Raw genomic sequence first — 110,662 nt, 5'->3', positions numbered from 1 at the left:
TGGATGCGTTCCTAGACAGCTCGCACTTCACTCGGAGGTCTTCGTCATGTCCAGCTCGCCACGCCGTCACCAACGTCCATGGTCAGTACACCTAGGTCAGTACCCGAGCCAGCGCAGGTCGCCGTCGCTGGCGGTACCGCAGGTCAGATTGCGGCCGTCGGCGGACTTGGCCTTCTTGCCGGATTCGGTGCAGGGCGCGCCCAGCGCCGGTGCCCCGCCCGCGGCGGGTGTGGTGGTGCTGCTGGACTGGGTGGTGCTGGGTTTGGTGGTGGTGGGATCACTCGCCGAGGCGCACGAGTATTCGATGCCGTACTGCTCGGAGGCGGTCTCGCCGAGGCAGCCGAACGGTTCGGCGCCCTTGGAGCCGAGCCGGACCGCCGCCCCGGCGTTCTTGTCGAGGCAGAACAGCCCGGCTTCGTCCATCCGGCAATCGAATTCGTTGAAGGTGAGGCGGCTGCCGTAGGCCAGGGTGGCCCCGTCGCCCAGCGTGAAATCGCCGGGGTCACCGGCCAGCTGACCGATGCCGAGGACACCGTCCTGGAAGTCGGTCAGGCTGCCGACCCAGTTGCCGTGGCTGGGCGCGTCGGCCGGGCGTGCGGGCGGGTCGTCGTACTGCACGATGCAGCGCATGCCCGGCCGGGCCGTGGTGGCCTTGCGCGGCGTCATGCAGCGGATCTTCTCGGACGGGCTGGCGAACGCGACCGCGGAGCCGAGGTTGGTGGCCTTGCCGTCCTCGGTGGTCGCGCTGTGGAATCCGCTCGCGTCGACCGGGGTGCCCGCCTCGATCCACTTGGCCACCGTGGCGATCGGCGCGCCGGCCGAGGGCACCGGCAGGGCCCGCGTGGTGCCGGCGGCGGCCGTGGTCGTCGTCTGCGCGGCCGCCGTCGGGTTCGGCTCCGAGGGGCCGGTCTGCGCGAAGAACCCGGTGACGAACAGCCCGCCGACGATCAGGACCGCCGCCACGACGGCCGCCGACACCCCGATCAGGATCCGCTGCCGGGTCCGCGCCTGCTTGGACGGACCCGGGTCGCCGCGGCGGGGTAGCGGCGCGTGCTCACCCCGGACCGGCGCGAACACCTCCGTCGGCTGATCCCACGGATCGTCCTGTCTGCGATTCCCCGGCGCCATCTGTCCTCCATCACGTTCGATCGCGGGCGCGTCGAACGCACCCGACGGGCAGCATACGGGCCGCGCGCCGCCGGGCTGCCGCTGGATTTCGGCAAATGCGTTCCGAGACAAGCGATGCTGGAGTGCCAGGGTTCGAACCTGAACCGACGGAACCAAAACCCGCCGTGCTGCCGCTTACACCACACTCCATCGGTGCGCCCGGGAAGATTCGAACTTCCAGCCGCCGGCTTCGTAGACCGGTGCTCTTCCTTTGAGCTACGAGCGCATGCCCCCTGTGGGGTAGTTCCCTCGACGAGATTCGAACTCGCAACAACCGGCTCCTAATGCCGGCGCCTCTGCCAATTGGGCTACGAGGGAGCACGGATGGAGGGATTCGAACCCCCAGCCAACAGTTTTGGAGACTGTCGCTCTTCCGTTGAGCTACATCCGTAGGGAAACGAACTAGAGACATACGAAAAAGGGGCCACTCCTGGGCGGGTAGCGCCGGAGTGACCCCAACAGGTCTGCGAGAAACGAGACCTCAGGGGCGGCTCCGGGTACGCGCGAGGCGGACCTGTTGGGTGGCCGATAGCCGGACGAACCCGCGCCAGACGCCACCGAGCGAGCTGCGTCGCTGCTGCATGGTCTGCCGGATCATGGTGTCGCCCTTCCGGGTTGGTGGTCCTCGAAGTTGTCGTCTATGACGCTAACACCCCAAATCGGTACGCGAAACCTATTTTCCGGCGTGCCGTCTCAGATGTCCGGTCGGGTTTGCTGGATCGATTTGCTGACGCGCCGGTCCGGGTTAGCCGGGGCCGCCGCGGCGCGGGCGGGCGGCGGCGCGGCGCGGGCGGGCGGCGGCGCGGCGTCTACCTGCGAACTTATGGAACTATGGGTAGCTAATACCCCGCTAGCGGACAGAAACGGACATATCGGGCACTATGGACACCATGAGAATCCAAGCCGATCGGGCTGACGCATGCATGTGACCACCTTGACCTGGGCGATCACCGTGCTGGTGATCCTCGGGCTCTTCGTCTTCGACTTCTTTGCCCACGTGCGCACCCCGCACGAGCCTACGTTCCGCGAATCCGGCTTCTGGTCCGCGGTCTACATCGGCATCGCACTGCTGTTCGGCGGTTTCGTGGCCTGGCAGTGGGGCGGCACCTACGCCGGGGAGTACTACGCGGGCTTCGTCACCGAGAAAGCGCTCTCGGTCGACAACCTGTTCATCTTCCTGATCATCATGAGCACCTTCGCGGTGCCCCGGATCTACCAGCAGAAGGTGCTGCTCATCGGCATCGTGCTGGCCCTGGTCATGCGCGGCGTCTTCATCGCCGTCGGCGCGGCCGCGATCAGCGCGTTCAGCTGGGTGTTCTACCTGTTCGGCGCGTTCCTCATCTACACCGCCGCCAAGCTGCTCAAGGAGAGCGGGCACGAGGAGGAGGTCGAGGAGAAACGCGACAGCCGCATCGTCGCGCTGGTCAAGCGGATCTTCCCGACCACCGACGAATACCACGGCGACAAGCTGGTCACCCGGATCGACGGGCGGCGCACGCTGACCCCGCTGCTGCTGGCCCTGCTGGCCATCGGCTTCGCCGACCTGCTGTTCGCGCTGGACTCGATCCCCGCGATCTACGGCCTGACCGAACAGCCCTACCTGGTGTTCACCGCCAACGCGTTTGCCCTGATGGGCCTGCGTCAGCTGTTCTTCCTCATCGGCGGACTGCTGGACCGCCTGGTCTACCTGTCCTACGGCCTGGCCGCGATCCTGGCGTTCATCGGCGTGAAGCTGGTGCTGCACGCGCTGCACGAGAACACGCTGCCGTTCCTCAACGGCGGCGAGCACATCGCCGTTCCGGAGATCTCCACCCCGGTCTCGCTGGGGGTGATCCTCGGCATCCTGGCCGTGGCGACCGTCGCCAGCCTGGCCAAGACCCGGGGCACCGTCAAGCAGAGCTGATCCGTGGGAAAGCCCGCGCGCCCCGCCGGAAATCGGCGGGGCGCGCGGGCTTCGTCGTCTCAGGCGCCGAAGCGCTCACCGATGGTGGGGGTCCACTCGACCACGCGAACCTCCTCGACCAGGTTCTCGCGCGCGAACGGATCCTGGCCCAGCAGTTCCTTCAGCGCGGCCTCGCTCTCGGCGCGGAACAGCAGCAGCGCGCCGGAGCCGTCACCGTAGGGACCGCTGCTCAGCAGCACCTGCGAGTCGGCCAGATCCGCGAGCCAGGTCCGATGCTCTGGCCGGTGCTCGTCGCGACCGGCCACGGTGGCGTCGGAGTAGGTGTAGTGGACGGCGAAAGTCGGCACTGCGATCTCTTTCTCTCAAAGGGTCAGCAACATGCGAGTGTTGCCGAGCGTGTTCGGTTTCACATAGCTGAGGTCGAGGAACTCGGCCACACCGGTGTCGTAGGACCGGCACATCTCGGCGAACACCTCGGCGGTCACCGGTGTTCCCTCGATCTCCGCGAAACCGTGCCGGCCGAAGAAATCGACCTCGAAGGTGAGCACGAACAGCCGCCGCAGCTCCAGCTGCCGGGCCACCGCGACCAGTCGCTCGACGATCAGCTTGCCGACGCCGTGGCCCTTCACGTCCGGGTGCACCGCCACCGTGCGGACCTCGCCGAGATCGGCCCACAGCACGTGCAGCGCCCCGCAGCCCACAACCCGGCCGCCGACCTCGGCGACCCAGAATTCCTGCACCGCCTCGTACAGCGTGACCAGGTTCTTTTCCAGCAGGATCCGGCCCGCGTAGACATCGACCAAACGCTTGATCTCGGGGACGTCGGAGGTTCGCGCGCGTCGCACCACCGGCGTGGCGAGCTGCGCATCCGTCGATGCGCCCGGCTGGGCATCGCTGGTCGAACCACCCTGTGGTCCCCGAGAGGTCATGGGGTGCACAGTAGTCGGCCCCGTTACCGATAGGCTGAACGCGTGCCGCACATCCCCTCGCCTCCGTCGCCCCGCGCTGCCCGCGTGTGGATGCGGGTGCTCCGCGATAGAGCAGGGGCGGGGGAATGAGTGTGCAGCCGGAAGAGATCGATTCGCCGTGGGCGGCGGAGCCGGTGCGGTCGGGGTTCGTCCCCGTGCCCGCCGAGCCGAACGTGCCGCTGATGAACATCGCGAACGTGCTGACCATGTTCCGGATCGCGCTCGTGCCGCTGTTCGTGCTCGCCCTCTTCGCCGGCGGCGGCCACGAGACGGGCTGGCGGATCGCCGCGGCCGCACTGTTCGGCATCGCCGCCATCACCGATCGCTTCGACGGGCAATTGGCCCGCAAATACGGTTTGGTCACCGACTTCGGCAAGCTCGCCGACCCGATCGCGGACAAGGCGCTGATCGGCTCGGCCCTGATCGGGCTCTCCGCGCTGGGTGATCTGGCGTGGTGGATCACGCTGGTCATCTGCGGCCGCGAAATCGGGGTGACGCTGCTGCGGCTGGTGGTCGTGCGGCGCGGGGTGATCCCGGCCGGTCGCGGCGGCAAGCTGAAGACGCTGGTCCAGTCGCTGGCCATCGCGGTGCTGCTGTTGCCGCTGGCGGGCGGTTTCATCACCGCGGGGATGGGCCTGATGTACCTGGCGGTCGCGCTCACGGTGATCACCGGCCTGGATTACGTGGGGCAGGCGGCCCGGGTCTGGTTCGCGGGCGCGCACAGCGGCCGATGACCACCGATCCGCTGACGGCGGGCGTGCCCGCCGCCGAACTCGTCCGCGAACTGGCTACCCACGGGCACACCGTGGCCACCGCCGAATCCCTCACCGCCGGATTGCTCGGCGCGACCATCGCGGGCGTCCCGGGCGCGAGCGCGGTGCTGCGCGGCGGGCTGATCGTCTACGCGACCGACCTCAAGCACTCGCTCGCGGAGGTCGACGCGGACCTGCTGCGCACCGACGGCCCGGTCGCCGCGCGCACGGCCGAGCAGCTCGCGGTCGGAGCCCGGGTCCGGTGCGCGGCCACCTGGGGTTGCGGCCTGACCGGCGTGGCCGGGCCGGATTCGCAGGACGGTCACCCGGTCGGGACGGTGTTCCTGGGGCTGTCCAGTCCCTGGCACACCGAGGTGATCCGGTTGCAACTCTCCGGTGACCGGTGGACGATCAGACTCGCCGCGGCCCACACCGCGGTGCGGGAACTACTCCGGTGCGTTCGCGGGCTGACTGTGTAGTGGTGAGTTCACGAGGGCGGGAACTCACCGGAGGGCGTCCGACGTTGTGCCAGATGAAACGGGTGTACGTCCGGCGTCGATAGTTGCCGTGCGGGTCCGTTGGAGCGGTGATCGGGCTATATTCCGGTCCACCGCATACTGGGAGCGAAGGAGAACGTGATGACGCTGCTTCGAGAGGCGATCGGGGACAGTCTGCGGCGTGCGCGCCTCGCCCAGAACCGGACTTTGCGTGAGGTGTCCACCTCCGCGCGCGTGAGCTTGGGGTACCTGTCCGAGGTGGAGCGAGGCCGCAAGGAGGCCTCCAGCGAGCTGCTCGCCGCGATCTGCGCGGCGCTGGACGTGCCGCTGTCCAGAGTGCTCTGGGACGTGAGCACGATCATGGCGGGCGCCGACGGGCTGCCGGTGCCGGCCGAGGCCGCGGCCGCGAGCGAAGAGCGCACCGCCGAACCGGCCGCGGCGCCGGCCGGCGAGGGCGCCGCCGAGCCCGCCACCGCCACCATGTCGGTGGCCGGTCCGCGGGCCTCGCGGATCGCCGAGGACACCCGGATCGTCATTCCGGCCCCGAAGTCGGACATGCTGATCCTGGTGAAGAGCAACTGAGAAGTTCTGGTGGACAACGGCGCCGCGCTGCTGCGCGGCGCCCGAAACGGATAGATTTCTCATTGGATGGATGCTCGCTCGGGCCGGGTTCGCCCGGTCCGCGCGCCGCATAGTGGAGGATAGGCACATATCGGGTGCGTGACGGTCGCGCACCGACTGCCGCGGGCAGCGGTAGCAGAGCATGGAGGCGGGATCAATCGATGGCTAATCCGTTCGTCAAGGCCTGGAAATACCTGATGGCCCTCTTCGACTCGAAGATCGAGGAGCACGCGGATCCGAAGGTGCAGATCCAGCAGGCTATCGAGGAAGCTCAGCGCCAGCATCAGGCCCTCTCGCAGCAGGCCGCGTCCGTCATCGGCAACCAGCGTCAGCTGGAGATGAAGCTGAACCGTCAGCTGGACGAGGTCGAGAAGCTCAACGCCAACGCCCGGCAGGCGGTCATGCTCGCCGATCAGGCCAGCGGCGCGGGCGACACCGAGAAGGCGATCCAATACACCAATGCCGCAGAGGCTTTCGCCGCGCAGCTGGTCACCGCCGAGCAGTCGGTGGAAGATCTGAAGGTGCTGCACGATCAGTCGTTGCAGGCCGCCGCGCAGGCCAAGAAGGCCGTCGAGCAGAACGCGATGATGCTGCAGCAGAAGGTCGCCGAGCGCACCAAGCTGCTCAGCCAGCTCGAGCAGGCCAAGATGCAGGAGCAGGTCAGCGCCTCGCTGCAGCAGATGGATTCGACGCTGTCCGCGCCGGGCAACACCCCCAGCCTGGACGCCGTCCGCGACAAGATCGAGCGCCGCTACGCCAACGCGCTGGGTTCGGCCGAGCTGGCCCAGAACTCGGTGCAGGGCCGCATGCTCGAGGTGCAGCAGGCCAGCATCCAGATGGCCGGGCACAGCAAGCTGGAGCAGATCCGCGCCTCCATGCGCGGCGAATCGCTGCCCTCGGGTGGTCAGCAGCAGGCGATCGATCCGGCTCAGCCGCAGCCGGCGCAGACCGAGGTGCGGTACGAGAAGGGTCAGGCGTAAGCATCGTTTCGACGCGCTAGGGAATTCATTTCGATGAAGGTTTTGCCGGGGCTGGTCCTCCCGCAGCACGGTGGGTGGCGCACGGTTTGGGGAACAGCATGAGCCGCAAGCGAACTCACCCGCAGCCCGGTCAGCGGCTGCCTGCCGTGCCGCCGCCGGGTTTCGGTGCGCCGCCGTCGAATCTGCCCGAATCCCTGCGCGAGGCGGGCGAGAGCGCGCTGACCGCGGTCCGCAAATGGGCCGATCCCCGCGAGCGGGAACTGCGCAAGCGCCGTCGCGCGCGGCGGGCCAGTTTCCAGCTCGGCACCGCCTCGGGGCTCACCACCGCCGGTGCCGTCGGCCTGGTCGTCATCTCCGCGCCGATCGGCGCGGTCGTGGTGCTCGGCGGGTTCGCGGTGGCGCTGGTCACCGGCGCCGCCTACAGCGCCCGCCGCTATCTGCGACTGCGCAGTGTGCCGCTGCCGCAGGCCGCCTACGTGCCCCGCAAGCAGCCGCCCCTGGGTTCGGCGTCCCGCCCGGCCATCGCGCGGCTGGCGCAGGCCGAGCGGGCGATGCACGGCCTCACGGCCGCGATCGGCCGGTCCAATCGCCTGCCGCCCGACGAATTCGCCGAGATGGTCGAGACGGCCGCCTCCGGCGCGGAGGCCCTGCACGCGCTCTCGGTCGACATCGTGCACATGGAGCGCGCCCTGATCGCGGTCGGTTCGGAGGCGGCGAACGCGCTGCGCGCCAACGTGCAGTTCGCGGTGTCGCGGCTGGAGGCCGGGGTCGCCGAGTACGAGCAGGTCGTCGCGGCCGCGGGCGGCGTGCTGGCGGTGCCCGAATCGCTGGTCGTGGCGCACCAATTCGACACCATCGTCTCCGACCTGCGGCACGCCGCCGATCGGCTGGACGGCTGGGCACAGGCGCTCACCGAGGTCGCCGACCGTCCGCTGGGTGCGACCACGTTGCAGTTCGGCACGCCGACGCTGAACGTGCGCCCGCCGGGCCAGTAGTCGTTTGTGACCCGGCATATCGATCTGGACGCTTGATCGTCGAAGCTCCAAGGTTTTTCCAACGGGGTGGGGCCGGGTTCGCCGGGCCCTTATCGTTCGGTGGTGGCTGGATCGAATCAGCGGTGGCCGGGGCAGTTGCCGGTCGAGATACCCGCGGATCGGCGGCGCGGATCCGCGCGCGCCGGAATCGTCGCGGTGGGACTGGTGACGGTCACCGCCGCCTTGGTGGCGCTCGCGGTGGCGGTGGTCGCCGAGAGTTCGCCCGCCCCGGTGGCGCTCGTCGAACAGGAGCCGCTGCCGGCCGCCGGAACGGTCACCTACGAGGTCAGCGCCACCACCGGCACCGCGCACAGTGTCGCCTACGTCGGTGGCGACAATCTGCTGCGGACCGAGGTGTCCACGCCGCTGCCGTGGCACAAGCGCGTCACCAGTCCCACGCTCGCCCTGGCGCTGAACGCCCAGCGCAACGGCGTCGGCGACATCACCTGCCGGATCACCGTGAACGGCCGGACCGTGGCCGAGCAGACGGCCAGCGGCCTGTACGCGGTGGTCAACTGCGCCGCCGCGATCCCCTAGGCCGCTCGGGGCAGCGCTGTCAGGGTCTACCCGGATCTTTCACCGATATCGCTGCTGACCTGGTGATTTCCAGGCTCGGAGCTGTCAGAGTCGAAGGAGCGGATCGTCGGACGGCGGTTCCGGAGACTTGGGAGGCAGCAATGCTGTGGAAGATCATCGGTGTGGTCGCGCTCGTCTGGATCGCGTTCATGATCATCGGTGCGCTGATCAAGGGTCTGTTCCCGATCCTGATGATCAGTGCCATCGTGTTCGGCCTGTACCTGCTCTACAAGGCGGTCACCGGGTCGGAGGAGAAGACCACCATCAACAAGGTCTGAGTGCGGACTCCGGCCGCGGACAGTCGATGCCGACCGTCCGCGGCCGCGCGCGTATCGGTGCTTGAATGGACTCGTGGAGCAGATTCCGGAGGACTGGCAGCGCGGCATCGTCATCGTCGCCCATCCCGACGACATCGAATACGGCGCGGCCGCCGCGGTGGCCCGCTGGACCGGCCAGGGCAAGGACATTCGCTACGTGCTGGCCAGCAGCGGCGAGGCCGGTATGGCCGGCGTGCCGCCCGCCGAGGCGGGTCCGCTGCGCGAGGCCGAGGAGATCGCCGCCGCCAAAGCGGTCGGGGTGCACCAGGTCGAGTTCCTCGGGCATCCGGACGGCCGGATCCAGGAGAGCCTGGAGCTGCGCCGCGATCTGGCCGCCGCCATCCGTCGCCACCAGCCGGAAATGGTGGTGCTGTTCAACTTCGGTGACACGTGGATGCCCGGCTACGCCAATAGCGCCGACCACCGCGCCGTCGGCCGCGCCGCCCTGGACGCCATCTCCGACGCGGGCAACGAGTGGATCTTCCCCGACCTCGCCCACCTGGCGCCCTGGGCGGCCCGCTGGGCCGCTGTTGCCGGGCCCGGCCCGACCCACGCGGTCGACGTCGGGGCCCAGCGCGATCAGGCCCTGGCCTCGCTCCTCGAGCATCGCCGCTACCTGGAGATCCTCAGCGCGGAACCGGTTGAAGAGCAGGCTCGCTTCATCGTCGACCGCGCCACCGAGGCGATCGAGGGTTTCCCCGCGGCGCACGCTGTCGGGTTCGAGCTGTACTACTTCGCGAGCTGATCGGCTGTCCGCAGCGCGCAGGGGCCCGCAGGATCGACGAGCGGGCTGGAATCGGCTGCCTGCCCGCGGGGTGCGTGCCCGCGGGATGGACGAGCGGGTTGGAATCGGCTGCCTGCGGGCGGGGTGCGTGCCCGCGGGATGGACGAGCGGGTTGGAATCGGCTGCCTGCGGGCGGGGTGCATGCCTGCGGGATGGGCGAGCGGGCTGTGTAGGGCGCACGGGGCTCGGCTCGTCGCCCGCGGCGGGACCATCGCCGTGGCGGCCGATCCGGACATGACGTACGGCGGCGTTCGCCGGTGCGGGGCGTGTGGCAGTCTGAGCGCATGCGTGTAGCCGTAGTCGCCGGGCCCGATCCCGGACATGCGTTTCCGGCGTTGGCGCTGTGCGAGCGGTTCCTGGCGGCGGGGGACGAGCCGGTGCTGTTCACGGGTCCGCGCTGGTTCGACGCCGCGAAGAGCGCCGGGATCCCGGTGCGCAAGCTCAAGGGGCTCGCGCCGCGCGCCGGAGAGAACGACGGCGACGCCGGGCGGCGGATTCACGAACGGGCAGCCCACATTTCGACCGAAATCATGCCCGATCTCAGCGCGATGCTGCCCGAACTGGTGGTCTCCGACGTGCTCACCGCGGGCGGCGGCATGGCGGCCGAGCGGCTCGGCGTCCCCTGGGTGGAGCTGTCCCCGCACCCGCTCTACCTGCCCTCGAAAGGCTTGCCGCCCATCGGCAGTGGCCTCGCGGTCGGTACCGGCGTCCGCGGCCGCCTGCGCGACAACGTGCTGCGCACGATGACGGCCCGCGCGGTGCGCAACGGCCTGCGGCAGCGCGAAACGGCCAGGGCGAGTGTCGGTTTGCCCGCCACCGACCCCGGCCCCGCCCTGCGCCTGCTGGCCACCCTGCCCGCGCTGGAGGTGCCGCGCCCCGACTGGCCGGACAACGCCCACCTCATCGGCCCCCTCCTCTGGGAACCCACCCCGGAGATCCTGACCCCGCCACCGGGCGACGGCCCGCTGGTCATGGTCGCCCCCTCCACCGCGCACACCGGCGTCGCGGGCATGGTCGAGACCGTCCTGGCGGCCTTGGCCGGAACCGGTGTCCGCGTGGCCATCTCGATGCTCGACACACCCCCCGCCGACCTGCCGGCCTGGGCCACCGCGGGCCTGGGCCGCCAAGACGAGCTCCTCGGCCACGCCGCGGTCTGCGTCGGCGGCGGCGGCCACGGACTGCTCGCCAAATCCTTGCTCGCCGGCGTTCCCATCGTCACCATCCCCGGCGGCGGCGACCAGTGGGAACTCGCCAACCGCGCGGTCCGCCAAGGCAGCTCGATCCTCGTCCGCCCGCTCACCCCCGACGCCATCCGCACGGCCGTCCAGTCGATGCTCGACCACCCTCGCTACACCGCCGCCGCCGAAGCCGCCGCGATGACCCTCGCCGAGGTTTCCGACCCGGTCGAGCTCTGTCACAAGGTGATCGGCAACGTGTCGGCGCAGTAGCCGAGCGTCCTGTGGCCGGTGAGGTGGTCGACATCGTGTCGGCCCAGTAGGCCGAGCGTCCTGTGGCGTGCCGGTGAGGTGGTCGGCAACGTGTCGGGGCAGTAGGCCGTGCGTCCTGTGGCCGGTGAGGTGGTCGACATCGTGTCGGCTCAGTCGGCCAAGCGTCCTGTGGCCGGTGAGGTGGTCGACATCGTGTCGGCCCAGTAGGCCGAGCGTCCTGTGGCGTGCCGGTGAGGTGATCGGCAACGTGTCGGCCCAGTAGGCCGGGCGTCTTGCCCGGGTGTGGCGCGCTGGTGAAGTGATCGACATCGTGTCGGCCCGATAACCTCGGCGTTGCTCGAGTGGCGTGTCCGCGGCTATGGCGTTGGGATGACGAAGCGCGCCGCCCGCTGGCCTGGGGGCTCGCCACTCGATGTGGTGCGACCGCCGCGTCCAGCGTCATCGCCGCGTGCCGACCCAGCAGCGGGAAACCGCACCGGTGTGGGCCGCCCGCGCCGGTTGGTCACCGATGTGCGGACGCTCGGCGGATCGGGGCGATGGGAGGCGCCGTGCCGTGGTCGACCAGCGAAGTCGCGGGCGGCACCGCGCGCTCCGCCCTCCGACCAGGCGGGCTGGGGCGTCCCCGTCCGCGCGAGTATCTTGAACACGGTGCGGTTGACTGAGTTCCAGGAGCTGTTGCATACCGAGTTCGGGACGGCGCGCGGCGACGTGCTGCTGCGCGATCACGTGATCCCGGGGCTGGGCCGGACGGGCGCGGCCGCCATCGAGGCGGGTGTCGACCCGCGGGAGGTGTGGCGCGCGCTGTGCGCCGAATTCGATGTGCCGAAGGTGCGCTGGTGACGACGGGCTACCGGTTCGACGAGCGGCAGCGGATGATCCCGGTCGATCCCGAGGGCTTGGCGGCGCGCGTCGCCGCGGCCGAGCCGGCCGATTTCGCCGGTTTCCGACAGACGGGCATCGAGTTGATGCTGCTGGGCCGGTTCGAGGCGGCGCTGGACCACCTGGACCGGGCCTTGGAACTGGCCGCCGTCGACGCGGCCGACGGCCTGCGCTCGACCACGCAGCGCCGCGTCTCGGTCTGGATCAATCTGGCCGATGTCTACCGCTATCAGGGCGAGGTGGCGACGGCCGAGGTGCTCTACCGCCGCGCGATGGACGCGGCCCGCGAGTGCGCGCCCGAGAGCGAACTGCTGTCCTTCGCGGTGCAGCACCTGGGCAAGGCGCTGGCCGAGCAGGGCCGGCTCGCGGAGGCGCGGGCGCTGCTCACCGAGGCGCAGCATCGGCGGATCGCCGAGGGGGATCCGGAGCTGATCGAGTCGACCCGGGTCGCGCTGGAAACGCTGGAGCAGTTGCCGATCGCCCTACCGGCCGCCGTGCGGGCGCTGGTGGGGGAGACGCCGGTGTTCTCCGACGAGCACGAAGGGCAGAGCGGCGGCGTCGCGTTCGTCAACGGGCGGTACTGGATGAAGCGCGGCCCACGCGCGGTCGCCGAACACGCCCGTCTGGAATGGTTGCGGGGCAAGGGGATTCGACTGCCGGACGTCGCCGCCTTCGACGCGGACGTCCTGCTGCTGGCCGACGCGGGCGCGCCGAGCCTGGCCGCCCTCGGCGACACGCGCACACCCTCGGTCGGCGCGCTCATGGGCTCGGTGCTGCGGCGGCTGCACAGTGTCCCGATCGACGAGTGCCCGTTCGACGGCAGACTCGACAGCACGCTCGCGCACGCCCGCCGGATGGTGGTCGAGGGCTTGGTGGACGCCGAGGACTTCGACGACGACAACCGGGGCCGCACGCCGGAGTCGGTGCTCGCCCAGTTGCGCGAGCAGCGCCCGGCGGAGACCGATCTCGTTGTCGCACACGGCGATTTCACCTCGGCCAATGTGCTGGAGGGCGGCATCCTGCTCGATGTCGGCGCCCTCGGCGTCGCGGATCGCTACCGTGATCTGGCGCTGGCCGTCCGCGATCTCGGCGAGCATCACAGCGCCGGCGAGGTCGCCGCGTTCTTCGCCGCCTACGGTCTCACCGACCCGGATCAGCGGCGGCTGGACTATTACCGGCTGCTCGACGAGCTCTTCTGAGTGGTGTAGTGCCGCGCCGCTTTGGTGCGGTTGCCGCAGGTGGCCATGGAGTGCCAGCGGCGGGTGCCGTTCTTGGAGGTGTCGTAGAAGAACAGCACGCAGTCCGGGTGCGCGCATTGGCGCAGCCGGCCGGGGGCGCGGTCGAGCAGGTGCAGCAGGTTGTCGGCGGCGAGCCAGCCGGGCAGCCAGGCGGTGTCGGCCACATCGGGGATGTCGGCCGGCCCGTTCGCGGTGAGCCGGCGACGGATGCGGCCGTGCTCGAGGATGTCGTTGAGTGCCGCGTGGTCGGCGTGCTGCACGGTGTCGTAGATGGCGGAGCGCGCCGCCAGGACGGCCTCCAGGGTGCGCGCGTCGGCGGGCGCGGTGATCCCGGCCGTGGTCAGCCAGATTTTCAGACCGGCCACCTCGGTGAGCAGATCCTGGGGTCCGTTGTCCATCCACCGGGTGTTGAGCAGGTCCAGCGCGAGCGGTTCACCGAGGTGGGGGCGTGGATCGAGCATGCCTGAGATTAGCGGTCTCCTTCGGGCCGAAGCGGAAGCGTCCATCATCTAACTGTTGAAGCTGATTTTACCGGTTGACGGCTGGGCCTCCCGCGTTTATCTTCTAACCAGTCAACTAAATGTCGATGGTTAACATTCCTGCGGGAACGCGCCGGGTTCCGCCGTACCTCGTTTGCCGCGCACGGTGGCGGGCAGATCCGCCTTATGAGCGCAGACGAACAACGGACCGAACCCGACGCGCCCGCGGCGACACCGGAACCGGAAATCGAGGACAAGCACAAGCAACAGGCCGAACAGATGGCCGAGACCTACGAGGACCATCGGCCGCACACCATCCTGCCGGGCACCGACGGGATGATCGCGGGCACCGCGGTGGCCGACTGGGTGGACGAGAGCGAGCGCGGACAGCGCGACAATCCGCCGCCCGACGATTACGAGCCCGTCCGGGAGCAGCACGGAAAGTAGCGAATCGCCGATTCCCTGCCCCCGGATCTCGTGCAGGACAGGAGAATTGGGATGGCCACCTTCCACGCCGGCGAACTCGCCGTGCAGGCGCGCATGGGGCAGGCGCACATCGCGGCCCGGGTCGGCCGGATGATCCAGGCCGAGATCCCCGAGGTGGCGGCCGATTTCCTGGCCGCGCAACCGATGGTGGTGCTCGCCGCCGCGGACCGGGCCGGACGGATGTGGGCGAGCCAGCTCGCCGGGCCGCCTGGATTCGCGCACGCGGTGGACGACGAAACCCTGGCGCTGACAGCGGAACTCGCGCCCCGTGACCCGCTCCGGGAAGCGCTGGACGGCTCCGCCCGCGTCGGCATGATCGCCCTGCAACCGCAGCGCCGCAGGCGGATACGATTCAACGGCCGGTCCGACGCCGCGCCCGGCGGGCTGCGGATCACCACCGATCAGGTCTACGCGAACTGCCCGAAATACATCTCCCGCAGGCAGCTCACCGCCTATCGCCCGGCGGAGGCCGCACCGATCCGGCGCGGTCCCGAACTCGACGCGGCGCAGCAGGCTCTGATCACCGCGGCCGACGCCTTCTTCGTCGCCTCCGCCGACGCCGCCGGCCATGCCGACGCCTCGCATCGCGGCGGCAACCCCGGCTTCCTGCGCGTACTCTCGCCCACCCGGCTGCGCTGGCCGGACTACGCGGGCAACTCGATGTTCATGACGCTGGGCAATCTCGCGGTCGATCCGCGCTGCGGTCTGCTCGTCCCGGACTGGGCGAGCGGGGTGCTGCTGCAACTCACCGGCACCGCCGAACTGAACTGGGAATCCGGCACCTTCGCGCCCGGAGCGCAGTGCTCGATCGACTTCACCGTCACCGAGGTCGTCGAGTCGCGCGGGCCGCTGCGCTGGGGGCCGCCCGAGTTCTCGCCGGTGAACCCGCCTGCGGAATAAGCGCCCGGCCCCATTACTCGATCTCGAAACCTCCGACTTAAGGACCGCTCATGCGCCCACCACTGCCGCCCTTCGACCTGGCATCCGCCGAGGCCAAGGTCCGCGCCGCCGAAAACGCCTGGAACACCCGGGATCCGGAGAAAGTCGCCGCCGCGTACACCGAGGATTCGGTGTGGCGCAACCGCGACGAGTTCTTCACCGGCCGCGCCGCCATCGTCGAGTTCCTCACTCGGAAGTGGGCCGCCGAGAACGGCTACGCCCTGCGCAAAGATCTGTGGGCCTTCGAGGGCAACCGCATCGCCGTGCGTTTCCAGTACGAATGGCACGACGAGACGGGGCAGTGGTGGCGCAGCTACGGCAACGAGCAGTGGGAGTTCACGCCCGAGGGCCTGATGTCGCGGCGCGAGGCCAGCATCAACGACGTCCGCATCGCGGCGGCGGAGCGCCGCATCTTCGGCCCCCGGCCGGTGGCGGACGAGACCCCGCTGCCGCAGCGGTAATCTGGCGGCGGCTTTGCGTGCAGGTTGCCGCGTGTCGCAAGTCGGGGCGCGTGTCGCGGGGCGCGTCGCTTGACTCGAACACGTGTTCGTCTAATCTGGTCGCCAGAACTTGTCGGTGCCGCCCTCTACTGTGGGCGCCAACCAAGCAACAGGACTTACCCGTCGAAAAGGGGATCAGGACATGGCACCACAGGCGTACGACCGCGACAAGGCGCTCGAGCTGGCGCTGGCTCAGGTGGAGAAGAGCTTCGGCAAGGGCGCGGTCATGCGTCTGGGCGAGGAAGCCCGCCAGCCGATCTCGGTGATCCCCACCGGGTCCATCGCCCTGGATGTCGCCCTGGGCATCGGCGGTCTGCCGCGCGGCCGCGTGGTGGAGATCTACGGTCCGGAATCCTCGGGTAAGACGACTGTCGCGCTGCACGCGGTGGCCAATGCCCAGGCCGCCGGCGGCGTCGCCGCGTTCATCGACGCCGAGCACGCGCTCGACCCCGACTACGCCCGCAAGCTCGGCGTCGACACCGACGCCCTGCTGGTCTCCCAGCCGGACACCGGTGAGCAGGCCCTCGAAATCGCCGACATGCTGGTGCGTTCCGGCGCGCTCGACATCATCGTCATCGACTCGGTGGCCGCGCTCGTGCCGCGCGCCGAGATCGAGGGCGAGATGGGCGACAGCCACGTCGGCCTGCAGGCCCGCCTGATGAGCCAGGCCCTGCGCAAGATGACGGGCGCCATGAACAACTCGGGCACCACCGCCATCTTCATCAACCAGCTGCGCGAGAAGATCGGCGTCATGTTCGGCTCCCCGGAGACGACCACCGGTGGTAAGGCGCTGAAGTTCTACGCTTCCGTCCGCCTGGACGTGCGCCGCATCGAGACCCTCAAGGACGGCACCGACGCGGTCGGTAACCGCACCCGCGTCAAGGTCGTGAAGAACAAGGTCTCGCCGCCGTTCAAGCAGGCCGAGTTCGACATCCTCTACGGTTTCGGCATCTCCAAGGAGGGCTCGCTCATCGATATGGGCGTCGAGCACGGCTTCATCCGCAAGTCCGGCTCCTGGTACACCTACGAGGGCGACCAGCTCGGCCAGGGCAAGGAGAACGCCCGCAAGTTCCTGCTGGAGAACACCGACATTCGCGACGAGATCGAGAAGAAGATCAAGGAGAAGCTCGGTATCGGCGCCGATCTGACGGCCGAAGCCGAAGCCCCCGCCGAGTTCTGAGCCTCGCGAGCCGAGCATGAGCAGCGACGAAGCCGCCCCGGCTGCCCCTGGCGGCAGCCGGCGCGCCGAGAGCAGCGCCGCCCCCACCGATCCGGTGGGGGAGATGCGCCACAGGCTGCTTCAGCTCGGCGTCACCGACACGACTATTTCCTCCGCTGGGCGCGGGGTCGATTCCGCGCCCGCACCCCGCCGATCAGCACCGGTGCACACCGGGCCCTGGTCCGGCACCGGGGAACCCAGACCAGTCCGGCCGGCCGCAGGTGGTGGCGGCGAGCCGGACTCCGCGGGGACCCGGTCGAGCGATCCCGATCCGCAGCGGGCGCGCTCGACCGGGTTCACGCCCCCGGCCCGCGACGAGCGCGGGCGAAGGCGACGTTCGTCGGATTCCCCCTTCGGCGAACGCGAACCCGCCGAACGCCGGCGCGGTCGCCGCACCCGGGGAACTCACAGCGCGGATCCGGTGGCGGCCGGATCCGGGGGAGGCGGCTCCGCCGCGGGCGCCGATTCCGATCGGTCCCGCAAGGACCGCACTCCGCAGGGCGGGACGGTCGAGCAGGCAAAAGAGGCGTGTCTTCGCCTGCTCGCCGTCCGCGCTCGCAGCCGCGCCGAACTCGCCCAGCGCCTCGCGGCCAAGGGCTACACCCCCGATATCACCGAGCAGGCCCTGGCCCGTCTCACCGACGTCGGCCTCATCGATGACGCGGCCTTCGCCGAGCAGTGGGTGCACTCCCGGCACACCTTCTCCGGCAAGGGCAAACAGGCACTCGCCCAGGAGCTCCGCCGCAAGGGCGTAGCCCAGGCCGACGCGGCCCCCGCCCTCGAATCCATCAGCACCGACGACGAATCCGCGCGCGCCACCGAACTGGTCCGCCGCAAGCTTCGCACCATCCCGTCCGGCCTGGATCGCGAAAAGGTGCTCCGCCGCCTGGTCGGCATGCTGGCGCGCCGCGGCTACCCGCAGTCCGTCGCCTTCGCGGTCGTGAAGGCCGAGCTGGCCGGGGTCGAGCTGCCCAGCGAGTAGTTCGCGCCGAACGCCGCGTGGTCGCTCAGGTGTCGAGGCTGTCGCGGATCGCGCGTTCGACAGGTGTGTACGCGCCGTCTGAGCGCTCCAGTACGCAGGGGTTTCGGGACAGCAGCGGAGGCTGCGCGAGGAAACGGACGCCGGTCCCTCGGTGCCGCTGGGCGGCGTGCACCAGGAATGGGTGGCACAGATACACATCCCCGGCCCGGCCGGTGGCCGCGGTCTCCGGCAGATCGGCAGTCGCCCCGGCACAATCCAGCTGGGTCAGGTCCGCGCCGGCCTCGCCGTACGGTGCCAGCAGCGCGGGCAGCCGGCGATGCGAGCCGACCCGGATTCGCGTCGGCGCGTCCTCGTCGCCGACATCGGAGAACAGGAACAGCATCAGCAGCGCCCGGCCTCGCGACCACAGGTTCACCCGCCAGCTGAAATAGTCCGTCGGATCGGGCCCGGGAAAGCTGACATCGATGTGCCAGCCGTCGTCTCCGGGGTCTCCGCCCACGGGGAACCGGATCGGGAACGTACCGAGGCTGTTGCGCGGCAACCAGTTCCCCGCCCCGGCCAGCTGATCGAAGGCCGTCACCAGCGCCGGCGCGGTGACCGCCCGCGCAAACGGCTCCTCACCCCGCTCGCCGACCCGGACCACCGGTTGCCGCCAGGTCGCGGCGTCGTCGGGATCGCATCCGCTGGCTTGCCAGAGGATCGCCCGGCCCGCGGCCGCCACCTCCGCCGGAAACGCCCCGGCCACCTTCACGAACCCCTCGGCGACAAACGATTCGATCTGATCCTCGTCGAGCATGCTGTCCTTCCGTCGCCTGACACCATGACCCACCTCGCCTTCCACCGCCACCGATTTTCGGCCCGGACCTCAGCGGCAGATGCCGAAGTTCCGCCGAATCCGCCGGTGCTTCGAAACGACTGCGGCGCAGCGAAATTGCATGTGATGTCACCGATTGATCTGCGAAAACGGCGGTATGGCAACGGTTTCGGTAGCGTGGCCGATGTCAGCGCCTGAGGGTTCGGAGCAGGCGGGGAACGGGCGGTGGATAGCGAGGTCAGCATGGTCGAGATCGGGATCGACGAACCGGTGAAAATGGTGGACGGTGATTTCTACGCCGATCCGCATCGGTATTACGAACAGTGGCGCGAGCACGGTCCGGTGCACCGGGTGCAGTTCGCGCACGGGGTCCCCTGCTGGGTGATCATCGGTTACGCCGAAGGCCGTGCGGCGCTCGCGGATCCGCGGCTGCGCAAGAACGCCGCCGACATGTACGAGCTGTTCCGGCAGAAGAGCGCGGAGATCCTCTCCAGCGAGAGTGCCGAAGCGCTCGGGTCGCACATGCTCAACAGCGACCCGCCCGATCACACCCGCCTGCGCAAGCTGGTCACCAAGGCGTTCACGCCGCGCCGGGTGGCGGCGTTGCGGCCGCGCATCGAGGCGATCACCGCCGAGCTGCTCGAAGCGATGGCCGGCCGCGACGAGGTCGATCTACTCCAGGCGTTCGCGAATCCCCTGCCGGTCACCGTGATCTGTGAACTGCTCGGCGTGCCCTATGCCGACCGGGCCGATTTCCAGGCGTGGACCAGGGTGCTCGTCGGTTCGGGCAATACCGTGGCGGAGCGTAATGCGGCCACGCTGGCCATGTCGGAGTACCTGCGCACGCTGATCGCGGCCAAGCAGAGCCACCCCGAAGCCGACCTGCTCTCGGGGCTGGTGCAGCCCGCCGAGGACGGCGAGCGTCTCGACGAGCAGGAACTCGTGGCGATGTCGTTCCTGCTGCTGGTCGCCGGGCACGAGACCACGGTGAATCTGCTGGCCAACGGCACCTACGCCCTGCTGCGCGACAGAGCCCAGTGGGACGCGCTGCGCGCCGACCTCTCGGGGATACCCGCCGCCGTCGAGGAGTTCCTGCGCTACGAGGGCCCGGTGGGCTGGGCGACAGTACGATTCACCGCCGAGCCGGTCGAGATCGGCGGCCACACCATCCCCACCGGCGAACTGGTCTACGTCGCCCTCTCCGCCGCCAACCGCGACCCGGCCCGCTACGACGACCCGAGCCACCTCGACATCACCGCCAACTCCGCCGGCCACCTGGCCTTCGGCCACGGCATCCACTTCTGCATCGGCGCCCCCCTGGCCCGCATGGAAGCCGAAATCGCCTTCACAGCCCTCCTGCAACGATTCCCCGACCTGGATCTATCCGACCGCGCCTTCGAACCGGACTGGCAACACAGCATCCTCTTCCGCGGCCTCGGCGAACTCCCGGTCCGCCCCAAACCCTGACCCGCCGCTCCACCACCCGAACAGCACCACTCGACTGCCCGAGCCCCGGGGAACCTGAGTCACCCTCCTAGACAGCCAGATCAGCGAACCTGGCGGCGGCACGCATCTATGCGTGCCGCTCGCCTCGCGCCCCGCCTCGCGCCCCGCCTCGCGCCCCGCCTCGCGCCCCGCCTCGCGCCCCGCCTCGCGCCCCGCCTCGCGCCCCGCCTCGCGCCCCGCCTCGTGCCCCGCCTCGCGCCTGGCTGAGCGGGTTGCCCCGCGCACCCGACTGCGCGAGTTCGCCGCGCGCCTGACTGTGCGGGATCGTGGTGTGCCCGGTTGGCGGGTCCGTCGAGCGCTTGTGTGTTCGTCGTGTGGCCTTAACGGTCCGACCCTTGCCCCGCGCCCGGCTGTGCAGGCTTGCCCTCCGTATGGCTGCGCGATCGACACGCGCCCGACTAGTGGGTTCGTCGGGCGCTTGAATGTATGGCTCACGTGTGCCTTTGTCCGGACTCGCCCAGCGTTCGGCTGTTCGGGTTTCGCGCCTGACCGTGCGGCTTCGTCGCACGCCTGAGTGTGCAGGGCGTCCCGCGCCCAGCTGTGCGGCCCGCCACGGGCAGAGCGAGGAAACTGTTTCGGCGAATCCTTTTCCGGTCGGGCATGCTCTTATGGTCGTGAAAGTGCCAATGAATCGAAGAGAGTCCGGGTGGGCTGGGGCGCGGCTGGTCGAGGCGGCGCAGGAGGGTGATCGGGAGGCTATCGCCGCGGTGGTGCACGGTGCGCATCCGCATGTGCGGCGCTTCGCGTTTCATCTGTGCGCCACCTCCGAGGACGCCGAGGACGCCGCGCAGGAGGCGTTGATCATCCTGTACCGCAAGATCGGGACGTTGCGGGCGACCGGCGCCATCGCCTCGTGGATGTTCCGGATCGTGCGCAACGAGTGCCTGCGGCGTGCGCGCCGCATGCTCGACTCGGTGCCGGACGCCGGCGCGTTCGCCGCCGAGGATCCCGCCGCCTCAGCGGAGGAGGAGGCGCTGCGCCGCCTGGACACCGACCAGCTCACGAACGCGATCGTCGGGCTGCCCGCCGTGCAGCGGCAGGTGCTGATCATGCGCGATGTGCTCGGGTACTCCGGCGGCGCCACCGCCGACGCGCTGGGTTTGAGCGTCGCGGCGATGAAGTCGCAGCTGCACCGCGCCCGCACCGCCATCCGGGACACCCTCGTCCCCACCGTGTAAATCTTCCGAGCCGAAAGAAGGCTTCCCCATGCTCGATTCAGGAACTCGCGCGCCCGCACTGGCCCTCGAGGACAGCGGCGGCCACCCCTGGCAACTGGCCGACCAGCGGCCCGCGCGCGGCGTGCTGCTGTACTTCGTCCGCGCCACGACCTGCCCGCTCTGCACCCGCCATGCCCGCGATCTGGTCGCCCGGCGGCAGCACTTCGACGACAACGGCGTCCGGGTGGCCATCGTGGTGCCCGAGGATCGCGCCACGGCGGCCGCCTGGAAAGTCCGCCACGGCATCCCGTATCCGGTGCTCGTGGGCACCGACCCGCACGCGTCGATCGGCTTGACCCGCAAGCTCTTCGGCACGATGCAGCAGTCCGGCACCGTCCTGTTCGACCGCGACGGCGTCGTCCGGCACGCGCACGGGGCGACCCTGCCCAGCAACGGCTACGACAAGAAGGGGATTGATCGGGCCATCGAGGCCCTGCGTTCCTGAAAAGCGTTCGGCCCCTGCCCGCACGAGCGGGCAGGGGCCGAATCGGCGTGTGCGGAACTACTTCTGGGTGAGGTCCACGCCCGGCGCCGCGTCGGTGAGCACCGAATCCGCGGCGACCACCGCGCGCCCCTTCTTCGAGCGGGTGCGCAGCCGCTGCTCCAGCTTGGTGGCGAGCAGGGTGAGCATGCTGTTGAAGAAGATCATGATGACGCCCACGACCAGCAGCGCCGGAATGGTGTTCTGCAGGGCGGCGCCCATCTGGAACCCGGACCGCACCAGCTCGGTGTAGAGAATCAGGTAGCCCAGCGCCGTATCCTTCAGCGCCACCACCATCTGCGAGACCAGCGCCGGCAGCATCGCGGTGATCGCCTGCGGCAGCAGCACCAGCCGCATCAACTGGCCCTTGCGCATGCCGAGCGCGACCGCGGCCTCGCTCTGGCCCTTGGGCAGCGACCGGATGCCCGCGCGCACGATCTCGGCGATGACCGATCCGTTGTAGATGGTCAGCGCCGCCACCACCGCGGCCAGCGTGCGCTGGTCGGTGTCGAAGACCTTGTACTCGGAGAAGATCGCGTACAGGAAGATCATCAGGATCAGCACCGGGATGGCGCGGGCGACCTCGACGAGGGTGCCCGCGAAACCGCGCACCGCACGATGATCCGAGAGCCGCAGCATGCCGAAGACCATGCCGACGATGAGCGCGAGCACGATCGACAGCGCCGCCGCGACCAGCGTGCCGCGCACACCGGGCAGCAGATAGGTCTCCCAGATCTCGGCGTCGGTGAACGGCTTCCACTTGTCGGAGGTGAACTGGCCCTTGTCCTGGAACTGCAGGAACACCCAGACCAGGCCGGCCAGCACGGCCGCGACCACGACGATCGAATAGATGACGTACCGCACCCGCGCCTTGGGGCCCGGCGCGTCGAACAGGACGGAAGCGCGCTTGGTCATCGGGCTACCTCGAATCGCTTGGCGAGCCAGCCGAACAGCAGGCCCATCGGCAGGGTCAGCACCACGAAGCCGAGCGCGAAGATCGCACCGATGGCGATCAGCGCGGCCTCCGTCTCCAGCATCTCCGACATCAGCAGCGCGGCCTCGGAGACGCCGATGACCGCCGCGACGGTGGAGTTCTTGGTCAACGCGATGAGCACGCTGCCCAGCGGAGCGATGACGGACCGGAACGCCTGCGGCAGCACGATGAAGCGCAGGTTCTGGCTGAACGTCAGGCCCAGCGACCGGCCCGCCTCGGACTGGCCGAGCGCGACGGTGTTGATGCCCGAACGCAGCGACTCGCAGACGAAAGCGCCGGTGTAGATGGCCAGGCCGATGATGGCCCACCGGTAGTTGATGTCGGTGATGACATCGCTGCCCAGCGTCCAGCCCAGCGTGGAGTACAGGCCGAGCGAGCAGAAGACGATGATCAGCGTCAGCGGGGTGTTGCGGAAAATGGTGACGTACGCGGTGCCGACCGCGCGCGCGATCGGAACGGGGGACACGCGCATGGCGGCGACAATGGTGCCCAGGATGAGTGCGCCGACCCCGGCGAAGAAGGTCAGCTTGATGGTCACCCAGAAGGCTTCCAGGATCTTGGTGTCATACCGCGAGATCAGGTCGAACACGTGGGCGCGGCCCTCCGATCGGATGTGGATTTGCTAATCGGTTGGAACTGAGAGCGGGTGGCTCGAGGATCGCCCGAACCACCCGCGAGGCGAAAACCTCAGTAGCGGTTCACCTTCGGCTGCGAGGCGGCCTTGAAGCCGGACGCGCCGACCGTGGCGGCGATCGCCTTGTCCCAGGAACCGTCCGCGATCATGGCCTCGATCGCGTCGTTGATCTTGTTACGCAGCTCGGTGTCGCCCTTCTTGACGCCGATGCCGTAGTTCTCGGTGGTGAAGCTCTTGCCGACGACCTTGAGCTTGCCCGGCGACTGCGCGGCGAAGCCGGCCAGAATGATGTCGTCGGTGGTCAGCGCGTCGACCGAGCCGTTGAGCAGCGCCTCGACACACAGCGAGTAGGTGTCGAACTCCTGCAGCTGCACGTCCTTGGCGTACTTCTCCTTGACGTTCTGCGCCGGGGTGGAGCCCTTGACCGAGCACAGCTTCTTGTTGCCGGTCAGCGATTCCGGACCGGTGATGTCGGTGTTCTCCGACTTCACCAGCAGCGACTGGCCGGCCACGTAGTACGGGCCCGCGAAGTCGACCTTCTCCTTGCGCTTGTCGGTGATGGAGTAGGTGGCGACGATGTAGTCGACCTGACCGTTCTCCAGCAGCGACTCACGCTGCGGGGTCGGCGATTCCTTGAACGTGACGTTCTCGGGCTTCACACCGAGCTTGTTCGCCACGTACTTGGCGACCTCGACGTCGAAGCCGGAGAACGAGCCGTCCTTGTTGCGCAGGCCGAGGCCGGGCTGGTCGTACTTGATGCCGACGGTCAGTTTGCCGTCCTTGGCGTTGTCGAGAGCGGACTTCTCGTCGCCGCCGCCACAGGCGGTGACGGCCAGCGCCAGGGCGAGCGCCCCGACACCGAAGCGAAGTGCACGGTTGATCCTCATCGGGTTCCTAACTATCTCGGTGTTCGCGAAGTGTCAGTGGCTCAAGATCTTGCCGAGGAAGTCCTTGGCGCGGTCGGATTTCGGGGCGGTGAAGAAGACATCGGGGGTGGCGTCCTCGACGACCTCGCCGTCGGCCATGAAGAGCACCCGGTTGCCGGCCCGGCGGGCGAAGCCCATCTCGTGGGTGACGACCAGCATCGTCATCCCCTCCTTGGCCAGCGACACCATCACGTCGAGCACCTCGTTGACCATTTCCGGGTCCAGCGCCGAGGTGGGCTCGTCGAAGAGCATCACCTTGGGGTTCATCGCCAGCGCGCGGGCGATGGCCACGCGCTGCTGCTGGCCGCCGGAGAGCTGGGCCGGGTACTTGTCGGCCTGGTTGGCGATGCCGACGCGCTCCAGCAGCTCCATGGCGCGGGTGCGGGCGTCTTCCTTCTTGATCTTGCGGACCTTGATCGGCGCGAGCATCACGTTCTCGAGGATCGTCTTGTGCGCGAACAGGTTGAACGACTGGAACACCATGCCGACGTCGGCGCGCAACGCGGCCAGCGCCTTGCCCTCGGCGGGCAGCGGCACGCCGTCGATGGCGATGGCGCCGGAATCGATCGGCTCGAGCCGGTTGATGGTGCGGCACAGCGTGGACTTGCCCGAGCCGGAGGGGCCGAGCACGATCACGACCTCGCCCTTGGGCACCTCGAGGTTGATGTCGCGCAGCACATGCAGATCACCGAAGTGCTTGTCCACTTTTTTCATGGAGATCATCGGCGGTCCGGCCGCGGCGGGACCCGGCTCGGTAGGCGCGGTGTCCTTGGTCAGCGTTGGCGGCGCGGTGGTGGTGGCGCCTTCGTCCCCGGTTGAAGCGTCCCCGGTCGTGTCGGGTGCGGCAGCGGCGTCGGTCATGGTCCAAGACCTTAAGGGGAAAAGTGGCGTTTGCCCCGCTTTCGACGACATGCCGCGCCGACACGCCGAGACGTCACATAGATGTAACACAGTAAACCGGCAGCTTTCGGCCTCAGCCGCCGCGCAGCCACCGCTCTTTGAGCAGCCAGTGGTTCGCCCACCAGGCGCGGATCAGTTCGGGGTCGGCGTTTGCCGGTGGCGGCGGGGACTCGCCCGGGAAGAGCCAATTGCCGTCCGGGGCGCCGACGGTGGTGCGCGGTGGTGACGGCGGTGGCTCGGCGGGCGGCGCCTCGGTCGGCTCCGCGGGTTCAGGTTCCGCTGGACTCCGCGGTGGGGGCGGTGTTGTCGACCAAAGGGCCCCGGGCGGCTGAGCGGTGGTGCTGGGCGGTGGCGGGTTGATCGATTCGGCAGGCAGCGGCGGATCGAGGTTCGGCGTGCTCGGCTCCGTGGACGCTGGTTCGGGCGGAGTCGGCGCCGAGGCGCCGTCGCCGGGTGTGGCCGTCGCCGAGGCTGTGGGACCCGGACCGGGCGTCGATGCCCCGGCGCTGGTGGCGACCACCGTATTCGCCTGTGGTGCGGCGGCTTCGTCCCCTGATCGGCTGTCGAGCAGCGCGGCCACGCCCACCGCCGACGTGCCGAGCACCGTCACCGCCACGGCGGCGGCGAGCAGTCGCCGCGTCCGGCCCGTGTCGGCCGGCGGCGCGGGCGCCAGGCTCCGCAGCTGGTCGGCGGCGATCAGCGCCGCGCCCCGGGCCGCCGCGTCGGCGTGATAGGGCACCAGTGCCACCGTGGTGGGCAGTCCGCGGCGCAGCGCCGGGGTGATGGCAGGATCGTCCGCGCCGCACAGGATGACCGCGTCCGGCGCGGGGGTGACCGTGTTCAGGATCGGCAGGATCTGCGCCGCGGCATCGGTGTCGTTCATGCCGAAAGCCCAGGAATCCGCCGCGGCGACCGTGTTCCGGTCCGGCCCGAGGCAGACGAAGGAGGTGTGACCGTCCAGCACCTCCAGCATGAGCACCGTGCCGAACTCGCCGAACCCGGGCTCGGCCCGGATCAGTTCGGCCAGCGCCGTGCGATCCGAGACCAGCGACGCCGCCGCCCACTTCCCGGCCGCCAGATCCGTGAGGATCGCCCGCCGCTCCAGCACCGACCGGTAGACGATGGCGACATCGTCGAGGCGGTCGCTCGCGCCGAGCTCGGCCGCGAAACCGTCCAGCATCGCGGTGACCACCGCCGCGGTCGTGTCACCCGGTAGCCGGCGCTGCGTCGCGCGCAGCAGGATCTCCCGGGAATCTCTGGTCAGCACCACCCCGCGCACCACGGTCCGTTCGATGGATATCCCGACTGTGGCCATGCCCAACACCTCTGCTCGAAAACAACTCTCATCGATGCTTCGACACCGACGGCCTCGCCGACTGCACTTCCCCCGGATTCATCGGAAAAAGTGAGCTGTCCGACCCGCCCGCGGGCGAGGGTATGGGGCGATGTCCGGTTTGCATACCCCCGTACCCTGGACGGGTGGATTCGAACGGACAGGCAGCGGTGATCACGCGTAGTTACGAGGTCCGCACCTTCGGTTGCCAGATGAACGTGCACGATTCCGAGCGCTTGTCCGGCCTGCTCGAGGATGCGGGATACGTCAAGGCCACGCCGGGGGCGACGGCCGATCTCGTCGTCTTCAATACCTGCGCGGTCCGGGAGAACGCCGACAACAAGCTCTACGGCACCCTCGGCCATCTCGCGCCGATCAAGGCCGAGCGGCCCGGCATGCAGATCGCCGTCGGCGGCTGCCTGGCCCAGAAGGACCGCGACGTCGTCGTCCGTAAGGCGCCGTGGGTGGACGTGGTGTTCGGCACACACAACCTCGGCTCGCTGCCGGTGCTGCTGGAACGCGCCCGCCACAATGCCGAGGCCCAGGTCGAGATCCTCGAATCCCTCGAGGCCTTCCCCTCCACGCTGCCCGCCAAGCGCGAGTCCGCCTACGCGGGCTGGGTGTCGATCTCGGTGGGCTGCAACAACACCTGCACGTTCTGCATCGTGCCCGCGCTGCGCGGCAAGGAGGTCGACCGCCGCCCCGGCGACGTGCTGGCCGAGGTGCAGGCCCTGGTCGATCAGGGTGTGCTCGAGGTGACTTTGCTCGGCCAGAACGTGAATTCCTACGGCGTGAATTTCGTCGACGACTCCGAGCCGCGCGACCGCTCGGCCTTCGCGAAGCTGCTGCGCGCCTGCGGCGGCATCGAGGGCCTGGAGCGCGTCCGTTTCACCTCACCGCATCCGGCCGAGTTCACCGACGACGTCATCGAGGCGATGGCCGAGACCCCGAATATCTGCCCGCAGCTGCACATGCCGCTGCAGTCCGGCTCGGACCGGGTGCTCAAGGCGATGCGGCGGTCCTACCGCAAATCGCGTTACCTCGGCATCATCGAGAAGGTCCGCGCCGCGATGCCGCACGCGGCCATCACCACCGACATCATCGTGGGCTTCCCCGGCGAAACCGAGGAGGATTTCCAGGAGACGCTGGACGTGGTGCGCCGGGCTCGCTTCACCAGCGCCTTCACCTTCCAGTACTCCATCCGCCCGGGCACGCCCGCCGCCGACATGCCCGACCAGCTGCCCAAGGCCGTCGTGCAGGAGCGCTACGACCGGCTGATCGCGGTCCAGGAGGAAGTCTGCCTGGAGGCGAACCGGGAACTGCTCGGCACCGAGGTCGAACTGCTGGTCGCCGAGGGCGCGGGCAAGAAGAACGCCGCCACCGCCCGGATGAGCGGACGCGCGCGCGACGGCCGGCTGGTGCACTTCCGGCCCGGCGGCACGGCCGAGCCCATCCGTCCCGGCGACATCGTCGTGGTCGACGTGACCGAGGCGGCGCCGCACTTCCTGATCGCCGATTCCCCGATCAAGTCGCACCGCCGCACCCGCGCCGGTGACGCCCACGAGCGCGGGATCACGCCCAAGACCGAGCCGATCGGCGTCGGCCTCGGCCTGCCGCGGATCGGCGCGCCGGTCCTGGAACCGGTCGCGGCCGCTGGCTGCGCCACCGGCTGCGGCAGCTGACTCGCCCACGCCGCCGGGGAGCGTGTGGTATCACCGGGGCAACGGAGGAGGTGGCATGAACGGCAGCGAACCGGACGATCGCGAGGACGCTACTACCGGACGTAGTGGGTCGGCTGATCCGGCGGGGAGCCGGGATGGCACAGTGGACCCGCCAGGTGCCGATCCAGCCGAAGGAGACGAGGGTTCAGTGAACTCGGTCGACAGCAGCAACGACTTCGAACAGTTCCGCGGCGAGCTCGACGCCGTCGAGCGGCGCATCGCGGGCGAGATCGATCCCGGCGTGCGCGCGATGGTGGTGGCGGGCGCGGTCTTCGTGCTGCTGATCTCGCTGGTGCTGCCGCACGCGGGTGCGGCGCGCGGCTTCGACGTGCTGCTCGGCACCGATGTCACCCGGCTCGAGCACATCGGCCTGCCCTCGCGCATCTTCGTCTGGTTCACCGTCGTCTTCGGCGTCGGCTTCTCGCTGCTGGCGCTGATGACCCGGCGCTGGGTGCTGGCCTGGATCGCGGTCGCCGGTTCGGCCATCGGCTGCGCGTTCGGCGTCTTCTCCATCTGGCACCGGCAGACCCCGGGCGTCGGCAATATCAGCGGCTCGGGCCCCGGCATCGGGTTGATCGTCGGCACGCTGGCGATCATGGTGCTCACCTTCCACTGGATCCGGGTGGTCTGGAGCCGCACCACGTTGCAGCTGGCCGCCGAGGAGCAGCGCCGCATCGCCGCCGCCGAGGCGGAGACGCGCGACCGCCGCCGCCTCACCGGCGAGTAGTCAGCCGATGCGCGCGAGAATCCGCGCGCTGTAACGATGTTCGGGTGCGCGCCGGGCGGTGTAGCGGCGCGCGAGCCAGGCGCCGAGGCCCGCGCCCGCCGCGTTCATCAGCACGTCGTCGACCGAGGAGTAGCGGCCGAGATCCAGGACGTACTGCGCGATCTCCAGGGACGCGGACAGAGCCGCGCCGAGCAGCGTCGGCCCCAGCACGCCCGCGAACCGCGGAAACCGCAGCGGCAGTAGGAAACCCAGCGGCAGGAACAGCACCGTGTTCGCCGTCACCTGGATCACCGTATTGCTGGACGCCTCGGTCAGCGTGTCGATCAGGTCCCGCAACGGAATCAGGATCACCTGGCGCTGCCCGTCGGCGGGGGTGAGGATCATCCACACCCACGGCAGCGTCGCGCCGAGCATCCCGGCCTCGGTGACCGTGTGCCGCAGCGCCTGCTCGCGGGGCTGCCCGCGCCGCACCCGCAGCCGGAACACCAGTGCCGCGCCGGCGCTCAGCAGTGGGACGGCCAGCGCCCAGACGACGAGCACGTCTCCCCATGAATCCCATACCTGCCGCACCATGCCGACGTTATCGGCGGCGGCCCGGATCACGTTGCGCCCCGGCACGACTCGCTACGGCATCTCCACAAGCTCCGCACATCTCGGACCGCGCCGTGATCGGAACATGAAGCGGCGCTTCCGGCAACCTGCCAGCCGGAAGCGCCGTGCGGTTCGATTCAGAGGTTGCTGACCGCGCCCTCCGCGGCCTCGGCCCACTCCCGCCACTGCTTGGCCTGCTCCAGCGCCTTCTCGGCGTCGCGCTTGTTGCCGGCGGCCTGCGCCTTGGCGGCCTGCTCCTCGAACTGGGCGACGCGCTCGCGGAACTGCGCGGCCCGCGCCATCGCCTCCGGATCGCTGCGCCGCCACTGGGCGTCCGCGGCCTCGCGGACCCGCTTCTCGATGGCGCGCAGCTTGCCCTCGAGCTCCTGGATGCGCTCGCGCGGGACCTTGCCGACGGCGTCCCACTTGTCCTGCAACTCGCGCAGCGCGGCGCGGGCGGCGTCCAGGCCGGTGGCCGGGTCGATGTGCTCGTAGGCGCGCAGCAACTCCTCCTTGGCGGTGGCGTTGTGCTCGAATTCGGCGTCGCGCTCCGAGACCGCCGCGTTGCGGGCGGCGAAGAATACGTCCTGCGCGCTCTTGAAACGCCGCCACAGAGCCTCGTCGGCCTCGCGCGGGGCCCGCCCCGCGGCCTTCCACTCGGTCAGCAGATCGCGGAACACCGCGGCGGTGCCGCCCCAATCGGTGGAGCCGGACAGCTCCTCGGCCCGCACGCACAGCTCTTCCTTGCGGGTCTTGGCGGCGGCGCGTTCCCGGTCCAGCTCGGCGAAGTGCGCGCCGCGGCGGCGGTTGAAGGCCTCGCGGGCTTTGGAGTAGCGCTTCCACAGTGCGTCGTCGACCTTGCGGTCCACGCCGCGGATCGACTTCCATTCGTCGAGGATCTCGCGCAGGCGGTCACCGGCGGCCTTCCACTGCGTGGATTCGGCGGCGATCTTCTCGGCCTCGGCGCACAGCGTCTCTTTGCGCTCGGTGTGCTCGTGCTTGGCGCGCTCTTTCTCTTCCTTGGCCTGCGCGGCGGCTTCCTCGGAATGCTCGGCGATGGCCTGCAGGCGGCGCGCCAGACCGTCGATATCGCCGATGACGGCGGCGGTGGGCAGCGATTCGGCCAGCGTGACGGCGGCGGCCTTCGTCTTGCGGGCATCCGCGCCCGCGGCCAGGCGCGCCTCGAGCAGCGCCACCTCGGTGGCCAGGTCGTCGAAGCGGCGGCCGAAGTGCGCCAGGCCCTCGGCGGCGTCACCGGCCTGCCAGGAACCGATGACCCGTTCGCCCTCAGCGGTTTTCACCCAGGCGGTGCCGTCCTCGTCGACCCGGCCCCAGGCGCTGGGATCGGTGACGGTGGGCACGACGACGGGGTGGGGATGCGGCTGGGCCGGGCCGGGAGCGGGCTTGATCGCATGCGGCTTGGGATGGGGGGTGTTGCCGCCGGGCTTGGGGGCGCCGGACGGGCGCGGGCCGGGGGTGGGAGTTGCGGAGGAGTCCTGCGTGGCCTTCGCGGTTCCGTTGCTGTCGCTCATTGCTCTCCGTCCTTTGCCGCGCGTCACGGCTGCCTGGTTACGCCCTAGCTCATTCCATTGAACCCGGTCCGAGCTCTTCGAGACCATCGATCCACGCTCTCCGCCGGTGGATTCCGGCGGATGTCAACCCGTCATGACCTGGGTAGTAGCACCTCGAGACTATCAATCCCCAGCAGGTATTGACGCAGAGACACTCGAGCCTGCGGCGCGGCGGGGCCCGGGCGCGTTCCGCGTCGCCGTCCCACGGTGCCGCGCGGGGACGCCGGCGGCAACGACTACCGTTTACCGAGTGTTCTCCCTAGCGGCCCTGGTCCCCTCGCCGCCGATCCTGGTTCCCGAGCTCGGCGGGGCTGTCGCGCTCTCCGACGCCGATCCGGTGGCGCCGCTGCGCGCGGCGGCGCTGGCGGCCGTGGCGGCGCTGGACGCGGTCGCGAACGAGTGGTTCGTGATCGGTGTCGGCGACCGAGACGGGGACGAGTGGGGCGGGGTCGGGACCTTCCGGGGATACGGCGCCGATGTCCGGGTCGCGCTGTCGCAGGAGGCGGGTGCGGATGCGGCGGATCCGGGGTGGCCGTTGCCCGCGTTGGTCGCGGGCTGGTTGCGCGGCCGGGCCGCCCCCGCGGCGCGGGCAACGGTCTCGCTCGTCGACGCCACCGCGGACGCGGGGGAGTGCCTGGCCTTCGGCCGCGCGTTGCGAGCCCGGCTCGACGCCGCGCCCACCCCTGCGGGCGTGCTGGTGATCGCCGACGGCGCCGCGACGCTGACGCTCCGATCACCCGGCTACCTGAATCCGGCGGCGGCCCCCGCACAGCAGGAGCTCGACCGTGCTCTGGATACCGGCGACGTCGCGGCGCTGCGGGCCCTGGATCCGGCGCGGTGCGCCGAGCTGGGCATCGCCGGTCGCGCCGCCTACCAGGTGCTGGCGGGGCTCTTCGCCGACGACACCCCGGAGGTCGAAACCCTGTACCAGGACGCGCCTTTCGGCGTCGGCTACCACGTCGGCCTGTGGCGGCCGGGCGGCGCGCGATGAGCGCCCCCGTGGCCGTCGTCGGGCCGACGGCGACCGGAAAGTCCGATCTCGGCCTGGAACTGGCCGAACGGCTCGGCGGCGAGATCGTCAACATCGACGCCATGCAGCTCTACCGCGGCATGGACATCGGCACCGCGAAACTGCCGGTGGCGCAGCGGCGGGGGATCGCGCACCACCAGCTCGACGTGCTCGACGTCACCGAGTACGCGACCGTCGCCGCCTACCAGAGCGCGGCGATCGCCGACGTCGAAGCCATCATGGCGCGCGGCAACGTCCCGGTGATCGTCGGCGGCTCCATGATGTATGTGCAAGCGCTGCTGGACAATTGGGAGTTCCCGGCGACCGACCCGCGGGTCCGGGCGCGCTGGGAGGAATTCCTGGCCGAGCACGGGGTAGCCGCGCTGCACGAGCGGTTGCGGCAGGCCGATCCGGCCGCGGCCGCCACCATCCTGCCCACCGACGGCCGCCGCATGGTGCGCGCGCTCGAGGTGGTCGAGCTGACCGGGCGGCCGTTCGCCGCGTCCGCGCCGACCATCGGCGAACCGCGCTGGGGGACAACGATCCTCGGCGTGGATCGGGACACCGCCGAACTGGACGCGCGGATCGAGCGGCGCACCGCGCTGATGTTCGACAGCGGTCTGGTCGAGGAGGTGCGCGCGCTGATCGAGCAGGGCCTGCGCACGGGCGTCACCGCCCGCCGCGCCATCGGCTACGCGCAGGTGCTGGCCTACCTCGACGGCGAATACGATCTGGACCAGGCCCGGGAGCGCACCCTGATCGGCACCCGCCGCTACGTGCGGCGGCAACGATCCTGGTTCCGCCGCGATCCCCGGGTGCACTGGGTCGACGGGGCCGATCCGGACCTGGTCACGGCCGCGCTGGCGGTGCTGGCCGGGGCTGCGCCCGGCACGCTCGACCACACGACGACTCTCGACGCGGCGGCGGTCCCGCGATCGCCCGCCGCCGACCGGACCGACACCAGCGAACGGACAGCGCAGTGAACCAGAATCCCCGGCAGCGGCCGGGCCGCTCGGACAACGGCGGCGGCCGGCGGGTCAGCACCCGCAACGCCTCGGTCCAGGTCTGGCAGGCGTATCTGAGCAACCGGGCCACGCGCAACCGCGACGCCCGGTTCCTGGTGCAGGGCGTGCGCCCGATCACCCAGGCGGTCGCCGCCGGCTGGCCGCTGGAGACCCTGCTCTACCGCCTCGGCGCGCCCGAACTGTCCAGCTGGGCCCGGGAGCTGCTCGACACCGCCGAGGTGCCGTGCGTGGGCCTGGTGCCCGAGCTGATGGCCGAACTGGGCGAGAAGAGCGCGGGCACGCCCGAGGTGGTGGCGGTGGCGGTCTCGCGGCAGGACAGCCTGGACGCCTTCGCGCCCGGTGAGCCGGGCGAAACCCCGCCGGTCGTGGTGGTCTTCGATCGACCCAACTCGCCCGGCAATCTCGGCACGCTGATCCGCTCGGCCGACGCGTTCGGCGCGAGCGCGGTGATCGTCACCGGCCACGGCGCCGATCAGTACGATCCGCAGGCCGTGCGCGCCTCCACCGGCTCGCTGTTCGCCGTGCCGGTGCTGCGCGCCGCGGGCGCCGCCCAGGTCGTCGCGTTCCGGGATCGGCAGATCGCGCGCGGCATCCCGACCCGCATCGTCGGCACCGACGAGCGCGGCACCCACGCGATCTTCGACCAGGACTTCACCGAGGCCACCATCCTGGTGGTCGGCAACGAGACCAGCGGCATGAGCCAGGCCTGGGTCGAGGCCTGCGACGATCTGGTGTCGGTGCCGATGGGCGGCACCGCGAGCTCGCTGGGCGCGCCGTCGGCGGGTGCGGTGGCGCTCTACGAAATTTCCCGGCAGCGCCGGACGTTTGCCCGATGAGAAGCGAGGAGACCGACAACGTGGCCGACATCGAGTTCAGCAAGGGGCACGGCACCCAGAACGACTTCGTCATGCTGCCGGATCCCGAGGTCCGCCTGGACCTGTCCGCCGAGCGGGTGGCGGCGCTGTGCGACCGGCAGCGCGGCATCGGCGCCGACGGCGTGCTGCGCGTCGCGCGCGCGGGCGCCCTGCGGGACGCGGGCGTGCTCGACCAGCTGCCCGACGGGGTGGCGGCCGAGGACTGGTTCATGGACTACCGCAACGCCGACGGCTCGATCGCCGAGATGTGCGGCAACGGCGTGCGGGTTTTCGCGCACTATCTGGCGGCTCGCGGGCTGGAATCGCGGGACCGGTACGTCGTCGGCAGCCGCAGTGGCGCCCGCCCGGTCACCGTGCACGCGGCCGACGCGGTGCACGGCGAGGTGACCGTGGGGATGGGGCCGGTCCGCGAGCTGGGCGCGTCCACCGCGACCATCGCGGGCGGCGCGTACCCGGGTCTCGGCATCGACGTGGGCAATCCGCACCTGGCCTGCGTCGACCCGGGGCTGACCGCGGAGAGCCTGGGCAAGCTGGATCTCAGCGTGTCCCCGGGATTCGATCCCGAGCTGTTCCCGCGCGGGGTCAACGTGGAGATCCTCACGCCGCTGGGCGCCGACGGCACGGTGGACATGCGCGTCTACGAGCGCGGCGTCGGCGAAACCCGTTCCTGCGGGACCGGAACCGTCGCCGCGGCGGCGGCCGCGCTGGCGCACACGGGTTTCCGGATCCAGGAGGACACCGGCCAGGTGATCGTGCGCGTGCCCGGCGGGCAGGTCACCGTGGCGCTCGCGAACGGCGTTGCGACGCTGCGCGGTCCGTCGGTGCTGGTCGCGACGGGGCAGCTCGCGCGCGCCTGGTGGGACGGTCTGTGACCGCGCCGGGCTAACGATCCGGCGGCGCGAACCGACGACAGTAGTGGGGCGGCACAGCGCTGCCGCGGGCTCGAACCAACGTGACCACACCATCCGGGAAGGACCACGCCATGTCCAGCCGATCCACCCTCCTCGCCTGTTCGGTCGCCGCTGTCGCGGCCGGGCTCTGCGCCACCGCGACCCCGGCCGCCGCCGATCCCGGCGACTGGATCCCGGTGAACCGCACCGATTATCTGGTCTCCGATCCCTCGTACCGGGGCACCGTCTTCTTCAAGACGCCGGACGGACGCCACTGCGCCATCTACTGGAACACCGGCTACGCCGGGTGCGACGCGGTCGCCCTGGACGCGCCCCCGGGGAGCAATCAGCTGCGGGTCGCGCGCTGGGCGCCCGCCGAGTTCGTGTATTCGGCCGAGCGCACCTTCACCCACCCCGAGGCCAAGGTGCTCCCCGAGGGGCACAAGATCACGAACGACCAGACCACCTGCGGCGTCGGTTTCCAGGGCACCGTCGACTGCGACGTCGTCGACCACGGCTTCGTGCTCTCGGCCGTGTACAGCGTGCTGCACTGAGCGGGTTCGGGTTCGCCCTCCGAATAATCAGGTGCGCGCCGCTACCGTCCGGCGGTACGGTGGGCGCATGTTCGGGATCTTCGCAGCACGCATCTGGCCGGCACCGGCCGCCGCGCATCGCTGATACGCACTCCGGGGCACGGGATTCGCCTGTGCGCCCAGCGCATTCGATGCGTCGCGCCGTGCCCGCGCTGAGCATTCAGCCGGGCGCCCGCCGCCGTACCAGTCCGCGGCTCGGATCCCTGTCGTCCTGCACAGCGTCATCGCTGGCGCAGGCTCGCCTCCGGCCGCCGCGTGCGTTATCGACCACTTGATCTTGCAAACCTGACGCTGACCGCTTTCATGCCAGGACGCGCCGTAGTTCTCGGCGTGCACCATGGCGTGGCAACGTGGCAGCATGGAGGGCGTATGACGAACTCAGAGACTTTTGACATGACTCCGGCCGACGGTGCGGACGGCACCGGCACCGGAAGCACCGCGGACACCCGCGATGCCCTCGCCCAGCACGCCGCCCGGATGGCCGCGCGCGAGGAGCGATTGAAGGACACCGCCCACTCCGGGTGGGCCGCCGAGCCCGGCGGCGCCGACCCGACGGTCGGCGAGATGCAGCTCGACGAGCGGTCCTCGCTGCGCCGCGTCGCCGGGTTGTCCACCGAACTCACCGACATCACCGAGGTCGAGTACCGGCAGCTGCGCCTGGAGCGCGTGGTGCTGGTCGGCGTCTGGACCACCGGCACCGCCGCCCAGGCCGACGCGAGCATGGCCGAGCTGGCGCTGCTCGCCGAGACCGCCGGCTCGGAGGTGCTGGAGGCGCTGATCCAGCGCCGGGACAAGCCGGACCCGGCCACCTACATCGGTTCCGGCAAGGCCGACGAGCTGCGGGCCGTGGTGCTCGACAGCGGCGCCGACACGGTGATCTGCGACGGTGAACTCACCCCGGCTCAGCTGACCGCGCTGGAAAAGGTGGTCAAGGTCAAGGTGATCGACCGGACCGCCCTGATCCTGGACATCTTCGCCCAGCACGCCACCTCCAGCGAGGGCAAGGCGCAGGTCGCGCTCGCGCAGATGGAGTACATGCTGCCGCGACTGCGCGGCTGGGGTGAGTCCATGTCCCGGCAGGCCGGTGGCCGAGCGGGTAGCAACGGCGGTGTGGGCCTGCGTGGTCCCGGTGAGACGAAGATCGAAACCGATCGGCGCCGGATCCGGGAGCGGATGGCCAAGCTGCGCCGCGAGATTCGGGAGATGAAGACCGCGCGTGACACCAAGCGGTCGCGGCGGACGGGCAGCGGCATTCCCTCGGTCGCGATCGTCGGCTACACCAACGCGGGCAAGTCGAGCCTGATGAACAGCCTGACCGGCGCCGGCTTGCTGGTGCAGGACGCGCTGTTCGCCACCCTCGATCCGACCACCCGCCGGGCCGCGCTGGACGACGGCCGCGAGGTCGTCTTCACCGACACCGTCGGGTTCGTCCGGCACCTGCCGACCCAGCTGGTCGAGGCCTTCCGCTCCACCCTGGAGGAGGTCACCGGCGCCGATCTGCTGCTGCACGTCGTCGACGGTTCCGATCCGATGCCCGCGGGTCAGATCAAGGCGGTGCGCGAGGTGATCACCGACGTGATCAAGGAGCAGGGCACGGTCGCGCCGCCGGAGTTGCTGGTGGTCAACAAGATCGACAAGGCGGATCCGACGGAGCTGACGCGCCTGCGCGGCATGCTCCCGGACGCGGTGTTCGTCTCCGCGCACTCCGGCGCGGGGCTGGACGAGCTGCGCGCCCGGCTGGCCGAGGTGCTCGGCGGCCTGGACGTGGAGGTCAGCATTCTGCTGCCCTACACCCGCGGCGATCTGCTGGCCCGTATCCACGCCGACGGCCGCATCATCGGCTCGACGCACGAGGAGGGCGGCACCCGGGTGCACGCCCGGGTTCCGCATTCGCTGGCCGCGGCGCTGGCCGAGTACGCCCACGCGTCGACCAACGGTTCCGGTTCCGCCGCCGAGTAATCCGGGCTCCAACCTGTCCGGCCACCGCACTCCGAATGCGGTGGCCGGACGGCGTTGTGCGGTCGGCAACATTCTGGATATTCGCGGTCCCGGCGGGTACCCATCGGTTGTAACCTGTTATAGCGAATGCGGTAGTCTGTGCCGCATAAGGCCGTATCTAGCTGCGGCGCAGGGGAAATCAATTCCAATACGACGATGTGCTGGGATCCGACATTCGATGGGGACACCGATGCCCGAATCCTTGCCTGCTGAGGCAGTTCTGTCCGATGGGGCGCCGCTCGAGGTGGTGCTGAGCGAGACCGGCAAACGCGTGATCGAGGCGATCACCGCGCCCACCCGCGCGTGGACCAGCCCGCGTTTCTACGGTCTGGACAACATCCCGGCCCAGGGGCCGGTGCTGCTGGTCGGCAATCACACGCTGATGGGCGGCATGGACGCGCCGCTGCTGCTGCCCGAGGTGCTGCGCCGGCGCGGCCGCCTGCTGCGCGGGCTCGCCGAGGACGTGCTGATCGGGGTGCCGGGGCTGCGAGATTTCCTGCAGCACTTCGGCATCGTGCGCGGCAACCGGCACAACTGCATGGCGCTGCTGCGGCGCGGCGAGGCGCTGATCGTGTTCCCGGGCGGCGGGCGCGAGGCGCTCAATCGCAAGGGCGAGCGCAAATACACCCTGGATTGGCGCGGCCGCACCGGTTTCGCGCGGATGGCGATCGAGACCGGCGCGACGATCGTGCCGATCGGGATGGTCGGCGGCGACGACGTCTACGACATCGTCTTCGACGGACAGCACCCGGCGATGACCCCGCTGCGCAAGGTGGTCGAGGCGATCGGTCTGAAGCCGAACCTGACGCCGCCGCTGATCCGCGGTGTCGGTCCGACGCTGATTCCGCGGCCGGAACGCTTCTACTTCTCGGCGGGCGCGCCGATCGATCCGGAGCCGTGGCGCGACGCGGAGGACCTCGAATCCGCCGCCGCGGAATTGCGGGACGTGGTGCAGAAGGCGCTGGAGGAAGAGCTCACCTTCCTGCTGGGTGAGCGCGAGCGTGATCCCGGGCGGAGCCTCGCGGGGCGGCTGCGCGGCGCGCTGCCGGTCTGATCGGCGAGCGTGAGTCATCTCGCACTTTCGCCGCTGACCTGAGAATCGCTCCGGCGCCGAGGGGTGCCCCGAGCGCCGGATCCTCGCGGCGTTACGCCCGGGCGCTGATGGTCGCCTGAGAATTCACACGGCAATCTCTCAGCAACCGCACCGTACGGTGAGCCCATGCTTTGGCTCAGGAAGACGGCGGTGCTCGCCGGTGTGCTCGCGATGGCGTGCGGTGTCGGTGCTACCGCGAACGCCGCGGCGCCGGCGGATCCGATCATCGCCTCCGGCCGGCTGCTGGCGAACCCGCAGTCCGCCGACGGCTCCCGCATCGCGGGCTACGACATCCTCGACGAGCGCAACCTCCAGCTCGAGGTGTATTCGGCGGCGATGGACAAGAACATCCGGGTCGACGTGCAGCGCCCGCGCGACGCCTCGGCGCCGCGTCCGACGCTGTATCTGCTCGCCGGCGCGGGCGGCGGCGAGGACAAGGCGACCTGGGAGGCGCAGACCGACGTGCCGCAATTCCTCGCGGGCCAGGACGTCAACGTCGTCCAGCCGGTCGGCGGCAAGTTCAGCTACTACACCGACTGGATCGCGGCCGATCCCGAACTCGGCGTGAACAAGTGGAAGACCTTCTTCACCGAGGAACTGCCGCCGCTGGTCGACGCGGCGCTCGGTGCGAACGGCGCCAACGCGATCGCCGGCCTGTCGATGTCGGGCACGTCGGTGCTGCAACTGGCCGAGGCGAAGCCCGGGCTGTTCCGGTCGGTCGCCGCCTACAGCGGCGCGGCCCAGATCAGCGATCCGGTCGGCTACGACTTCGTCAGCACCGTGGTGCGGGCCGGCGGCGGCGACCCCGACAACATGTACGGGCCCAAGGGCGATCCGCGCTGGGCCGAGAACGATCCGCTGCTGCACGCCGAACGGCTGCGCGGCACCCATCTGTTCATCTCCAGCGGCTCGGGCCTGCCCGGTCCGTGGGACACCCTCGACGGCGAGCACGCGCTGCCCGGCCCGGGCGGGCTGGCCAACCAGGTCACCCTCGGCGGTGTGCTCGAGGGCGCGACGAACTGGGGTTCGCACAATCTGCAGAACCGGCTGACCGAGCTCGGCATCCCCGCGACCTACGATTTCACCCCGGTCGGCACGCACTCGTGGGGCTACTGGCAGGACGCGTTCCTGAAATCCTGGCCGGTGCTCGCGCAGGGTCTGGGGCTGCCGAACTGATTTCAACTTCCCACTATGATTGCCCCGCCTGATCGTCAGAGGACCAGGTGGGGCAATTGTTTTCCGCCCAGAAGTGAACTGTGGTTCTCGTTCGGGGTACCGTGTGTGACAACGACGGGTCGGTGTGGACCGCCCGGGTGTGGTCACTAGGAGGTTGGTGTGGAGCGCACACTGTTCGAGCCCGAACACGATTTGTTCCGGGAGTCGTTCCGCAAGTTTCTCGATCAGCACGTCGCCCCGAACCACGCGAAGTGGGAAGAGCAGGGCATCGTCGATCGGGCGGTCTGGCTGGAGGCCGGCAAGCAGGGCTTCCTGGGCATGGCGGTGCCGGAGGAGTTCGGCGGCGGCGGGGTCAAGGACTTCCGCTACAACGCGATCGTCACCGAGGAGACGGTCAACGGTCAGTACTCCGGCCTCGGTTTCACCCTGCACAACGATGTGATCGCGCCGTATCTGCTCGATCTGGCCAACGACGAGCAGAAGCAGCGGTGGCTGCCCGGCTTCTGTTCCGGTGAGATCATCACCGCGATCGCCATGACCGAGCCCGGCACCGGATCGGATCTGCAGGGCATCAAGAGCCGCGCGGTGCGCGACGGCGACGACTGGATCCTCAACGGCGCCAAGACCTTCATCACCAACGGCATCAACGCCGACATCGTGATCGTGGTCGCCCAGACCGATCCGGAGAAGGGCGCGATGGGCTTCAGCCTGTTCGTCGTCGAGCGCGGCATGCCCGGTTTCGAGCGCGGCCGCAATCTCGACAAGATCGGCCTCAAAGCCCAGGACACCGCGGAACTCTCGTTCACCGACGTGCGCGTGCCCGGCAAGAATCTGCTCGGCACCGAGGGCATGGGTTTCGTGCACCTCATGCAGAACCTGCCGCAGGAGCGTCTGTCCATCGCCGTCATGGCCGCGGGCGCGATGGAAGCCTGCCTGGAGATGACCATCCAGTACGTGCGCGACCGCAAGGCGTTCGGCAAGCCGATCGGCGCGCTGCAGAACACCCGCTTCGTGCTCGCCGAACTCGCCACCAAGACCACCGCCGTGCGGCTCATGGTCGATCGGTTCATCGAAGACCTGAACGCCGGCAAGCTCTCCGTCGAGGACGCCGCCATGGCCAAGTGGTGGAGCACCGAGGAACAGCTCGACCTCATCAACCGCTGCCTGCAACTCCACGGCGGCTACGGCTACATGAAGGAATACCCCATCGCCAAGGCGTACATGGACGCCCGCATCCAGACCATCTACGGCGGCACCACCGAGATCATGAAGGAGATCATCGGCCGCTCACTGAAGCTGAGCTGAGCGCGCTGACCTGACCTCCCGGCAGTCGCGCTGAACAGGGCGGCGGTGCACCGAATCGGTACACCGCCGCCCTGATTCGCCGTGGCCGCGAATCGTCGTTCGGTCGTAGGTCGAGCCGCTGCTCAGGTGTCGGTTGAACCGCTCAGTCGTTGGTCGGGTAGACCGCAGAGGGGGCGGTGCTTGCGTGACTGCTGCCCGTGAATTGTGCTGCGGGTCAGACGTTGGCGCCGATGAGGCCGCCGACGGTGCCGCCGACGACAGCGCCGCCCAGGGCGGCGGGGATGCCCGCGGCGGCTGCGCCCGCGACACCGCCGAGGACACCGCCGACCGTGCCGCCGACGGTGACGGCGATGACGGGGTTGACGATCCAGACCGGGGTGGTGGCGACGGTGCCGACGAAGGTGCCGGCCGCGGCGCCGGCCACACCGCCGAGGACGGCGGCGGGGATGCCCGCGCCGGCCGCGCCGAGGGCCGCGCCCGCGATGACGCCGGCGGCGATCTTGTCCGAGCGGCTCGGGTCGATGCCGATGGAGCGGCCGCCGGTGGCGATCGCGGCTTCGAGGTCGGCGGCGGTGGTGTTGACCGGGTCGAGGAGGGTGTCGGGCACCGAGTCGGGGACCGGCTGGGTGAAGTCGCCCAGGCGAAGGGTGCGCGGGGGCGGCGCGATCGGGGCGACCGGCGCGACGGGTTCGGGCAGGTGGAGTTCCCGCACGTCGATCGGCGGCGCCTGGGTGGGCGCGGGGATCGGGCGGCGGTTCTCCGGCACGAGGTAGTCGATCGGCGGGCGCGGCGCCGGGGTGGCGATGCCGGGCTGCGCCAGGCTCGGGCGAGTCGGCGCGGGGCCCGGGATCGAGGTGCTCACGCCGGGCTGCAGGGCGGAGTAGCGGGGCGTCTGCTGATCGCCGCCGGCGGCGTTCGGCGCGGGCCGCGTGGGCGGCTGCGGCGCCGGTGACTGCGGAGTTGCCGGTTGATCGGCCGCAGGGCTGGAAATCGGTGCGGGGGCGGCCTGCTGCGGATCGGCGCCCGGAGAACAGGCGACGGCGAGCGCGAGGGGCAGCGCGCCGGCGACCAAGGGGCGGAGGGCGCGTCGCGACGCGCCGGACTGAACTTCTCGCTGCCGACTCACGTCGAAACCTCACCGGGATTGTTAGTTGGAACAGGTCGGCCGCGCGGGCGGCCGCTCGCCGGTGATAGTAGCTGCAAGAAAGCTATACAGCGCAACTTGGGTTGAGATATTCACACGGCGGAACCGGATTGGGCCGACATGCGTCGCTGAACTCTATTGATGCTGCGATGTCGCCTGCGGGTCCATGTCTGTCCGGGAGTTAGCTAGAAACATCGCCGAACCGGCAATACAGCCTGATTGCGCCATGCCTCCATCTCGATATGCGTATCTACGCATGTTTCCGAGGGGTTGCATCGCTACCCGGCGCACGTCGCAGTTCGAAGAAAAGCTGTGACGCCCAGCGGGATCCGGACATCCGCGCGCACGCACCACCTCATAGGCATGTATTCCCTTGGGAGATTTGGCAATTCGTGATCCCACGCAACCCTCGGCAGTCTACGCCGCGAAAGCCCCCCTCGGCTCACGTTCGATGCTGGAAAGGTAGGTCCCCATTGCATTCGCAATCAGGTTAGGCTAACTTTACCGACGCCTGCCAGGTGGTAGCCGAGGCAAGCGCGGACTGTCGAACAGAAGTTAGGAATGGGTACAGCAGGATGAGGATGAGGAACTTCGCTGCGGCGTCGATGATCACGGTGGCCGCCCTGGCCGTCGCCGGCGGAACCGCCGGCGCCGCACCGGCTCCGGCCGCACCGCAGGGTGGGTTCAGCGTGCCGATCGTGCCCGGCGTCATCAACTACACCACGAACAACGACGGCAACTCGGCCACCGTCACCACCGACGCGGGCAGCCTCGAGGTCAAGGACGGACAGTTCCGGATCCTTTCCCCCACCGGCGATATCGTCGGCGGCGTGCCGCTCGAGGTGAACGTCGAGGACATCGTCTACCCGATCAGCGCCACCATCGAGGGCAACAAGGCCACGCTGACCCCGGTCGTCGAGGCCGCGTTCTACCGTCCGGCCGCCTTCGCGCCGAAGGAGATCTCCAACAAGGCCGCCGAGCAGCGCGAGCAGGCCGCGTGGCAGAAGTTCGGTAGCCGCCTGTCGGTCGGCGCCGCCATCGGCGCCATCGTCGGCGCGATCGGCGCGGGCGTCGTCGGCTGCATCGCCGGCGGCGTGCTGGGCCTGGGCCTGACCCTGCCGGTGGCGCTGCTGCTCGGTGGCGGCCCGATCGCCGGCTGCCTCGCCGGCGCCATGACCCTGGGCCCGCTGGGCGCCATGGCTGGCACCATCGTGGTGGGAGCGCCCGTGGCGATCGCCGCGGCGATCGAGTACTTCAACGCCGTGAACGCGCCGCTTCCGCCCGCGGAGCCCGCGAAGTAACGCGTAGTCAGTGCGGTTCCGGCCGGTACACCCTGGTAGGGGTGTACCGGCCGCAGCCGTTTGTTCGAGTAGGAGATGTCAGTGGTCGAAACACCCACGGTCACAGCGGTACCCACCGCCGTGCTGGCGCGCCGGACGCTGTGGTTGCTGGTGGGCGTCGGGGTGCTGGCCACGGTGTGCGTGCTGAGCCTGATGATCGGCGCCCGCGACATCCCGGTGGGGACGGCCTGGGACGCGCTGTGGCACTTCGACGGATCCGACGAGCAGGTGGTGGTGCGCAACCTGCGGCTGCCGCGCACGGTGCTGGCGGTGATCGTCGGTGCGGCGCTGGGTGTTTCGGGTGCGCTGATCCAGGCGATGACGCGTAATCCGCTGGCCGATCCCGGAATTCTCGGCGTCAACGCCGGGGCGGGCTTCTTCGTGGCGCTGGGCGTGGCGGTGTTCGGGCTCACCAGTGTCTGGTCCTACGTGTGGTTCGCGTTCCTCGGCGCGGCCGTGGTGACGGTGGCGGTGTACGCGCTGGGCTCGCTGGGCCGCGGCGGCGCGACCCCGATCCGCCTCACCCTGGCCGGGGTGGCGCTGGGGGCGGTGCTCAGCGGTGTCACGATGGGCCTGATGCTGCTGGACCCCAAGACTTTCGACCAGATGCGCTTCTGGAACGCCGGCTCGGTCGAGGGCCGCGGGCTCGAGATCGTCTGGCCGGTCAGCCTGTTCATCGTGGTCGGCCTGGTGCTGGCGATGGCGGTGGCACGCCCGTTGAACGCGCTGGCGCTCGGTGAGGACCTGGCCCGCACGCTGGGCACCGACATCGTCCGCACCCGCGTGGCCGCGGTGGCCGCGGTCACCCTGCTGTGCGGCGCGGCGACCGCGGCCGCGGGCCCGATCGGCTTCGTGGGCTTGATGATTCCGCATGTGGCACGGTGGATCGTGGGTCCCGATCAGCGCTGGATCCTGCCGTACTCGATGGTATTCGCGCCGATCCTGCTGCTCGTCGCCGACATCGTCGGCCGCCTGGTGGTCCGCCCGGACGAGCTGGCGGTGGGCATCGTGACCGCGTTCGTCGGTGCGCCGGTGCTGATCGCGTTGATTCGACGGAAGAAGGTGAGCGGGCTGTGAGAACCGCGCCGCGAGTGGATTTCGGCCGCCGGACGGTGGTGTTGCGGGCGGGCGAGCGCTTTTCGGTGCGGGTCGGCCTGCGGACGCCCGCGGTGATCGCGGTGCTGCTGGCCGCGTCCGCCGTGGTGGCGGTGCTGGCGCTGGGCACCGGCGAATACCAGCTGTCGCCGGCGACGGTGGTGCGGGCCGTCTTCGGTGACTCGACGCGCCTGGCCGAATTCGTCGTGATGGATCTGCGGATGCCGCGCGTGCTGCTGGCCGTGCTGCTCGGTGCGGCGCTGGGCGCCAGCGGCGCGATCTTCCAGTCGCTGACCCGCAATCCGCTGGGCAGTCCCGATGTCATCGGCTTCAATACCGGTGCCTACACCGGCGCGCTGGTGGTCATGCTGCTCTTCGGCGGCGGGTACCGCGAGACCGCGCTCGGTGCGCTGGTCGGCGGGATCGCCACGGCCGCGCTCATCTATCTGCTGTCCTACAAGGGCGGCATGCAGGGCTTCCGGCTGATCATCGCGGGCATCGCGATCAGCACCATGTTGCAGTCGGCGAATGTCTGGCTGCTGCTCAAGGTCGACGTGAATACCGCGATGGCGGCGGCGGTGTGGGGTTCGGGTTCGCTGACCGGGCTGGATTGGAGTCAGGTCACGCCGGTGGCGGTCGCGCTGGCGGTGCTGCTGCCGGCGGTCTGCTGGCTGTCGTTCCGTATGCCGCTGCTCGAACTCGGCGACGACACCGCCCAGGCGCTGGGCCTGCGCCTGGAACCGACCCGGCTGGCGGCGGTGCTGGTCGGTGTGGCGCTGACCGCGGTCGCCACGGCCGCCGCGGGCCCGATCGCGTTCTTGTCCCTGGCGGCACCGCAATTGGCGCGCCGCCTGACCCGCTCGGCCACGGTCGCTCCGGCGCCGGCCGCCGCGCTGGGCGCGCTGCTGTTGCTGCTCAGCGACTGGATCGCGCAGCGCGCGTTCGCGCCGACGCAGTTGCCGGTCGGTGTGGTGACGGTCTCGATCGGCGGCGCCTACTTCGTCTGGCTGCTCGCGCGCGAGGCCAGAAGGTGAAACGGACTGGATGGAAAGGGAGTTGCCGATGACTGTCAGTGTGCACCGGGAGCGGATCGCGGAGGTCATGGCCGGTTCGGGCGGTGCGAAGGTGCCGTATCCGATCGGTCTGCGGGAGCTGGAGGTGCTGCGGCGGGAGCTGATCGGGTCCGCGCTGCTGCGGCTGACCTTCGGCGGCCCGGAGCTGGCGGGCTTCGAGAGTCACGCGCCGACCGAGCACGTGCGGTTGATCTTCCCGGACGCCGACGGCAGTCTCCGGCTGCCCGAGCAGGTCGGTCTGAGCATGAAATGGCCGCGGCCGCTGCCGATTTCGCGCGAGTACACGGTGCGCCGGTTCGATCCGGCGGCGAACGAGCTGGATATCGATTTCGCGCTGCACCCGGGTGGTTTCGCCGCCGAGTGGGCGGCCGGTGTGCAGCCCGGGACCCGGGTGCACATCGCGGGCCCGCCGGGCGGTCTGGTGGTGCCCGACACCTACGACCGGTATCTGCTGGCCGGTGACATCACCGCCCTGCCCGCCATCGCGCGCTGGCTGGAGACGCTGCCCCCGACCGCGACCGGGTGGGCGTTCGTCGAGGTGGCCGACGCGTCGGAGGCGGTGGAATTGGCCGCGCCGCACGGTGTTCAGGTGGTGTGGCTGTACCGGGAGGGCGTCGCCGCCGGGTATTCCGAGGCGTTGACGCGCGCGGTGCGCGCCGTGCGCGTCCCGGCGGGGGAGCGGCTCTACGCGTGGGTCGCCGGCGAGGCGGTGACGGTGCGCCCGCTGCGCCGGGTGCTGCGCGACGAATTCGGCCTCGCGGCAGCGGATCACCAGGTGACCGGGTATTGGAAGCGTGGCGTCGCCGACTTCGAGGACGCGCACGAAGACGAGTGAGATAGCGCGCGCTCGAACGCTCTAGGTTCCAGTTTCGACCCGGAATAGTTTAGGCTCATTCAGGTTAGGGTTACCTATCTAGGTGGGTAGCCGGGTTCGAAGGACTTAGGAGTTCGGTGTGGGTGCGCTGCCAGTTGAGGGTTCCGAAGCCGGTGGCGTGCAGACGTTCTCGCTGACCGGAGCCCAGCTCGGCATCTGGAACGCCCAGCGCCTGGACCCCGAATCGCGCAGCTACCTGGTCGGCGAGGTGCTCGAGATCTCGGGCCCGGAGGCGATCGACCTCGAGGCGCTGACCGAGGCCATCCGGCGCACCATCGCCGAAGCCGAGACGATGCGGCTGCGCATGCTCGACACCGAGGACGGCCCCCGGCAGTTCGTCAGCGCTGCACCGGCCGAACTGCGGCCGATCGCGGACCTGCGCGCCGAGGCCGACCCCGTCACCGTCGCGCACGCCCTGGTCGACGCCGAACGCAGCCGGGCCTCGGAGTACTGCCGGCACATGATCGACCGCCAGCTCTACACCTATCAGCTGATCCGATTGAGCGACCGCGAGATCTGGTGTGTGCAGCTCTACCATCACCTGATCGTCGACGGGTACAGCGCGGCCATGCTGTCGCGCCGGGTCGCCGCGCACTACACCGCGCTGGTGCAGGAAAGCCAGGTCGCGCCGGTTCCGTTCGGCGCCATCCAGACCTTGGTCACCGAGGACGAGCAGTACCGCGCGGGCGAGCAATTCGAGCAGGACCGCGCCTACTGGCGCGATCTGCTCACCCCGCTGCCCGCGCTGGACGGGCGCGGTGAACGCGTCACCGGACCCGCCGAACGCACCATCCAGGCGCGCGCGGTGCTCTCGGCCGCCGACCTGGGTCAGGTTCGCGCCGTCGCCACCGCCACCGGCACCACCTGGGCCGAAGTGCTCATCGCCTGCTATGCGGGATTCGTGCACCGCCTGCTCGGCGAATCCGACGTCGTGATCGCGATGCCGCTGATGGCGCGCGTCGGCCGGACCGCGCTGACCACGCCCGCCATGGCCGTGAACGTGCTGCCGCTGCGGCTGACGGTGCGCAGCCACGACACCGTGGCGGAACTGAGCAAGCAGGTCGCCGCGGCCATGCGCGGACTGCGCGCGCACCAGCGCTATCGCGGCGAGAACCTGGCCCGCGATCTGGGCGCGGCCGGAACCGGCGCGCTGTTGCACGGCATCGGCATCAACCTCAAGGCTTTCGACTTCGCCCTCGACTTCGCGGGCGCGGTGGGCGTGCTGCGCAATGTCGCCGGCGGGCCGCCGGAGGATCTCGGCCTCACGGTGACGCCGATCGCCGACGGGGCGGTGCAGCTCGGCTTCGAGGTCGATGCCCGCACCAACGACCGCGCGGGCGTGCAGCGCCGCCTGGACGGGCTGGTGCGGATCATCCAGGGGCTCACCGACTCCGGCGAACCCGCGATCGGGCGGGTGGACTTGGCCGCGGCGGGTGAGCCCGCGCGGATTCTCGCCGCGCGGGCGGCGCAGGCCCTGCCCGGCGTCGTCGAGGCGGTGCCCGAGGTCCTGAACCGGCTCGGCGCGCAGTCGCCGGACGACGTGGTGCTGGTGTGCGCCACCCAGCGCCTCACCGCCGCCGAGCTGACCGGTCGCGTGCACCGGCTGGCCCGGGCGCTGCGCTCGCGCGGGCTCGGCCCGGACGACCTGGTCGCGATCGCCCTGCCGCGCACCTCTGATCTGGTGGTGGCGCTGCTGGCCGTGCTCGACGCGGGCGCGGCGTACGTGGCCCTGGATCCCGAGCATCCGGCGCAGCGGCTGCGCGACATCATCGACGACGCGCGACCCGCGCTGGTGCTGAGCGACGACGAACTCGCCGGGCAGCTCGCGGGCGGCGATCGCCCGGAACCGGTCCGGCTGGAAGCGGATTCGTTCGCCGCCGAACTCGCCGCCTACCCGGCCGGCCCGCTGGCCGAGACGGAGCTCGCCGCGCCGCGGTCGCCGGAGCACCTGGCCTATGTCATCTACACCTCCGGGTCCACCGGCGTGCCGAAGGGCGTGCTGGTGCGCACGGGTGGTCTGGCGCATCTGCTGCACCACCACCGGTCCACGATCTACGCCGAGACCGCCGCCGCGGCGGGGAACCGGCAGCTGCACACCGCGCACACCGCCTCCTTCGCCTTCGACTCGTCCCTGGATCAGCTGCTGTGGCTGCTGTGCGGGCACCGCGTGCACGTCTACGACCACGAATTGCAGCGGGACGCGGTCGCGCTGGTCGCCGCGTTCGCGCGCGACGAGATCGACGTCATCGACACCACGCCGTCGATGGCGGCCGCGATGGTCGACAACGGGATGCTCACCGCGGCCCGGCCGCGCCTGCTGGTGGTCGGCGGCGAGGCCGCGCCGCCCGCACTGTGGGACACCATCCTCGACGCCGGGATCGCCGCCTACAACCTGTACGGACCCACCGAGGCCACCGTCGACGCCATCGGAACGCGGGTCACCGGCGCGGCGCCGCGCATCGGGCATCCCCTCGCGGGCACCCGCACCTATCTGCTCGACAGCGCCCTGCGCCCGGTCGCCGACGGCGAACGCGGCGAACTCTATCTCGCGGGACCACAATTGGCGCGCGGCTATCTCGGCCGTCCGGCGGGCACGGCCGACCGGTTCGTCGCCGATCCGTTCGGCGCGGCCGGCGACCGCATGTATCGCACCGGTGACCGGGCCCGCTGGGTGCCCGGCCTGGGCTACGAATTCCTCGGCCGGGGCGACAAGCAGGTCAAGATCCGCGGCCACCGCGTCGAATTGAGCGAGGTGGAGGCGGTGCTCGGCGCGCTGCCCGGGGTGGCGGCCGCCGCGGCGATCATCACCACCGGCACGCCGAACCAGCTCATCGGCTACGTCGTCGCGACGACCGGGCACACCCTGCCCGCCGCCGACGAACTCCGCCGCACGCTGGCCGCGGACGTGCCCGACCATCTGGTGCCCGCCGCGATCGTGTTCCTCGACGAGCTCCCGGTCACCGTGAACGGCAAGCTCGACCGGGCCGCACTGCCGGCCCCGCAACTGGATTCGCACGGCCGCGCCCCGCGCACCGAACGCGAACGGGTGCTCTGCGAGGTGGTCGCCGAGGTGCTCGGCCGCCCGCGCGTCGGCGTGGACGACGACTTCTTCGGCCTCGGCGGCGACAGCATCACCGCCATCAGCGTGAGCAGCCGGCTGCGCGCTCGCGGCCTGATCCTGCAACCGAAAGAGCTACTCGCGCAGCGGGATCTGGCGACCCTGGCCACCCAGGCCGGCGCCGTCGACGCCGACGAGACGCCCCGGACGCCGGACGTCGCCACCGGCACGGTGCCGGTCCCGCCGATCGCGCGCGCCCTGTTCGACCGCAACGCCGACCTCACCGCGGTCGCCGGATACGCCCAGTGGACAGCGGTGCTCGTCGACGAGCCCCTCGCCCTGGCCGACCTGACGGTCGCGGTGCAGACCATGCTCGACCGCCACGACGCCCTGCGCCTGCTGCTGCGCCGCACCGGGGACGCCCCGGATCTGATCATCCGCGATGTCGGCGCGGTCGATGCCGCCGATCTGGTCACCGAGCTGGATCCGTCCGGCACGGCGGACCGGCTGGACGAGCGCGTGCGGCGGCACGCGGAGCAGGCGGCGGGCGAACTCGATCCGCAGACGGGCGCGATGCTGCGGGTGCTGCTGCTGCGCAACGACTCCGGGCCCGATCGGGTGATCGTCGTGGCGCATCACCTGGTCGTGGATGGCGTGTCGTGGCGCATTCTGCTGCCCGATCTGCACGACGCGTGCGACGCGGCGCGGGAGCGGCGGACGCTGCCCGCGTTCCCGGCGAGTACCTCGTGGCGGCGGCACGCGCTGGTGCTGGCCGAGCAAGGGGCGCAAGGGGAACGCCGTGGTGAGCTGGACTACTGGCGGCGGACGCTGGCGGGGGCGGTCCCGCTGGGCGCGCGTGAGCTGTGCCCGGCCCGCGACACCGTCGGCACTGCCGCTCGGACACACACTTTCGCGTCACCGGAGCTGACCCAGGCGCTGCTGACCACGCTGCCCGGCGCGTACCGCGCGCGGGTCGACGAGGTGCTGCTGGCGGCGCTGATGCTGGCGCTGCGGTCGTGGCGGCAGGAACGGGGCGAGCAGGGCGACGCGGCGCAGCTGGTGTCGGTCGAGGGGCACGGGCGTGACCCGCTGCGCGCCGACACCGACTTCGCGCGCACCCTGGGCTGGTTCACCAGCGAGTACCCGGTCCGCGTGCCCGTGGACGCGATCACCGCGGCCGCCGACCTGTCCGACGCGCTGGACGGCGGCGCGGCCGCCGGACGGCTGCTGCGGGCCGTCAAGGAAGCCAAACGGGCCGTCCCCGACGGCGGCGCCGGCTTCGGCGTGCTCCGCTATCTCGATCCCGAGACCGCGCCCGAGCTCGCGGAATACGGCTCGCCGGAACTGCTGCTGAACTATCTCGGACGGTTCCCCGCACTGCCGGGCACCGGATGGCGGCTGCCCGAACAGGATCCGTTCGCGGTCTTCGAACCGGCGGCCAAGGCGCTCTCGGAAGTGCTGGCGCTCAACGTGTTCGTGCACGAGGCGGAAGCGGCGCGGCTGGCGGTCGAGTGGACCGCGGCGGCGAACGTGCTCGACGCCGCCGAGGTGGCGCGGCTCCAGCAGCACTGGGAATTCGCGCTCGAGGCCTTCGCCGCCCACGCGGTGCTCGCCCCCGGCGGCCTGACGCCGTCGGACAGCCCGGAGGTGCAGGTCGACCAGGACGGCATCGACGAACTCGAGGCCGTGCACGGACCGCTGGCCGATCTGCTGCCGCTCTCGCCGCTGCAGGAAGGGCTGCTGTTCCACGCGATTCGCGACGGTGAGAACGACGTCTACACGCTGACCGCGCGCTTCGACCTGACCGGTCCACTCGATCCCGAGCGGCTCGAGTCCGCCTTCGACCAGGTCGTGGCCCGGCATGCCAACCTGGGCGCGGCCTTCCACTACGCGCAGTTCGAACGGCCGGTCCAGGCGATCCCGCGCACCGTGCGGGTGCCGTGGCGGCATGTCGACCTGTCCGCGCTGCCCGCCCGCGCCGCGCTGCGCTCCGCCGACCGGCTCGAGGACGAAGTCGCGGCCCAGCTCTTCGACGTGAGCGCCGCACCGCTGTTGCGCGCCTTGCTGATTCGACTACCGGGCGACGCGCACCGGTTGGTGCTCAACGCCCACCACCTGCTGACCGACGGCTGGTCCACGCCGATCATGGTGCGCGAACTGCTCTCGCTCTACCACGGTGCGCGGGAACTGCCCGCGGCCGCGCACTACCGCGACTATCTGCGCTGGATCGCCGCTCGCGATCACGCGGTGGCGCAACGGATCTGGGGTGAGCGCCTGGCCGGTCTCACGGAGCCGACGCTGGTCGGCGCGCCGGGGGAGCGCGGAGCGCGCTCCACGCTGCGGGTGCCGCTGCCGGCCGAGACGGCGTCCGCGCTGAGCGCGCTCGGCCGCTCCCGGGCCTTGACCTTGAACACCCTGGTGCAGGGCACCTGGGGTGCGCTGCTGGCCGAGCTCACCGGCCGCACCGACGTGGTCTTCGGCGCGACGGTCTCCGGCCGGCCCGCCGACCTGCCCGGCGTGGAAACCATGGTCGGCCTGTTCAGCAACACGATCCCGGTGCGCCTGAGCATCGACCCGGCGCAGCCGCTGCTCGACCAGTTCTCCCGGTTGCAGGAGGCGCAGTTCGCGATCCAGGAGGTCGAGCACACGGGGCTCGCGGAGGTCGAGCGCGTGGCGGGGCTGGGTCAGCTCTTCGACACCCTGGTGCTGTTCGAGAACTTCCCGAATTCCGGACCCGGGCAACCGGATTCCCATGATCTGCGGGTCGCCGGGTTCACCAACCGCGGTGTCACGCACTATCCGATCACGCTGCTCGCCCCGCCGAGTCCGGGGCTGGAACTGATCCTGGACCACGACACCGCCGCGGTTTCCGGTGAGCTGGTGCAGCGCGTGGCGACCCGGCTTGTCGAGATCTTGACGGCTTTGATCGCCGGGCCCGACCAGACCGCCGGGGAACTGCTGACGGCTGCCCCCGATGCGACGGTGCTCGGGTACCAGCGGAGTCGCGCGTCGTCGGCTGACGGTGTTCATCCCGGCGTGCGCCGGGATGACGAGGTGCGTGGGGATGAGGCTGCGCGCGAGGACGTGGGCGGCGAGACGAGTGAATATGTCGATGCCGTCCGCCGTTGTGCCGCACGCGTTCTCGAGGTGTCCGAGGTCGGCCCGGACGACGACTTCTTCAGTCTCGGCGGACATTCGCTGACGGCCATGCGCCTGGTCGGCGCGCTCCGGAAAGTCGGGCTGCGCATCGTTGTGGCAGACATCTTCGACGCGCCGACGGCGCGCGGTCTCGCCGCCAGCGCGGTGGTGGACGAGGCGCGCTGGCGGCGGTCGCGCGCCGACGCGACGGAAACAGCTGGTGAGCAGCGTGTTTCGCGGTCCGCGCCATCGGATTCCACGCTCGGAGCCGGTGATTCGCGGCCCCGGAACGGGAACTCGGTCGACGTCGAGCCGAAGTCGGTGCGCGTCGCCGATTCCGTGCACGGGCAGACCCAGACCACGGCACACGGGTCACCCGACGGTGTTTCCGACGCCGCCAGCGACGGTGCCGCCGTCGATATCCTCTCGGATCCCCCTCGCCGCACCGCGGCCCCGAAGGGCGTGGCCGTGAATTTCGCGGAACAGGTGCGTCGCACCCCGGAGGCCGCCGCGCTGATCAGCGGTGACACCGTGCTCACCTACCGCGAGCTCGGTGCGCGGGTGGACGAGCTGGCGCGCCGGTTGGCGGCGGCCGGAGCCGGGCCGGAACAGGTTGTCGCCGTGGCGCTCCCGCGGTCGGCCGAGCTGGTGGTCGGGTTGCTGGCCGTGCTGCGGCTGGGCGCCGCGTATCTGCCGCTGGATGTGGAGTATCCGGCGCAGCGCCTGGAGTACATGCTCGACGACGCGCGCCCGCGCTGCGTGCTGACCAGCACTGCGGTGGCCGACCGGCTGCCGGGCGCCGCGCCGCGCACGGTGCTGGTGGACCGCGCGGAGACGGCCGATGCCGTCCTGCCGGAGCCGCCGGTCGCGGGCGCGCACCTCGCCTACGTCATCCACACCTCCGGCTCGACCGGCAATCCCAAGGGCGTGCTGATCAGCACCGCCAACCTGGCCGCCTTCGCCGAGACGGTGGTGGCCGACGGCTGGATCCGGCCGGGCGACCGCTTCGTCGCGGTGACCACCGTGTCCTTCGATATCGCGGTGCTGGAACTGCTCTGCCCGCTGACCGTCGGCGCGACGGTGATCGTCGCCGATCGCCCGACCGTGCTCGATCCGGACGCGTTGCACGCCTTGATCGCCGCGCACGACGCGACCGTCGTGCAGGCGACGCCGTCGCTGTGGCGGGTGCTGGTCGAGCACGAGGACGCCGAGCGCCTCGGCGCGGTGCGGGCCCTGGTCGGCGGTGAGGCACTGCCCGCCGATCTCGCCGTGGACATGGTCGCGCACTGCGCCGCCGTGCGGAATGTGTACGGCCCCACCGAGGTGACCGTCTGGGCGACCTGCGCCGAACTGACCGCCGGGGACGAGGTCACCATCGGTGCCCCGTGGACCGACGTGCACGTCCGGATCCTGGACGGCGAACTGCGCGAGGTCGCCGAGGGTGAGCTGTATCTCGGTGGCGCGCAGGTGGTCCGGGGCTATCTGAACCGGCCCGCGCTGACCGCCGGACGTTTCGTCGCCGATCCGGACCATCCGGGTCAGCGCCTGTACCGCACCGGTGACCTGGTGCGCCGCACCGCCGCCGGTCTGCGGTTCCAGGGCCGCGCCGACGATCAGGTGAAGGTGCGCGGGTTCCGCATCGAACTGGGCGAGGTCGAAACCGCGCTGCGGCGCGTACCGGGCGTCTCCGGTGCCGCCGCCTGCGTGCGCACCGATTCCGCCGGTACCGGAAGGCTTTTCGGCTACATCGTGACCGCGAGCGCGCTCGACGCCCAGGACGTGCGGGCGCATCTCGGCACCCTGCTGCCGGAATACATGGTGCCGCAGTCGATCACGACGATCCCGGCGCTGCCGCTGACTCTGAACGGCAAGCTGGACCGCAAGGCGCTGCCGGATCCCGCCGCCGCCCGGCGGGTCGATGATCCGGTTCGGAACGACCCCGCGTCGGACGCGCAACCCCTGCTGACCCTGGACGCCGAAGCCCGGGCCCGCTTGGACGCCCTGTCCCCGGGCTGGGTCGAGGCCCTGCCGCTGGGCCCGTTGCAGGAGGGCATGTACTTCCAGTCGGTGCTGGACAGCGCCGCGGGCAGCGACGCCTACCACATGCAGCCGCGATTCACCTTCGCCGCCACGGAATCCGGCGCACCCGCGGTCGACGTCCCCGCCTTGCGCGCGGCCGCCGACGCGCTGCTGCGCCGCTACCCGAACCTGCGCGCCGGATTCACCCACGCGGGCTTCGCGCAGCCGGTGCAGTTCATCCCGGCCACCGCGCGCCTGCCGTTCCGGGAAACCGACCTCACCGCGGTTCCGGACGCCGAACTCGCTACGGCGCTGCGGGAGCTCGACGCCGAAGAGTTCGCGATCCCGTTCGACTACACGGCGCCGCCGCTGATCCGGATGACGCTGGCCTGGTTGCCGGGCGGCCGGGCCTACCTGGTGTGCACCCAGCATCACCTGCTCACCGACGGCTGGTCGCAGACCCTGATGTACCGCGAGCTGTTCGCGCTCTACGAGCACGCCCGCATCGGCGGCGCCGAGCTGGACTCCGTTCTGCCCGCGCCCGCCGATTTCCGCGACCATCTGCGCTGGCTCGCCGAGACCGACACGGCGGCAGCCGAATCGGCGTGGTCGGCCTATCTGGCCGAGCTGCGCCAGCCCACGCTGGTCGCCACCCAGCGCCCGGCGGAGAAGGCCGAGCTGCCGGTGTTCGCCCACACCGGCCTGTCCGGCGACACCACGCGGGCGCTGCACGCCTTCGCCCGCGAGGCCCGGGTGACCCTGTCGACGGTGGTGTCCACCGCGTGGGGCCTGGCGCTGCGCGCGGCCACCGGTTCCGACGACGTCGTCTTCGGCGCCACCGTGTCCGGTCGTTCCCCGGAGGTCCCCGACGCCGACCGCATGGTCGGGCTGGCGCTGAACACCGTTCCGGTGCGGGTCCGCACCGGCCCGGGCGAACCGGTCACCGATCTGATGCGCCGGGTGTTCCGGGAGCAGGGCCGGCTCACCGAGCATCACCAGCTCGGCCTGGGCCGGATCCAGCGGGCGGCCGGGGTGCCGGCGCTGTTCGACACCCTCACCGTGTTCCGCAACGTGCCCCGCGACACCGCGGCGCAATCGGAGATGTTCCAGCGCAACGGCATCGCGGGTTTCGACGCGATCGACGGCACGCACTACGCGATCACCCTCGACATCGAGCCGGGTTCGCCCAGCACGCCGCTGGCCATCACCTGTGAGCACCGGCCCGACCTGGTCACCGCCGACGAAGCGGCCGCGCTGCTGGGCCGCCTGGTCGCCGTGCTGGAGTTGATCGCGGCGAAATCCACCGCCCGCGTGGCCGACACCGTGGTTCCGGCGGCCACGACTCCGCTGGAGTTCGCTCCGGAGCGGGTCGAGGTGCCGGTGCCCGGCGCGCCGGGCGGCAGCGTCGACGCGCTGCTGCGCGAGCGCGCCGCGGCCACCCCGGACGTCACCGCCCTGGTGTGCGGCGAAGTCGCGCTGACCGCCCGGGAACTCGACGACCGGGTGGATCGGCTGGCCCGCGTGCTCGCCGCCGCCGGTGCGGGCTCCGGCGACACCGTCGCGCTGGCGCTGCCGCGCACCGCGGACCACGTCGTCGCGATCTTCGCGGTCATGCGCACCGGCGCGGCCTACCTGCCGCTGGATCTGGCGCACCCGCCGGCCCGCCTGCGCGACCTCATCGCCGACAGTGCCGCCGCCGCGGTGATCTCGACAACCGAGCAGGCGAGCACCCTGCTCGACGCGAGCCACCACGCCGTGCTGCTCGACGACCCCGCCGTCGCCGATGTGCTCGACGGCCGCGCACCCGCCCCGGCGGTGCCCGAGATCGCGGTATGCGGCCCGGTGACCGCCGATCAGCCCGCCTACGTCATCTACACCTCGGGCTCGACGGGCAAGCCGAAGGGCGTCGTGGTCGGTCATCGCGGCCTGACCGCGATGTACCACAACCACGTCGACGAGATCTTCCGCCCGACCGAGCGCGCTGCCGACCGCGGCCGGCTGCGGATCGCGCACACCGTCTCGTTCTCCTTCGACATGTCCTGGGAGGAGCTGTTCTGGCTGCTGGCCGGGCACGAGGTGCACGTCATCGACGAACGCGCGCGCCTGGAACCGACCGCGCTGGTGCGGCACTACCGCGCCGTGGGCATCGACGTCATCAACGTGACGCCCTCCTACGCCAAGGAACTCATCGCGGGCGGCCTGCTCGACGGCGAGCACATTCCGGCGCTGGTGATCCTGGGCGGCGAAGCGGTGCCCGCCGATCTGTGGACGCGGCTGCGCGAGCAGCCCGGTGTCGACGGCTACGACCTGTACGGGCCGACCGAGTTCACCATCAACGCGATGGGGTCGCCGGTGCAGGGGTCGCGGACGCCGTGCCTGGGGCGCCCGGTCCGCAATGCCCGTGCGCGAGTGCTGGATTCGGGTCTGCGCGAGGTCCCGATCGGCGCGGTCGGCGAGCTCTACATGGCCGGTGACGGTGTGGCGCTGGGCTATCTGGACCGCCCCGGCCTGACCGCCGCCGCCTTCGTCCCCGATCCGTTCGCCGCCGACGGCGCGCGCATGTACCGCACCGGCGACCTGGTGTGGCGCCGGCGCGACGGCCAGTTGCAGTACCTGGGCCGCGGCGATCACCAGGTGAAGATCCGCGGCGTGCGTATCGAATTGGGCGAGGTCGAAGCCGCGCTCACCGCCTGCGACGGCGTGCGGCGGGCCGCGGCCACCGTGCGCCGCGACAGCGCGGGCGCGGCCCGGCTGATCGGCTATGTCGTGCCCGAGCCGGGCTGCGCGCTCACCGATCTGCGTCCGGAACTGCGCAAGCGGCTGCCCGCCCAGCTGGTGCCCGCCGACATCGTGGTGATCGCCTCGATTCCATTGACGCCCAACGGGAAACTCGATCGCGCCGCGCTGCCCGCGCCGCCGGAGCGGACCGTGCGCAACGGTCCGCGCACGGCGACCGAGCACGCGCTGTGCGCGGTGTTCGCCCGGGTGCTGGGCGTCGCGCAGGTCACCGACATCGAGGACAGCTTCTTCGATCTCGGCGGCGACTCGCTGCGGGTGATGCGCCTGGTCGGTGAACTGGAACGGGAATTCGGCGTGACCCTGGCGGTCGGCACGGTCCTGGCCCAGCCGACGGTGGCCGATCTGGCCGCGGTCCTGGAGACCACCCGAGTCTGAGCCCCAGCAAGGGGCTTACCCATCGGCCACCCGGCCGAGCACAACTAGGAGAGAAATGAGTTCATCGACCAGGCTGTCCGGCCGTCGCCCGCGGCGGATCGCCGCGCTGGTGGCGCTGCTGCTGGCGGCGCTGACGGCGTTGATCGGCTGCGGCTCGGACACCGATTCGGCGTCCGCGGACGGCGCCACCCGCGTCATCCAGACCGAGCGCGGCCCGGTGACGGTGCCCGCCCAGGCCAAGCGGATCGTGGTGCTCAGCGGTGGCCTGGCCGGCTACCTGTACGCGCTCGACGCCCCGGTGGCGGCCACCGACACCCGCGTGCTCGGCGTCACCAACTTCGACGGCGGGTTCCCGCCCTCGTGGGCGGCCAAGGCCAAGGAGCAGGGCACCAAGCAGCTGCCCGCCGGCGAGGAACTCAATATCGAAGCCGTCGCCGCTGCCGCGCCGGACCTGATCATCGGTGGCGGCCAGGGCATCACGGCCGTGCAGGCCGAGAAGCTCTACGACAAGCTGGCCGTCATCGCGCCGACCATCCTGGTGCCCAAGACGGTCGCGGCGTGGCAGGAACAGCTGCGCCAGGTCGCCGACGCCGCCGGCCGCTCGGACAAGGTCGAGGCGCTCACCGCCGCCTACCGGGACAAGGTCGCGAAGGTGAAGGGCTCGATCAAGGTGCCCGCCGGCAACTTCGCGGTGCTGCTCTCGCTGCCCAGCAACGAGCCCTACCTGGTCCCGCCGACGGCGGCGCTGCCCGCGCTGCTGACCGAACTCGGCTTCAAGGCCGACGACGTGCTCGCCAAGGCCGGCAACCCGAAGCTGTTCGGCTCCGGTGACTCCTTCGCCGTCAGCCCGGAACTGCTGGGCAAGGCCGCCGACGCGCCGCAGGCGTTCGTGCTGCCGGTGGGCGGACGCTCGGTCGAGCAGCTCAAGCAGGATCAGGTGTATGCGAATCTGCCCTCGTTCAAGGGTAATTCGCTCTACGAACTGCCTGCCACCAGCTACCGCCCGGACTACGACGGCGTGATGGCTACCCTCGATCTCATCGCGAAGCGTTTCGCATGAGCAGGCTGGGTGGGCTGGTCATCGATCTCGCGCCGCTGCGATCCAGCCGCGCGTTCCGGTACGCCTTTGCCGCGCGGCTGATCTCGCTGCTCGGCATCGGACTGCTGATCGTCGCTGTACCGGCCCAGATGTATCAGCTCACCCGGTCGAATCTGCACGTGGCCGGCGTCTCGGTGGTGCTGGCGGCGGCGATGTTCGCCGGCAGCCTGGCCGGCGGCGTGCTCGCCGATCGCTTCGATCGGCGGCGCACCATCCAATGGTCGCGCACCGCAGCGGGATTGGGCTTCGTGGTGCTCGGCGTCAACGCGACGCTCGACCATCCGGCGGTGTGGGTGATCTACGCCGCCGCCGGCATCGACGGCCTGGCCGGCGGGGTGAGCAGCACCGCGCTGATGGCGCTCACGCCCGCGCTGGTGGGCCGCGACAAGATGGCCGCGGCGGGCGCGCTGGTCACCCTGACCACCGATCTGGGCACCATGATCACCCCCGCGCTGGCCGGTGTGGTGATCGCCGCGGGCGGGGTCTCGGTCACCTACTTCGTGGCCGCCGCCGCAACCGCGGTGACGGTCACCCTGTTCCAGGAGGTCGGCCCGGCCGCGCCGCCGGAGCAGGCCCGCGAGACGCCGTTGCAGGCGCTGCGGACCGGGCTGCGGTTCGCCATGGGGGAGCGCACGATTCGCGGTGTCCTGATCGTCGGCCTGGTGGTGATGCTGGCCAGCGGCCCGACGGTGCTGCTGCCCGCGTTCGTCGACCAGGTGCTGCACGCGGGCCCCGCGACACTGGGCCTGCTCTACGGCGCTCCCGCGGTCGGCGCGGTCGTGGGCACCCTGACCAGCGGCTGGACCGGCGGCGTGCGCCGCAGCGGCCTGGCCCTGCTGGCGTCGATGGCGGCGCTGCCGATCGGCTTCCTCGTCATGGGCGGCGCCGGAAGCGTGGCGGCCGGCGCGGTGGTGGTGGCCTTCCTCGGCATGGCCGGATACGGCCTGGCCCGCGCGGTCAACGACATCTTCCGGTTCGCCGTCCTGCAGCACGGCACGCCCGATGAACTGCGCGGGCGGGTCTCGAGCCTGTGGCTGATCCAGGCCGTGGCGGGCACCGCGCTCGGCTCGATGACCGCGGGCATCCTGGGCCAGTACTTCGCGCCCGATATCGCCCTGCTGGTCTACGGCGTCCTCGTCGCGGCCGTGGCCGCGATCCTGTTCGCGAGTCTGGGCGCGGTCCGCGCCGCGACGGCGCCGACGACCGCGAAGGTCTGAGCGAAACCACTGCCCCGGAACGACTTCGGCCGGGACCCGGATATCGCGCCCTGCAAATGCAGGGCCGAGAGCGGGTCCCGGCCGACGTGCTTGCCGGGACGCTGGTCAGCGGTTGGCGCGCTCGGACAGCGCCGCGCGCAGCGCCCGCCGGCTGGTCTTGCCGACCCCGGTCTCCGGGAAGCTGTCGACGACCTCGACCAGGTCCGGCAGCTTCCACGCGGCGACCCCGCGCTCGCGGACGAAGCGGCGCAGCTCGGCCAGGGTCGGCGCGGCGGCCGGATCGGTGGCCAGCACGAACGCGCAGGTGCGTTCGCCCAGCGCGGGATCGGGCACCGAGACGATCGCCACATCGCGCACGGCGGGGTGCTCGAGCAGGTGCTCTTCGAGTTCCTCGGCCGAGACCTTCTCGCCACCGCGGTTGACCCGGTCGCCGTCGCGGCCCTTGACAACCAGATTGCCGTCGGGGCGCAGGGCGACCACGTCGCCGGTCCGGTACCACCCGTCCGGGGTGAACGAGCGCGCGTTGGCTTCCTCGTTGTTGTAGTAGCCGCGAATCGTGTACGGCCCCTTGGTGATCAGCATCCCGTCCGCGCCCGGCGCGACCGGCTCGCAGGCGGCGTCCACGACTGCCACCTGATCCAGGTCCGACATCGGCCGGCCCTGGGTGCCCACGATCACCTCCTCGGGATCGTCGAGGCGGGTGTAGCAGACCAGCCCCTCGGCCATGCCGAAGACTTGCTGCACCGTGACTCCCAGCGCGGGCCCGATCCGGCGGGCCAGCTCGTCCGGGCAGCGCGCGCCGCCCACCAGCAGCACCCGCAGCGTCGAAAGATCATGCGGGGTACCGGCTTCGGCGCGCTCGGCCCAGACCCGGGCGAGCGGGGGCACCAGGCCGGTGATGGTGACACCGAAGCGCTCGATCGCCGCGAACGCGGTGCTGGGAGTGGGGTCGGACGCCAGCGCGACGGTGCCGCCCGCCCACAGCGCGCCGAGGATGCCCGGCGAGCTCATCGGGAAGTTGTGCGCCACCGGCAACGCCGCGAGGTAGACCGAATCGGTGTCCAGCGCGCAGAGCTCGGCGCTGCGCCGGACGCTGTAGAGGTAGTCGTCGTGGGTGCGCGGAATGAGCTTCGGGATGCCGGTGCTGCCGCCGGACAGCTGCAGGAAAGCCACCTCGGAGGCGTCCAGGGCCGGGAATTCGCCGGGCGTGCGGCGCAAGTCGTGCAGGCTCACGGTGTCCGCGGGGGCCTCGGCTCCACGATCGGGCACCACGATCACGTGGTCGAGCGTCGGCGCCTGGCCCCGCACGGTGCCGGCGAGCGCCGCGTGATCGAAGAGCTGATGCCGGTGGCAGGTGATGATCGCCACGGCCGCGCTGGCCTGCGCGATCGGGACCAGCTCGGCTTGGCGGTGCGCGGGCAGGCAGAACACCGGCAGCGCCCCGGCCTGGAACAACCCGAAGATCACCTCGACGAACTCGGCGATGTTGGGCAGCTGCACCAGCACCCGATCCCGCGGCCGGATGCCCAGCTCGGCGAACCCGGTCGCCAGTTCTCGTGCCCGCGTTTGCAGTTCGGCGTAGGTCCAGCGAGTGTCGGCGTCGACGACGGCCACGGCGTCCGGGCGGCTCGCGGCGCGCGCGGCCAGCAGGTCGCTGAAGGTTTCGCCGGTCCAGTAGCCGAGCGAGCGGTAGAGCTCGGCTTCGGCGGGCGGCCACGGGGTGTAGCCGGGGAGTGGGGAGTCCAACTTCGAGCCCTTCCATCGAGCATTGTCATTCGAGAGAAGGTCAGTATAGGCTAACCTTATGTCGCAGAGCTGGAAAGCGTGTGGTCCGGTCGTCGTCACCGGAGCGGCGGCAGGGATCGGTCGTGCGGTCGCGGAATTGTTCGCGGCGCGCTCGGCTCCGGTATCGCTGTGGGACACCGATCCCGCCGTCTTCCGGGTGCGCACCGAAATCCGTGCCGAGCAAGGTGATTTCGTCGGGCACGCGGCCCGCGTCGACGTGTCCGACGCCGACGCGGTCGCCGGGGCCTTCGCCGACGCCGCCCGGGCCATCGGCCCGGTCGCGGTGGTGGTGCACGCCGCCGGCGTGCTGGAGACCGGCGACGCCGCGGATCTCACCGCGGCGCAATGGGATCGGTGCCTGAGTGTGAACGCCACCGGAACGATGAACGTGACCCGCCAGGCCGCGACCGCGATGGCCGCCAACGGCGGCGGCGCGATCGTCGTGGTCACCTCCAATGCCGCCAGCACCCCGCGCGCGGGCATGGCGGCCTACGGCGCCTCCAAGGCGGCGGCCGCCGCCTTCGCCCGCTCGCTCGGTCTCGAAGTGGCCGCCCAGGGCGTCCGGGTGAATCTGGTCTCGCCCGGCTCCACCGACACACCCATGCTGCGCGGCATGCACGGTGAGTCCGACGAACTCGCCGCGATCGCCCGCGAACGCATCATCGCCGGCGATCCCGATCGCTACCGCGCCGGAATCCCGTTGCGCCGCATCGGTCTTCCGGAGGACGTCGCCGAGGCCGCGTACTTCCTGGCCTCGCCGGCGGCGCGGCACATCACGCTGCACGACCTGCGGGTCGACGGCGGCGCCACCCTCGACATGTAGAAGCCCGTCGAAAACCGTTCCGCCGGATCCGCTCCGGCCCGCGGAACCCGAGTCTGTCCACGAGAGGATCCTGTTTTGGCCATCCCGCCGATCGCACCGTATTCCCTGCCCGCGCCCGACGAGGTCGAGGACAACCGGGTGCCCTGGTCGCTGGATCCCTCGCGCGCGGCGCTGCTGATCCACGACATGCAGCGCTACTTCATCGACGCGTACCGCACCGATCAGGAGCCGATGGCCACGGCGCTGGCCAATATCCGCCGACTACGCCAATTCTGCACGGTGGCGGGCATTCCGGTGATCTTCACCATGCAGCCCGGCGACCAGCACCCCTCTCGTCGCGGCATCCTGGCCGACTTCTGGGGGTCGGGTCTGGAGACCGGGCCGCAGGCCGAGGTGGTGCCGGAGCTGGCGCCCGGCCCCTCCGACATCCAGGTCACCAAGTGGCGCTACTCGGCGTTCCAGCGCACCGATCTGCGCGAGCTGCTCAGCCACTATCAGCGCGATCAGCTGATCATCACCGGCGTCTACGCGCACATGGGGTGCATGCTCAGCGCGGCGGAGGCGTTCATGAGCGATGTGCGGCCGTTCTTCGCGCTGGACGCGACCGCGGATTTCACCCGCGAGGATCATCTGATGGCGCTGAACTACGTGGCCCGGCGCTGCGGCGTGGTGGCCACCACGGACGAACTGGAGATGAGCCTGCGCCAGGTGCAGGCGGCCTGATCCATGGGGTGACGCGAGTCACTTTTTCCCAAATGCGCCGCCGTATGGTTAGGGTTTCCTTACCTTTCCGGCCGGAAAGGTCTCCGGTTCCGAATACGCGAGGTGACAGCAGCAGTGCCGATGATTACGCGAATCGCGCAGGCCGTCGAGGGGTTCACCGACTCCTTCGACCGCGCCGCGATTCTCGACGACGACTGCCTGCACACCTATGACCTGCTCGCCGAAGCCGTGGAACTGCTGGCCGGGGAACTGCGGGCGGCGGGCGTGCGCGGCGGCGACCGGGTCTCGATCTACATGCGGTTCGGCTACCCGGCCCTGCTCGCCGCGCTCGCGGTGAATTACGCGGGCGCGGTCGCCATCCCGCTCGACATCCGCGAGACGTGCGCGCTCACCGAACGCAAGCTGCGTGTCGCGGGCGCGCACTGGGTGCTCGGCCACCTCGGTGACGACCACATCGTCGAGGACGTGGCCGGGCTCGAGGACCCGCCGATGGTGTCGGTGGCCGGTGAGTACACCCTGCTCGGCCTACCCGGGCCCGCCGGGCGCGCCGAGGCGGCCGCCGGCTTCGCCTTCTGCACGCCGGAAGGCTCCGGCTGCCGGGCCGTCGACACCGCGGTCCTCGCCGACACGGCGCAGGCGATGGCCCGGCAATGGGGCATCGGCGCCGACGACACCGTGGCGCTGGGCTCCGAACTCGGTGAGTTCGAGGGCTTTCTGGCCGCCACGGCGACACTGGTCTCCGGCGCCACCCTGTGCCTGCCCGGCCGGACCGAGTCCGCCGAGCACTGGCACACCGCCTCGGTGCTGGTGCACGCCGACATCGTGGACGGCGCCGCGCCGCCCCCGCCCGAGGGCCCGCGCGTGGAGCCGCTGTTCGGCCGCTGGTCGGCCGAATCCGGGTCAGCCCGCGACGAGATCCGCGAGCTGCGTTTCCCCACGCGCCCGCAGGGCCGCGCCGAGCGCGGGCAGGTCCGTCGCTGCGGGTAGCCACACCGCCTCCGCGAGCTCGGCCCGCAACTGTCCCTTGGGCAGCCGGGCCGCCGCGGAATGACCGGTCGCGGCCAGGGCGCGGCGCAGCTTGTCGCCGCCGGCCGGCTCGGCCACCGGCACCACGTCGAAGCGCAAACCCGCGGTGCCGGGCGTGAATTCGAGGAACACCTCATCGCCCACCGACAGCCCCAGCTCGTCGACGAAGCGCTTGATGGTGCCGCTGCGCGCCTGCACCGAGACCCACAGCACCGACTGCGGACCGAGCCGGCTCGCCAATTCCACCGGATGGTTCGGTCCGACCCCGATCAGGCCCGCCAGCGCCGAGGGCAGATTGAACGCCGACCCCTTCACGTGGGCCGCCGCGATCGTGGTGCGCCAGCGGAACACCGCGCCCTCGCGGTAGAGCCCGCGGGTCTTGGCCGGGGACTTGCGCGGTGCGTAGCTGCGCTCGCGCCGGGTCACCACCCCGGCGGTGGTGACGTATTCGCCGGTGGCGGCATAGGTTCGGACGCTGACCTCGCGGACGTCGAAGCTGCGCGTGACCTGCCGCACCAGCTCGTCCAGATCGATCCGCCCGCCGTTCGCGTCCAGGATCTGCCCGATCTGGCGATGGATCGGCACATAGCGGGTGCCCCAGCGGGTCAGGCCCCAGCGGGTGCGATCGGACTTGCCGAACCGGTCGTCGGCGACCATCGCGTTGCGAATGCTCGACACCGATCGGCTCGGCACCACCGCCGCCTGGATCTCGGCCACCGTCAGCGGTTCGCCCGCCAGGGCGAGCACCGCGGCGATCGCGTCGTGCACCGATCCGGAGCGGGTCAGCACATGTCCGTCGACCAGGCGGTAGCCGAGGTAGCCCAGCGCCTGCTCGGTCTCGGCCACCGGGAGGTCGAAAGCCGCCGCCGCGGTGGTGATGTCGACCAGGCCCTCCGGGGTCGCGGCGACGGTCAGGATCTTGCGTACGCGCTGGCGGGCGGCCTCGGGGGAGGTGTCGACGATCCAGTCGTCGACGACCTCGACGCGATCGTCGAGGCGGATCAGCACCTGCCACAGGCACAGCCCCAGCTCGGGGACCGGCGCGGCGAGATCGGGCTCGGCCCCGCAGACGCGCGCGAGCGCGGCCATCGGCCGCGCGGCGGCGGCGAGCACGTCGGCGGCGCGGCGCAACTCGGCCGAGGTGCGGAACATGGTGCTGACGCGGGTGCGCAGGCGACTGTCGAGCTGGTTCACCCGTTCCCGTGAGATGCCCAGTTCCAGACCGCAATTGACCAGCGTCATCGGCCGCGCGGCCAGCACCCGCGCGGTGAGCAGGAACCGGTCGCGCTCGCCAAGCTCGCCGAGGAAGGCCGTCAGCTCCGCGACGGCGGGCGCGGCGGCCTGCGCGGGCAGCGAACAACGCACCAGCGCGGCGGCGATCTCGGCGCGGGCGGCCGGTCCGATGCCCGGCAGCGCGGCCAGTTCTCGGGGTGTGAGCCCGCCCAGGGCCGCCGTGCTCGCCCGTTCCGCCAAGGCGATCCGTACTTTCGCGGGCAGCCGCAAATCGTCGAAATCGACGGCCGGGAAAGCGAACGGAAATGCTTCGGCCAACCGGGTATCCCGGTGCTGCTCCAGGAAAACCGCCGCGATCCGGCGACAAACCTCGCCGAGGTATTCCGGCGGCACCCCGGCGCCGGCCGGAGTGGACATCCACGCATTCGGAATGAGTTCGTTCTCGCCGAGCAGCGACGGCCCGGCGCGATGTGCGCCGAGCCACGGCAGTATCTCCAACCAGGAACGCCCCACGGCCGCGCGTGGTGGCGCCGTCACCTTTTCGGCAGCGCCCGGCGACCGACTCACTGGCAATTTCTCCTTGCTATGCCCGACGCTGTTGAACAGGGTCGATCATAGGCGCACCCGGCGAATTCGCCCTGCGCACGCGGCGCCGGCGGAAACATTCGGCGTGTCCGCCGGATGCCCGCGCCCGGAAATCAGTGTTCGGTCGCGCCCAGTGCTGCGAGCATTGTCCCGAATTTCGTTGTGGTTTCGGCCAGCTCGGCTTCCGGGTCGGATTCGGCGACAATCCCGCCGCCCGCGTAGGCCAGAATCGAGCGGCCGTCGGCGGACAATTCCGCGCAGCGAATACTGACCATCCATTCGCCGTCGCCGTCGGCCGCGGCCCAGCCGACGGCTCCGGCGTAGAAGCCGCGGTCGCCCTCGAGTTCGGTGATGAGTTCGCGCGCCGCGGCGGTGGGCGTACCGCAGACGGCCGGGGTCGGATGCATGGCCAGCGCCAGGTCCAGCGCCGTGATGGCCGGGTCGCGCACGACCGCGGTGATCGGCGTGCCCAGGTGCCACAGCTTCGGGGTGCTGGTGAGCTCGGGGACCTCGGGAATGACGACCTCGCTGCACAGCGGGGTCAGCGCGGCGCGCACCTGGTCGATCACGAACGCGTGCTCGCGCAGGTTCTTCGGCGAATCCAGCAGGGCGGCGGCGGTTTCCCGGTCCCGGGCCCGGTCGGGGTGGCGCGGCGCGCTGCCGGCCAGCGGATGGCAGGTGACCACCTCGCCGCTGCGCCGGACCAGCACCTCCGGAGTCGCGCCGACCAGGGTCTTGCCGGCGTAGTCCGGGCCGGCGGCGGTCAGGTCGACGCTGAAACCGTTGCCGAAGGCGTCGCCGGCGACCAGCCGGTCCAGGATCTGCGCGGCGGCGACCGGTGCGGTGGCGGTCAGCCGCAGAGCGCGGGCCAGGACCACCTTGTCCAGGGCGTTCCCGGTGTCGGCGAGGGTGGCGATCAGCGTGCGCAGGCGCTGAAGATGCTGCGCGGCTTGCGGAATCGCGGTCTCGACGGTGATGCGCGGCAGCGGTGCGCCGGTGCTGCCCAGCGGGCCGTCGGTCACGGTGACCGTGGTGGGGGCCCAGAGCGCGGCGGGCGCGGCCGGATCGAAGGGCAGGGCGCCGACGATGTGGTCGGCGGTGCCCGATCGCAGTGCGGCGGCGGCCTGTTCGGCGTTCGGATAGGTCGCGGCCTGTCCGGCGGCCTGCACGGTGGCATGTGGCCGGGACAGGACGAACGCTGCCGCCGAGGGGATGCTGGCCGCGGTGTTCTCGCTGCGTGCCGGGCTGAAGATGTTGATGGCGTTGCCTTTCCGTGCGCGACCGGCCCCCTGAGGCGATGAACAGCCTATCCCGGTAAACGACCAATATGGTAGAAGTTAGTGTAGCCTAAACAAATGTTGGACGGGCTGGGCAAGGAGTCCAGCCGCTGGATCTAGGAGTCGCATGAACGAGGCCAGTGGGGGTCGGCAGACGGCAGAGGCGGCGGGATCGGTGGACACACTGAGCCGGCAGGGCGTGCTCGCCGATATCGCCGCCGCGCTCGACCTGCGACCGGAGGACCTGGGCGCGGACACCAATCTGCTGGACGCGGGCTTGGACTCGGTGCGGCTGATGTCGCTGGTCGAGCGCTGGCGCGCCGCGGGCGCGGAGCAGATCGACTTCGTCACCCTGGCCGCGGAGCCGGTGCTCGGCGTGTGGCTGGATGTGGTCACCCCCGAGGCCGCGTGATGACGCGCTCCGAGGAGATCGTCGATATCGCCGGAATCGGCTACGGTCCGTCGAACCTCGCGCTGGCCATCGCGCTCGCGGAGTTCAACGAGAACCGCAGTAGCGCGGCGGCCCTGACCGCGCGCTTCGTCGAACGCAAAGAGCGCTTCGGCTGGCACCCCGGCATGCTGCTGCCCGGCGCGACGATGCAGATCTCCTTCCTCAAGGACCTGGCGACGCAGCGCAATGTGCACAGCCGCTACACCTTCCTGAGCTACCTGGCCGAACGCGGCCGGCTCAACGACTTCATCAACCACCAGACCTTCTTCCCGACCCGGGTGGAGTTCCACGACTACCTGGATTGGGCGGCGGGCACGGTCGCGGCCGATGTCGCCTACGGCACCAGTGCCGAGGCGATCACCGACACCGGCGAGTGCTTCGAGATCCAGCTGGCCGGCCGCGAGGCGGGCGTGCTGCGCGCGCGCAATATCGTTGTCGCGGGCGGACTCTCGCCACAGCTCCCGGCCGGAGTCAGCGCGGGCCCGCGGATCTTCCACAACCACCAACTGCTACCCCGGCTGGCCGAGTTGCCGGCCCGTGCGCACCAGCGTTTCCTGGTGCTCGGCGCGGGGCAGAGCGCGGCCGAGGTGGTGCAGTATCTGCACACCACCTACCCCGACGCCGCGGTGCACGCGGTGTTCGCGAAGTACGGCTTCAGTCCCTCCGACGACAGCCCCTACGCCAACCGCATCTTCGACCCGGCCGCGGTCGACGACTACCACTCCGCCACACCGGAATTCCGGCGCCGGCTGATGAACTACCACCGCGGCACCAACTATTCGGCGGTGGATCTGCCGCTGATCGAGGAGCTCTACGCGCGCGAGTACGCCGAGCGGGTCAGCGGGCCGCGCCGGCTGTTCATGCACGGCGCCTCCCGCGCCCTGACCCTGGCCGACACCGGTGACGGCGTCACCGTCACGGTGCAGCACGAGCCGACCGGGCTGACCGAGGAACTGCGCTGCGACGCGGTGGTCTGCGCCACCGGATTCCGTCCGATCGACCTGCGCACGCTGCTCGGCGACCTGGCCGACACGGTGGTCACCGACCCCGAGGGGCCGCGGGTCGCGCGTGACTACCGGCTGGTCACTTCGCCGGCGCTGTCCGGTGGGATCTACCTGCAGGGCGGCACCGAGCACAGCCACGGCATCTCGTCGTCGCTGCTGTCGAATGTCGCGGTGCGCTCCGGGGAAATCGTGCGCTCGGTCGCCCGTGATCCCGCGGTGCGCCCGGTGGCCGTGACAGGAGCCTAGGTCTCGACGCACCATGGCTGGGTGCGGATCTGGTACGCCTCCTACGGGTCGAACATGCACCGGCACCGGCTGCGCTGCTATCTGCGCGGCGGTCGCCCGGCGGGCGGCGCGCTGACCCTGCCGGGCTGCCGGGATCCGGCCGATCCGGTGCGCTCGGTGCCGCTGCTGCTGCCCGGCGTACTGTATTTCGCCACCGAGTCGCTCACCTGGACCGGCGGCCGCGCCTTCTACGACCCGCACGTGCCGGGGGAGACCGCGGTCGCCGCGCACCTGCTCACCGTGTCGCAGTTCAGCGACATCTACGAGCAGGAGATGTACCGCGTGCCCGGCCCGGATCTGGATCTCACCGAGGTACTCGCCCGCGGCCGGGCGACGCTGGGCCCCGGCCGCTACGAGACCGTCGTGTGCGCGGGCCGGCACGACGGCGATCCGGTGCTCACCTTCACCGCGCCCTGGCGCTACCGCGATCTACCCGGCAACCCGCCGGCTCCGGCCTACCTGCGGCACCTGGCCGCCGGGCTGCGGGCCACGCACGGCTGGAGCACCGCCGACATCGCCGGATACCTCGGTTCCCGGCCCGGCGCCGAGCTGCGCTGGACGCCGGAATCGGTCGCCGCGCTGCTGACCGCGCCGCCGCCCATCCTCGAGCCGCAGCACGCCGAATAACTTGTCGAATCCGATGCCGTCGCACCCGGCGGCAAGGCCGGTTCGGTAGGTCCGGCGAGGATCGTCATGTAGGGCAACTAAACAGAAGGAAGGTTCACGATGATTCCCCACCTCATCGGCAGCATCGTCGGCGCAGTCCATGGCTTCCTTTACACGCTTCTGATTCCCTAGTTCGCGCCGCCCGGAACGGGAGCTCGCGCCGTTCCGGGCCACCGCGACGGCGGCGCCGCGGCCGTGGCTCGCCGCGCCGTCGTTCACCGCCCTGCCGGTGCTGCGCGACATCCCGCCCGCCATCGCGCGTGTCCGGACCGCGGCGTGGCGCTCAGCTGCCGGACGGATTGTCGATGAGGTAGCGCCATTGCCCGTCGCTGCCGCGGCGTACCACGTCGGTGGCGGTGCCGGACAGATCGACGGCGGTGCCGTCGGCGGCGATGCCGCGCATCGTCCAATCGACCAGCAGCAGCGCCACATTGACGACCGTGTAGCACTGGCGGATCCGCGCCGTCATCGGCACGCCGAAACTCACCATATGGGCGAGCGCCGCCGAGCGCTCCGCCTCGCCGGCCACCTGTCCGGGCGCCGGAATCACCACCGCGTCCGGTTCGTAGAGCAGATCGAGCGCGGCGAGATCGCCCGCGTTGAACAGCGCCACCCATTGGGCGATGAGCTGGGCAATCGCCTCGGGAGCAGGGGTGAGGGGGCTGGGCAGGTCGTGATCGAGCGTCATGACTAAGGAATCGTAATTCGTTGCTGGAGTGGATGATCGCCGGATGGCCCGGAACCGGGCCGGGGACGGCGAATCCGCCGCCCCCGGAGCGCGCTACACCTTGCGGATGACCGTGACGACCTTGCCGAGGATGCGGGCGTTGTTACCCGGGATCGGCTCGAACAACGGGTTGTGCGGCAGCAGCCAGACATCGTTCCCGGTGCGCTTGAACGTCTTCACGGTGGCCTCGCCTTCGATCATGGCGGCCACGATCTCGCCGTTGTCGGCCACGTTCTGCTGACGGACCACCACCCAGTCACCGTCGCAGATCGCGGCGTCGATCATCGACTGGCCGACCACCTTCAACAGGAACAGCGAACCGTCGCCGACCAATTCGCGCGGCAGCGGGAAGACATCCTCGACCGCCTGCTCGGCCAGGATCGGGCCACCGGCGGCGATCCGGCCCAGGACCGGCACGAAAGTCGGTGTGGGACGGCCGGCGTCGGCGGCGTCGTGATCGTGGTCGGCGCTGTGCAGGCTCGTCACCGAGCGCACCGTATCGTCCAGGCCGCGAACATCCACGGCGCGCGGGCGATTCGGGTCGCGTCGTAAATAGCCCTTGCGTTCGAGTGCCCGTAATTGATGGGCAACCGAGGACGTGGAGGTGAGCCCGACGGCGTCACCGATCTCGCGGATGCTCGGCGGATAGCCGCGCTCGCTCACCGAGGTGCGGATGACCTCCAGGACCTTGCGCTGACGCACGGTGAGATCTGCCCCGGTCAGGGGCTGTTCGGTAGCGACTCCGCTCTCCTCGCCCGTGTCGTCTGTGTGGCTCACCGGAACCCGCCTTCCTGCAGTGTCGAATGTCGCCTCTTGAATTTAGACCGGTGACGCCGATGTTTCAAACACCTGTTCGACCTGAGTCGTGTTTCCTGCTGACTTTGTCGGTGCCGCGTGGTAGAAATCGAACATCAGTTCTTCGAACGCATGATCGAATAGCGCGTCTCCTCAGCACCCACCACGGAGGTTCGTCCGATGAGCACAGCGATCCGCGAAACCACATCCCCCGCCTTCCACGAACTCGGCCTGGTCCCGGTCGAGCCCGCCCCGCTGCTCGTCGAGCTGCCCGCCCCGGTCCCCGTGCCGCTGGTGCGGCGCTCGCTCCGGATCGGCTCGCGCGCGCTGGATTCCGCGCCCCGCCCGCTCGCCGAGCGCCGCCCGCGCGATGGCCGCCCCGGCGGCGCGGCTCCGGCCGCCCGGCCCGGCGCGGCGCGCTCCGCGGCCGCGCATCCGCCGCAGGGCGCGCACCCGCTGGACACCCGGGTGCTCGAGGCGCAGGTCGGTTTCGCCGTGCTCGCGGTGGCGGCGCTGCTGAGCGCGCTGGCGGTCACCTCGCTGATCCTGCTGGCGCAGTGGCGTGCCGGCAGCTTCGGGGTGCAGCCCGCCACCACGCCGGTGGTAGTGGAACAGCTTCCGGTGTCCGAGCCGGGCCAGGTCCGATAGCGGATCCAGTGCGCGAGAGGCGTGTTGCGCGGCGGTGGCCGGAATTCTCGATCGGGAATGAGAACACGTTGCTACGGTGCTGAACAACGTGTCTGAGGCAGTTCCTGCCACGATCGATTTCGGAATTACACGCGATGACGCACCCCACCGCCGGACGCACGGTCCGTACCCTGGCCCGGCTCGCCGTGCTGCTCACCTGCCTGCTGCTCGGAATCGGTGCCATGCCCGCCGTCCAGGCCGAGCCCGGCTACGCCGCCTATCTCGACCTGCCCGCCGTCAACGGTGACGGCGTCACGGGCGGCGGCCTGAATCCCGCACTGCCGCTGGACGAATTGGCTCTGCGCACCGCGCTGGACCAGGCGCGGGCCGACGGCGTCGCCCCGCCCCGCTATGCCACCCTGCTGCACCAGTACTGGCTGGTCCTCGCCACCCGCAACGCGGGAATCGACCTGGCCGCTTGGGATCCCACCCGCGGCGTGGCCGCCAACGAACGCACCTTCAACCAGGTGTACGTCAACTATCTACGGCTGACCACCCAGCATCCCGAATTCTGGTGGGCCGGGCTGGCCGGCATCGCGGGCGGCTCCTTCGCCTCGGGCTTCTTCGATCTCGGCGACGCCGGGGTCATCCTGGACCTGCCGGGCCTCCACCAGCTCGGCACCGCCGTGGCCGACCTGCTGCGCGCCACCCCGCCCGAACTGGTGGCGAAGGTGCCCGCCGACATCCGGCTGCTGGCCGCCGAGGGCGCACGGCTCAGCGCCGCCGATGTCACCTGGTACCAGACCCGGCTGATGATCATGCAGCGGCACATCTTCACCGACCTGGTCCCGATGCACGAGGCCTATATCGCCGCGGGCATGGCGGGCATCGACGAGCTGCTGCGCGCCGGAGTGATCGACGAGAGCATCCGCACCGCTTGGCAGTCCATCGCCTCGGGCACCCGCGACGGCGCCATCGACGCGCTCGTGCGGATGACCGATCGCGAACAGAACCACGTCGTCGCCGATCAGTGGGACGAGACCGCCGCCGGGCGCGGCGCGATGGGCCGGGTGCTCACCTACGTCAGCACCGTCGCAGGCAAGCCGGCGGTGCCGGGTGTGCGCGCCCCGGGCTCCTTCCGCCCGGCGGTCGTCGCCGCCGACGTCGCCGGCCGCACCCTGAGCCTGCGCACGCCGCTGCCCGCGTTCAACTGGGCCGACCGCGAGGACCGCTGGACCTACATCATGGGGGACCTGAATCCGCGCCACATCGAGATGGAATCCAACCCGGCGCTGGCCGCCGCGGTGCTCGGCGAATCCTTCTGGAACAAGCTCGCCCGGGGCCGGGCCATCGCCCGCATCCCGGAGTTGATCTCCGATATGACTCAGCAGTGGGCAGTGGTGGAGTAGCCACCGGGCGGAATCGGTGGTAGCCGCCGAGTATCCTCGAAGAACTATGGCATCGACGAAGGATCTCCCGGATGCATTGCCCGTATTGCCGGCACCCTGACTCGCGGGTGGTCGACTCGCGCGAGGCCGAGGAAGGCGCGGCCATCCGCCGTCGGCGCTCCTGCCCGAATTGCGGCCGCCGGTTCACCACCGTCGAGACGGCAATCCTCTCCGTGGTCAAACGCAGTGGCGTGACCGAACCGTTCAGCCGTGAGAAGGTCGTTCGCGGCGTGCGCCGGGCCTGCCAAGGGCGCGAGGTCGACGACGACGCCCTGGGCCTGCTGGCCCAGCAGGTCGAGGACGCGGTGCGCGCCAAGGGATCTCCCGAGGTGCCCAGCCACGAGGTGGGTCTGGCCATCCTCGGGCCGCTGCGCGATCTGGACGAGGTGGCCTACCTGCGTTTCGCCTCGGTCTACCGCTCCTTCACCTCCGCCGACGATTTCGAACGCGAGATCCAGGACATGCGCACCGCCCGAGCCGAGGCGGCGCGCGCCGACTGACGCACCGGACACGAACCGCCGGGCGCACAGTGCCCGGCGGTTCGCTCGTCCGTGTCCGCGCTCAGCGGCGGATCGCGGAGATCGCCTTCTCGACGCGCTTGACCGAGACCGGGTAGGGGGTGCCCAGCTTCTGCGCGAACAGGCTGACCCGCAATTCCTCGATCATCCACCAGATCTCGGCGACGTCCGCGGCGGTGCGGCGGTGTTCGGGCAGCGCGGCGAGCAGCCGATCGTAGGCGGCCAGGGCTCGATCCACCTCGACCATGCCTTGGCGGTCGCGGGCCGCCGAGGACGGCAACGCCTCCAGTCGCGCGGCCGCGGCCCGCAGGTAGCGCGGCAACTCCCGCAGCCGGGCCTCGCCGAACTCGGCGATGAAGCCGGGGAAGACCAGTTCGTCGAGCTGGTGCCGCACGTCCTCGGCGATGTCGGACTCCCGGGTCTCGGCCAGCGCCCCCGAAACACGGTGCGCGGCGGCCAGAATCGGGACGACGAGCCGGACCAGCCGGGCGACGACGGTGGACAGCTGCGGCCGGATGGCGGCGACCAGCGCGTCGAACCGCTGCGGATCGTGGACGGGGCCGCCCGCGGCGGTGATCAACGCGTCGGCGGCCGCGGCCCGGCAGTCCTCGACGAGCGCGTCGAGCGAGCCGTAGGGGTTCTGGCTCAGCGCGAGGCGGTCCGCCGGCGGCAGGCCGGCGGTCACGGTGCGGGGCGAGGTCGGGATCGCGTGCAGTACCAGGCGTCTGGTGCCCGCGCGCATGGCGGCGGCCTGCTCGGCCGGTGAGGAGAGCACCCGTACGGCGACGCCTTCGCCCTCGGGCACCAGCGCGGGATAGCCGGTGACGGTCTGTCCCGCCACCTCGCGGCGCACGGTCGACTCCACCGTGCCCAGCGACTCCGAGGTCCACACGGTGCTCGCGGCCCGCTCGGCGCCCGCGGTCGCGCGCGCCACCGATTCCGAAACCTGTTCGGCGAGCTGCGATTTCAATCTGGTCAGGCTCTTGCCCTTGGCCAGCACCCGGCCCGTGGCGTCGACGGCGGCGAAGGTCATGCGCAGGTGGTCGGGCAGGGCGTCCGGGTCCAGATCGGCCGGGCCGATGGTGATCGAGCCCAGGCGCGAGAGCTCCCGGGCCAGGCCGGTGCGCAGCGGTTCGGCGCGCGCGGTCAACGCGGCGAGCGCGGCCGCGGCGAAATCCGGAGCCGGAACCACTTGGCGGCGCAGGGTTTTCGGCAATGTCTTGATCAGCGCGGCGGCCAGCTCCTCCCGCATGCCGGGCACCAGCCAGTCGAAGCCGACCGGGCGCACGTGCGCGAGCTGCTCGACCGGGATGCGGACGGTGACGCCGTCGTCGTCCTGGCCGGGCTCGAACTGGTAGGTGAGCGGGAAACTCAGCTCGCCCTGCCGCCAGGCGTCGGGGAAAGCGGTCGGATCCAGCGGCGCGGCGTCGTCGTTGACGACCGTCGATTTCGAGAACTCCAGCAGCGCCGGGTCTTTGCGCTTGGCGCTCTTCCACCAGCTGTCGAAGTGCCGGACCGAGACGATGTCGGCGGGGACGCGCTGATCGTAGAACTCGAACAGCACCTCGTCGTCGACGAGGATGTCGCGGCGGCGGGCGCGGTGCTCCAGATCGGCGACGTCGTCGAGGAGTTCGCGATTGCGGTGGAAGAACTCGTGGTGGGTCTGCCACTCGCCCTGCACCAGGGCGTGCCGCAGGAACAGTTCGCGCGAGAGCTCGGGATCGATGCGGCCGTAGTCGACCGGCCGGCTCACCACCAGCGGGATGCCGTACAGGGTCACCCGTTCGTAGGCCCGCGCCGCGCCGCGCTTGGACGACCAGTGCGGCTCGGAGTAGGTCCGTTTCACCAGATCCCCGGCGAGCTGCTCGGCCCATTCCGGTTCCACCCGGGCCGCCATGCGGCCCCAGAGCCGGGAGGTCTCGACCAGTTCGGCCGCCATCACCCAGCGCGGCGGTTTCTTGGCCAGCGAGGAGCCGGGGAAGATCATGAACTTGGCGTTGCGGGCGCCCAGGAATTCCCGGGATTCGGCCTCGCGCACACCCAGGTGGGAGAGCATGCCCGCGAGCAGCGACTGGTGGATCGCGGTGGCGTCCCAGGGCAGGTCGGCGGAATCGCCGACAGCCGGGCTCTCCTTCTTCCCGCGCCCCCCGCGACCGCGGCCGCCCGATCGGCGGCCGTCCTGGGCGGAACTGTCCCGGCGCCCCGATCCGGCCTCGGCGGGCGCGCCTTGCGCGGCGTCTTCCTTCGACGCGCTCTCCGCCGACCAGCCCAGGCCGCGGGTGATCGTGCGCAGCTGCCCGTGCAGATCCTGCCATTCCCGGATCCGCAGGTAGTGCAGGAACTCCTCGCGGCACATGCGGCGGAACTGGTTGGACGACAACGACTTGCGCTGCTCGGTCAGATAGTCCCAGAGCCGTAGGTAGGCCAGGAAATCCGAGCCCTCCACCACGAATCGGGCGTGTTTGGTGTCGGCGGCCTGCTGCTGGTCGGCGGGGCGCTCGCGCACATCCTGGATCGACAGCGCCGCCACGATGATCAGCACCTCGGCCAGGCAGCCGTCGCGCTGGGCCTGCACCAGCATGCGCGCCATGCGCGGATCGACCGGGATCTGCGCCATCTCGCGCCCGATCGCGGTGAGCACCAGCGTGCTGTCGGCCGTCGGCTTCGCCTCGGCCGTATCCGGCTGTGGTGCGGGCGTTTTCGCGTCCCGGGCGCGGCCGAGCGCACCCAGTTCCTCGAGCAGCGCGATGCCGTCGCGGATCGCGCGCTTGTCCGGAGCCTCGACGAACGGGAACTGCTCGATGTCGCCGAGGCCCAGCGCTGTCATCTGCAGGATGACCGCCGCCAGATTGGTGCGCAGGATCTCCGGCTCGGTGAACGCGGGCCGGGCCTCGAAATCCTCCTCGGAGTACAGCCGGATCGCGATGCCGTCCGCGACGCGGCCGCAGCGCCCGGAGCGCTGACGGGCCGAAGCCTGCGAGATCTCCTCGATCGGCAGGCGCTGCACCTTGGTGCGCATCGAGTAGCGGGAGATGCGCGCGGTGCCCGGATCGATGACGTAGCGGATGCCCGGCACCGTCAGCGAGGTCTCGGCCACGTTGGTGGCCAGCACGACTCGTCTGCCGGTGTGCGGCTGGAACACCCGGTGCTGTTCGGCCGCCGACAGCCGCGCGTAGAGCGGGACGATCTCGGTGCGGGCAAGCCGTAGATCGCGCAGCGCGTCGGCGGTGTCGCGAATCTCGCGTTCGCCCGAGAGGAACACCAGGACATCGCCGTCGCCCTCGTCGAACAGTTCCCGCACCGCGTCGCCGATGGCGTCGACCGGGTCGCGATCCACGACCCGGGTGTCCTCGTCGTCCTCGTCGGTGGCGGCGGGCAGTTCCAGGGACAGCGGGCGGTACCGGATCTCCACCGGGAACGACCGGCCGGACACCTCGACGATCGGCGCGGGCGTGCCGTGCTCGTCGGCGAAGTGGCGCGCGAACAGCTCCGGGTCGATGGTGGCGGAGGTGATGATCACCTTCAGGTCCGGGCGCCGCGGCAGCAACTGCTTGAGGTAGCCGAGCAGGAAGTCGATGTTGAGACTGCGTTCGTGCGCCTCGTCGATGATGATCGTGTCGTAGCGGCGCAGGAGCCGGTCGCGCTGGATCTCGGCGAGCAGGATGCCGTCGGTCATCAGTTTGACCAGCGTGCGGTCCGAGGCGTGGTCGGTGAAACGCACCGTGTAGCCGACGACGTCACCGAGTTCGGTGCCGAGTTCCTCGGCGATGCGCTCGGCGACCGTCCGCGCGGCCAGCCGGCGCGGCTGGGTGTGGCCGATGGTGCCGCGGATGCCGCGTCCCAGTTCCAGGCAGATCTTCGGAATCTGGGTGGTCTTGCCGGAGCCGGTCTCGCCGGCCACGATTACCACCTGGTGCTCGGCGATGGCCGCGGCGATGTCCTCGCGGCGCTGGGTGACCGGCAGCTGCTCGGGGAAACGGATCGACGGGACCGCCGCGCGCCGGGCCTCGACCCGCAGTTCGGCGGCCTCGATGTCGGCGGCGAGCCCCGTGAGTTCCTTGCCGCGGGCGCGCTCGAGCTTGCGGCGCAGCCGGTATTCGTCGCGGAGGGTGAGGTTCGCCAGTCGGGTGCGGAGCTCACGCGCTGCGGGGTCGGCTGTCCTGGTCATGGCATCGTCAAGCGTAGCGAACCCCGCATACGGGCCGGTCCGCACTGGCGGCAATACCGGGCGGAACCGATAGCCAATAGTGTGCCAGATGGCGATTCCGGACCTCCGCACCTGCGGTTTCGTGCGATCATCAGCTCATGACGGCCAGCTCAGGCACTCCGCAGTGGATCCGAATCCTCCGTGTTGCCTTCGGTGTGCTCGGAGTCGTCGCCCTGGTCTGGGTGCCGCTGCACAGCTTCGGCGAGGACACCTTCTCGACGGCGAACTTCTTCAGCTACTTCACCATTCAATCCAACATCCTCGCGGCCGCGGTGCTGCTGATCGGCGGCCTGCGCGACCCGGCGGGGCGGCGGTGGCAGGTCGTGCGCGGCGCGGTCACGCTCTACATGGTGATCACCGGCATCGTCTACGCGGTGCTGCTCGCGCACGTCGACGTGATGCTGACCGACCAGTGGATCAACGTGATCATGCACCGGCTGATCCCGATCGTGCTGTTCGTGGACTGGCTGCTCGTCCCGGCCGGGTTGACCGCCACCGCGGGACTGATCGGCGGCTGGCTGGCCTATCCGCTGGTCTACGGCGTCTACACGCTGGTGCGCGGGCCGATCGTCGACTGGTATCCGTATCCGTTCATCGACCCCCGGGACAAGGGGTACGGCCCGCTCGCGATCACGCTGGTCGTGCTGGTGGCGGTGTTCGTCCTGCTGGCCGTGGCGGTCCTCGCGCTCGGCGCGGTCGCGGCGCGGTGGCGGCGCTCGGCTTCGAACCCAGCCTGAGCAATCCCTGAGCGAATCGATCGGCCCGGGTCGTCGCGGTCCCGCCGTGGCAGACTTGCTGGATGCACGCCGTCGCGGTGTCACCCAGCTCGGTGCGTTCTCCGAGCTGGCTGCGGGCATCCAGGGTGGCCTTCGCGGTGCTGGGCCTGCTGGCCCTGATCGCCGGCCCGGTGCAGCAGTCGGGGACACCCGGCTACACCGTGGCAGCCTATTTGAGTTCGTTCACCGTCCAGTCGAACATCCTCGCCGTGGCGATCCTGTTCCTCGGCGGCCTGCGCGATCCGAGCGGGCGGCGCTGGCAGCTGTGGCGCGGCGCGGCCACGCTCTACCTGGTCATCACCGGAATCGTGTACGCGGTGCTGCTGTCGAATGTGGCGCTGGGGCCCGAGGATCCGTGGATCAGCGCGGTGCTGCACCGGGTGCTGCCGATCGTGCTGGTCGTGGACTGGGTGGCGGCGCCCTACGTGCTCGGGGTGAGCGCGCGCCTGGTCGCCACCTGGCTGGCGTACCCGGCGGTATATGCCGCGTATACGCTGTTCCGGGGGTTGATCGTGAACTGGTACCCGTACCCGTTCCTCGACCCGCGCGGCCAGGGATACGTCTCGATGACGGTGGGCCTGGTGGTACTGGGTGTGGCGTTCGCGCTGCTCGCCGTCGCGGTCCTCGCCCTGAGCGAGCTGACCGGCCGATGGTGCGGCGCGGCGGAGTCCGAGAAGCAGAGGTGGTTGGAATGACAGCGTTGTGGCATGGGTTCGCCGACATGGGCGCGGTGGAGCGGGACGGCGCGTTCGTGGTGGCGCGCGGCGAGGGCGCCTATATCTGGGACCAGGCGGGCACCCGCTATCTCGATGCCACCGCCGGTCTGTGGTTCACCAATGTCGGGCACGGCCGCGGCGAGATCGCCGACGCCGTCGCCGCTCAGCTGCGGCAGATCGCGCACTACTCCAACTTCGGTGATTTCACCGCCCCGGCCACCCAGCAGCTGGCCGAGAAGCTCGCGACCATCGCCCCGGTGCCCGGCAGCAAGATCTTCTTCACCTCCGGCGGTTCCGACTCGATCGACACCGCCGCCAAGCTGGCCCGCCGCTACTGGCAGGAGCAGGGCCGCGGCGCGAAGAAGATCCTGATCAGCCGGCAGAAGGCCTATCACGGCATGCATGTCGGCGGCACCGCGCTGGCCGGCATCCCGGTCAACGGTGAAGGCTACGGCGAGCTGATGGCCGACACCCGGGTGATCGAGTGGGACGACCCGAAGGCGCTGCTGGCCCGCATCGAGGAACTGGGCGCCGACACCATCGCCGCCTTCTTCTGCGAACCGATCATCGGCGCGGGCGGGGTCTATCTGCCGCCGGAGGGCTACCTGGCCGAGGTGCGTCAGATCTGCCGCGACCACGACATCCTCTTCGTCGCCGACGAGGTGGTCACCGGGTTCGGCCGGATCGGCGGATCCTGGTTCGCCTCCAGCCGTTTCGACCTGCAACCCGACCTGATGACCACCGCGAAGGGCCTCACCTCCGGCTACCTGCCGATGGGCGCGGTCTTCATCGCGCCGCACATCGCCGAGCCGTTCTTCGCGGGCGGCGTCTGGTGGCGGCACGGCTACACCTACGGCGGGCACGCCACCGCGGCGGCCGCCGCCCTGGCCAACCTCGAGATCATCGAGCGTGAGCAGCTGCTCGGCGAGTCCGCGCGGCTCGAGGCCACCCTGCACGCCAAGCTCGCGGCCCTGGCGGAGCATCCGCGCGTCGCCGAGATCCGCAGCGGCCTCGGCGCGGTCGCCGCGGTGCAGCTGGCGGACCCGGCCGAGGGCCTGCCGATGGTGAAAACCCTGCGCGCCCACGGTGTTTCCAGCCGTGCCGCGGGCCAGGGCGCGATGCAGATCTCCCCGTCTTTCGTGATGACCGACGCCCAGGTCGACGAACTGGTGGAAGGCTTCACCAAGGCGCTCGGCTGAGGCCCGGCGCGAGCCTCAGTGCGGAAACGCGCGGGGCTCGCGCAGGGTGGCCCGGGCGCGGTAGGCGCCGATGCGGTGCAGGGTGTCGCTCATGCTGGCGGTGTCCTCCAGCGTCGGCAGGTAGGCGTTGCGAGCCGCCAGGCCCGGCAGGTCGAAGGTGAAGTACATCGCCATCAGCGGGTTGACGAACAGATCGTCGGCGCGGGTGCGGTGCCCGACCCGGACGTGGCCGTGCCGGCCCAGCAGCGCGGCGGCGATCTGCCCGTGCACCAGGCTCGGCCGCTTCGGTGTGTGCGCCGCGGCGTGCGCGACCGCGTCCCGGTAGCGCCGCGCCTCCGAGGACCAGCCCGGCACCGAGAACGCGCCCAGATACGCTCCCGCGGCGTCCAATTCGGCGATGTTCTCCAGCACGTGCACGTGATTCACGCCGTGGAAGGCGTCGATGCCGAAGCCGATGCTGGCCGCCAGCCGGACCGCGATCTCGTCCAGGCCGGCGACCGCGGCCAGGCTGGTCGCGTCCTCTTCCGGTGTGCCCAGCCCTTTTTCGTCGCCGCGCAGCAGGATGTCGGTGCCGCCGTCGACGAGCACGATCGCGTCGACGCCGAGTTTCGCGATCAGCGTGCGATATCCGGAGCGCAGGGCGCGGACACCGGCGCGCGGAAAGGCGTAGACGGTGGACGGCTGGTCGTTCTCGTCGAGCCAGTCGGCCAGTGCCCCTTCGGGAAAGTAGTGCGGCGGACCCTCCAGCCCCGGTGTCACCGCGAGGACGTGCTCGTCGATCCAGCCGTTCGGGTCCACCTCCGCCAGGTCGGTGAACGACAGGTTGGCCAGGTGCACGGTGCGTCCGGCGTCGCGCAGCGCGAACGCCAGCGGCAGCCCGCCGTAGACGTCGAAACCGCCTCCGGCCCCGGCGATCAGCATCGACGTGGCGCCCTCCAGGCGCCGGAAGAGCTCCGGTCCTCGCATCAGCTCACCCAATTCGCTGCCCTCTCGAATTCTCCGGTGTGCCGAGACCACGGCCCTTCGGCGCGCGCCACTCACCCCCGTTTGTCCTGCGCTCCAATATAGGTCGGGCTCAGAGCCGCAGGGTCAGGAAGACGCTGTGCGGGTCCGGGGCGTAATCGGCGAACGGCGGACACAACTCGAAACCGTGCCGCTGGTAGAGCCGCACCGCGGGGGCGAAGAACTCGGCGGTCCCGGTTTCCAGGCTGAGCCGCTGGTAGCCGCGCGCACGCGCCGCCGCGACCAGATGGGTGAGCAGGGCGGCGGCGATGCCGCGGCCGGTGTGCCCGGCGGCGGTGCGCATGGACTTGATCTCGCCGTGGGTGGGGTCCAGTTCCTTGAGCGCGACGCAGCCGACCAGTTCGCCGTGCTCGCGCGCGCTCCAGAAGGTGATCTCCGGTTTGCGGAGGGCGTCCAGGTCCAGGGCGTGCACGCTGTCCTCGGGGGAGTGCACGTGCATGTCGGCCAAGTGCGCGGTGAGCAGGGCGGCGATGTCCGGGCCGGTGAGATCGTCGACGGTGATGCGCGGGGTGGCGGGGCTGGACATCGGTCCATCATCGCGGAACCCTGCCGCCGGGTCGCGCGCGGCATCCGGTCGACGGATCGATGTGACAGACCCTACTGTGAGGGCAGTTGCCCGCAGCAGCGGAGCGGGCGAGGGAGGAGGGGCCGGGTGCCCAAGCTCGCCAACCCGATCGGTACCGCGGTGGGCGCGCTGCGCCGGGCGGCGGACGAGGCGTATTACCTGTCGCTGGCGGTGCGCGCCGGCGTGCTCGCCCCGGAGCGCCCGGACCGGCTGGCCAGGATGGGTGCGGCGATGCTGCGCTCGGGCATGCTGGGCGGGCTGGTCACCGTCTCCGCCCAGCGCTACCGCGACCGCGCCGCGCTCATCGACGAGCTCGGCGCCGTCACCTTCCGTGAACTCGACGAGCGCACAACGGCTTTGGCGAACGCCTGGCGGGCCCGCGGGCTGCGCGACGGAGAGGGCGTCGCGATCCTGGCCCGCAACCATCGCGGCTTCCACTACGCGGTGTTCGCCGCCGCCAAGTGTGGCGCCCGGATCGTGTTGCTGAACACCGATTTCGCCGGTCCGCAACTGCGCGAGGTGGTCGCGCGCGAAGGCGTCGACCTGCTGGTCTACGACGACGAATACGCCGCGGTCCTGGGCGATTCGGCGCCCGCGCGCGGGCGCTACCGCGCCTGGACCGATCGTCCCGGCGTGGACACCCTGGACAACCTCATCGCCGGCGGCGCGCGGACCCCGCCGCGTCGCGTCACCACCCCGGCCCGCATCATCCTGCTGACCAGCGGAACCACCGGCACGCCGAAGGGCGCGCCGCGCAGCGAGCCGACCTCGCTCGCGCCGCTCGGCGCGATCCTGGGCCGGATCCCGTTCCGGGCCCGCGAGATCACCGAATGCCCTGCGCCCCTGTTCCATACGCTGGGTTTCGCGCACGTCATGCTGGCGCTCGGCTTCGGCTCCACCCTGGTGATCCGCCGGCGGTTCGATCCGGTTGCGGTGCTCGACAGTCTCGAACGCCACGGCGCGACGGCGCTGATCGCCGTCCCGGTGATGCTGCGGCGCCTGGTCGACCTGCCCCCGGAAGCCTTTGCCGGACGGGATTTCTCGCGGCTGCGCATCATCTTCGTCGCGGGCTCGCAGCTGGGCGCGCAGCTGTGCCTGCGGGTCACCGACGCGTTCGGCCCCGTGGTCTACAACGTGTACGGCTCCACCGAGGTCGCCTACGCGACCATCGCCACCCCGGCGGATCTGGCGCGCGAACCCGGCTGCGTCGGCCTGCCCGCGCCCAGCGCCACCGTGAAGATCCTGGACGACCGGGGCGCCGAGGTGCCGGACGGCCGGATCGGGCGGATCTTCGTGGGCAACACCTACCAGTTCGAGGGCTACACCGGCGGCGGTGACAAGGAGCGCGTCGGCAAGCTCATGTCCACCGGCGATCTCGGACACTTCGACAGCGCCGGACTGCTTTTCGTCGACGGTCGCGACGACGACATGATCGTCTCCGGCGGTGAGAACGTCTTCCCCGGCGAGGTCGAGGAACTGCTGGCCGCGCATCCGGCGATCGAGGAGGTCACCGCCTTCGGCGTCGAGGACCCCGAGCACGGTCAGCGGCTACGCGCGGTTCTCGTGGTCCGCGACGGCCACGAGCTGACCGCCGAGGAGGTGCGCGAGCACGTGAAGCGCAACCTGGCCCGGTTCAAGGTGCCGCGCGATGTGCTGTTCGTCGACGAACTGCCCCGCAACCCCACCGGGAAGGTGCTCAAGCGCGTGCTGCGCGAGCTGTGACCTCAGACCATGCCCAGCATCCGGCGCATGGTGTGGCGCAGCTGCACCGGATCCGGGACGGCGGTGCGGAACCAGCCGTTGGGCGGCACCACCACCAGTCCGGCGCGCTGATGCTCGACGCAATCGACGATGGCGTCGGCCACCGTCTCCGGATCGGGGGCGTAGCCGGGGGCGATGGTGCTGACGATGACGCCCTGCTCGGCCAGGCCGCGGTGCAGCGCCGTGCCGAGCCCGACCACCGCGTGCTTGGTCGCGGAGTAGACGGCCGCGCCCAGCGAGGCGGTGACCCCGATGGCCGATCCGATATTGACGATGTGGCCGTGCCCCTGCTCGACGAATCGCATTCCGGCCAAACGGGATCCGGTGACCACCGCCCGCAGGTTGCAATCGATCTGGCGGTCCGATTCGGCCTGCGATTCGGTGAGGAAGGTGCCGGTCGGCCCGATGTCGGCGGCGTTGACCACCACGTCGAGCCCGCCCAGCCGGCGTTCGGCGTGTTCGAGGAATTCGGCGAACCGGCCGCTGTCGGTGACGTCCACCGGTAGACCGATCGCGCCGGCGCCGTGAATCCGATTGAGCTGCGCGGTGATCGTGCGCACCTTGCCCGGATCCGCATCGCCGATCGCCACCTCCGCTCCCGCGGCGAGGAAGGCCAGCGCGGCCTCCTTGCCGATCCCGTACGTACCCCCGGTGATCGCGACTCGTGTTCCAGCAAGCGTCTTCTTCGGCATTGTGTTTCGCCTACCTTGGTCTGCTCGACGATAGCTACAACGTTATGCCCGCGGCCGGACGGGCGCCATGCGATATCAGGTCATGACCTTGCGCAAAGCGGTCAGCTGCGCGCACAATCCTGTGAAATCGCTTGGGATTTAGGGCTTTCGGCCAGCCCGTTGCGAATATCGGCCACTGCATTCCGGCCAGTCTTGCGAACTTCGGCCAGTGCGCGCGCCCAGTTCGCGGTAACTGTCCGCAGAGTTTGCTGGGTGTCCTGCGAACTCCGGCCAGGGGCTTGCGGAAACCGGCCGACCCGGCGATATCGGGACAGAGAGGACAAGGGCGTGTCCTTTTGATGTCCGGCCAAAACCTTTCGCGTGTCGGCCAGTGGCGCGAAACCATGGAGGCGTGGCCTCCTGGGAGTGGCGGCGATCGGTCGCGAACGCGGCGATCCTCGTCGACGTCGCCGATTATCACCACCTGACCCGTACCGATCTGCTGCGCGACACCGGCATCGATCCGATCGTGCTCAAGTCGCCCGGTGCGGAGATCACCGCGGCCCAGGAACTCGCGCTGGTACGCAATCTGGTCACCCTGCTCGGCGATCCGCCTGGTCTGGGCGCGGAGGCGGGCATGCGCACGCGCGCCACCACGCACGGCGCGCTGGGCATGGCGATTCTGAGCAGCCCCACCATGCGCTCGGCCATCGACGTGGGCCTGCGCTACATCAGCCTGCTCACCTCCTTCGCCCGGCTCTGGCACGTCGATCACGGCGACGAGATCTGGGTCTACGTGGACGATTCCGATCTTCCGGAAGATCTGCGCGCCTTCCTGGACGAGCGCGACGTCTCGGCCCTGCTGACGAACTGGTTCCTGGTCTTCGGTGTGCCGCCGCCGGTCAAGCGCGGTGAGTTGCGCCCGGACATGCAGCCCCGGCTGCTGCCGCTGCTGGAGCCCTTCGAGATCGCCATCACCGACGCGGAGGAATTCCACGTCGCGGTCTTCGACACCTCCGACGTCGATCACCCGATGCCGCACGCGAGCCCGTTCATGGCGCAGCTGTACGAGGAACAGTGCGCCGAGCTGTTGCAGCGGCGTGGCCTGAGCCAGGGGGTGGCGGGCACGGTGCGCGAGGTGCTGCTGCGCCAGATGAACGGCCGCATCACCCAGGAGGACGTGGCCGAGCGCCTGCACATGAGCCTGCGCACCATGCGCCGGCGCCTGGCCGAGGAGGGCACCTCCTACCGGCAGCTGTGCGTGGAAACCTATGGCGCCCTGGCCGAAGAACTGCTGGCGACCGGTCTCACCGTCGAGGACGTGGCCCACCGCATGGGCTACTCGGGCGCGCCCAGCTTCTCCACCGCGTTCAAACAGTGGCGCGGCGTCTCGCCGGGCCGGTTCGCTCGCAACTTCGGGGACCGGCATCGCGCCGCCGCGCCGGGCTGATTCACCACCCTTGACGCGAAACCGCCTGGCATTTGCGCGGTTCGGCCAAAACCTTGCGGATATCGGCCAGCGGCGAGAATCATGAATCCGTGTCCTCCTGGGAGTGGCGGCGAACTGTGACGAGCTCGGCGGTGCTCGTCGAGGTCGCCTGCGCGCGCGGTGCCGAGGCCGCGGAGGTCCTGCGCGGCACGGGAATCGACCCGGCGGTGCTGCTCGATCCCGCCGGCGAGGTCACCGCGGCCCAGGAACTCGCGCTGGTGCGCAACCTGGTCACCCGATTCGGCGACGAGCCGGGCCTCGGCGCGGACGCGGGCCGGCGCACCCGGCTCACCATGCACGGCGTGTACAGCCTGGCGGTCATGAGCAGTCCGACGGTGCTGGCGGCCCTGGCCACGATGGTGCGCTACATCGGTCTGTCCACCTCGCTCAGCCGGGTCTGGCACGAGCTCGACGACGGCAAAGCGCTGCTCTTCGTCGACGATTCGGCGCTGCCCGCCGACCTGCGCGCCTTCCTCTTCGAACGCGATCTGGCCGCGGCTCTGGTGAACTACCTGCTGATCGTCGGCGCCAAACCGCCGCTGCTGGGCGTCGAATGCGCCGGCGGCCTGGCCGCGCGCAGCAGCGCGATCCTGGAGAACTTCGAGATACCGATCACCGACGGCGCCCGCCACCACGTGCTCGTCCTCGACGCCGTCGAACTCGATCAGCCGATGCCGATGGCGAGCCCGCACGCCGCGGAACTGTTCGACCGGGAATGCGCGGAACTCCTGGAGCGCAGAGGTTTGCACGAGGGCGTGGCCGGTGCGGTGCGCGAGGTCCTGATGCGGCGCCTGCACGGTCGCCTCGGCCAGGAGGACGTGGCCGCCAGCCTGAACCTGAGCCTGCGCACCATGCGCCGCCGATTGGCCGAGGAGGGCACCTCCTACCGGCAACTGTGCTCGGAGACCTACGGCAGCCTCGCCGAAGACCTGCTCTCCACCGGCCTCACGGTCGAGGACGTCGCCTACCGCATGGGTTACTCGGGCGCGCCGAGCTTCTCGAACGCGTTCAAACAGTGGCGCGGCGTCTCCCCGGGCCGCTTCGCCCGCACCGCCGCGGCCCCGGGCCACCGCCCGGACGCCCTGCCCTCCCAGGGCTGAAAATCGCTGGCCCGGCCGACGCCGGCGCCGGTACGGTCGACTCCTCCGAAGCTCCGAGGGGGAGGAAAATCTGTGGAGGCCACGGTCACGGTGACACCGGCGCAGCTGCCGGAGTTGCTGCTGCACGTCGCCGTCGTGAGGCCGGTGTTCCTGTGGGGTGCGCCGGGCATCGGCAAGAGTTCGCTGGTGCGCGGCTTCGCCGAATCGCTCGGCCTGGACTGCGTCACGCTGCTGGGCACTCAGCTCGCCCCCGAGGATCTGATCGGCGTGCCCCAGATCGTCGGGGACCGCAGCCGTTTCGCGCCGCCGGAACTGATCGCCCGGCCCGAGCCGTACTGCCTGTTCCTCGATGAACTGAACGCCGCGTCGCCGGAGGTGCAGAAGTCGTTCTACTCACTGATCCTGGATCGGCGCATCGGCACCTACGAGCTGCCCGCGGGGTCGGTGGTGATCGGCGCCGGCAACCGGGCCACCGACAACGCCCTGGCCCGGCCCATGGCCTCCGCACTGGTCAACCGCCTGGTCCACCTGCATCTGCGGGCCGACGTCGACGACTGGCTGAAGTGGGCCGCCGCCAACGACATGCATCCGTGGATCGTGCGGTATCTCACCCAGCGGCCGGATCATCTGTGGTCCAAGCCGCCCAAGACCGAGGCGCCGTTCTCCACGCCGCGTGGCTGGCACATGCTCTCCGACGCTCTGCACTCCTGCGGCGACGAACTCGACGAGGCCGTGCTCGCGGTGCTCACCGCGGGCACGCTGACCGCCGCGCACGCGTCCGGGTTCCGCGCGTTCGTCAAGACCATCCGGCACGCCTACGATCTGGAGGCCGTGCTGAAGGGTGACGCGCAGTGGCCGCGCGAACCCGCCGACCGGGATCTGCTCTACTTCCTGTCCGAGGCCTTCCGGGCCCGGCTGGTCAAGGAGCTGCCCGGTGCGCGCGAGCACGTTTCACCGGCCACCAAGCGATTCCTCGTGCGCGCCAAGGCAATGCTGGTCGAGCTCGCCGAGATCTCGCTGGAGTGCGCGCAATTGGTGATCGCCTCCGACGCGGACGGGGTGCCGGTGCTGCCGTCGTGGTTCCTCATCGAGGTGAGCCGGGACCTGCCGCGGCTGGCGGCGCGGCGCTGATGGCTCGCGGCGGCAAGGGCCGGATCGAGCCGTGGCGGCAGGCGGTGCTCGACGGCTGGCGGCTCGCGCACGCGCACCCGGCCTTCCGGCATCTGCCCGACCGGCTCTACGAACTCGACGAGCACACGCCACGCGCGGTCTGGGCCCACATCGACGACCGGGGCATCGGACACCACCCGAAACGCCGGGCCGCGGCCGGGGAGTGGGCGTGGGTGTTCGCGCACTGCCTGCTGCACGCCGGATTCGGGCACCTGGACCCGCGGTCGACGCAGGGCGGCCACATCCTCGCCGACGGCGTGCCGCATCCCGCCTACCGGGCGGCCTGCTGCGCGGTCGTCGACCAGTATCTGGTGACGATGAAGATCGGCAGCCGCCCCCTCGAGTTCCCGGACGCGCCCGCGTTGGCCGACGAGCACGAGACCGCGGCGCGCTGGCGGGATTCCGGCGTCCCGGCCGCTTATCAGCGCCCGGACCCGGTCGATTTCGTGATCGATGACGCCGAGACCGCGCGGAAGCGCGATTACCCCGCCCAGTTCGCGGCCGGTCTCGGCGACGCGGCGCGCGCCGCGCTGGAAACCGCGAGCGGGCAGCGGGAGCAGGGCGCGCCGCGGGCGAAGAGCGCGTGGGACCTGGCGCTGGACTGGTTCGTGTCCTCTTACCCGCTGCTGGGCGCGCTGGCGACGGGTATGACCATCGTCGCGGAGGTCGACCTGGCGCGGGGCTGGGACATCTCGATCGCCGCCGTGAACGCCGAGGCGGGCGAGATCTACATCAACCCGCTCGCCGGGCTGGGCACCGCGGAATGGCGTTTCGTGCTGGCGCACGAAATGCTGCACGCCGCACTGCGACACGGGGAGCGCGCCGGCTGGCGCGATCCCTACCTGTTCAACATCGCCTGCGACTACGTCGTGAACGGCTGGCTCGTGGAGATGGGCGTCGGCGAGATGCCGGACGGCCTGCTCCACGACCCGGATCTGAAAGGCTTTTCCGCGGAGGAGGTCTACGACCGGATCGCCACCGATCTGCGCCGCCTGCGCAAGCTCGCCACCCTGCGCGGGCGTGGGCGCGGCGACGTGCTCGGTGAACCCCTGCCGCGTCCCGGCAGCGCGGGCCGCTTCGTCGACCTGGACGAGTACTACCGCAGCGCGCTGGTCACCGGGTTGGCCTACCACCACAACCACGGACGCGGCAGCGTACCGGCCGGTTTGGAGGAGGCGATCCGCGCGCTGGACCACCCGCCGCTGCCCTGGGACGCCGCCCTGGCCCGCTGGTTCGACGAGCACATCCCGTCCGTGGACAAGAAACGCAGCTACGCCCGCGCGTCTCGCCGCCAGGCCGCGACCCCCGGCATCCCGCGCCCCGCCTGGGTGCGTCCGGAGGAGGACGTGCGCCTGCCCACCTTCGGCGTGGTACTGGACACCTCCGGCTCCATGGACGTGCGACTGCTCGGAAAAGCCTTGGGCGCCATCGCCTCCTACGCCACCGCGCGCGATGTTCCCCGCGCCCGCGTCGTCTACTGCGACGCCGCACCCTACGACGCCGGGTACCTCCCGGTCGACGAGATCGCCCGGGGCGTGCGCGTCCGCGGTCGCGGCGGCACCACCCTGCAACCCGCGATCCGTCTGCTCGAGCGTGCCGAGGACTTCCCACCCGACGGCCCGATCCTCGTCATCACCGACGGCTACTGCGATGTGCTGCGCGTGCGGCGCGAACACGCCTACCTGCTCCCGGCCGGCGCGAGTCTGCCGTTCCATCCCCGCGGGCCGGTATTCCGCGTCCGCTGAGCGAGAGTCCTGGCTGGAATCGGCTTCGTCCATGGTGACCGGCAGGTTGCCCTGGCGGCGGCCGGTGCGGAGTGTTGCGCGACCGAGCGCGGTGCCGAACGTCCCGCTGCGGCAGCGGGTCCGGGGGAGCGCGGTGATGCTGGGTGGAAGCTGGAGTGCGGGTGCGGGTTACGGGGAAAGGGTGCCCTCAGTGGCGTGGGGGTGCGAGCATGGTGGGCGGGGACCTCGATCGTTGCGACGAGAGGTGGTGGGTGTGGCGCATTTCGTGCAGGAGTACGTCGTTTTGCGGTGGCTGGTGGTGGGTGCGTTTCTGGTGGCGTCGATGATCGTGATCGGGCGGCTGTCCGCGCCGGTGCGGCCGGTGGCCGGGACGGGGGAGGCGGTGCGCGGGAGCGGGTTCGGGGGTGAGCGGGTGGTGGTCCGGGGCGGGCTCGCCGAGGCCGCCGGTTCCCGTTCGGAGGTAAATCCGGCACGGGCGCAGGGGAATTCGGGGTGTGCGCCGCCGGGGAGCGAGGCGGCGCAGCACGAGTCCGATGCCGCGCATCTGCTCATGTGCCTGGTGATGCTGGCGATGCTGGTTTTCCCGGCCGAGGCGAATCCGGAGGCGCTGCGGGGCGTGCTGATCGCGATGACGGTGGTGTTCGGCGCGCTGCTGCTGACCCGAATTCCGGAGTGGCGCAGCGGGTCCCGCGCGCACGTCGTCGCGATCGGATACCACCTGATCGCGGCCGGGGCCATGCTGTACGCGATGTCCGGGCACACCGCGTCGGGGCACACCGGGCCCGCGCCCGTCGTCGCCTTCGGACTCGCGGCGCTGTTCGTCGTGGACGCGCTCGCCGTCCTGTGCACCGGCGGCCGGCACTGGCTCGGACACCCCGGCGGCCCGCTGCTCTCCTCGGCGCTGGTGCCGCACCTCGTCATGGATCTGGGCACCGCCTACATGTTGATCGGCGCGGTCATCGCCTGAGCGTCGGCGTGTTTGCCCGGCGTGGCGCCGGGTACACGGCCGACGACTGGGAGGTACGAACCATGACCGAAACACGGAGTGTGCCGCCGGAGGAACGGCGAACGATCGCCGAACTCGTCAACGATGCCACCGAACAGCTGAACCGACTGATCCGCGACGAAATCCAGCTCGCCAAACTCGAATTGGTGGACAAGGGCAAACGCGCCGGGCGCGGCGCGGGTCTGGCCGGTATCGGCGCCGTTCTCGCCTTCTACGGCGGCGCGGCGCTGATCGCGGCTGTCGTTCTCGCCTTGGCGATCGTGCTGCCGGCCTGGGCCGCCGCGCTGATCGTCGGCGTGGTGTTGCTGGCGGGGGCCGGGCTGCTGGCCTTCCTGGGGCAGAAGAACGTCCGGCAGGCGGTGCCGCCGCTGCCGGAGGAGGCCGTCGCGGGCGTGAAACGCGATATCGACAGCATCAAGGACGGGAGCAAGCGATGACCGACGAACGACGGCCCGGGGAGGCCGATTCCGCACCGGTGCAGCCGGTGATCAGCCAGCCGGCCGACGCCGAGACGGTGCGCGCCGAGCGGGACCGGACGCGGGAGGAGCTGGGACAGACCGTCTCCGAACTCACCGACAAACTCGACGTCAAGGCCAACGCCCAGCGCAAGGCCGCCGAGGTGAAGGACGACGCCCGCCGCAAGGCCGCCGAGACCAAGCAGGCCGCCCAGGCCAAGGCGGCCGAGACCAAGCAGGCGGCTCAGGCCAAGGCCGCCGAGACGAAAGCGGCTGCGAGCCAGAAGGCGAGCGAGGCCAAAGAGGCGACGCGAATCAAAGCCGCCGAAGCCACCGAGGCGGTCCGCCAGCAGGCGGCCGAGACCAAGGAAACGGCCCGGCAGCAGGCGGCCGACGCACGCGTCGTTGTCGGGGAGGCGTCCGAACAGGCCAAAGCGCAGGTGCGCGAACTCGCCGAGAAGGTCGAGGCCGCCGCACCGGAACCGGTGGTGGAGCGGAGCAAGCAGGCCGCCGACTACGCGCGCCGCCAACCGGCTGCCCCGGTCACCGCCGCCGCTCTGCTGACGGCGCTGATCGTGTGGCTGATCCTGCGGCGCAGGCAGCAGCGCTAGAGCTCGACGACGGTCTCCGGCACCACGCGTCCGCCGAGGCGGACCCAGCCGTCGGAGTCCCACTCGGTGAAGATCTGGGAACCCGCGCCCTGCGTGATCGTCAGGCCGCAGCCCAGCCGGGCGGTGAGGGCCACCGCGGCGGCGCCCGTCGCCTCGTCTTCGGCGATGCCCATGGCGGGAGCGAACATTCGAGAGCGGACGCTGCCGCGGTGCTCCTCCACCCAGGTCCAGAAGTAGTGCTGGCCGGCGGCGAATTTCTCCGGGCGCAGCGCGGCGAGTTCCGCGACATCCGCGACCTGGTGGAAGGTGAAATCGGGTGCCCAGGCGGCGCGGGCGGTCACCCAGGTCAGGGCGTCGGCGTAGGCGACGGCGACCCGCCCGGCCGGTACGTCCAGCGCCTGCACCGGCGTCCCCTGCTGAGCGAACCACCACGCGGTGCCTACCGTCGGATGCCCGGCGAACGGAAGTTCCACGGCCGGGGTAAAGACGCGCACGGGCGCGACACCATCGTGGGGTGCGCCGAGAAACACCGTCTCGCTGTATCCGGCCTTGGCGGCCAGCCCCTGCCGATCCGCCTCGGCGACCTCGGTTGCTTGCGCCAGTCCCAGTTCGTTGCCGAACCGCCCGGTCGAATCGGTGAACACTCGAACGACTTCGACACGCACGCTCATGGCCTCCGCTCCTCCCACTCGACCCTTGCTTCGGAGCCTACCGGCTCCCGGAAAAACGGCTCCGGCCCCGCCCCTTCCGGGAACGGGGCCGGAAACACGACAATTACGCCGACACGGACGCCAGGGTCTGGGTGGCTTCCACCGCCTGGCCGACACCGGCCACGATCGCGGCCGCCCGCAGCGCTTCGAAGATCACCTCACGGGACACGCCGGCCTCACGCAGCGTCTTCTCGTGCGCTTCCAGGCAGTGCGCGCACCCGTTGATCGAGGAGACCGCGAAGGACCACAGTTCGAAATCGGCCTTGTCCACGCCCGGGTTGCCGATGATGTTCATCCGCAGGCCCGCGCGCAGGTCGTCGTAGCGGCCGTCCAGGAACGCCTTGCCCCGGTAGAACACATTGTTCATGCCCATGATCGAGGCGGCGCCGAGCGCGGCGTCGTACGCCGCCACGGACAGGGTGTCGGCGGCTTCCTCGGCGATTTCGCGCAGCGTGCTCGCCGACCGGGTCGCGGCCGCCGAAGCGAGCAGGGTGCCCCACAGCTGCTGCTCGTTCAGCACGGTGGTGCGGCTGAGCGAGGACAGATTGAGCTTGAGGTCCTTGGCGTACTCGGGGAGGGAGTTCTTCAGGTTCTCAATGCTCATTCGAAATACGTTCCTTTGCGATTCACGGAATTCGGATCTGGTTGTGCGGGAGCGGGTTTCAGACGCTGGCGGTCATCAGCTCGCCGGCCTGGATGGTCGGGTCGCCCTTCTTCCAGTTGCAGGCGCACAGTTCGTCGGACTGCAGCGCGTCGAGCACGCGCAGCACCTCGTCGACATTGCGGCCGACCGAACCGGCCGTCACGGACACGAACTGGATCTCGTTGTTCGGGTCGATGATGAAGGTGGCGCGATCGGCGACACCGTCGTTGTTCAGCACGCCGGCCGCGGCCGCGAGCTCACGCTTGAGATCGGAGAGCATGGGGAAGGGCAGGGTCTTGAGATCCTCGTGCTGCGCGCGCCACTGGAAGTGCACGAACTCGTTGTCCACCGAGGCGCCCAGGACCTGCGCGTCACGATCCTCGAACTCCTCGTTCAGCTTGCCGAACGCGGCGATCTCGGTGGGGCAGACGAAGGTGAAGTCCTTCGGCCAGAAGAAGACGATCCGCCACTTGCCGGCGTGATCGTCGGAGGTGATCTGGGTGAAGTAGTCGTCAGGCTGCTGAGCGTCGACCTTCGACAGGTCACCGCCGATGACGGCGGTGAGGTTGTATGCCGGGAACTGGTCGCCAATGGTCAGCAGGGCCATGCTTGTCTCCTCGTTCTTTTGGGTGGGGGTTGAACGCAGATGTTTCAGAAGCGTGTGCCGTTGCGATCTTGCCTACGAGCCTGTGAAAGGTAAAGGTGATCAGTCGCACTACACTGATAGGCGTGACTGATCAGACTTATCAGCCCACACTGTCACAGCTGCGTGCGTTCGTAGCTGTCGCGGAGTATCGCCATTTCGGTACCGCGGCCGCCCGGCTCGGTGTGAGCCAACCCACGTTATCGCAGGCATTGGCCGCGCTCGAAAACGGACTGGGGCTGCAGCTGATCGAGCGCAGCACCCGCCGCGTCCTGGTGACCGCCGAGGGCACGCGCCTGCTGCCGGAGGCGATGGCGACTCTCGAGGCCGCGGATCGATTCGTGGCCTCCGCCACCGGAGATGGGCTCGGCGGCACGCTGCGGCTGGGCATCATCCCCACCGTCGCGCCCTACGTGCTGCCGGCGTTGCTGCCGGAATTACGCCGCCGGGTCCCCGCGCTGGCCCCGCAGGTCATCGAGGACCGGACCGCCCGGCTGCTGGACGGTTTGCGCACCGGCGTGCTGGACGTGGCGCTGCTCGCGCTGCCCACCGAGACCGGCGGTCTCACCGAAATTCCGCTGTACACCGAGGAATTCGTGCTCGTCACGCCGCGCGGCCACGAACTGGCCGGCCGCGACGACATCGCCGCCGCCAGCCTGACCACGCTGCCGCTACTCCTGCTAGACGAGGGCCACTGCCTGCGCGACCAGACCCTGGAATTCTGCCGCGCCACCGACACCCACCCCGGCTCGGTCGGCGACACCCGCGCCGCCTCCCTGACCACCGTGGTCCAGTGCGTCGCAGGCGGATTGGGCGTCAGCCTGATCCCGGAAATGGCGGTACCCACCGAAACCACCCGCGGCACCCTCGACACGGCCCGCTTCGCCGCCCCCGTCCCGGGCCGCACCCTCGGCCTCGCCTTCCGCACCTCCACCGCCCGCACCGAGGACTACCACCGGCTCGCCGACATCATCCGGGAGCACCGCCCCCATTGACCTAGGCGTGGACCGCCACCGCGTCGTTGATCGCCGAGCCGAGCCGCGCCGCGTGCCCGAAGCGCACGTAGTCCTCGGTGTGCCGCCCATCGAGCAGATAGCCTCGCGCGTAGGCGATCGCGCCGGCCCAGCTCTGGAAGTTCTCCGCCGACCACCAGTCCTGCATCTGGCGCTGCAATGCCACCTCGACCAGGCTCTGCCCCCAGCGCAGCACCACCTGTGCGTCGGTCAGCGCGAAGTACTGGGACAGATCGGCGATGGAGCGCAAGGGATTACCCGGCGGCAGCGCGGTGATCGGATCACCCGGCGCTGCCGCCCAGAAGGTGGGAACGTTCGCGATCGTGCGCTCGCCGGCGATGCCGTAGCCGCCGGGATCGGGCTCGAGGTGCGCGCCCGCGGGCCGGAGCGGGTCGGCGATGAGCGCGCAGGCCAGGACCTCCATCTCGGGCCGCAGACCCGACCCGATCTCGGCGGCCAGATCGCCGGCGATGACGGCGCCCTGCGAGTACCCCGCCAGAATGACCCGATTGCCGGTGTGGTGCACCGCCTCCACGAGCGCGGCGGCGCCGGCCGCCCGGCTGTCGGCGAAAGTGGTCCGACGTCCGTAATCGGCCGGGTAGGGCACCATCCGGGTCGTGAACCGGCTCGGATCGAGCGCCTGGGCGAAGGCGTCGGTGACGGGGTGGCCGTGCGGCGCCCAGGTGCCGCCGACGATGAGCACGTCGATCACGCGAGACCGCCCTGCTCGAGTTTGTCCAGGCGGGTGCGGATGTCGGCGATGGCCTCGACCAGCGTCAAGCCGTCCAGTTGCGGCCAGCCCCCGAACTGTCCATTGTCGCGCTGCCCCTGTCCGCACAGCTGCTCGCGAATGTCTTTGATATCGCTGCCGATCGGCCCGCAGAACGCGGTGATGAATTCTTCTATCCGAGCAACGTCCGCCGCACTCATCCGTGCGCCCCCTTCATCGATGATCTCCTGCACCGTCCGGCGGAACTCGTCCATGTCGAGGCCCGCGGGATCGATCTTTCCCTCGCTGCTGTACTCCCGGTGTGCCACGCAATCCCCGGCGTCACGCCCGAGGCGCCGCAGAATCGCCGCGGCGCCGCGGTGATAGGCGTCGAGCTGCGCCGGCGTCCAATCGAAGGGCTCGCACCCCTGCGACACCGCCTCGATGCCGATGGTGTGGAAGTTCGCGTCGTCGGTGGGCCACCCCGGCCAGCTGCCCGCCCCGGCGTGCCAGCACACACCGGCGGCGATCACCCGGTAGGTGCCGTCCTTCTCCAGCACGAGTTGCGCGAGCGGGCCGGCCAGGTCGGGTCTGCCGTGCTGCACGATCCGCCAATCGTTCGGCCCGCCACCGCCGGTGTGATGGCAGAGCACGCCGCGGATGTCGCGGAAATCGCCGTGCCCGCGCTCGCGCCAGCCCTCGTGCTCGATGACCCGCAGGCCTGCGGCGCGCAGTACCTCCGCGAGCCAGACCGGGTCACCGTGCCACGTCATGCGTGGTCCTGACCGAAACCTGTACAGGCACAGCCGAATGCATCAGCGCTATCCCCCCGACGAAAACGATGCGCGCGGTGGTGAACCGCGGCACAGCAGTCTTACCAGGAAACCCGAGCTGCCGCATCACCATTGGGCTTCCGCCCGGTTCGCGAGCATGGCGCGAGGCCCGAGTTGTGAACCGTGCCGGCAAGTCCGGCGGCATACGCCGCGCTCGGCGGTGACCGCCGCGCCGTGCTATGAGTTGTGCTGTGGTGGAGGCGAATATGGGGGACGCGGCGGTAGCGCTGGCGCAGGACGATCCGGTGTGGGCGCGGCTAGTCGAGCAGCTGAGCTGGTATCGCGCCAAATCCGCTCGGGCACAACGGTCATACAAGACGATCAAGATCGTGCAGCTGCTGGTCGGAGCGACGGTGCCGGTGGTCGCGGCCCTCTCGGCGCCCGCGTGGCTGACCGCCGGACTCGCCGCGGTCGTGGTCGTCGCCGAGGGCACCGAGCAGCTCTTCCAGTGGCACGCGAACTGGCTGCGCTACCGCGCCACGACGGAATCGCTCAAGCAGCAAAAACATCTGTTCCTCGCCGGCGCGGGCGCATACGGCGGCGCCGACCGGCGAAAAGTGCTGGCCGAGCGAGTGGAACGCATCGTGTCGCAGGAGACGAGCGCCTGGGTCACCGAGGCCGAGCGCAACGCGCAGCCGCCGCAGCAATAGCGGGCAGGGGAGGGGCAGCCGGTGACCCGGATATTCCTGAGTCATTCGAGCAAGGACAACGCCGCGGCAATCGCGCTACGGCAGTGGCTGATCGAGCAAGATCCCGGTCTGGTCGAGGACATCTTCCTCGACCTCGACCGGGACAACGGCATTCCCGCGGGCACCCGCTGGAAGGAAGCGCTGGTCCGCGCCAACGAACGCTGTGAAGCGGTGATCTGCCTGGTCTCGGCGCACTGGCAGGCCTCGCGCGAATGCGTCGTCGAGTACCGGACCGCCGAGAATCTCGGCAAACGCATCTTCAGTGTGCGCCTGGAGCGACTGACCGACACCGACATCACGCGCGAATGGCAGCGCTGCGACCTGTTCGGTACGGGCCCGCACACCGAGATCGACGTGCACGGCTACGAATCGGTCGCCTTCCACACCGAAGGGCTGCAACGGCTGCTGGCCGGGCTCCGCACCGCGGGCATCGGCGCGCAACACTTTCCGTGGCCGCCACCGGCGGACCCGGAGCGGTCGCCCTACCGCGGCTGGCAGCCGTTCCAGGCCGTCGACGCCGCGATCTACTTCGGGCGCGACGCGCAGATCGTGCGCGCTCTGGATCTGCTGCGGGGAATGCGAACCGCCGGTCGCCCTTCGGTCTTCGCGATCCTCGGCCCCTCCGGCACGGGGAAATCGTCTTTTCTGCGCGCCGGCCTGCTGCCCCGGCTCGCACGCGACGACCGGCGGTTCGTCGTGCTCGACATCGTGCGCCCGGAACGAGCGGCGCTGACCGGTGCGCACGGCTTGGCGGCCGCGATCCACGGCACCCGGACCCGGCTGGGATTGGACGGCCCCTCGCTCGGCGAGATCAAGGCGGCACTGCCGCGCCGGGTCGGTTTCATTCGAGAGTTGCTGCGCGACATCACCGATGCCGCCCACCAGCGGCTGGTCGACTCCGCGGACGCGCCACCGAGTCTGGTGCTGCCGATCGATCAGGCCGAGGAAATGTTCGGCGCGGACGCGGGAGTCGAAGGCGATCACCTGCTGGAGTTGCTCGCCCACCTGGTCACCGGCGAGGTCCCCGTGCTGGTCTGCCTCACCATCCGCACCGACCGCTACGAACCGTTCCAGACCGCACCCCAGCTCGCCGACCTCGAGACCCTGGTCTTCGATCAGCTGAAACCGCTGCCGCGCACACGGTTTCGCGAGGTGATCACTGGTCCCGCCGCCCGTGCGACCGCCGCGGGCCGCCGCCTCGACCTCGAACCCGCCCTGCTCGACAAACTCGTCGCCGATTGCACCGACGGCGCGGACACCCTGCCGCTGCTGGCGCTGACCCTCGCGCGCCTGTACCAGGACTACGGCGACGACGGCCGCCTGACCCTCGATGAATACCTGGCCATGGGCGCCATGACGCGGGTAGTGCGCACCGAGGTCGACAACCTGCTGGCCCGCGATCCGGCCGAACGCCGCGCACAGCTGAAACTGCTGCGCACCGCCTTCATTCCCTGGCTGGCGACGGTGAACCCGGAGAACGATCAGCCGTTGCGGCGCATCGCCCGATGGAGCGATCTGCCGGCCGCCGCTCAGCCCCTGATCGATCGCTTCGTCGAGGCCCGCCTGATGGTCAAGGACCACCGCGACGGCGAGACCGTCGTCGAGGTCGCGGTGGAAAGCCTGCTGCGCCAATGGGACGAACTCGCCGGCTGGCTGCGCGCGGAAGCCGAAGCGCTCAAAGACGCCGACGCCCTGGAGCAATCCGCGCTCGCCTGGGAACGCAACGAGCGCGACGACGCCTGGCTGCTGGCGGGCACCCGGCTCGTCGAATCCGAAACCCTGGCCACGGCACCGGGATTCCGGGAGCGGCTGGAGCCGATCCGCGGCTATCTGGCCGCCTCCCGCAGGCGGGAGAACGAACTGATCGAAGCCGAAAGGCAGCGCCAGCAGGAGGAATTGCGAGTCGCCAGGGAGCGGCAGGAGGCTGCCGAGGCGCTCGCCGCCGCGTCGGCGCGGGCCGAGCGTGAAGCGCAGGAGTCCGCGGCGGCCATCCAGCAGCGGTCCCGGCTGCTGCTCGTGCTGTCGGTGCTGTCGGTGGTGATCATGCTGGTGGCGGCGACCGCGTTCGTCGTGGCCCGGCGCAACGGGCTGGCCGCGGAGGAGCGCGAACGCGAGGCGCTGGCACTGCAATTGGTCGCCCAGAGCAAGGCGATCCTGAGCGGGTATCGGGACGGCGGGGATGTCCGGGCCTTCCAGCTGGCGCTGGCCGCATTGCAGCTCTCCCAGCAGGATCAGGTGCGGGCGGCGGCGTTCGACGTGCTGTACACCCATCGCGGACTTCGGTGGATCAACGCGGTGAAACTGGGCGCGCCGCCCGCTTTCGCGCTGGACGGGAGCCGCGTATTTCTGAGTGACTCGGACGGAAATCTGCGCGTCTTGGATACCGCTACCGGGCGGTTCGAGGATCGGTCCGCCGCGCGCGTGACGGGCCGGGACCGCGTCTACAGCCCTGACGGGACCAGAGTCACCGAGGTCCGGGTCGGCGCCGCAGTGTCGGAGATCCGGGTGCTGGACGCGACGAACGGGCAGCGGGTCGCCACGCTGGAGTCCGAGGGGCCGATCGGGCGCCTGGCCTTCAGCGGTGACGGTTCCCGCCTGGCGGTGTCCACCTATCAGGGCACGGTCCGGGTTTTCGAAGTGGCGACCGGCACGGCCATCGGCGGACCGTGGCCGGTCGACCTGTCGGATGTGGCAGCCGATCTGGAGCTCAGTGCCGACGGCCGCCGAGTCCTGTGGGGGCGCAGCCGGCTCGAGATTCGGGATGTCGAGTCCGGTCGCCGATTCGAGCGCGTCCTGGCCGCCAGTGCCGATGTCTACTCGACGACGGATGTGTCCAGTGTCGCGCTCAGCGCCGATGGGAACAGGGTTGTCGCAGGTGGGTCGGACGGCTCGATCCGGGTGTGGGATGTCGAGACAGCGAGCCTGGCGGCCCCGCTCGTGATCGGCGACGACAGTCCGGTGCTGGCGGTCGCGCTGAGTCCGGACGGCCACCGGCTCGTGGCCGGTGACGACGAGGGGAGGGTGAAGATCTGGGACTCGCTCCAGCGGACGCGTGTCGCCGGCGTGGCGGCGCTGCACGCCACCGAGGTGGCGGCGGTGCGGTTCACACCCGAGGGCAGCGGTGTCGTCATCGTCGGCACCGATGGCACGGTCCGGCGGTGGGAGCCCGACTCGGAGTCGCTCCCCGCGGCCGTCGCGCGGCCGGACAACGACCTCGAACTCGTCGTCTGGTTCAGTGCCGACGGTTCGCGCCTGGTCCGGTGCGTCGAGGGTGGTGAAATTCAGGTTCTGGATACCCGGACCGGGGACCTGGTCAGATCGTTGCGGGATCGCGATTCCTGCTGGGACAACCGGGGATTCGTCCTCGGTAACGACGGCCGGAAATTGATGTTCTTGGCGATGGACGGCGAAGTCCGGGTCTGGGATCTCGATACCGGCCGGGTCGAGGTCGGGCGTACGAACACCGCGCGGTCGGCGATCGCGCACCCGGCATTCGGTCGTAACGGCCGCCCGCTCGTCGTCACCTCGGACGGGGACACGGTCCAGATCTGGGACGCGATCACCGGCGCACCGGTCGGTGTGCCGATCGAGACCAGGGCCGGGCTGATCGTGCCCGGGTTCGCGATCAGCCCCGACGGAACGCGGATCGCGCTGGGCGGCCACGACATCGCCGTGACGGTGTGGGACATCGAGACAGGCAGGCAGGTGGGGGTGCCGATCGGCCGCGACGTCGCACCGGAGGAGTTCGTCTTCGCGCCGGACGGAAACCGCCTGGCCACCAGCGCCGGGTCCGGCCCGATCATCGTGTGGGACATCGTGTCCGGGCAACCCGTCGCCGATACGGTGGCCGGGCACGTCGGTGACATCCAGGCGCTGGCATTCGACCGCGAGGGCACCCTCGTCGCCTCCGTAGGCTCCGACAACTCGATGCGGATCTGGAACGCGGTGACGGGAAAATACGTCGGAGGCGCGTCGAATCCCGGCGAATCGCTCGAGCGGCTCGCCTATCACCCCGGCTTCGGCTTCCTCACGCTGGACGCCCAGCGCAGTGTCCGGGTGTGGCGTCTCTACGCCGATGTAGCCGCCGTGATCTGCGAAAAGCTACGGGTCGACATGAGTGCCCGGGAGTGGGATACGTGGGTCGGCTCCGGCCCGCCGCGCCCGCTCTGTCCAGACCGGTCCTGAGGCCGGCACCGGGTACCGGGCTACTCGGCTCGCCGGGGGCGGCGGGCGGTGATTCGGGTAGCGGTGGATCGGTGCGCGGCGCCGATACTGGATGGGCGGCTCGGGCTTTCTCAGTCAGGAAACCATCCATCAAAGGACGTCTGATGACTCGGACTTCGATCGATTTCGACGCGCTGCGGGGGCAACTCGAAGGGGAGCTGGTGGAGCCCGCCGACCCTGGTTACGACCAGGCCCGGCGGGTGTGGAACGGGGCCATCGATCGACGGCCGGCGGCGATCGCGCGGTGCGTGAGCGCCGCGGATGTCAGTGCGGCCGTGCTGTTCGCGCGGGCTGCGGGGCTGGAGATCACGGTGCGCGGGGGCGGGCACAATCCGGCGGGTACGGCGGTGGCCGACGGGGCACTGATGATCGATCTGCGCGGGCTCGGCGCGGTCCGGGTGGATCCGGTGGCGCGCACCGCCTGGGCAGGCGGCGGGGCATTGCTCGCCGATCTGGACCGGGCCACCCAGGAGTACGGTCTGGCGATTCCGTCGGGCATGGTCAGCCACACCGGGGTCGGCGGGCTCACGCTCGGCGGCGGGATGGGGTGGCTGACCCGGCGGGCCGGGCTGAGCATCGACCACCTGGTGGACGCGCAGGTGGTGCTCGCGGACGGGCGGATCGTGCGGGCGCGCGAGCACCCGGAACTGCTGTGGGCCGCGCGGGGTGGCGGCGGCAATTTCGGGGTGGTCACCGAATTCGAGTTCAGCCTGCAGGAGGCCGGGCCGATCGTGCACCACGCGATGCTGTTCTTCGGGCTCGATCAGCTCACCGAGATGCTGCGTGCGGCACGCGAGCTGATTCCGGGGCTGCCGAGGGATGTCACCGTCGTTTTCGGCGCGCTCAACGCGCCGCCTGCGCCGTTCGTGCCCGAACCCGTTCGGGGGCAACCGGGCGGGGTCCTGCTGGTGACCGGTTTCGGTGGCGCCGAACAGCATCGGGAGGTGCTCGAGCTGTTCCGCGCCCGGTTGACGCCGCTGTTCGAGATGTCGACCCCGATGCCGTACGTGGCGCTGCAGCAGATGATCGACGAGATCAACGCGCACGGCGTGCACGCCTACGAAAAGGGCACCCGCATCGCCGAACTCAGCGACGCGGTGCTCGAGCAGTTCGTCGCGCACATCCCGCGCAAGCGGTCCGCGCTGTCGCTGGCGCTGTGCTACCGGCTCGACGGCGCGTTCAGCGCGGTCGAGGACGACGCCACCGCTTACGGCGGCCCGCGCGTTCCGCACTGGCAGCTGTTTCTGGTCGGCCTCACCCCGGTGCCGGAAGAGCTTGCCGCCGAGCGTGATTGGGTCCGCGACTTCTGGTTCGGGTTGCAGCCGCACTGCGGTCTGGCGGGCAGCTACGTCAACGGGCAGATCGAATTCGACGACGCCGAGCTGCGCGCGGTCTACGGCGCCAAGCTCGATCGGCTCGCCGCGGTGAAAGCCGCCTACGATCCGGACAACGTCTTCCACCACAACGCCAATATCCTCCCGGCGCGTTGACCCGGCCGCAACCGTCTGGGACGCTCGGCCGGTGCGGATTCATCATCTCAACTGCGGCACCATGTCCCAGGGCGTGGTCGATCACTGCCTGCTGATCGAGACCGATTCCGGGCTGGTGCTCGTCGACACCGGGTACGGGCTCGGCTGCGTGCGCGATCCGGGGCGCATGGTCGGGCCCGCCCGGTTCGTGCTCGGCGCCGAGCTACGGGAGCGCGAAACCGCGGTCCGGCAGATCGAAGGGCTCGGCTACGACCCCGCCGACGTGCGCGACATCGTTCTCACACACCTGGATCTGGATCACGCGGGCGGCCTCGCCGACTTCCCCGCCGCGACCGTGCATGTGCACGGGCCGGAGTTGCGCGCGGTCACCGCACGCGAGTCGCTGGGGGAGCGGCTGCGCTACCGCAAGCAGCAGTGGTCGCACGAACCGAAATGGCTCGTCAACGAAACCGGCGGCGCGGACTGGTTCGGCTTCCAGGCGGTGCGCGATCTGCCCGGCCTGCCGTCGGAGATCCTGGTGATCCCGCTGCCCGGCCACACCCGCGGCCATGTCGGCGTGGCCGTCGACACCGGAGACGGCTGGCTGCTGCACGCGGGCGACGCCTACTACCTCGGCAGTGAGATCGATCCGGTGCGCCCGCACACGCCGTGGATCTGGCGGCTCTACGAATCCGGAGCGGTTGTGCCCGGGCTGTATCACGAGAACCGCCGTCGCTTGGTCGAACTCAATCGGGCGCACGGCAGCGAGATCACTATTTTCTCCGCGCACGACCCCCGCGCGTTCCGCCGCCTGTCCGCGTAGCCGTCGTCCCGGGGGTTGCGCGGCGGGCGCCGGTGCGGGCACGGTGTCGGGTGTGCGGAGTAGTCGGCTGAAGGCGCTGACCGGTGAGGGTGACGTGCTCTTCGTCTATGGGACATTGCAGTTTCCCGAGGTACTGACCGCCCTGCTCGGCCGCTGCCCGGACCGGACGCCCGCGCGGCTGCCCGGCTGGCGGGTGGCCGCGCTGCCGGGGCGGGTCTATCCAGGATTGGTGCCGGACCCCGGGGGGCTGGCGGAAGGGCTGCTGCTGTCCGGGCTCGACCGGGCGGAGTGGGACGTCCTCGACGGTTTCGAGGACGACGAATACGACTTGCGCACGGTCGATCTCGCCGGCCACCCGGCCTGGACCTACGTCTGGACCGCCGCCGCCGAGCCCGCGCTGTGGTACTCCGCCGACTTCGCCGCCACCCACCTCGCGGCTTTCCTGCCGCACTGCGAGAGCTGGCGAAGGTCGTCCTGAACTGCCTGTTTGGGTTTTGAGACGACCGGTCGTATATTTGTTCGCATGGCACGACCCAGACGCAGCGACGACACCCGCCGACTCCTCGTGGAAGAGGGCGCGGCGGAGTTTCTCGCCAACGGCTACCACGGCACCGGCATCAAACAGGTGCTGGACGCGGTCGGGGTGCCGAAGGGGTCGTTCTACAACTATTTCGACAGCAAGGAGACCTTCGGTCAGGCTGTCATCGACCATCATTCGCTCTGCATCCAGCGCAACATGTCCGCCGCGCTGGACCCGGCCCCGGATCCGCTGACCGGGCTGCGGACGTTCTTCACCCGGCAGATGGACGAGTTCGCCGCCGCCGATTTCACGGGCGGCTGCCTTATCGCCAACCTCGGCGCGGAACTCGAGGGCAGCGAGGTGCTGCGCGAGTCGCTGTCGTCGGCCTTCGGGATCTGGCGGGACGCGATGGCGGCGGCGCTGCGCGAGGCGCAGGCGCAGGGCAGCGTGCGCGGCGATATCGACGCCGTCGATCTCGCCGATCTGCTGATCGAATCGTGGGAGGGCGCGGTCATCCGGATGAAGATCGATCGCACCCTCGAACCGCTGCGAAAGTGTCTGCGCCGACTGCTGGACGACTACTTCCGCCCCTGAGGACACGCGCCCGGCCGGGCGCTTCCGCTGCCCGTTCCAAGACGACCGGTCGTATCAACCGATGAAGGAGAAGACCATGACAGCGAAGACGGTCATCGTGACCGGATCCTCGAGCGGCATCGGCCGCGATATCGCCCGGGCCTTCGCCGCGCGTGGCGACAATGTGGTGCTGCACGGCCGCGACCCGGACAAGCTCGCCGCCGTCGCCGCAGAACTCGGGGCGCCCGAGCGGCTGGCCCAGGTGGTCGGCGACATCGGCGCCACCGCGACCGGTACCGACCTGGTACGCACCGCCGTCGAGCGGTTCGGCCGGGTCGACGTGCTGGTCAACAACGCCGGTATCTTCGGCGCGAAACCTTTCGTAGAGGTCACCGAGGCCGATCTCGACCGCTACATCGACGGCAACCTCAAGGGCACATTTCGCACCACCCAGGCGGTGGTCCGCCGGCTGTTGAGCCAGGGTGCGGGCGGCAGCATCGTCAACATCGGCACCGTCCTGATCAATCACGCCCTGGCCGGGCTGCCCGCCGCCGCGGCGCTGGTCAGCAAGGGCGGCGTGCACGCGCTCACCACGAGTCTGGCCGCCGAACTCGCCGCCGCGGGCATCCGCGTGAACGCCGTCGCGCCCGGCATCATCCGCACACCCCTGTTCGGCGACGGGGACGAGGCGGGTTCCGGGCGGCTCGCACTGCTCAACCGCATCGGTGAGGTGTCCGAAACCACCTCGGCGGTCCTGTATCTCGCCGACGCCGAGTTCGTCACCGGCCACATCCTCCCCGTCGACGGCGGGTTTCTCTCCGGAAGGGCGGCGTAAACGATCGGTGAAATCCCCCTGAGTGATCGGGGTGCCGGGGAGTCGATATCGCCGAATGGCGGCGTCGTCGATCCTGAGCGGCGCGAGTGTGCCTGTGCGGCACAGCTGTTCGGCGACAGGCGTCGAAAAACACTGGGCCCGCACGGTTTTCCGTGCGGGCCCAGGTCTTCGGGCAGGTTCTACTTGCGCAGCGCGTACGGCTCGATCGACCCGCGCAGCAGCGCCCGCGCGTCGAGGGTTTCCGGACGGTAGGGCAGCGTCTGCAGACGCGCGGTCATCTGCGCGACCGGGTCCTCGATCGACTTGGCGACACCGAACAGGAACGTCCACTCGTGCTCGTCGCTGGCGTAGGGCACCACCGTGTCGAACAGGGTGTGGAAACGATCCCAGGAGCGCTTCAACGTCTCGTTGCGCCACATGGTCTGACAGCCGGCCTGCGCGGCGAGCACGCCGCCCTCGGCCAGCAGCGACTTGCAGCGCTGCAGGAACTCGTCCTCGTAGAGGCGGTTGTGCTGCGCGTCCTCGACCCGCTCGTCCGGCAGGTCGATGACGATCATGTCGTACTGCGTGCCCGCGGCCTCGGCCTGGGCCAGGAAATCCCAGCCGTCGGCGTAGTGCATCTTGATCGGGCCGTCCTGCGCCACCGCCGCGGCCAGATCGGCCTCGGTGTAGCCGTAGGGCAGATGCTTCGCGCACAACTCGACCTCGAGCTGATCGATGTCGACGTGGTCGACCAGCGACGCGCCCGCCGCCGCCGACAGCTGCGAGGCCACACCCTCACCCGAACCGACGATCAGCACCTTGTCGAGCTTCTCGGCCAGCACATACCCCGGCACCAGCATGGCCTCGTGGTAGGTGAGCTGGGAGAACTCGGTCGACTGGCGATCCTCGTCGGAGAACAGGCTGACGCCCTGATCGGTCCTGGCGATCACCATGTGCTGGAACGGCGTCTTGGTGTCGACGATGACCTCGTCGAGATCCCAGATCCGGGTGAGGCCCGCGCCGACGGGTTCGCGGATCTTCTCCGCGCCGTGCCCGCGCTGGATGACCTGCATCCGCACGTCCTTGGGCTCGAGTTTGTCCCGCAGCAGTTCGACGGCCTTCGTCGCGCCCGCACCGATGCTCCCGCAGGTGAAGACGTCGACGAAAATGTCGCCGGACTCCGGATAAGTGTGAATCGAGGCGTGGGACTCCGACAACAGCGCGAGGACGGTCACCCCCTGCGGATCGAACTTCTTGTGAACGACTTCGCAGATGGTGACGCCCGCCGCGATCAGAGACTCTTTCAACGCCGATTCGAGTCGTTCGAGGTCGTCGCACAGGGTCGCGTCGACACCACCGAACTCGGCCAGCACGTGCCAGCCGGTGAAATCCGCCGTCATGATAGGCAAACTCACTCTCGCTCAGCGCCCGAGACATGAACGGTCAAGGGCGGAAAACCATTGAAGGACACCGACGAGTAACTCGCGGTATAGGCGCCGGTATGCAGGATCTGGATGAGATCACCGGCTCGCAACGTGGTCGGCAAAAGGACCTTTGTGCGTTGATACAGTACATCGTCGCCGTCGCAGGTCGGTCCGGCGACTACCGCCTCGTCGACGGGGTCGCCGTCGCGATCGGTGACGAACCGGTAGGCGATGTACTCGTTCTCCGTCTCGGCCATGCCGTTGTAGCGGCCGATGTCGAGATACACCCAGCGCCGGCCGTCCGGCGCGATCCGGATGCCGATCACCTCGGCATGAATGGTGCCCGCGTTGCCGACCAGCGCCCGGCCCGGCTCGACCACGAGGCCGGCGCCGGCCGGCAGGAACTCGGCGACCGCGGTGTCCACCACCGCCGCGATCTCCCCGACCTCGGGCGCGGCGGTGGCATAGGAGATCGGCAGCCCGCCACCGATATTCACCGAGCGCACCTCGATGTCCTTGTCCGCCAGCGCTTTCACGATCGTGCCGGCCTGCTCGATGCCGATCCGCCAGGCGACCGGATCGGTCTGCTGCGACCCGACGTGGAAGTAGGGCCCGGCCACGATCAGGCCGAGATCACGGGCCCGGACCAGCAGCCGCAGCGCCTCGCTCGGCGCGCAGCCGAACTTGGTGCCGAAGGGCGTCGTCGAGGCCGGCGTGGCGGCCAGGAAGCGGCACTCCACCTCGCTGCCCGGCGCGTGCTCGGCGATGCGCAGCAAATCGTCTTCGGTGTCGAAGGCGTAGCGGGGCACGCCCAGCGCGAAGGCGCGGGCGATGTCGGCGGACTTCTTGATCGGATTGCCGTAGCACATCTGTGCCGGATCGACCCCCTGCGCGAGGCAGAGCTCGATCTCGCCGATGCTGGCGACGTCGAACTCAGCGCCCTCGTCGTTCAGGAGCCGGATGATCTCCGGCACCGGACTCGCCTTGACGGCGAAGCGAATTCGTGCCGCGGGAAGTGCGGCTCGCAGTGCGCGATAGTTCGCGCGGACCCGGTTGAGCTCGATGACCAGACGGGGCGACTCGAGCAGGTTTCGATCGGTCAATCTAAGGGAACTCTTTTCGATCGGGCGCCAGAGGGCGGCGTGCAGGCAACAGTCCGCGACAATACACGCGGTTGGCCTGGAAGAACGAACTGGACAGCGGTCGTCCGGAGCGCCACCGCGGCGCGCCGGTCCGAAACGTCTGGCGGTCAGCCGGCCGCGACGGTGACCTCGTCGAACACCACTTCCCCCGCGGCGTCGGACTCGGCCAGATCGACGACCGCCTCGAGCGCCCAGCCGTGATCACCCGCCGGATCGTCCAGGGTCTGGCGAACATGCCAGAACCCGGGCCGCGGCTCCACCTGGAACAGGCGCGGGCCGCGCGCGTCCGGCCCGGTGCCGATCCGCTCGTACTCCTCGAAATAGGGCGCGAGCTCGGCTTCCCAGTCCGGACCGCCCAGCTGTTCGAGGTCGTACCAGCGGCGCAGGGCGGCCAGTTCGACGCGGCGGAACATCGCGTTGCGGACCATGACGCGGAAGGCGCGCTCGTTGGCGGTGATCGGACGGACCGACTCCGCGCCGAAGGCCACCTGGTTCGCGTCGGACTCCGCGCCCGGGTTGGTGAGCTGCTCCCACTCGTCGAGCAGGCTCGAATCCACCTGGCGGATAAGCTCGCCCAGCCATTCGGTGATGTCGTCGAGCTCCTCGGTGCGCGCCGCGTCCGGGACCGTGCGGCGCAGCGCGCGGTAGGCGTCGGCGAGATAGCGCAGCACGACGCCTTCGGAGCGGGCCAGCTCGTAATGCGAGATCAGCTCGGCGAAGGTCATCGAGCGTTCCAGCATGTCGCGCACCACCGACTTCGGCGACGGCGCGAACTCCGAGACCCACGGGTGACCCGCCCGGTAGGTCTCGTAGGCGGGATCGATCAGCTCCGCGAGCGGCTTGGGCCAGGTCACCTCCTCGAGCAGTTCCATGCGCTCGTCGTACTCGATGCCGTCGGCCTTCATCTCGTTGATCGCCACGCCGCGCGCCTTGTGCTGCTGGGCCATGAGCAATTGCCGCGGATCCTCGAGCGTGGACTCGATGAGCGAGATCACATCCAGGGTGTAGCCGGGATCGTCCTTGTCCAGCAGGTCCAGCGCCGCCAGCGCGAACGGCGACAGCGGCTGATCGAGAGCGAAATCACGTTGCAGGTCGACGGTGAGCCGGGCCCGGCGGCCGTGGGCGTCGGGTTCCGGAAGCTGCTGCACGACACCGGCATCGCGCAGCGCGCGATAGAGGCGGATGGCGCGCAGGATGTGCCGGCGCTGCGCGGGCCGGGGTTCGTGATTGTCCTCGAGCAGGTGCCGCATGGCGTCGAAGCAGTTACCCGGGCGGGCGATCACATTGAGCAGCATCGCGTTGGTGACGTTGAACCGCGACACCATCGGCTCGGGCTGCGCGGCCACGAGCCGGTCGAAGGTCTCCTCGCTCCAGGAGACGAAACCGGCCGGCGGCTTCTGGCGCTGCACCCGTTTCTGCTTCACCGGGTCATCGCCCGCCTTCGCCAGGCGGCGGGTGTTCTCCACCTCGTGCTCGGGCGCCTGCACCACCACGGTGCCCATCGTGTCGAAGCCGGCGCGGCCCGCGCGGCCCGCGATCTGGTGGAACTCACGGGCTTTGAGCCGGCGGGTGCGCACACCGTCG

96 protein-coding genes and 4 tRNA genes (1 of these 100 cut by a window edge) are annotated in these 110,662 nt (G+C 70.4%); 66 read left to right on the top strand and 34 right to left on the bottom strand.

The genetic code is table 11. The features are described 5' to 3' along the window. Positions 1–96 precede the first annotated feature (96 nt). The 5 genes from AB0I43_RS21885 to AB0I43_RS21865 all read right to left on the bottom strand — a co-directional run bounded on the left by AB0I43_RS21885 (position 97) and on the right by AB0I43_RS21865 (position 1,558). Complete coding sequence (locus AB0I43_RS21885; protein ID WP_357432587.1) at positions 97–1,128, bottom strand: hypothetical protein; 1,032 nt, start codon at positions 1,126–1,128, stop codon at positions 97–99. Between the two features lie 117 nt (positions 1,129–1,245). Next, a tRNA-Gln gene (locus AB0I43_RS21880) sits at positions 1,246–1,317 on the bottom strand. 4 nt (positions 1,318–1,321) lie between these two features. Further along, a tRNA-Arg gene (locus tag AB0I43_RS21875) sits at positions 1,322–1,393 on the bottom strand. Between the two features lie 18 nt (positions 1,394–1,411). Then, positions 1,412–1,485: transfer RNA gene (locus tag AB0I43_RS21870), tRNA-Leu, on the bottom strand. Between the two features lies 1 nt (position 1,486). After that, positions 1,487–1,558, bottom strand: a tRNA-Trp gene (locus AB0I43_RS21865). 528 nt (positions 1,559–2,086) lie between these two features. Here AB0I43_RS21865 and AB0I43_RS21860 point away from each other — a divergent pair. Continuing rightward, positions 2,087–3,070, top strand: coding sequence for a TerC family protein (locus tag AB0I43_RS21860; RefSeq protein WP_356981492.1), 984 nt, complete (start codon positions 2,087–2,089; stop codon positions 3,068–3,070). 59 nt (positions 3,071–3,129) lie between these two features. On the opposite strand, the gene AB0I43_RS21855 is transcribed toward AB0I43_RS21860, so the two are convergent. Further along, a complete protein-coding gene (locus tag AB0I43_RS21855; RefSeq protein WP_356981491.1) occupies positions 3,130–3,417 on the bottom strand; it encodes a YciI family protein in 288 nt (95 codons plus the stop codon). A gap of 15 nt (positions 3,418–3,432) precedes the next feature. After that, on the bottom strand, positions 3,433–3,999 hold the full coding sequence (locus AB0I43_RS21850) for an amino-acid N-acetyltransferase (RefSeq protein ID WP_356981490.1): 567 nt from the start codon (positions 3,997–3,999) through the stop codon (positions 3,433–3,435). 125 nt (positions 4,000–4,124) lie between these two features. Here AB0I43_RS21850 and pgsA point away from each other — a divergent pair, with 125 nt between their 5' ends. The 11 genes from pgsA to AB0I43_RS21795 all read left to right on the top strand — a co-directional run bounded on the left by pgsA (position 4,125) and on the right by AB0I43_RS21795 (position 13,125). Next, positions 4,125–4,772, top strand: a complete 648-nt coding sequence (pgsA, locus tag AB0I43_RS21845) for a CDP-diacylglycerol--glycerol-3-phosphate 3-phosphatidyltransferase (RefSeq protein WP_356981489.1) — start codon at positions 4,125–4,127, stop codon at positions 4,770–4,772. Further along, complete coding sequence (locus tag AB0I43_RS21840) at positions 4,769–5,269, top strand: CinA family protein (protein ID WP_356981488.1); 501 nt, start codon at positions 4,769–4,771, stop codon at positions 5,267–5,269. The genes pgsA and AB0I43_RS21840 overlap by 4 nt, the downstream gene beginning before the upstream one ends. 156 nt (positions 5,270–5,425) lie before the next feature. Next, a complete protein-coding gene (locus tag AB0I43_RS21835; protein ID WP_356981487.1) occupies positions 5,426–5,869 on the top strand; it encodes a helix-turn-helix transcriptional regulator in 444 nt (147 codons plus the stop codon). A gap of 200 nt (positions 5,870–6,069) precedes the next feature. Further along, complete coding sequence (pspA, locus tag AB0I43_RS21830; RefSeq protein WP_356981486.1) at positions 6,070–6,888, top strand: phage shock protein PspA; 819 nt, start codon at positions 6,070–6,072, stop codon at positions 6,886–6,888. 98 nt (positions 6,889–6,986) lie between these two features. Then, positions 6,987–7,883 (top strand): hypothetical protein, encoded by an 897-nt coding sequence (locus AB0I43_RS21825; protein ID WP_356981485.1) that lies wholly within the window; start codon positions 6,987–6,989, stop codon positions 7,881–7,883. 102 nt (positions 7,884–7,985) lie between these two features. After that, the gene (locus tag AB0I43_RS21820) at positions 7,986–8,459 is read left to right on the top strand and encodes an MmpS family transport accessory protein (protein ID WP_356981484.1); all 474 of its coding nucleotides are present in this window, start codon (positions 7,986–7,988) and stop codon (positions 8,457–8,459) included. Positions 8,460–8,599: 140 nt separating this feature from the next. Continuing rightward, positions 8,600–8,776 carry a hypothetical protein gene (locus tag AB0I43_RS21815; RefSeq protein ID WP_356981483.1) on the top strand — a complete coding sequence of 59 codons (177 nt, stop codon included), beginning with the start codon at positions 8,600–8,602 and terminating at the stop codon, positions 8,774–8,776. A gap of 73 nt (positions 8,777–8,849) precedes the next feature. Next, a complete protein-coding gene (locus tag AB0I43_RS21810) occupies positions 8,850–9,560 on the top strand; it encodes a PIG-L deacetylase family protein (protein ID WP_356981482.1) in 711 nt (236 codons plus the stop codon). A gap of 323 nt (positions 9,561–9,883) precedes the next feature. Then, a complete protein-coding gene (locus AB0I43_RS21805) occupies positions 9,884–11,047 on the top strand; it encodes a nucleotide disphospho-sugar-binding domain-containing protein (protein ID WP_356981481.1) in 1,164 nt (387 codons plus the stop codon). A gap of 648 nt (positions 11,048–11,695) precedes the next feature. Then, the gene (locus AB0I43_RS21800) at positions 11,696–11,887 is read left to right on the top strand and encodes a DUF3046 domain-containing protein (protein ID WP_356981480.1); all 192 of its coding nucleotides are present in this window, start codon (positions 11,696–11,698) and stop codon (positions 11,885–11,887) included. Further along, positions 11,884–13,125, top strand: a complete 1,242-nt coding sequence (locus AB0I43_RS21795) for a phosphotransferase (RefSeq protein WP_356981479.1) — start codon at positions 11,884–11,886, stop codon at positions 13,123–13,125. Before AB0I43_RS21800 ends, AB0I43_RS21795 begins: the two co-directional genes overlap by 4 nt. Here the strand turns inward: AB0I43_RS21795 and AB0I43_RS21790 are convergent. Next, positions 13,098–13,625 carry a CGNR zinc finger domain-containing protein gene (locus AB0I43_RS21790; RefSeq protein ID WP_356981478.1) on the bottom strand — a complete coding sequence of 176 codons (528 nt, stop codon included), beginning with the start codon at positions 13,623–13,625 and terminating at the stop codon, positions 13,098–13,100. The genes AB0I43_RS21795 and AB0I43_RS21790 overlap by 28 nt on opposite strands. Positions 13,626–13,829: 204 nt before the next feature. Between AB0I43_RS21790 and AB0I43_RS21785 the strand changes: the two genes are divergently transcribed. The 5 genes from AB0I43_RS21785 (at position 13,830) to recX (ending at position 17,769) form a co-directional block, all read left to right on the top strand. Continuing rightward, positions 13,830–14,090: a hypothetical protein gene (locus AB0I43_RS21785; protein WP_356981477.1), complete on the top strand. Its 261-nt coding sequence runs from the start codon at positions 13,830–13,832 to the stop codon at positions 14,088–14,090. Positions 14,091–14,141: 51 nt separating this feature from the next. Beyond that, positions 14,142–15,029: a pyridoxamine 5'-phosphate oxidase family protein gene (locus AB0I43_RS21780; RefSeq protein WP_356981476.1), complete on the top strand. Its 888-nt coding sequence runs from the start codon at positions 14,142–14,144 to the stop codon at positions 15,027–15,029. A gap of 50 nt (positions 15,030–15,079) precedes the next feature. After that, the gene (locus AB0I43_RS21775) at positions 15,080–15,529 is read left to right on the top strand and encodes a nuclear transport factor 2 family protein (protein ID WP_356981475.1); all 450 of its coding nucleotides are present in this window, start codon (positions 15,080–15,082) and stop codon (positions 15,527–15,529) included. 181 nt (positions 15,530–15,710) lie between these two features. Next, positions 15,711–16,748, top strand: coding sequence for a recombinase RecA (gene recA, locus AB0I43_RS21770; protein WP_356981474.1), 1,038 nt, complete (start codon positions 15,711–15,713; stop codon positions 16,746–16,748). 460 nt (positions 16,749–17,208) lie between these two features. Further along, positions 17,209–17,769, top strand: a complete 561-nt coding sequence (recX, locus tag AB0I43_RS21765) for a recombination regulator RecX (protein WP_356981494.1) — start codon at positions 17,209–17,211, stop codon at positions 17,767–17,769. Between the two features lie 25 nt (positions 17,770–17,794). On the opposite strand, the gene AB0I43_RS21760 is transcribed toward recX, so the two are convergent. Next, the gene (locus tag AB0I43_RS21760; RefSeq protein WP_356981473.1) at positions 17,795–18,565 is read right to left on the bottom strand and encodes a phytanoyl-CoA dioxygenase family protein; all 771 of its coding nucleotides are present in this window, start codon (positions 18,563–18,565) and stop codon (positions 17,795–17,797) included. A 243-nt stretch (positions 18,566–18,808) separates the two neighbouring features. Between AB0I43_RS21760 and AB0I43_RS21755 the strand changes: the two genes are divergently transcribed. The 3 genes from AB0I43_RS21755 (at position 18,809) to AB0I43_RS21745 (ending at position 21,751) form a co-directional block, all read left to right on the top strand. Continuing rightward, positions 18,809–20,050, top strand: coding sequence for a cytochrome P450 (locus AB0I43_RS21755; RefSeq protein WP_356981472.1), 1,242 nt, complete (start codon positions 18,809–18,811; stop codon positions 20,048–20,050). Positions 20,051–20,715: 665 nt separating this feature from the next. Then, positions 20,716–21,267, top strand: coding sequence for an RNA polymerase sigma factor (locus tag AB0I43_RS21750; RefSeq protein ID WP_356975781.1), 552 nt, complete (start codon positions 20,716–20,718; stop codon positions 21,265–21,267). Between the two features lie 28 nt (positions 21,268–21,295). Further along, positions 21,296–21,751 carry a redoxin domain-containing protein gene (locus AB0I43_RS21745; RefSeq protein WP_356975288.1) on the top strand — a complete coding sequence of 152 codons (456 nt, stop codon included), beginning with the start codon at positions 21,296–21,298 and terminating at the stop codon, positions 21,749–21,751. A gap of 57 nt (positions 21,752–21,808) precedes the next feature. Here the strand turns inward: AB0I43_RS21745 and AB0I43_RS21740 are convergent, their stop codons facing one another. From AB0I43_RS21740 to AB0I43_RS21720, 5 genes are all read right to left on the bottom strand, one after another. Continuing rightward, the gene (locus AB0I43_RS21740) at positions 21,809–22,702 is read right to left on the bottom strand and encodes an amino acid ABC transporter permease (RefSeq protein ID WP_356975289.1); all 894 of its coding nucleotides are present in this window, start codon (positions 22,700–22,702) and stop codon (positions 21,809–21,811) included. Next, positions 22,699–23,370 carry an amino acid ABC transporter permease gene (locus AB0I43_RS21735; RefSeq protein ID WP_356975290.1) on the bottom strand — a complete coding sequence of 224 codons (672 nt, stop codon included), beginning with the start codon at positions 23,368–23,370 and terminating at the stop codon, positions 22,699–22,701. Before AB0I43_RS21735 ends, AB0I43_RS21740 begins: the two co-directional genes overlap by 4 nt. 98 nt (positions 23,371–23,468) lie before the next feature. Continuing rightward, the gene (locus AB0I43_RS21730; protein WP_356975292.1) at positions 23,469–24,302 is read right to left on the bottom strand and encodes a glutamate ABC transporter substrate-binding protein; all 834 of its coding nucleotides are present in this window, start codon (positions 24,300–24,302) and stop codon (positions 23,469–23,471) included. A gap of 33 nt (positions 24,303–24,335) precedes the next feature. Beyond that, on the bottom strand, positions 24,336–25,064 hold the full coding sequence (locus AB0I43_RS21725; RefSeq protein ID WP_356975783.1) for an amino acid ABC transporter ATP-binding protein: 729 nt from the start codon (positions 25,062–25,064) through the stop codon (positions 24,336–24,338). A gap of 250 nt (positions 25,065–25,314) precedes the next feature. After that, positions 25,315–26,556, bottom strand: a complete 1,242-nt coding sequence (locus tag AB0I43_RS21720; RefSeq protein WP_356975294.1) for a hypothetical protein — start codon at positions 26,554–26,556, stop codon at positions 25,315–25,317. Between the two features lie 122 nt (positions 26,557–26,678). On the opposite strand from AB0I43_RS21720, the gene miaB reads away from it, so the two are divergent. Both miaB and AB0I43_RS21710 read left to right on the top strand, forming a co-directional pair. Beyond that, entirely contained in the window at positions 26,679–28,256 is a 1,578-nt protein-coding gene (miaB, locus tag AB0I43_RS21715; RefSeq protein ID WP_356975296.1) for a tRNA (N6-isopentenyl adenosine(37)-C2)-methylthiotransferase MiaB, read from the top strand. Between the two features lie 187 nt (positions 28,257–28,443). Further along, positions 28,444–29,022 (top strand): hypothetical protein, encoded by a 579-nt coding sequence (locus AB0I43_RS21710; protein WP_356975298.1) that lies wholly within the window; start codon positions 28,444–28,446, stop codon positions 29,020–29,022. On the opposite strand, the gene AB0I43_RS21705 is transcribed toward AB0I43_RS21710, so the two are convergent. Continuing rightward, positions 29,023–29,640, bottom strand: coding sequence for a VanZ family protein (locus AB0I43_RS21705; RefSeq protein ID WP_356975299.1), 618 nt, complete (start codon positions 29,638–29,640; stop codon positions 29,023–29,025). Positions 29,641–29,750: 110 nt separating this feature from the next. Beyond that, entirely contained in the window at positions 29,751–31,145 is a 1,395-nt protein-coding gene (locus AB0I43_RS21700) for a DUF349 domain-containing protein (RefSeq protein WP_356975301.1), read from the bottom strand. 289 nt (positions 31,146–31,434) lie between these two features. Between AB0I43_RS21700 and AB0I43_RS21695 the strand changes: the two genes are divergently transcribed. The 9 genes from AB0I43_RS21695 (at position 31,435) to AB0I43_RS21655 (ending at position 41,148) form a co-directional block, all read left to right on the top strand. After that, positions 31,435–32,175 carry a hypothetical protein gene (locus AB0I43_RS21695; protein WP_356975303.1) on the top strand — a complete coding sequence of 247 codons (741 nt, stop codon included), beginning with the start codon at positions 31,435–31,437 and terminating at the stop codon, positions 32,173–32,175. Further along, positions 32,172–33,176, top strand: coding sequence for a tRNA (adenosine(37)-N6)-dimethylallyltransferase MiaA (miaA, locus tag AB0I43_RS21690; protein ID WP_356975305.1), 1,005 nt, complete (start codon positions 32,172–32,174; stop codon positions 33,174–33,176). The genes AB0I43_RS21695 and miaA overlap by 4 nt, the downstream gene beginning before the upstream one ends. Continuing rightward, positions 33,173–34,054, top strand: coding sequence for a TrmH family RNA methyltransferase (locus tag AB0I43_RS21685; RefSeq protein WP_356975307.1), 882 nt, complete (start codon positions 33,173–33,175; stop codon positions 34,052–34,054). The genes miaA and AB0I43_RS21685 overlap by 4 nt, the downstream gene beginning before the upstream one ends. A gap of 29 nt (positions 34,055–34,083) precedes the next feature. Continuing rightward, positions 34,084–34,965: a diaminopimelate epimerase gene (dapF, locus tag AB0I43_RS21680; RefSeq protein ID WP_356975784.1), complete on the top strand. Its 882-nt coding sequence runs from the start codon at positions 34,084–34,086 to the stop codon at positions 34,963–34,965. Between the two features lie 110 nt (positions 34,966–35,075). Then, positions 35,076–35,537, top strand: a complete 462-nt coding sequence (locus AB0I43_RS21675) for a hypothetical protein (protein ID WP_356975309.1) — start codon at positions 35,076–35,078, stop codon at positions 35,535–35,537. A 408-nt stretch (positions 35,538–35,945) separates the two neighbouring features. Continuing rightward, entirely contained in the window at positions 35,946–37,535 is a 1,590-nt protein-coding gene (gene hflX / locus AB0I43_RS21670; protein ID WP_356975311.1) for a GTPase HflX, read from the top strand. 229 nt (positions 37,536–37,764) lie between these two features. Then, entirely contained in the window at positions 37,765–38,628 is an 864-nt protein-coding gene (locus tag AB0I43_RS21665; protein ID WP_356975313.1) for a lysophospholipid acyltransferase family protein, read from the top strand. Between the two features lie 165 nt (positions 38,629–38,793). Further along, the gene (locus AB0I43_RS21660) at positions 38,794–39,843 is read left to right on the top strand and encodes an alpha/beta hydrolase family protein (protein ID WP_357432586.1); all 1,050 of its coding nucleotides are present in this window, start codon (positions 38,794–38,796) and stop codon (positions 39,841–39,843) included. A gap of 159 nt (positions 39,844–40,002) precedes the next feature. Continuing rightward, entirely contained in the window at positions 40,003–41,148 is a 1,146-nt protein-coding gene (locus AB0I43_RS21655) for an acyl-CoA dehydrogenase family protein (RefSeq protein ID WP_356975317.1), read from the top strand. 214 nt (positions 41,149–41,362) lie between these two features. Here the strand turns inward: AB0I43_RS21655 and AB0I43_RS21650 are convergent, their stop codons facing one another. After that, a complete protein-coding gene (locus AB0I43_RS21650; RefSeq protein ID WP_356975319.1) occupies positions 41,363–42,274 on the bottom strand; it encodes a hypothetical protein in 912 nt (303 codons plus the stop codon). 599 nt (positions 42,275–42,873) lie between these two features. Here AB0I43_RS21650 and AB0I43_RS21645 point away from each other — a divergent pair. The 7 genes from AB0I43_RS21645 to entS all read left to right on the top strand — a co-directional run bounded on the left by AB0I43_RS21645 (position 42,874) and on the right by entS (position 60,379). Continuing rightward, positions 42,874–43,593: a hypothetical protein gene (locus AB0I43_RS21645; RefSeq protein ID WP_356975320.1), complete on the top strand. Its 720-nt coding sequence runs from the start codon at positions 42,874–42,876 to the stop codon at positions 43,591–43,593. Between the two features lie 81 nt (positions 43,594–43,674). After that, positions 43,675–44,709, top strand: coding sequence for an iron chelate uptake ABC transporter family permease subunit (locus AB0I43_RS21640; RefSeq protein WP_356975322.1), 1,035 nt, complete (start codon positions 43,675–43,677; stop codon positions 44,707–44,709). Beyond that, positions 44,706–45,761 (top strand): iron chelate uptake ABC transporter family permease subunit, encoded by a 1,056-nt coding sequence (locus AB0I43_RS21635; protein ID WP_356975324.1) that lies wholly within the window; start codon positions 44,706–44,708, stop codon positions 45,759–45,761. Before AB0I43_RS21640 ends, AB0I43_RS21635 begins: the two co-directional genes overlap by 4 nt. A 28-nt stretch (positions 45,762–45,789) precedes the next feature. Continuing rightward, entirely contained in the window at positions 45,790–46,635 is an 846-nt protein-coding gene (locus AB0I43_RS21630; RefSeq protein WP_356975326.1) for a siderophore-interacting protein, read from the top strand. 118 nt (positions 46,636–46,753) lie between these two features. Continuing rightward, entirely contained in the window at positions 46,754–58,063 is an 11,310-nt protein-coding gene (locus AB0I43_RS21625; protein WP_356975328.1) for an amino acid adenylation domain-containing protein, read from the top strand. Between the two features lie 55 nt (positions 58,064–58,118). Next, a complete protein-coding gene (locus AB0I43_RS21620; protein ID WP_356975330.1) occupies positions 58,119–59,123 on the top strand; it encodes an ABC transporter substrate-binding protein in 1,005 nt (334 codons plus the stop codon). Beyond that, positions 59,120–60,379, top strand: a complete 1,260-nt coding sequence (gene entS, locus AB0I43_RS21615; RefSeq protein WP_356975332.1) for an enterobactin transporter EntS — start codon at positions 59,120–59,122, stop codon at positions 60,377–60,379. Before AB0I43_RS21620 ends, entS begins: the two co-directional genes overlap by 4 nt. 105 nt (positions 60,380–60,484) lie before the next feature. Here the strand turns inward: entS and AB0I43_RS21610 are convergent, their stop codons facing one another. Continuing rightward, positions 60,485–62,125, bottom strand: a complete 1,641-nt coding sequence (locus AB0I43_RS21610) for an AMP-binding protein (protein WP_357432585.1) — start codon at positions 62,123–62,125, stop codon at positions 60,485–60,487. A 58-nt stretch (positions 62,126–62,183) separates the two neighbouring features. Here AB0I43_RS21610 and AB0I43_RS21605 point away from each other — a divergent pair, with 58 nt between their 5' ends. From AB0I43_RS21605 to AB0I43_RS21595, 3 genes are all read left to right on the top strand, one after another. Beyond that, positions 62,184–62,987, top strand: coding sequence for an SDR family oxidoreductase (locus tag AB0I43_RS21605; protein ID WP_356975336.1), 804 nt, complete (start codon positions 62,184–62,186; stop codon positions 62,985–62,987). 75 nt (positions 62,988–63,062) lie between these two features. Further along, positions 63,063–63,710, top strand: a complete 648-nt coding sequence (locus tag AB0I43_RS21600) for an isochorismatase family protein (protein ID WP_356975338.1) — start codon at positions 63,063–63,065, stop codon at positions 63,708–63,710. 120 nt (positions 63,711–63,830) lie between these two features. Continuing rightward, positions 63,831–64,697, top strand: coding sequence for an AMP-binding protein (locus AB0I43_RS21595; RefSeq protein WP_356975340.1), 867 nt, complete (start codon positions 63,831–63,833; stop codon positions 64,695–64,697). On the opposite strand, the gene AB0I43_RS21590 is transcribed toward AB0I43_RS21595, so the two are convergent. Then, positions 64,611–66,536: a hypothetical protein gene (locus tag AB0I43_RS21590; protein WP_356975342.1), complete on the bottom strand. Its 1,926-nt coding sequence runs from the start codon at positions 66,534–66,536 to the stop codon at positions 64,611–64,613. The genes AB0I43_RS21595 and AB0I43_RS21590 overlap by 87 nt on opposite strands. Positions 66,537–66,667: 131 nt before the next feature. Next, entirely contained in the window at positions 66,668–67,723 is a 1,056-nt protein-coding gene (locus AB0I43_RS21585) for an isochorismate synthase (protein ID WP_356975344.1), read from the bottom strand. 283 nt (positions 67,724–68,006) lie between these two features. On the opposite strand from AB0I43_RS21585, the gene AB0I43_RS21580 reads away from it, so the two are divergent. Genes AB0I43_RS21580 through AB0I43_RS21570 form a run of 3 tightly spaced genes read left to right on the top strand, consistent with a single transcriptional unit; the run spans position 68,007 to position 70,198 of the window. Beyond that, positions 68,007–68,243 carry a phosphopantetheine-binding protein gene (locus tag AB0I43_RS21580; protein ID WP_356975346.1) on the top strand — a complete coding sequence of 79 codons (237 nt, stop codon included), beginning with the start codon at positions 68,007–68,009 and terminating at the stop codon, positions 68,241–68,243. Then, complete coding sequence (locus AB0I43_RS21575) at positions 68,243–69,532, top strand: SidA/IucD/PvdA family monooxygenase (protein WP_356975347.1); 1,290 nt, start codon at positions 68,243–68,245, stop codon at positions 69,530–69,532. The genes AB0I43_RS21580 and AB0I43_RS21575 overlap by 1 nt, the downstream gene beginning before the upstream one ends. A gap of 21 nt (positions 69,533–69,553) precedes the next feature. Then, on the top strand, positions 69,554–70,198 hold the full coding sequence (locus AB0I43_RS21570; protein ID WP_356975349.1) for a histone deacetylase: 645 nt from the start codon (positions 69,554–69,556) through the stop codon (positions 70,196–70,198). 322 nt (positions 70,199–70,520) lie between these two features. On the opposite strand, the gene AB0I43_RS21565 is transcribed toward AB0I43_RS21570, so the two are convergent. Beyond that, positions 70,521–70,925, bottom strand: a complete 405-nt coding sequence (locus AB0I43_RS21565; RefSeq protein ID WP_356975351.1) for a DUF4440 domain-containing protein — start codon at positions 70,923–70,925, stop codon at positions 70,521–70,523. A gap of 93 nt (positions 70,926–71,018) precedes the next feature. Beyond that, the gene (gene lexA, locus AB0I43_RS21560) at positions 71,019–71,687 is read right to left on the bottom strand and encodes a transcriptional repressor LexA (protein ID WP_356975786.1); all 669 of its coding nucleotides are present in this window, start codon (positions 71,685–71,687) and stop codon (positions 71,019–71,021) included. A 252-nt stretch (positions 71,688–71,939) separates the two neighbouring features. On the opposite strand from lexA, the gene AB0I43_RS21555 reads away from it, so the two are divergent. The 3 genes from AB0I43_RS21555 (at position 71,940) to nrdR (ending at position 74,334) form a co-directional block, all read left to right on the top strand. Further along, positions 71,940–72,407, top strand: coding sequence for a hypothetical protein (locus AB0I43_RS21555; RefSeq protein ID WP_356975353.1), 468 nt, complete (start codon positions 71,940–71,942; stop codon positions 72,405–72,407). A 134-nt stretch (positions 72,408–72,541) separates the two neighbouring features. Further along, positions 72,542–73,795, top strand: coding sequence for a hypothetical protein (locus AB0I43_RS21550; protein ID WP_356975354.1), 1,254 nt, complete (start codon positions 72,542–72,544; stop codon positions 73,793–73,795). Between the two features lie 71 nt (positions 73,796–73,866). Continuing rightward, the gene (gene nrdR, locus AB0I43_RS21545) at positions 73,867–74,334 is read left to right on the top strand and encodes a transcriptional regulator NrdR (RefSeq protein ID WP_356975355.1); all 468 of its coding nucleotides are present in this window, start codon (positions 73,867–73,869) and stop codon (positions 74,332–74,334) included. Between the two features lie 61 nt (positions 74,335–74,395). On the opposite strand, the gene hrpA is transcribed toward nrdR, so the two are convergent. Next, positions 74,396–78,520: an ATP-dependent RNA helicase HrpA gene (gene hrpA / locus AB0I43_RS21540; protein WP_356975356.1), complete on the bottom strand. Its 4,125-nt coding sequence runs from the start codon at positions 78,518–78,520 to the stop codon at positions 74,396–74,398. Between the two features lie 137 nt (positions 78,521–78,657). Between hrpA and AB0I43_RS21535 the strand changes: the two genes are divergently transcribed. The 3 genes from AB0I43_RS21535 (at position 78,658) to AB0I43_RS21525 (ending at position 81,250) form a co-directional block, all read left to right on the top strand. Then, the gene (locus AB0I43_RS21535) at positions 78,658–79,296 is read left to right on the top strand and encodes a Pr6Pr family membrane protein (RefSeq protein ID WP_356975357.1); all 639 of its coding nucleotides are present in this window, start codon (positions 78,658–78,660) and stop codon (positions 79,294–79,296) included. A 62-nt stretch (positions 79,297–79,358) separates the two neighbouring features. After that, positions 79,359–80,030, top strand: a complete 672-nt coding sequence (locus AB0I43_RS21530) for a Pr6Pr family membrane protein (RefSeq protein ID WP_356975359.1) — start codon at positions 79,359–79,361, stop codon at positions 80,028–80,030. Further along, positions 80,027–81,250: an aminotransferase class III-fold pyridoxal phosphate-dependent enzyme gene (locus AB0I43_RS21525; protein WP_356975361.1), complete on the top strand. Its 1,224-nt coding sequence runs from the start codon at positions 80,027–80,029 to the stop codon at positions 81,248–81,250. Before AB0I43_RS21530 ends, AB0I43_RS21525 begins: the two co-directional genes overlap by 4 nt. Before the next feature lie 15 nt (positions 81,251–81,265). Here the strand turns inward: AB0I43_RS21525 and AB0I43_RS21520 are convergent, their stop codons facing one another. Both AB0I43_RS21520 and AB0I43_RS21515 read right to left on the bottom strand, forming a co-directional pair. Next, on the bottom strand, positions 81,266–82,216 hold the full coding sequence (locus tag AB0I43_RS21520) for a DUF1152 domain-containing protein (RefSeq protein WP_356975363.1): 951 nt from the start codon (positions 82,214–82,216) through the stop codon (positions 81,266–81,268). Between the two features lie 109 nt (positions 82,217–82,325). Next, positions 82,326–82,799 (bottom strand): GNAT family N-acetyltransferase, encoded by a 474-nt coding sequence (locus AB0I43_RS21515; protein ID WP_356975365.1) that lies wholly within the window; start codon positions 82,797–82,799, stop codon positions 82,326–82,328. 126 nt (positions 82,800–82,925) lie between these two features. Here AB0I43_RS21515 and AB0I43_RS21510 point away from each other — a divergent pair, with 126 nt between their 5' ends. Then, the gene (locus AB0I43_RS21510) at positions 82,926–84,560 is read left to right on the top strand and encodes an acyl-CoA synthetase (protein WP_356975367.1); all 1,635 of its coding nucleotides are present in this window, start codon (positions 82,926–82,928) and stop codon (positions 84,558–84,560) included. A gap of 2 nt (positions 84,561–84,562) precedes the next feature. On the opposite strand, the gene AB0I43_RS21505 is transcribed toward AB0I43_RS21510, so the two are convergent. Further along, complete coding sequence (locus AB0I43_RS21505; RefSeq protein WP_356975369.1) at positions 84,563–85,291, bottom strand: SDR family NAD(P)-dependent oxidoreductase; 729 nt, start codon at positions 85,289–85,291, stop codon at positions 84,563–84,565. A 391-nt stretch (positions 85,292–85,682) separates the two neighbouring features. Between AB0I43_RS21505 and AB0I43_RS21500 the strand changes: the two genes are divergently transcribed. From AB0I43_RS21500 to AB0I43_RS21470, 7 genes are all read left to right on the top strand, one after another. Continuing rightward, positions 85,683–86,720, top strand: a complete 1,038-nt coding sequence (locus AB0I43_RS21500; protein ID WP_356975371.1) for an AraC family transcriptional regulator ligand-binding domain-containing protein — start codon at positions 85,683–85,685, stop codon at positions 86,718–86,720. 89 nt (positions 86,721–86,809) lie between these two features. Beyond that, positions 86,810–87,859, top strand: a complete 1,050-nt coding sequence (locus tag AB0I43_RS21495; protein WP_356975373.1) for an AraC family transcriptional regulator — start codon at positions 86,810–86,812, stop codon at positions 87,857–87,859. A gap of 72 nt (positions 87,860–87,931) precedes the next feature. Beyond that, positions 87,932–88,990, top strand: a complete 1,059-nt coding sequence (locus AB0I43_RS21490) for a MoxR family ATPase (RefSeq protein ID WP_356975375.1) — start codon at positions 87,932–87,934, stop codon at positions 88,988–88,990. Then, positions 88,936–90,774: a hypothetical protein gene (locus tag AB0I43_RS21485; RefSeq protein ID WP_357432584.1), complete on the top strand. Its 1,839-nt coding sequence runs from the start codon at positions 88,936–88,938 to the stop codon at positions 90,772–90,774. The genes AB0I43_RS21490 and AB0I43_RS21485 overlap by 55 nt, the downstream gene beginning before the upstream one ends. 253 nt (positions 90,775–91,027) lie before the next feature. Then, on the top strand, positions 91,028–91,741 hold the full coding sequence (locus AB0I43_RS21480; RefSeq protein WP_356975378.1) for a DUF5134 domain-containing protein: 714 nt from the start codon (positions 91,028–91,030) through the stop codon (positions 91,739–91,741). Between the two features lie 62 nt (positions 91,742–91,803). Beyond that, a complete protein-coding gene (locus AB0I43_RS21475) occupies positions 91,804–92,217 on the top strand; it encodes a phage holin family protein (RefSeq protein WP_356975380.1) in 414 nt (137 codons plus the stop codon). Continuing rightward, complete coding sequence (locus AB0I43_RS21470) at positions 92,214–92,846, top strand: DUF3618 domain-containing protein (protein WP_356975382.1); 633 nt, start codon at positions 92,214–92,216, stop codon at positions 92,844–92,846. The genes AB0I43_RS21475 and AB0I43_RS21470 overlap by 4 nt, the downstream gene beginning before the upstream one ends. Here the strand turns inward: AB0I43_RS21470 and AB0I43_RS21465 are convergent. From AB0I43_RS21465 to AB0I43_RS21455, 3 genes are all read right to left on the bottom strand, one after another. Beyond that, on the bottom strand, positions 92,843–93,517 hold the full coding sequence (locus AB0I43_RS21465) for a PhzF family phenazine biosynthesis protein (RefSeq protein WP_357432583.1): 675 nt from the start codon (positions 93,515–93,517) through the stop codon (positions 92,843–92,845). The genes AB0I43_RS21470 and AB0I43_RS21465 overlap by 4 nt on opposite strands. A gap of 103 nt (positions 93,518–93,620) precedes the next feature. Next, positions 93,621–94,160, bottom strand: a complete 540-nt coding sequence (locus AB0I43_RS21460) for a carboxymuconolactone decarboxylase family protein (RefSeq protein WP_356975386.1) — start codon at positions 94,158–94,160, stop codon at positions 93,621–93,623. 58 nt (positions 94,161–94,218) lie between these two features. Then, entirely contained in the window at positions 94,219–94,806 is a 588-nt protein-coding gene (locus AB0I43_RS21455; protein ID WP_356975388.1) for a peroxiredoxin, read from the bottom strand. Positions 94,807–94,928: 122 nt separating this feature from the next. Between AB0I43_RS21455 and AB0I43_RS21450 the strand changes: the two genes are divergently transcribed. Continuing rightward, entirely contained in the window at positions 94,929–95,837 is a 909-nt protein-coding gene (locus AB0I43_RS21450; protein ID WP_356975389.1) for a hydrogen peroxide-inducible genes activator, read from the top strand. A 1-nt stretch (position 95,838) separates the two neighbouring features. Here AB0I43_RS21450 and AB0I43_RS21445 read toward each other — a convergent pair whose 3' ends face one another. Both AB0I43_RS21445 and AB0I43_RS21440 read right to left on the bottom strand, forming a co-directional pair. After that, positions 95,839–96,567: a PE-PPE domain-containing protein gene (locus AB0I43_RS21445; RefSeq protein WP_356975391.1), complete on the bottom strand. Its 729-nt coding sequence runs from the start codon at positions 96,565–96,567 to the stop codon at positions 95,839–95,841. After that, positions 96,564–97,337: an N-acetylmuramoyl-L-alanine amidase gene (locus tag AB0I43_RS21440; RefSeq protein WP_356975393.1), complete on the bottom strand. Its 774-nt coding sequence runs from the start codon at positions 97,335–97,337 to the stop codon at positions 96,564–96,566. Before AB0I43_RS21440 ends, AB0I43_RS21445 begins: the two co-directional genes overlap by 4 nt. 251 nt (positions 97,338–97,588) lie before the next feature. Here AB0I43_RS21440 and AB0I43_RS21435 point away from each other — a divergent pair, with 251 nt between their 5' ends. From AB0I43_RS21435 to AB0I43_RS21405, 7 genes are all read left to right on the top strand, one after another. Then, the gene (locus AB0I43_RS21435; protein WP_356975395.1) at positions 97,589–98,047 is read left to right on the top strand and encodes a DUF4231 domain-containing protein; all 459 of its coding nucleotides are present in this window, start codon (positions 97,589–97,591) and stop codon (positions 98,045–98,047) included. A 21-nt stretch (positions 98,048–98,068) separates the two neighbouring features. Further along, on the top strand, positions 98,069–102,271 hold the full coding sequence (locus tag AB0I43_RS21430) for a TIR domain-containing protein (RefSeq protein WP_356975397.1): 4,203 nt from the start codon (positions 98,069–98,071) through the stop codon (positions 102,269–102,271). A gap of 143 nt (positions 102,272–102,414) precedes the next feature. Next, on the top strand, positions 102,415–103,800 hold the full coding sequence (locus AB0I43_RS21425; RefSeq protein ID WP_356975399.1) for an FAD-binding oxidoreductase: 1,386 nt from the start codon (positions 102,415–102,417) through the stop codon (positions 103,798–103,800). Positions 103,801–103,831: 31 nt separating this feature from the next. Continuing rightward, complete coding sequence (locus tag AB0I43_RS21420; RefSeq protein WP_356975401.1) at positions 103,832–104,602, top strand: MBL fold metallo-hydrolase; 771 nt, start codon at positions 103,832–103,834, stop codon at positions 104,600–104,602. A 52-nt stretch (positions 104,603–104,654) separates the two neighbouring features. Then, positions 104,655–105,080 carry a gamma-glutamylcyclotransferase family protein gene (locus tag AB0I43_RS21415; protein WP_356975403.1) on the top strand — a complete coding sequence of 142 codons (426 nt, stop codon included), beginning with the start codon at positions 104,655–104,657 and terminating at the stop codon, positions 105,078–105,080. Positions 105,081–105,125: 45 nt separating this feature from the next. Beyond that, on the top strand, positions 105,126–105,716 hold the full coding sequence (locus AB0I43_RS21410; RefSeq protein WP_356975405.1) for a TetR family transcriptional regulator C-terminal domain-containing protein: 591 nt from the start codon (positions 105,126–105,128) through the stop codon (positions 105,714–105,716). 76 nt (positions 105,717–105,792) lie between these two features. Beyond that, positions 105,793–106,530, top strand: a complete 738-nt coding sequence (locus tag AB0I43_RS21405) for an SDR family NAD(P)-dependent oxidoreductase (RefSeq protein ID WP_356975407.1) — start codon at positions 105,793–105,795, stop codon at positions 106,528–106,530. A 179-nt stretch (positions 106,531–106,709) separates the two neighbouring features. On the opposite strand, the gene speD is transcribed toward AB0I43_RS21405, so the two are convergent. The 3 genes from speD to AB0I43_RS21390 all read right to left on the bottom strand — a co-directional run. Beyond that, complete coding sequence (gene speD, locus AB0I43_RS21400; RefSeq protein ID WP_356975409.1) at positions 106,710–107,912, bottom strand: adenosylmethionine decarboxylase; 1,203 nt, start codon at positions 107,910–107,912, stop codon at positions 106,710–106,712. 11 nt (positions 107,913–107,923) lie between these two features. After that, positions 107,924–109,024, bottom strand: coding sequence for a type III PLP-dependent enzyme (locus tag AB0I43_RS21395; protein ID WP_356975788.1), 1,101 nt, complete (start codon positions 109,022–109,024; stop codon positions 107,924–107,926). A 161-nt stretch (positions 109,025–109,185) separates the two neighbouring features. Continuing rightward, positions 109,186–110,662: the 3' portion of a DUF3516 domain-containing protein gene (locus AB0I43_RS21390; protein WP_356975410.1), read on the bottom strand. The gene runs 1,019 nt beyond the window's last position; 1,477 of the gene's 2,496 nt are visible here — the last part of the coding sequence; its start codon lies off the right edge, out of view; it ends in the stop codon at positions 109,186–109,188.

It is taken from the genome of Nocardia sp. NPDC050435 (assembly GCF_040655395.1).
In the GTDB taxonomy this organism is placed as follows: Bacteria; Actinomycetota; Actinomycetes; order Mycobacteriales; family Mycobacteriaceae; genus Nocardia.
This window is presented reverse-complemented; position numbering and strand designations above follow the sequence as displayed.

What these genes read in the sequence shown, in the direction of transcription:
- nrdR (WP_356975355.1), top strand. Translation starts at nt 73,867, where the DNA reads ATGCATTGCCCGTATTGCCGGCACCCTGACTCGCGGGTGGTCGACTCG.
- AB0I43_RS21840 (WP_356981488.1), top strand. Translation starts at nt 4,769, where the DNA reads ATGACCACCGATCCGCTGACGGCGGGCGTGCCCGCCGCCGAACTCGTC.
- AB0I43_RS21575 (WP_356975347.1), top strand. Translation starts at nt 68,243, where the DNA reads ATGACGCGCTCCGAGGAGATCGTCGATATCGCCGGAATCGGCTACGGT.
- AB0I43_RS21520 (WP_356975363.1), bottom strand. Translation starts at nt 82,216, where the DNA reads ATGCGAGGACCGGAGCTCTTCCGGCGCCTGGAGGGCGCCACGTCGATG.
- AB0I43_RS21645 (WP_356975320.1), top strand. Translation starts at nt 42,874, where the DNA reads ATGAGGAACTTCGCTGCGGCGTCGATGATCACGGTGGCCGCCCTGGCC.
- AB0I43_RS21790 (WP_356981478.1), bottom strand. Translation starts at nt 13,625, where the DNA reads ATGCTCGATCCACGCCCCCACCTCGGTGAACCGCTCGCGCTGGACCTG.
- AB0I43_RS21530 (WP_356975359.1), top strand. Translation starts at nt 79,359, where the DNA reads ATGCACGCCGTCGCGGTGTCACCCAGCTCGGTGCGTTCTCCGAGCTGG.
- entS (WP_356975332.1), top strand. Translation starts at nt 59,120, where the DNA reads ATGAGCAGGCTGGGTGGGCTGGTCATCGATCTCGCGCCGCTGCGATCC.
- AB0I43_RS21525 (WP_356975361.1), top strand. Translation starts at nt 80,027, where the DNA reads ATGACAGCGTTGTGGCATGGGTTCGCCGACATGGGCGCGGTGGAGCGG.
- AB0I43_RS21860 (WP_356981492.1), top strand. Translation starts at nt 2,087, where the DNA reads ATGCATGTGACCACCTTGACCTGGGCGATCACCGTGCTGGTGATCCTC.
- AB0I43_RS21470 (WP_356975382.1), top strand. Translation starts at nt 92,214, where the DNA reads ATGACCGACGAACGACGGCCCGGGGAGGCCGATTCCGCACCGGTGCAG.
- AB0I43_RS21505 (WP_356975369.1), bottom strand. Translation starts at nt 85,291, where the DNA reads ATGCCGAAGAAGACGCTTGCTGGAACACGAGTCGCGATCACCGGGGGT.
- AB0I43_RS21750 (WP_356975781.1), top strand. Translation starts at nt 20,716, where the DNA reads ATGAATCGAAGAGAGTCCGGGTGGGCTGGGGCGCGGCTGGTCGAGGCG.
- AB0I43_RS21630 (WP_356975326.1), top strand. Translation starts at nt 45,790, where the DNA reads ATGACTGTCAGTGTGCACCGGGAGCGGATCGCGGAGGTCATGGCCGGT.
- miaB (WP_356975296.1), top strand. Translation starts at nt 26,679, where the DNA reads ATGGGGCGATGTCCGGTTTGCATACCCCCGTACCCTGGACGGGTGGAT.
- AB0I43_RS21515 (WP_356975365.1), bottom strand. Translation starts at nt 82,799, where the DNA reads ATGTCCAGCCCCGCCACCCCGCGCATCACCGTCGACGATCTCACCGGC.
- AB0I43_RS21825 (WP_356981485.1), top strand. Translation starts at nt 6,987, where the DNA reads ATGAGCCGCAAGCGAACTCACCCGCAGCCCGGTCAGCGGCTGCCTGCC.
- AB0I43_RS21475 (WP_356975380.1), top strand. Translation starts at nt 91,804, where the DNA reads ATGACCGAAACACGGAGTGTGCCGCCGGAGGAACGGCGAACGATCGCC.
- AB0I43_RS21410 (WP_356975405.1), top strand. Translation starts at nt 105,126, where the DNA reads ATGGCACGACCCAGACGCAGCGACGACACCCGCCGACTCCTCGTGGAA.
- AB0I43_RS21745 (WP_356975288.1), top strand. Translation starts at nt 21,296, where the DNA reads ATGCTCGATTCAGGAACTCGCGCGCCCGCACTGGCCCTCGAGGACAGC.
- AB0I43_RS21535 (WP_356975357.1), top strand. Translation starts at nt 78,658, where the DNA reads ATGACGGCCAGCTCAGGCACTCCGCAGTGGATCCGAATCCTCCGTGTT.
- AB0I43_RS21620 (WP_356975330.1), top strand. Translation starts at nt 58,119, where the DNA reads ATGAGTTCATCGACCAGGCTGTCCGGCCGTCGCCCGCGGCGGATCGCC.
- hflX (WP_356975311.1), top strand. Translation starts at nt 35,946, where the DNA reads ATGACGAACTCAGAGACTTTTGACATGACTCCGGCCGACGGTGCGGAC.
- AB0I43_RS21605 (WP_356975336.1), top strand. Translation starts at nt 62,184, where the DNA reads ATGTCGCAGAGCTGGAAAGCGTGTGGTCCGGTCGTCGTCACCGGAGCG.
- AB0I43_RS21805 (WP_356981481.1), top strand. Translation starts at nt 9,884, where the DNA reads ATGCGTGTAGCCGTAGTCGCCGGGCCCGATCCCGGACATGCGTTTCCG.
- AB0I43_RS21730 (WP_356975292.1), bottom strand. Translation starts at nt 24,302, where the DNA reads ATGAGGATCAACCGTGCACTTCGCTTCGGTGTCGGGGCGCTCGCCCTG.
- hrpA (WP_356975356.1), bottom strand. Translation starts at nt 78,520, where the DNA reads ATGACCAGGACAGCCGACCCCGCAGCGCGTGAGCTCCGCACCCGACTG.
- AB0I43_RS21720 (WP_356975294.1), bottom strand. Translation starts at nt 26,556, where the DNA reads ATGGCCACAGTCGGGATATCCATCGAACGGACCGTGGTGCGCGGGGTG.
- recA (WP_356981474.1), top strand. Translation starts at nt 15,711, where the DNA reads ATGGCACCACAGGCGTACGACCGCGACAAGGCGCTCGAGCTGGCGCTG.
- AB0I43_RS21760 (WP_356981473.1), bottom strand. Translation starts at nt 18,565, where the DNA reads ATGCTCGACGAGGATCAGATCGAATCGTTTGTCGCCGAGGGGTTCGTG.
- AB0I43_RS21660 (WP_357432586.1), top strand. Translation starts at nt 38,794, where the DNA reads ATGCTTTGGCTCAGGAAGACGGCGGTGCTCGCCGGTGTGCTCGCGATG.
- AB0I43_RS21460 (WP_356975386.1), bottom strand. Translation starts at nt 94,160, where the DNA reads ATGAGCATTGAGAACCTGAAGAACTCCCTCCCCGAGTACGCCAAGGAC.
- AB0I43_RS21700 (WP_356975301.1), bottom strand. Translation starts at nt 31,145, where the DNA reads ATGAGCGACAGCAACGGAACCGCGAAGGCCACGCAGGACTCCTCCGCA.
- AB0I43_RS21455 (WP_356975388.1), bottom strand. Translation starts at nt 94,806, where the DNA reads ATGGCCCTGCTGACCATTGGCGACCAGTTCCCGGCATACAACCTCACC.
- AB0I43_RS21780 (WP_356981476.1), top strand. Translation starts at nt 14,142, where the DNA reads ATGGCCACCTTCCACGCCGGCGAACTCGCCGTGCAGGCGCGCATGGGG.
- AB0I43_RS21665 (WP_356975313.1), top strand. Translation starts at nt 37,765, where the DNA reads ATGCCCGAATCCTTGCCTGCTGAGGCAGTTCTGTCCGATGGGGCGCCG.
- AB0I43_RS21675 (WP_356975309.1), top strand. Translation starts at nt 35,076, where the DNA reads ATGTCCAGCCGATCCACCCTCCTCGCCTGTTCGGTCGCCGCTGTCGCG.
- AB0I43_RS21465 (WP_357432583.1), bottom strand. Translation starts at nt 93,517, where the DNA reads ATGAGCGTGCGTGTCGAAGTCGTTCGAGTGTTCACCGATTCGACCGGG.
- AB0I43_RS21405 (WP_356975407.1), top strand. Translation starts at nt 105,793, where the DNA reads ATGACAGCGAAGACGGTCATCGTGACCGGATCCTCGAGCGGCATCGGC.
- AB0I43_RS21440 (WP_356975393.1), bottom strand. Translation starts at nt 97,337, where the DNA reads ATGACGTGGCACGGTGACCCGGTCTGGCTCGCGGAGGTACTGCGCGCC.
- AB0I43_RS21595 (WP_356975340.1), top strand. Translation starts at nt 63,831, where the DNA reads ATGATTACGCGAATCGCGCAGGCCGTCGAGGGGTTCACCGACTCCTTC.
- pgsA (WP_356981489.1), top strand. Translation starts at nt 4,125, where the DNA reads ATGAGTGTGCAGCCGGAAGAGATCGATTCGCCGTGGGCGGCGGAGCCG.
- miaA (WP_356975305.1), top strand. Translation starts at nt 32,172, where the DNA reads ATGAGCGCCCCCGTGGCCGTCGTCGGGCCGACGGCGACCGGAAAGTCC.
- speD (WP_356975409.1), bottom strand. Translation starts at nt 107,912, where the DNA reads ATGACGGCGGATTTCACCGGCTGGCACGTGCTGGCCGAGTTCGGTGGT.
- AB0I43_RS21775 (WP_356981475.1), top strand. Translation starts at nt 15,080, where the DNA reads ATGCGCCCACCACTGCCGCCCTTCGACCTGGCATCCGCCGAGGCCAAG.
- AB0I43_RS21785 (WP_356981477.1), top strand. Translation starts at nt 13,830, where the DNA reads ATGAGCGCAGACGAACAACGGACCGAACCCGACGCGCCCGCGGCGACA.
- pspA (WP_356981486.1), top strand. Translation starts at nt 6,070, where the DNA reads ATGGCTAATCCGTTCGTCAAGGCCTGGAAATACCTGATGGCCCTCTTC.
- AB0I43_RS21815 (WP_356981483.1), top strand. Translation starts at nt 8,600, where the DNA reads ATGCTGTGGAAGATCATCGGTGTGGTCGCGCTCGTCTGGATCGCGTTC.
- AB0I43_RS21550 (WP_356975354.1), top strand. Translation starts at nt 72,542, where the DNA reads ATGACGCACCCCACCGCCGGACGCACGGTCCGTACCCTGGCCCGGCTC.
- AB0I43_RS21555 (WP_356975353.1), top strand. Translation starts at nt 71,940, where the DNA reads ATGAGCACAGCGATCCGCGAAACCACATCCCCCGCCTTCCACGAACTC.
- AB0I43_RS21565 (WP_356975351.1), bottom strand. Translation starts at nt 70,925, where the DNA reads ATGACGCTCGATCACGACCTGCCCAGCCCCCTCACCCCTGCTCCCGAG.
- AB0I43_RS21885 (WP_357432587.1), bottom strand. Translation starts at nt 1,128, where the DNA reads ATGGCGCCGGGGAATCGCAGACAGGACGATCCGTGGGATCAGCCGACG.
- AB0I43_RS21850 (WP_356981490.1), bottom strand. Translation starts at nt 3,999, where the DNA reads ATGACCTCTCGGGGACCACAGGGTGGTTCGACCAGCGATGCCCAGCCG.
- AB0I43_RS21740 (WP_356975289.1), bottom strand. Translation starts at nt 22,702, where the DNA reads ATGACCAAGCGCGCTTCCGTCCTGTTCGACGCGCCGGGCCCCAAGGCG.
- AB0I43_RS21425 (WP_356975399.1), top strand. Translation starts at nt 102,415, where the DNA reads ATGACTCGGACTTCGATCGATTTCGACGCGCTGCGGGGGCAACTCGAA.
- AB0I43_RS21725 (WP_356975783.1), bottom strand. Translation starts at nt 25,064, where the DNA reads ATGATCTCCATGAAAAAAGTGGACAAGCACTTCGGTGATCTGCATGTG.